This window comes from Micromonospora sp. NPDC050187, from assembly GCF_044459745.1.
Taxonomy (GTDB): Bacteria; Actinomycetota; Actinomycetes; order Mycobacteriales; family Micromonosporaceae; genus Micromonospora.
The window spans coordinates 230,687-335,629 of sequence record NZ_JBITJH010000003.1 but is presented as its reverse complement, the minus strand read 5'-3'; the positions used below and the strand labels follow the sequence as shown (position 1 = coordinate 335,629).

At 71.8% G+C, this 104,943-nt stretch carries 96 protein-coding genes, 1 tRNA gene, 1 other RNA gene and 2 pseudogenes; 36 read left to right on the top strand and 64 right to left on the bottom strand.

The genetic code is table 11. The annotated features are described in order from the left end of the window. Positions 1-214: 214 nt before the first annotated feature. The 3 genes from ACIBJE_RS07325 to ACIBJE_RS07315 form a co-directional block, all read right to left on the bottom strand. A complete protein-coding gene (locus ACIBJE_RS07325) occupies positions 215-604 on the bottom strand; it encodes a hypothetical protein (protein ID WP_396744287.1) in 390 nt (129 codons plus the stop codon). An 811-nt stretch (positions 605-1,415) separates the two neighbouring features. Next, positions 1,416-4,415, bottom strand: coding sequence for a bifunctional [glutamine synthetase] adenylyltransferase/[glutamine synthetase]-adenylyl-L-tyrosine phosphorylase (locus ACIBJE_RS07320; protein WP_396744284.1), 3,000 nt, complete (start codon positions 4,413-4,415; stop codon positions 1,416-1,418). A 6-nt stretch (positions 4,416-4,421) separates the two neighbouring features. Further along, positions 4,422-5,189 (bottom strand): type 1 glutamine amidotransferase, encoded by a 768-nt coding sequence (locus tag ACIBJE_RS07315; protein WP_396744281.1) that lies wholly within the window; start codon positions 5,187-5,189, stop codon positions 4,422-4,424. Between the two features lie 237 nt (positions 5,190-5,426). Here ACIBJE_RS07315 and ACIBJE_RS07310 point away from each other — a divergent pair, with 237 nt between their 5' ends. Together ACIBJE_RS07310 and ACIBJE_RS07305 are read left to right on the top strand one after the other, a co-directional pair. Beyond that, positions 5,427-6,302 (top strand): LD-carboxypeptidase, encoded by an 876-nt coding sequence (locus ACIBJE_RS07310; RefSeq protein ID WP_396744572.1) that lies wholly within the window; start codon positions 5,427-5,429, stop codon positions 6,300-6,302. Between the two features lie 208 nt (positions 6,303-6,510). Next, on the top strand, positions 6,511-6,954 hold the full coding sequence (locus ACIBJE_RS07305) for a hypothetical protein (protein WP_396744278.1): 444 nt from the start codon (positions 6,511-6,513) through the stop codon (positions 6,952-6,954). 91 nt (positions 6,955-7,045) lie between these two features. On the opposite strand, the gene ACIBJE_RS07300 is transcribed toward ACIBJE_RS07305, so the two are convergent. From ACIBJE_RS07300 to glnA, 3 genes are all read right to left on the bottom strand, one after another. After that, positions 7,046-10,417, bottom strand: coding sequence for an NACHT domain-containing protein (locus tag ACIBJE_RS07300; protein WP_396744275.1), 3,372 nt, complete (start codon positions 10,415-10,417; stop codon positions 7,046-7,048). A gap of 213 nt (positions 10,418-10,630) precedes the next feature. Then, positions 10,631-11,056 (bottom strand): DUF350 domain-containing protein, encoded by a 426-nt coding sequence (locus ACIBJE_RS07295; protein ID WP_396744272.1) that lies wholly within the window; start codon positions 11,054-11,056, stop codon positions 10,631-10,633. A 78-nt stretch (positions 11,057-11,134) separates the two neighbouring features. Next, positions 11,135-12,484 carry a type I glutamate--ammonia ligase gene (glnA, locus tag ACIBJE_RS07290; RefSeq protein ID WP_396744569.1) on the bottom strand — a complete coding sequence of 450 codons (1,350 nt, stop codon included), beginning with the start codon at positions 12,482-12,484 and terminating at the stop codon, positions 11,135-11,137. A 763-nt stretch (positions 12,485-13,247) separates the two neighbouring features. Between glnA and ACIBJE_RS07285 the strand changes: the two genes are divergently transcribed. From ACIBJE_RS07285 to ACIBJE_RS07265, 5 genes are all read left to right on the top strand, one after another. Then, positions 13,248-13,586, top strand: a complete 339-nt coding sequence (locus tag ACIBJE_RS07285) for a hypothetical protein (protein ID WP_396744269.1) — start codon at positions 13,248-13,250, stop codon at positions 13,584-13,586. 338 nt (positions 13,587-13,924) lie between these two features. After that, entirely contained in the window at positions 13,925-14,908 is a 984-nt protein-coding gene (locus ACIBJE_RS07280; protein ID WP_396744266.1) for an RNA polymerase sigma factor, read from the top strand. Between the two features lie 115 nt (positions 14,909-15,023). Then, positions 15,024-16,787: an NAD+ synthase gene (locus ACIBJE_RS07275; protein WP_396744263.1), complete on the top strand. Its 1,764-nt coding sequence runs from the start codon at positions 15,024-15,026 to the stop codon at positions 16,785-16,787. A gap of 166 nt (positions 16,788-16,953) precedes the next feature. Next, positions 16,954-17,829 carry a 3-methyl-2-oxobutanoate hydroxymethyltransferase gene (panB, locus tag ACIBJE_RS07270; protein ID WP_396744260.1) on the top strand — a complete coding sequence of 292 codons (876 nt, stop codon included), beginning with the start codon at positions 16,954-16,956 and terminating at the stop codon, positions 17,827-17,829. A 113-nt stretch (positions 17,830-17,942) separates the two neighbouring features. Beyond that, a complete protein-coding gene (locus ACIBJE_RS07265) occupies positions 17,943-18,473 on the top strand; it encodes a hypothetical protein (protein WP_396744257.1) in 531 nt (176 codons plus the stop codon). Here the strand turns inward: ACIBJE_RS07265 and npdG are convergent. Both npdG and ACIBJE_RS07255 read right to left on the bottom strand, forming a co-directional pair. After that, positions 18,460-19,158 carry an NADPH-dependent F420 reductase gene (npdG, locus tag ACIBJE_RS07260; RefSeq protein ID WP_396744254.1) on the bottom strand — a complete coding sequence of 233 codons (699 nt, stop codon included), beginning with the start codon at positions 19,156-19,158 and terminating at the stop codon, positions 18,460-18,462. The two genes, ACIBJE_RS07265 and npdG, sit on opposite strands and share 14 nt — an antisense overlap. Positions 19,159-19,316: 158 nt before the next feature. Further along, entirely contained in the window at positions 19,317-20,741 is a 1,425-nt protein-coding gene (locus ACIBJE_RS07255) for an RNB domain-containing ribonuclease (RefSeq protein WP_396744251.1), read from the bottom strand. Between the two features lie 144 nt (positions 20,742-20,885). Between ACIBJE_RS07255 and ACIBJE_RS07250 the strand changes: the two genes are divergently transcribed. The 5 genes from ACIBJE_RS07250 (at position 20,886) to ACIBJE_RS07230 (ending at position 25,067) form a co-directional block, all read left to right on the top strand. Beyond that, positions 20,886-22,253 carry a hypothetical protein gene (locus ACIBJE_RS07250; protein ID WP_396744248.1) on the top strand — a complete coding sequence of 456 codons (1,368 nt, stop codon included), beginning with the start codon at positions 20,886-20,888 and terminating at the stop codon, positions 22,251-22,253. A 312-nt stretch (positions 22,254-22,565) separates the two neighbouring features. Then, positions 22,566-22,937 (top strand): hypothetical protein, encoded by a 372-nt coding sequence (locus ACIBJE_RS07245; RefSeq protein WP_396744245.1) that lies wholly within the window; start codon positions 22,566-22,568, stop codon positions 22,935-22,937. After that, the gene (locus tag ACIBJE_RS07240; RefSeq protein WP_396744242.1) at positions 22,934-23,416 is read left to right on the top strand and encodes a roadblock/LC7 domain-containing protein; all 483 of its coding nucleotides are present in this window, start codon (positions 22,934-22,936) and stop codon (positions 23,414-23,416) included. The genes ACIBJE_RS07245 and ACIBJE_RS07240 overlap by 4 nt, the downstream gene beginning before the upstream one ends. Before the next feature lie 212 nt (positions 23,417-23,628). Continuing rightward, positions 23,629-24,576, top strand: coding sequence for a TauD/TfdA family dioxygenase (locus tag ACIBJE_RS07235; RefSeq protein ID WP_396744235.1), 948 nt, complete (start codon positions 23,629-23,631; stop codon positions 24,574-24,576). After that, complete coding sequence (locus tag ACIBJE_RS07230; protein WP_396744232.1) at positions 24,573-25,067, top strand: OsmC family protein; 495 nt, start codon at positions 24,573-24,575, stop codon at positions 25,065-25,067. Before ACIBJE_RS07235 ends, ACIBJE_RS07230 begins: the two co-directional genes overlap by 4 nt. A 77-nt stretch (positions 25,068-25,144) precedes the next feature. On the opposite strand, the gene ACIBJE_RS07225 is transcribed toward ACIBJE_RS07230, so the two are convergent. Further along, the gene (locus ACIBJE_RS07225) at positions 25,145-25,621 is read right to left on the bottom strand and encodes a DUF6194 family protein (RefSeq protein ID WP_396744229.1); all 477 of its coding nucleotides are present in this window, start codon (positions 25,619-25,621) and stop codon (positions 25,145-25,147) included. A gap of 153 nt (positions 25,622-25,774) precedes the next feature. Further along, positions 25,775-26,266 carry a winged helix-turn-helix transcriptional regulator gene (locus ACIBJE_RS07220; protein ID WP_396744226.1) on the bottom strand — a complete coding sequence of 164 codons (492 nt, stop codon included), beginning with the start codon at positions 26,264-26,266 and terminating at the stop codon, positions 25,775-25,777. 105 nt (positions 26,267-26,371) lie between these two features. On the opposite strand from ACIBJE_RS07220, the gene ACIBJE_RS07215 reads away from it, so the two are divergent. Then, positions 26,372-26,971 carry a dihydrofolate reductase family protein gene (locus tag ACIBJE_RS07215; RefSeq protein ID WP_396744223.1) on the top strand — a complete coding sequence of 200 codons (600 nt, stop codon included), beginning with the start codon at positions 26,372-26,374 and terminating at the stop codon, positions 26,969-26,971. A 159-nt stretch (positions 26,972-27,130) separates the two neighbouring features. Here ACIBJE_RS07215 and ACIBJE_RS07210 read toward each other — a convergent pair whose 3' ends face one another. Further along, positions 27,131-27,700: a GNAT family N-acetyltransferase gene (locus tag ACIBJE_RS07210; RefSeq protein ID WP_396744221.1), complete on the bottom strand. Its 570-nt coding sequence runs from the start codon at positions 27,698-27,700 to the stop codon at positions 27,131-27,133. A 154-nt stretch (positions 27,701-27,854) separates the two neighbouring features. Then, positions 27,855-28,421: a sugar O-acetyltransferase gene (locus tag ACIBJE_RS07205; protein WP_396744218.1), complete on the bottom strand. Its 567-nt coding sequence runs from the start codon at positions 28,419-28,421 to the stop codon at positions 27,855-27,857. Positions 28,422-28,454: 33 nt separating this feature from the next. On the opposite strand from ACIBJE_RS07205, the gene ACIBJE_RS07200 reads away from it, so the two are divergent. Both ACIBJE_RS07200 and ACIBJE_RS07195 read left to right on the top strand, forming a co-directional pair. Then, on the top strand, positions 28,455-29,909 hold the full coding sequence (locus ACIBJE_RS07200) for an MFS transporter (RefSeq protein ID WP_396744215.1): 1,455 nt from the start codon (positions 28,455-28,457) through the stop codon (positions 29,907-29,909). A 413-nt stretch (positions 29,910-30,322) separates the two neighbouring features. Continuing rightward, entirely contained in the window at positions 30,323-30,529 is a 207-nt protein-coding gene (locus ACIBJE_RS07195) for a hypothetical protein (RefSeq protein WP_396744212.1), read from the top strand. Between the two features lie 446 nt (positions 30,530-30,975). Here ACIBJE_RS07195 and ACIBJE_RS07190 read toward each other — a convergent pair whose 3' ends face one another. The 9 genes from ACIBJE_RS07190 to ACIBJE_RS07150 all read right to left on the bottom strand — a co-directional run bounded on the left by ACIBJE_RS07190 (position 30,976) and on the right by ACIBJE_RS07150 (position 37,481). Then, positions 30,976-32,178 (bottom strand): tyrosine-type recombinase/integrase, encoded by a 1,203-nt coding sequence (locus ACIBJE_RS07190; RefSeq protein ID WP_396744209.1) that lies wholly within the window; start codon positions 32,176-32,178, stop codon positions 30,976-30,978. After that, positions 32,179-32,352 carry a helix-turn-helix domain-containing protein gene (locus ACIBJE_RS07185; RefSeq protein ID WP_396744206.1) on the bottom strand — a complete coding sequence of 58 codons (174 nt, stop codon included), beginning with the start codon at positions 32,350-32,352 and terminating at the stop codon, positions 32,179-32,181. Next, a complete protein-coding gene (locus ACIBJE_RS07180; protein WP_396744566.1) occupies positions 32,345-33,655 on the bottom strand; it encodes a replication initiator in 1,311 nt (436 codons plus the stop codon). The genes ACIBJE_RS07185 and ACIBJE_RS07180 overlap by 8 nt, the downstream gene beginning before the upstream one ends. 152 nt (positions 33,656-33,807) lie before the next feature. Beyond that, positions 33,808-34,749: a hypothetical protein gene (locus ACIBJE_RS07175; RefSeq protein WP_396744563.1), complete on the bottom strand. Its 942-nt coding sequence runs from the start codon at positions 34,747-34,749 to the stop codon at positions 33,808-33,810. Positions 34,750-34,754: 5 nt separating this feature from the next. Next, a complete protein-coding gene (locus ACIBJE_RS07170; RefSeq protein ID WP_396744560.1) occupies positions 34,755-35,843 on the bottom strand; it encodes a cell division protein FtsK in 1,089 nt (362 codons plus the stop codon). 381 nt (positions 35,844-36,224) lie between these two features. Continuing rightward, the gene (locus ACIBJE_RS07165) at positions 36,225-36,461 is read right to left on the bottom strand and encodes a hypothetical protein (RefSeq protein ID WP_121400392.1); all 237 of its coding nucleotides are present in this window, start codon (positions 36,459-36,461) and stop codon (positions 36,225-36,227) included. Beyond that, positions 36,461-36,736 carry a hypothetical protein gene (locus tag ACIBJE_RS07160; protein WP_396744557.1) on the bottom strand — a complete coding sequence of 92 codons (276 nt, stop codon included), beginning with the start codon at positions 36,734-36,736 and terminating at the stop codon, positions 36,461-36,463. Before ACIBJE_RS07160 ends, ACIBJE_RS07165 begins: the two co-directional genes overlap by 1 nt. A 99-nt stretch (positions 36,737-36,835) precedes the next feature. Continuing rightward, complete coding sequence (locus tag ACIBJE_RS07155; RefSeq protein WP_396744202.1) at positions 36,836-36,958, bottom strand: hypothetical protein; 123 nt, start codon at positions 36,956-36,958, stop codon at positions 36,836-36,838. 193 nt (positions 36,959-37,151) lie between these two features. Beyond that, positions 37,152-37,481 (bottom strand): hypothetical protein, encoded by a 330-nt coding sequence (locus ACIBJE_RS07150; RefSeq protein ID WP_396744200.1) that lies wholly within the window; start codon positions 37,479-37,481, stop codon positions 37,152-37,154. A gap of 201 nt (positions 37,482-37,682) precedes the next feature. On the opposite strand from ACIBJE_RS07150, the gene ACIBJE_RS07145 reads away from it, so the two are divergent. Both ACIBJE_RS07145 and ACIBJE_RS07140 read left to right on the top strand, forming a co-directional pair. Then, positions 37,683-38,549 carry a GntR family transcriptional regulator gene (locus ACIBJE_RS07145; RefSeq protein WP_396744198.1) on the top strand — a complete coding sequence of 289 codons (867 nt, stop codon included), beginning with the start codon at positions 37,683-37,685 and terminating at the stop codon, positions 38,547-38,549. After that, positions 38,546-39,241: an HAD family hydrolase gene (locus ACIBJE_RS07140; protein WP_396744196.1), complete on the top strand. Its 696-nt coding sequence runs from the start codon at positions 38,546-38,548 to the stop codon at positions 39,239-39,241. The genes ACIBJE_RS07145 and ACIBJE_RS07140 overlap by 4 nt, the downstream gene beginning before the upstream one ends. Here the strand turns inward: ACIBJE_RS07140 and ACIBJE_RS07135 are convergent. The 9 genes and pseudogenes from ACIBJE_RS07135 to ACIBJE_RS07095 all read right to left on the bottom strand — a co-directional run bounded on the left by ACIBJE_RS07135 (position 39,222) and on the right by ACIBJE_RS07095 (position 49,101). Beyond that, on the bottom strand, positions 39,222-40,265 hold the full coding sequence (locus ACIBJE_RS07135; RefSeq protein ID WP_396744193.1) for a hypothetical protein: 1,044 nt from the start codon (positions 40,263-40,265) through the stop codon (positions 39,222-39,224). The two genes, ACIBJE_RS07140 and ACIBJE_RS07135, sit on opposite strands and share 20 nt — an antisense overlap. A gap of 765 nt (positions 40,266-41,030) precedes the next feature. Next, positions 41,031-41,564 carry a hypothetical protein gene (locus tag ACIBJE_RS07130; RefSeq protein WP_396744190.1) on the bottom strand — a complete coding sequence of 178 codons (534 nt, stop codon included), beginning with the start codon at positions 41,562-41,564 and terminating at the stop codon, positions 41,031-41,033. Between the two features lie 89 nt (positions 41,565-41,653). Beyond that, on the bottom strand, positions 41,654-42,631 hold the full coding sequence (locus ACIBJE_RS07125) for a hypothetical protein (protein ID WP_396744187.1): 978 nt from the start codon (positions 42,629-42,631) through the stop codon (positions 41,654-41,656). A gap of 459 nt (positions 42,632-43,090) precedes the next feature. Beyond that, an RNA gene (rnpB, locus tag ACIBJE_RS07120) (RNase P RNA component class A) lies at positions 43,091-43,509 on the bottom strand. A gap of 126 nt (positions 43,510-43,635) precedes the next feature. Then, positions 43,636-44,760, bottom strand: a pseudogene (locus ACIBJE_RS07115) (lanthionine synthetase LanC family protein); the annotation flags it as partial. Between the two features lie 83 nt (positions 44,761-44,843). Then, complete coding sequence (locus tag ACIBJE_RS07110) at positions 44,844-45,884, bottom strand: T3SS effector HopA1 family protein (protein WP_396744184.1); 1,041 nt, start codon at positions 45,882-45,884, stop codon at positions 44,844-44,846. Next, the gene (locus ACIBJE_RS07105; RefSeq protein ID WP_396744181.1) at positions 45,881-46,966 is read right to left on the bottom strand and encodes a phosphotransferase family protein; all 1,086 of its coding nucleotides are present in this window, start codon (positions 46,964-46,966) and stop codon (positions 45,881-45,883) included. The genes ACIBJE_RS07110 and ACIBJE_RS07105 overlap by 4 nt, the downstream gene beginning before the upstream one ends. Positions 46,967-47,021: 55 nt before the next feature. Beyond that, positions 47,022-47,492 carry a hypothetical protein gene (locus ACIBJE_RS07100; protein ID WP_396744178.1) on the bottom strand — a complete coding sequence of 157 codons (471 nt, stop codon included), beginning with the start codon at positions 47,490-47,492 and terminating at the stop codon, positions 47,022-47,024. A 148-nt stretch (positions 47,493-47,640) separates the two neighbouring features. Beyond that, positions 47,641-49,101: a hypothetical protein gene (locus ACIBJE_RS07095; RefSeq protein ID WP_396744175.1), complete on the bottom strand. Its 1,461-nt coding sequence runs from the start codon at positions 49,099-49,101 to the stop codon at positions 47,641-47,643. Between the two features lie 181 nt (positions 49,102-49,282). Here ACIBJE_RS07095 and ACIBJE_RS07090 point away from each other — a divergent pair, with 181 nt between their 5' ends. Continuing rightward, complete coding sequence (locus ACIBJE_RS07090; protein ID WP_396744172.1) at positions 49,283-50,044, top strand: sulfite exporter TauE/SafE family protein; 762 nt, start codon at positions 49,283-49,285, stop codon at positions 50,042-50,044. A gap of 173 nt (positions 50,045-50,217) precedes the next feature. On the opposite strand, the gene mctP is transcribed toward ACIBJE_RS07090, so the two are convergent. The 8 genes from mctP to ACIBJE_RS07050 all read right to left on the bottom strand — a co-directional run bounded on the left by mctP (position 50,218) and on the right by ACIBJE_RS07050 (position 58,112). Further along, the gene (mctP, locus tag ACIBJE_RS07085; RefSeq protein WP_396744169.1) at positions 50,218-51,873 is read right to left on the bottom strand and encodes a monocarboxylate uptake permease MctP; all 1,656 of its coding nucleotides are present in this window, start codon (positions 51,871-51,873) and stop codon (positions 50,218-50,220) included. Between the two features lie 118 nt (positions 51,874-51,991). After that, on the bottom strand, positions 51,992-52,252 hold the full coding sequence (locus ACIBJE_RS07080; protein WP_396744167.1) for a DUF3311 domain-containing protein: 261 nt from the start codon (positions 52,250-52,252) through the stop codon (positions 51,992-51,994). Between the two features lie 262 nt (positions 52,253-52,514). Beyond that, positions 52,515-53,729 carry a bifunctional RNase H/acid phosphatase gene (locus tag ACIBJE_RS07075; protein WP_396744164.1) on the bottom strand — a complete coding sequence of 405 codons (1,215 nt, stop codon included), beginning with the start codon at positions 53,727-53,729 and terminating at the stop codon, positions 52,515-52,517. Continuing rightward, a complete protein-coding gene (locus ACIBJE_RS07070; RefSeq protein WP_396744161.1) occupies positions 53,726-54,463 on the bottom strand; it encodes a zinc ribbon domain-containing protein in 738 nt (245 codons plus the stop codon). Before ACIBJE_RS07070 ends, ACIBJE_RS07075 begins: the two co-directional genes overlap by 4 nt. After that, positions 54,460-55,440, bottom strand: coding sequence for a Nif3-like dinuclear metal center hexameric protein (locus ACIBJE_RS07065; protein WP_396744158.1), 981 nt, complete (start codon positions 55,438-55,440; stop codon positions 54,460-54,462). Before ACIBJE_RS07065 ends, ACIBJE_RS07070 begins: the two co-directional genes overlap by 4 nt. 177 nt (positions 55,441-55,617) lie before the next feature. Further along, on the bottom strand, positions 55,618-56,172 hold the full coding sequence (locus ACIBJE_RS07060) for a M23 family metallopeptidase (protein WP_396744155.1): 555 nt from the start codon (positions 56,170-56,172) through the stop codon (positions 55,618-55,620). 138 nt (positions 56,173-56,310) lie between these two features. Next, the gene (locus ACIBJE_RS07055) at positions 56,311-56,886 is read right to left on the bottom strand and encodes a flavoprotein (RefSeq protein ID WP_396744152.1); all 576 of its coding nucleotides are present in this window, start codon (positions 56,884-56,886) and stop codon (positions 56,311-56,313) included. Then, positions 56,883-58,112: a helix-turn-helix domain-containing protein gene (locus ACIBJE_RS07050; protein ID WP_396744149.1), complete on the bottom strand. Its 1,230-nt coding sequence runs from the start codon at positions 58,110-58,112 to the stop codon at positions 56,883-56,885. Before ACIBJE_RS07050 ends, ACIBJE_RS07055 begins: the two co-directional genes overlap by 4 nt. 217 nt (positions 58,113-58,329) lie before the next feature. Here ACIBJE_RS07050 and ACIBJE_RS07045 point away from each other — a divergent pair, with 217 nt between their 5' ends. Continuing rightward, positions 58,330-58,998 (top strand): bifunctional DNA primase/polymerase, encoded by a 669-nt coding sequence (locus ACIBJE_RS07045; RefSeq protein ID WP_396744146.1) that lies wholly within the window; start codon positions 58,330-58,332, stop codon positions 58,996-58,998. 315 nt (positions 58,999-59,313) lie between these two features. Here the strand turns inward: ACIBJE_RS07045 and ACIBJE_RS07040 are convergent, their stop codons facing one another. The 5 genes from ACIBJE_RS07040 to ACIBJE_RS07020 form a co-directional block, all read right to left on the bottom strand. Next, positions 59,314-60,033: an FAD:protein FMN transferase gene (locus ACIBJE_RS07040; RefSeq protein ID WP_396744554.1), complete on the bottom strand. Its 720-nt coding sequence runs from the start codon at positions 60,031-60,033 to the stop codon at positions 59,314-59,316. A 145-nt stretch (positions 60,034-60,178) separates the two neighbouring features. After that, complete coding sequence (locus ACIBJE_RS07035) at positions 60,179-60,778, bottom strand: FMN-binding protein (RefSeq protein ID WP_396744143.1); 600 nt, start codon at positions 60,776-60,778, stop codon at positions 60,179-60,181. 12 nt (positions 60,779-60,790) lie between these two features. After that, on the bottom strand, positions 60,791-62,209 hold the full coding sequence (locus ACIBJE_RS07030) for a ferric reductase-like transmembrane domain-containing protein (RefSeq protein WP_396744140.1): 1,419 nt from the start codon (positions 62,207-62,209) through the stop codon (positions 60,791-60,793). Beyond that, positions 62,206-63,585 carry a DUF1501 domain-containing protein gene (locus ACIBJE_RS07025; RefSeq protein WP_396744137.1) on the bottom strand — a complete coding sequence of 460 codons (1,380 nt, stop codon included), beginning with the start codon at positions 63,583-63,585 and terminating at the stop codon, positions 62,206-62,208. Before ACIBJE_RS07025 ends, ACIBJE_RS07030 begins: the two co-directional genes overlap by 4 nt. An 8-nt stretch (positions 63,586-63,593) precedes the next feature. Continuing rightward, a complete protein-coding gene (locus tag ACIBJE_RS07020) occupies positions 63,594-65,717 on the bottom strand; it encodes a DUF1800 family protein (protein WP_396744134.1) in 2,124 nt (707 codons plus the stop codon). Positions 65,718-66,204: 487 nt separating this feature from the next. Here ACIBJE_RS07020 and ACIBJE_RS07015 point away from each other — a divergent pair, with 487 nt between their 5' ends. After that, the gene (locus ACIBJE_RS07015) at positions 66,205-66,462 is read left to right on the top strand and encodes a DUF3040 domain-containing protein (protein WP_396744131.1); all 258 of its coding nucleotides are present in this window, start codon (positions 66,205-66,207) and stop codon (positions 66,460-66,462) included. A 34-nt stretch (positions 66,463-66,496) separates the two neighbouring features. Here the strand turns inward: ACIBJE_RS07015 and ACIBJE_RS07010 are convergent, their stop codons facing one another. Together ACIBJE_RS07010 and ACIBJE_RS07005 are read right to left on the bottom strand one after the other, a co-directional pair. Continuing rightward, entirely contained in the window at positions 66,497-67,537 is a 1,041-nt protein-coding gene (locus ACIBJE_RS07010; RefSeq protein ID WP_396744128.1) for an SWIM zinc finger family protein, read from the bottom strand. Beyond that, positions 67,534-70,743, bottom strand: a complete 3,210-nt coding sequence (locus ACIBJE_RS07005) for an SNF2-related protein (protein ID WP_396744125.1) — start codon at positions 70,741-70,743, stop codon at positions 67,534-67,536. Before ACIBJE_RS07005 ends, ACIBJE_RS07010 begins: the two co-directional genes overlap by 4 nt. 63 nt (positions 70,744-70,806) lie before the next feature. On the opposite strand from ACIBJE_RS07005, the gene ACIBJE_RS07000 reads away from it, so the two are divergent. Then, positions 70,807-71,679, top strand: a complete 873-nt coding sequence (locus ACIBJE_RS07000) for a carbohydrate kinase family protein (RefSeq protein ID WP_396744122.1) — start codon at positions 70,807-70,809, stop codon at positions 71,677-71,679. An 11-nt stretch (positions 71,680-71,690) separates the two neighbouring features. Here ACIBJE_RS07000 and ACIBJE_RS06995 read toward each other — a convergent pair whose 3' ends face one another. Continuing rightward, complete coding sequence (locus tag ACIBJE_RS06995) at positions 71,691-72,176, bottom strand: DinB family protein (protein WP_396744551.1); 486 nt, start codon at positions 72,174-72,176, stop codon at positions 71,691-71,693. A 212-nt stretch (positions 72,177-72,388) separates the two neighbouring features. On the opposite strand from ACIBJE_RS06995, the gene ACIBJE_RS06990 reads away from it, so the two are divergent. Continuing rightward, a complete protein-coding gene (locus ACIBJE_RS06990) occupies positions 72,389-72,592 on the top strand; it encodes a hypothetical protein (protein WP_396744119.1) in 204 nt (67 codons plus the stop codon). Between the two features lie 108 nt (positions 72,593-72,700). Here ACIBJE_RS06990 and ACIBJE_RS06985 read toward each other — a convergent pair whose 3' ends face one another. Beyond that, positions 72,701-73,840 carry a polysaccharide pyruvyl transferase family protein gene (locus tag ACIBJE_RS06985; RefSeq protein ID WP_396744117.1) on the bottom strand — a complete coding sequence of 380 codons (1,140 nt, stop codon included), beginning with the start codon at positions 73,838-73,840 and terminating at the stop codon, positions 72,701-72,703. Positions 73,841-74,086: 246 nt separating this feature from the next. On the opposite strand from ACIBJE_RS06985, the gene ACIBJE_RS06980 reads away from it, so the two are divergent. Next, positions 74,087-75,022 carry a phosphotransferase family protein gene (locus tag ACIBJE_RS06980; protein WP_396744114.1) on the top strand — a complete coding sequence of 312 codons (936 nt, stop codon included), beginning with the start codon at positions 74,087-74,089 and terminating at the stop codon, positions 75,020-75,022. A 76-nt stretch (positions 75,023-75,098) separates the two neighbouring features. On the opposite strand, the gene ACIBJE_RS06975 is transcribed toward ACIBJE_RS06980, so the two are convergent. Both ACIBJE_RS06975 and ACIBJE_RS06970 read right to left on the bottom strand, forming a co-directional pair. Next, the gene (locus ACIBJE_RS06975; RefSeq protein ID WP_396744111.1) at positions 75,099-75,896 is read right to left on the bottom strand and encodes an alpha/beta fold hydrolase; all 798 of its coding nucleotides are present in this window, start codon (positions 75,894-75,896) and stop codon (positions 75,099-75,101) included. A 198-nt stretch (positions 75,897-76,094) separates the two neighbouring features. Then, positions 76,095-76,661: a GNAT family N-acetyltransferase gene (locus ACIBJE_RS06970; RefSeq protein WP_396744108.1), complete on the bottom strand. Its 567-nt coding sequence runs from the start codon at positions 76,659-76,661 to the stop codon at positions 76,095-76,097. Positions 76,662-76,785: 124 nt separating this feature from the next. On the opposite strand from ACIBJE_RS06970, the gene ACIBJE_RS06965 reads away from it, so the two are divergent. Together ACIBJE_RS06965 and ACIBJE_RS06960 are read left to right on the top strand one after the other, a co-directional pair. Further along, positions 76,786-77,106, top strand: coding sequence for a hypothetical protein (locus tag ACIBJE_RS06965; protein ID WP_396744105.1), 321 nt, complete (start codon positions 76,786-76,788; stop codon positions 77,104-77,106). A 393-nt stretch (positions 77,107-77,499) separates the two neighbouring features. Next, a complete protein-coding gene (locus tag ACIBJE_RS06960; protein ID WP_396744102.1) occupies positions 77,500-78,423 on the top strand; it encodes an FG-GAP repeat domain-containing protein in 924 nt (307 codons plus the stop codon). Between the two features lie 333 nt (positions 78,424-78,756). Here ACIBJE_RS06960 and ACIBJE_RS06955 read toward each other — a convergent pair whose 3' ends face one another. Continuing rightward, positions 78,757-79,266: an ester cyclase gene (locus tag ACIBJE_RS06955; protein ID WP_396744099.1), complete on the bottom strand. Its 510-nt coding sequence runs from the start codon at positions 79,264-79,266 to the stop codon at positions 78,757-78,759. Between ACIBJE_RS06955 and ACIBJE_RS06950 the strand changes: the two genes are divergently transcribed. Then, positions 79,266-79,562 carry a hypothetical protein gene (locus ACIBJE_RS06950; RefSeq protein WP_396744096.1) on the top strand — a complete coding sequence of 99 codons (297 nt, stop codon included), beginning with the start codon at positions 79,266-79,268 and terminating at the stop codon, positions 79,560-79,562. The genes ACIBJE_RS06955 and ACIBJE_RS06950 overlap by 1 nt on opposite strands. A gap of 411 nt (positions 79,563-79,973) precedes the next feature. Here ACIBJE_RS06950 and ACIBJE_RS06945 read toward each other — a convergent pair whose 3' ends face one another. From ACIBJE_RS06945 to ACIBJE_RS06910, 8 genes are all read right to left on the bottom strand, one after another. Further along, complete coding sequence (locus tag ACIBJE_RS06945; protein ID WP_396744093.1) at positions 79,974-80,114, bottom strand: hypothetical protein; 141 nt, start codon at positions 80,112-80,114, stop codon at positions 79,974-79,976. 285 nt (positions 80,115-80,399) lie between these two features. Continuing rightward, positions 80,400-80,471, bottom strand: a tRNA-Val gene (locus tag ACIBJE_RS06940). A gap of 79 nt (positions 80,472-80,550) precedes the next feature. Then, the gene (locus ACIBJE_RS06935; RefSeq protein WP_377661317.1) at positions 80,551-81,018 is read right to left on the bottom strand and encodes a peroxiredoxin; all 468 of its coding nucleotides are present in this window, start codon (positions 81,016-81,018) and stop codon (positions 80,551-80,553) included. 64 nt (positions 81,019-81,082) lie between these two features. Then, complete coding sequence (locus ACIBJE_RS06930) at positions 81,083-81,520, bottom strand: DUF3052 domain-containing protein (protein ID WP_396744089.1); 438 nt, start codon at positions 81,518-81,520, stop codon at positions 81,083-81,085. 113 nt (positions 81,521-81,633) lie between these two features. Further along, positions 81,634-84,003 (bottom strand): transketolase C-terminal domain-containing protein, encoded by a 2,370-nt coding sequence (locus ACIBJE_RS06925; RefSeq protein WP_396744548.1) that lies wholly within the window; start codon positions 84,001-84,003, stop codon positions 81,634-81,636. 113 nt (positions 84,004-84,116) lie between these two features. Then, on the bottom strand, positions 84,117-84,599 hold the full coding sequence (locus ACIBJE_RS06920; protein WP_396744087.1) for a MarR family winged helix-turn-helix transcriptional regulator: 483 nt from the start codon (positions 84,597-84,599) through the stop codon (positions 84,117-84,119). Between the two features lie 143 nt (positions 84,600-84,742). Next, positions 84,743-86,476, bottom strand: a complete 1,734-nt coding sequence (locus ACIBJE_RS06915) for a DUF4139 domain-containing protein (RefSeq protein WP_396744084.1) — start codon at positions 86,474-86,476, stop codon at positions 84,743-84,745. A gap of 50 nt (positions 86,477-86,526) precedes the next feature. Further along, positions 86,527-86,931, bottom strand: coding sequence for a secondary thiamine-phosphate synthase enzyme YjbQ (locus tag ACIBJE_RS06910; RefSeq protein WP_396744081.1), 405 nt, complete (start codon positions 86,929-86,931; stop codon positions 86,527-86,529). A gap of 368 nt (positions 86,932-87,299) precedes the next feature. Between ACIBJE_RS06910 and aceE the strand changes: the two genes are divergently transcribed. Continuing rightward, entirely contained in the window at positions 87,300-90,050 is a 2,751-nt protein-coding gene (aceE, locus tag ACIBJE_RS06905; RefSeq protein WP_396744078.1) for a pyruvate dehydrogenase (acetyl-transferring), homodimeric type, read from the top strand. 167 nt (positions 90,051-90,217) lie between these two features. Here aceE and ACIBJE_RS06900 read toward each other — a convergent pair whose 3' ends face one another. Beyond that, positions 90,218-90,667: an SRPBCC domain-containing protein gene (locus ACIBJE_RS06900; protein ID WP_091638590.1), complete on the bottom strand. Its 450-nt coding sequence runs from the start codon at positions 90,665-90,667 to the stop codon at positions 90,218-90,220. Positions 90,668-90,851: 184 nt separating this feature from the next. On the opposite strand from ACIBJE_RS06900, the gene ACIBJE_RS06895 reads away from it, so the two are divergent. The 3 genes from ACIBJE_RS06895 (at position 90,852) to gltX (ending at position 95,108) form a co-directional block, all read left to right on the top strand. After that, positions 90,852-92,195, top strand: a complete 1,344-nt coding sequence (locus ACIBJE_RS06895; protein WP_396744075.1) for a GH1 family beta-glucosidase — start codon at positions 90,852-90,854, stop codon at positions 92,193-92,195. 90 nt (positions 92,196-92,285) lie between these two features. Continuing rightward, on the top strand, positions 92,286-93,557 hold the full coding sequence (locus tag ACIBJE_RS06890; protein WP_396744071.1) for an MFS transporter: 1,272 nt from the start codon (positions 92,286-92,288) through the stop codon (positions 93,555-93,557). A gap of 153 nt (positions 93,558-93,710) precedes the next feature. Beyond that, entirely contained in the window at positions 93,711-95,108 is a 1,398-nt protein-coding gene (gltX, locus tag ACIBJE_RS06885; protein ID WP_396744545.1) for a glutamate--tRNA ligase, read from the top strand. A gap of 340 nt (positions 95,109-95,448) precedes the next feature. On the opposite strand, the gene ACIBJE_RS06880 is transcribed toward gltX, so the two are convergent. Further along, positions 95,449-96,063: a copper resistance protein CopC gene (locus tag ACIBJE_RS06880; RefSeq protein WP_396744068.1), complete on the bottom strand. Its 615-nt coding sequence runs from the start codon at positions 96,061-96,063 to the stop codon at positions 95,449-95,451. Between the two features lie 225 nt (positions 96,064-96,288). Here ACIBJE_RS06880 and ACIBJE_RS06875 point away from each other — a divergent pair, with 225 nt between their 5' ends. Beyond that, positions 96,289-96,930 carry a hypothetical protein gene (locus ACIBJE_RS06875; protein WP_396744065.1) on the top strand — a complete coding sequence of 214 codons (642 nt, stop codon included), beginning with the start codon at positions 96,289-96,291 and terminating at the stop codon, positions 96,928-96,930. Between the two features lie 118 nt (positions 96,931-97,048). Here ACIBJE_RS06875 and ACIBJE_RS06870 read toward each other — a convergent pair whose 3' ends face one another. After that, positions 97,049-97,375, bottom strand: a complete 327-nt coding sequence (locus ACIBJE_RS06870; protein ID WP_396744062.1) for a hypothetical protein — start codon at positions 97,373-97,375, stop codon at positions 97,049-97,051. A gap of 421 nt (positions 97,376-97,796) precedes the next feature. After that, positions 97,797-98,429 carry a phosphatase PAP2 family protein gene (locus ACIBJE_RS06865; RefSeq protein WP_396744059.1) on the bottom strand — a complete coding sequence of 211 codons (633 nt, stop codon included), beginning with the start codon at positions 98,427-98,429 and terminating at the stop codon, positions 97,797-97,799. Here ACIBJE_RS06865 and ACIBJE_RS06860 point away from each other — a divergent pair. The 5 genes and pseudogenes from ACIBJE_RS06860 to fabF all read left to right on the top strand — a co-directional run bounded on the left by ACIBJE_RS06860 (position 98,425) and on the right by fabF (position 103,543). Then, a pseudogene (locus ACIBJE_RS06860) lies at positions 98,425-99,722 on the top strand (PucR family transcriptional regulator). The gene ACIBJE_RS06865 and the pseudogene ACIBJE_RS06860 overlap by 5 nt on opposite strands. Positions 99,723-99,838: 116 nt before the next feature. Continuing rightward, a complete protein-coding gene (locus tag ACIBJE_RS06855) occupies positions 99,839-101,014 on the top strand; it encodes an acyltransferase domain-containing protein (protein ID WP_396744056.1) in 1,176 nt (391 codons plus the stop codon). Continuing rightward, a complete protein-coding gene (locus tag ACIBJE_RS06850) occupies positions 101,011-101,955 on the top strand; it encodes a beta-ketoacyl-ACP synthase III (protein ID WP_377654427.1) in 945 nt (314 codons plus the stop codon). The genes ACIBJE_RS06855 and ACIBJE_RS06850 overlap by 4 nt, the downstream gene beginning before the upstream one ends. A gap of 119 nt (positions 101,956-102,074) precedes the next feature. Further along, on the top strand, positions 102,075-102,314 hold the full coding sequence (locus ACIBJE_RS06845) for an acyl carrier protein (RefSeq protein WP_088982708.1): 240 nt from the start codon (positions 102,075-102,077) through the stop codon (positions 102,312-102,314). A gap of 2 nt (positions 102,315-102,316) precedes the next feature. After that, a complete protein-coding gene (fabF, locus tag ACIBJE_RS06840; protein ID WP_396744052.1) occupies positions 102,317-103,543 on the top strand; it encodes a beta-ketoacyl-ACP synthase II in 1,227 nt (408 codons plus the stop codon). Positions 103,544-103,641: 98 nt separating this feature from the next. Here fabF and ACIBJE_RS06835 read toward each other — a convergent pair whose 3' ends face one another. Both ACIBJE_RS06835 and ACIBJE_RS06830 read right to left on the bottom strand, forming a co-directional pair. Beyond that, entirely contained in the window at positions 103,642-104,421 is a 780-nt protein-coding gene (locus ACIBJE_RS06835; protein WP_396744049.1) for an acetoin reductase, read from the bottom strand. Between the two features lie 190 nt (positions 104,422-104,611). Beyond that, entirely contained in the window at positions 104,612-104,887 is a 276-nt protein-coding gene (locus ACIBJE_RS06830; RefSeq protein ID WP_396744046.1) for a hypothetical protein, read from the bottom strand. Positions 104,888-104,943: the final 56 nt, after the last annotated feature.

Below are 104,943 nucleotides of genomic sequence, written 5' to 3'. Positions count from 1 at the left end.
CGTTATTTGGCCCGAATGCCGCGCGTGGCCCCACACTCCTGCCAATTATTTATTATGGGGGGCGCCTTTAAAAAACCCCCCCGGGGGTGGGGGGGGGGGCGGGGGGGGGGGGGCCCCCCCCCCCCCCCCCCCCCCCGGCCCACCCAAGCACGATGCACTCAAAGTGCGACCAATGAGTGGGATACGCTATGCGTGGTAAGACGACCAGGAAACATCAGTAGTAGAGCGAACCAACCACGGTGCCGCTACCAGGAAAGCCGTTGAAACCGAAATGGAAGCGAGTGGCTCCCCAGTTGCTGACGATGGTCGTCGCACTGAGACCGACATTCTTCGACCCGAAGACGACACCATTCGACTCGTACTTCAACTGTACGGTTCCAGCAATGAAGTCACTGTAACCGTCAGCCATGTCGAACCTGATGTCCGAGGTGCTGGTGTGGGAGCGAACATAATCCTCCCAAACGGTCCCGTTGGTGCTCCGGTAGTAGGGCATCGACACACTGTTCCATTGAGCCGCCGCCGCCGGAGCCGGCGCGACAAGGGCTCCCCCTGCCAACGCAACGACCGTCGCCACACCTGCCCGGAGTACATTCGATCGACGCATACCACTTCCTCCCCGTTCAAGACCCACACCTTGTGGACATCCCCACGCTATTACATTGATTGACATGCGTCCACCCCAACATAGCGCCGGACCAACTTTGTTGCGAAACTCCGACACTCTCCGCAACAATGCCAACCAGCTCCAGCAGCATCGCCCCGCATGCCTTGCAGCTCTGCACCGAAGTCAACCGACGCACGGCCACCACCGAGCGCACAAAAAGAACATTATTACAGCGCAAGCATTTGGCGCCCCAGTTGCATCGACCAAGGGGAATGAGCTACGGTGCCAATTGATCGACACCCACAGCCCTCACACCGGATGTCAGAAAGAATGGTCATTCCTTTGAGATTCAGAGGCGCAACCAGATCGGCTGCGACAGCGATCCTGGCATCACTTCTTACAGTGGCATGCTCAGCACCCGACAACGGAGACGAGAAAGAAAAGACTCCTCCGCGCCCCGCCCACGATTACCAGACCATGGATCGCGAATTTCAGGAAGCGACACGAGGACTGAGACTTCCTGAGGGAGTTCACTGGCCCGGTAAGGCCGAACAACTGGGGCCCGAAGACTCCTATGCGCCGGGCTATGGAATTTCCCAGGCAGAGAAGTTCTGGTACTGCAGTTGGGCAAGGGAGTGGCTCAGCAAGAGGACGGTGTCTCAATCAGACGCCCAGCGGGCTCTCCAAGAACTGAGCACCATCAAGCAGCGGCACCTCTATCGCAACGCCTTCGCTCCAGAGGTACGGCGCGAGACGGATCAAGAACTAGCCGCAGCCAGCAGGGGCGAACCAGGCCCGCTGACCGGCACCGTCAACCGAAATTGTTGACTCGTCCCTCCATGACGTTCTCCATTGCGGTGCGGCAGCGCCGGGCGGTGCGGAGGTACTCGTCGAGGAACTCGCCCGGGTCGTCCGCGCCGAGCAGTTGGACCACGCCGGCCAGTTCCACGCCGTGCCGGGGCAGCTGGTCGCCGTCGCGGCCCCGGACCAGCATCAGCGCGTTGCGGACCTGCGCGGCCGTCGTCCAGCCGGCGGCCATCGCGGCGGCGTCGGCCGGGTCGACCAGTCCGGCGTCGCGGGCGGCGGCCAGCGCCCCGAGGGTACGCGTGCCGCGCAGTTCCGGATGCCGGCCGGCGTACCGGAGTTGGAGCAGCTGCACCGCCCACTCGACGTCGGCGAGTCCGCCCCGGCCGAGCTTGGTGTGGGTGGCCGGGTCCGCGCCCCGGGGCAGCCGTTCGGTCTCCACCCGGGCCTTGATGCGCCGAATCTCGACGACCTGTTCCCGGCTGAGTCCGTCGGTGGGGTAGCGCACCGGCTCGATCATCGCCTCGAACTCCTCGCCGAGGTCGGGGTCGCCGCAGACGAACCGGGCGCGCAGCAGGGCCTGCGCCTCCCAGACCCGTGACCAGCGGGCGTAGTACTGGGCGTACGCGGCGAGGCTGCGGACCAGCGGTCCCTGTCGCCCCTCCGGGCGCAGGTCGGCGTCCACCCCGAGTGCCGGGTCGGGCGCGGGCATGCCGAGCAGCCGGCGTAGTTCCTCGGCGATGCCGCGTGCGGCGGCGCTGGCGTCGCTCTCCGGCACGCCGGGCGGGGCGTCGTAGACGAAGAGGACGTCGGCGTCGGAGAGGTAGTTCGACTCGTACCCGCCGAGGCGGCCCATGCCGATCACCGCGAACCGGAGTCCGGGCACGTCCGGGCGGGTGGCCCGGGCGGTGCGCAGCGCGGCGGTGAGGGTGGCGTCGGTGACCGCGGCCAGGGCCGCGCCGACGGCGCTGACGTCCGGTGGGCTCTGGCGGGCCGCCTTCGGGGCGAGCGAACCGGCCCGGGCGAGCACGTCGGCGCAGGCGAGCCGGACCAGTTCGCGGCGGCGCAGCGCGCGGACCGCGCGGGTGGCCTCCACCGGGTCGGTGTGCCGGGCCGCCGCCGCGGTGAAGCCCTCGCAGAGCACCTCGCGGGGGCGCGGGGTCAACTCGCTCTCCTCGGCCAGCAGCCGCAGCGCCTCGGGTTCCCGGGAGAGCAGGTCGGTGGCGTACCGGGACAGCGACAGCACCCGGGCCAGCCGGCGGGCCACCGGGCCCTCGTCACGCAGCACCCGCAGATACCAGGGGGTGCTGCCGAGTTTGTCGGAGACCTGCCGGTAGTTGAGCAGTCCCCGGTCCGGTTCCGGGGCGTCGGCGAACTCGCTGAGCAGCACCGGCAGCAGGGTGCGCTGGATGGCGGCGGTGCGGCTCACCCCACCGGTGAGGGCCTGGAGGTGGCGTAGTGCCCCGGCCGGGTCGGCGAAGCCGAGGATCTCCAGCCGGTTGCGGGCGGCCTCCGGGGTCAGCCGCAGCCCGTCGGCGGGTACCCGGGCCACCGACTCCAGCAGCGGCCGGTAGAGCAGCTTGGCGTGCAGCCGGCGTACCTCGGTGGCGTGGGTGACCCAGTCGGCGCGGAACGCCTCGACGGCGCTGCGTCCCGGCGTGGCGGTGTAGTCGAGCGCGGCGGCGAGCCAGCGCAGCCCGGCCGGCTCGGCCGGCACGGTGTGGGTGCGGCGCAGGCCCTGGAGCTGGAGACGGTGCTCGACGCCGCGCAGGAAGCGGTACCCGCGCAGCAGCCCCTCGCCGTCGGCGCGGCCCACGTAGCCACCGGCGACCAGCGCGCGCAGCGCCGGGATGGTGCCCGGTTCGCGCAGCGACTCGTCGCCCCGGCCGTGCACCAGTTGCAGCAGCTGCACGGCGAACTCGATGTCCCGCAGCCCGCCCGGACCACGCTTGATCTCGCGTTCCAGTTCCTTCGGCGGGACGTTCTCGATGATCTTGCGACGCATGGCCCGGACGTCGGAGACCGCCTCCGGGCGTTCGGCGGCCCGCCACACCAGCGGGGCGAGCTGGTCGATCCACTCCTGCGCCAGGGCCAGGTCACCGGCGGCCGGGCGGGCCTTCAGCAGCGCCTGGAACTCCCAGGTGCGTGCCCAGCGGCGGTAGTAGGCGAGGTGGCTGCCGAGGGTACGCACCAGCGGCCCCCGGTTGCCCTCCGGGCGCAGCGCGGCGTCCACCGGCCAGGCGACCAGCCCACAGACGTGGATCAGCCGGGTGGCGATCGTCGTGGCCACGGTCAGGTCGGCGTCGTCGTCGGCCACGAAGATCACGTCGACGTCGGAGACGTAGTTCAGCTCGCCCCCGCCGCACTTGCCCATCGCCACCACGGCCAGGCGGGGCACCGGTGTGCCCTCGGCCAGTTCGCCGACCGCGATGTCGTAGGCGGCGGCGAGGGTGGCGTCGGCGAGCGCGGAGAGCGCCGCCATGGTCTGTTCCAGGGCCCGACCGCCGGTCAGGTCGGCCGCCGCGATCCCCAGCAGGGCCAACCGGTACGCCGCGCGCAGCGCCGGGATCGGCTTGCCCTCGCCGAGCGGGCCGAGCCGCCCGTCGGCGGTGGGGGCGAGCCCGTCGCCGGCGGTGGCGAGGACCCGCCAGTGGTCCGGGTTGGCGACGAGGTGGTCGCCGAGCGCCGAGGACGCGCCCAGCACCGCGACCAGCCTGCGGCGCAGCCCCGGGTCGGCGTGCAGCGCGGCCAGCAGGGCCGGCTCCTCGGCGGTCCGCCGTTCGGCCTCGACGATCCGGTGCAGCTGGCGCAGGGCCAGGTCCGGGTCGGCGGCACGGGACAGCGCGGTCAGTAGTTCGGTGGCCGGCGCGTCGGCCGGTTCCTGCGATTCGGGCCGCCAGAGGCCGAGGCCGTCCGGGCCGAGCAGGTCGGCGGCGCGCACGCTCCCGTCGTCGCCGCTGCCGAAGCCGTACCGGGCGAGGCGGTTGGTCCTGGTGGATCTGGTCATGCCGGCTCAGTGCCCGAGCAGGGGCAGGGTGGGCCGGGGCGGTTCCTCGGCCAGCTCGCCGAGGGCCAGCGCGGCGAACCGGGCGGCGAAGGGCTGCCAGACCTCCTCGATGTCCACCATCACCGCGTCGCAGGCGGCCACCACCACCTCCGGGTCGTAGCCCAGCTCGGTCAGCAGCGCCGAGTCGGCGGCCCAGGTGGCGATCATGGCGGTGTCGCACTCGATGTGGAACTGGAGGCCCCAGGCCCGGTCGCCCATCCGGAACGCCTGGTGCGGGTAGCGGGTGGAGGCGGCCAGCAACGTCGCCCCCCGGGGCAGCTCGGTGATCTCGTCGACGTGCCACTGGATCACGTCGGGGATCAGCGGCACGTACCGGAAGAGCGGGTCGGCCTCGGCGGCGTCCCGCTTGCCGACCACGCACGGGCCGACCTCGGGGCCGGACGGGCTGCGCACCACCTCGCCGGCGTGCGCGGTGGCGAGGAGCTGGCCACCGAGGCAGATGCCGAGGGTGGGCACCCGGTGGCGTACCGCCTTGCGCAGCAGCCCCTCCAGGGCCGGGAACCAGGGCGCGCCGGGTGTGCCGTCCGGCTTCGGGTACGGCTGCTGTTCGCCGCCGAGCACCACCAGGGCGGCGTATCCGTCGAGGTCGGCGGGGAGGTCGTCACCGGCGTACGGGCGCAGGACCCGCAGCGTGAGCCCCGCCTCGGTCAGCCACTCCCCCAGGCGTCGGGGGTCGTCGGTCGGGTCGTTCTCGATCACCAGCGCGGTTGCCACGACGTCGAGGCTATCCGGTGGCCCCTGCCGCGCCGGACAGGCTCCGCCGCCGTGCGCCGTGCCTGACCGGGCTCCGCCGCCGTGCGCCGTGCCTGACCGGGCTCCGCCGCCGTGCGGCAAGGCCCCGGGCTAGGCTCTGCCGCCGTGCGGCAAGGCCCCGGGCTAGGCTCTGCCGCTGTGAGCCGTACCCCCGACGACGTGGTCCGCCCGCCCGCCCTGCGCCCGGGCGACACCGTCATGCTGGTGTCGCCGTCCGGACCGATCCGGCCGGAGCGGCTGGCCCGGGGCGTCGAGCTGCTCACCGGTTGGGGGCTGCGCCCGGTGCCGGCCCCGAACGCCTACGCCCGACACGGCTACCTGGCCGGCGCCGACGAGCTGCGTGCCGCCGACCTGAACGCCGCGTTCGCCGACCCCGAGGTGCGCGGGGTCATCTGCACCCGGGGCGGGTACGGCGCACAGCGCATGGTGGACGCGATCGACATGGCCGCCGTGCGCCGGGACCCGAAGGTGGTGGCCGGGTTCTCCGACATCACCGCCCTCCAGTTCGCGCTCTGGCGGGGCGCCCGGTTGGCCGGCGTACACGGGCCGGGGGCGGCCTGGCGGGACGAACGCACCCCGCTACGCTCGGCGGAGTCGCTGCACGCCGCGCTGACCACCACCGAACCGGTCACCGTGGCCGCCGACCCGGCCGAGGAGACCTTTCCGGTACGCGTACCGGGGCGGGCCACCGGGACGCTGCTCGGCGGGAACCTCTGCCTGGTCGTGGCCTCGCTCGGCACCCCGGACATGCCGGACCTGACCGGCGCGGTCCTGCTGGTCGAGGACGTGCAGGAGCCGCCGTACAAGGTGGACCGGATGCTCACCCAGCTCCGCCGGGCCGGGGCGCTGGACGGTCTCGCCGGCGTGGCGGTCGGCCAGTTCACCGACTGTGCCGACGGCTGGGACACCACCGTGGTCGACGTGCTCACCGACCGCCTCGGCGACCTGGGCGTCCCGGTGCTCGGCGGCCTGCCGATCGGCCACGGCCCCGGTCAGCTCACCGTCCCGATCGGCACCCCCGCCACCCTCGACACCGAGACCGGCACCCTCACCGTCGCCCCCGCTGTCCGCTGACCCCTTCCCGGCACGTCACCGGGACCAGTCGGCCCGATCACCGTTACCTCAGCCGGTGACGGGGCGTCGTCTTTCCGACTCGCTGTCGGCTTCGTTCCGGATTCACCCCCGCGATTCCCAGCGGAATGACAGGCTCACCATGGGTGACCTCCAGCAATCCCGGTCACCGTCGTCGAGTCCAGGTCACACCCGAGCAGCAGGAGGAAGCATGGCCAGGAAACACCTGATCGCCGGGCTCGTGGCGGCCGGCGCACTCGGACTGGGGGTGGCCGCGCCGGCGGTCGCCTTCGCCGAGAACGGCGAGACGACCGCACCGAGCCCCAGCGCGAGTGAGAGCACGACCGACCGCACCGAACGGCAGGACGCGTTCGCCGAGGCACTCGCCGAGGAGTTGGGCGTGCCGGCCGACAAGGTGACCGCCGCCCTGGAGAAGGTGCGCGAGGAGCGCAGGGGTGACCGGCCGGAGCGTGGTGGGTGGCGCGGTGGGTGGCGCGGTGGCGACGTCGCGGACCGGCAGGCCGCGATGAAGGAGCGGCTGGCCCAGGCCGTCAAGGACGGCAAGCTCACCCAGGAGCAGGCCGACGCGATCACCGCGGCGGTCGAGGCCGGGGTCTTCCCCGGCGGCCACCGGGGCGTTCGTCCCGGCCGCTGACCGTCGCCCGCTGACCGTCGCCCGCTGATCGTCGCGTTGATCAAGAGGTTCGCGTCAGGACCCGGCGCTCCCGGTGACGCGAACCTCTTGATCAACCCCCAGGCGGCGAGGGTCCGTCGCTCCGGCTCCCGGACCCCGTCGGGTGGGACTCCGGCACCCGCTGCCACGGCCCACGCACGGCATCGTCCGGCACCACCAGCCGTCGCAGTCGTTCGACCAGATCAGGGCGGGTCGTGACGAGCCATGGAGTCATCCGGGCGAACTGAGACGCCCCGTACCGATACCGCCTGAGGTCCAGCTCGGTCAGCCGGACGTGCGCCTCGGCCAGCAGGATCTCGAACTGCGGGTTGATGTCGACCGACATCCGGTCGGGAAGCTCGTCGAGCAGGTCGGCGAAGATCATGTCCGCCTCCCGGTCACGTCCCAGGAAGGCCAGGCAGCACCGGACGAAGGAGCAGCCGCTCACGACGTCCCAGACCTCGACGTCCACGAGGTCGTCGAGCACCCACGTCACGACCCGGGGGCGAACCGCCGAGTCCGTCGTGAGCCGGTCGAGCAGCAGGGTCACCAGTTGATTCCACTCCCGGGTCGGCACGAGGTCCGACTTCGCAGCCCGCACCACGGACCGGTACTGCTCCTCCTCGTCGATCCGATCCCCTCGGGACAGCGACCCGAGCCACATCCGGAGCAGGACGTGGAGCCCCGACTGCCAGCTGTTCCCTCCGCTCATCAGTCCCCCGAGCCGGAACGGGGGACGCTCCGACCACGGTTCCAGCGCGTGCAGGAGGAGATCGTCACCGTCACTCCAGCACTCGAAGTTCGCTCGCTGCCGCACCGCCGAGAAGCTTCCGGGCACGATTGCCGAGCCACCGGGGGGCAGGCCGTACGTCCAGGCGAGGTCCACCGGCGGCGGCTGCCAGTCCGGCTCGGCGAGACGTAGCCGGACATCACGTCGGATGCCATCGAGCAGCCGGTCCAGGGCGAACGCGCTGATCAGGCTGCCGTGCTCGTTCTCGTCGAGTTGCGACCGCCAGAGCAGGGCCTGCCCGCGCCACGGCTGCCCGGGGTCCGCAGCCCCGGGATAGAGGTCCCGGCCCCGGATCTCGCCGGCCGCGCACAGGATCAGCAGGAGCAGGTTCGCGCTGTACGCGGCGTGCCGCGCCGGCACCGGGAGCACCCGGGGCGCGTACTGCTCGAAGCGTCGGGGTGGACGCGGGTCGTGCACGGTCCGGAAGAGCCGGAGCAGCACGTCGGTCGCGTCCGCCCGGCGGTCGGTGTCCCACGACTGGAGCAGTTCGGTGAGGAAGGTGACGATCGGCGCCCGCCCGGTGAGCGTGGCGAAGGAGAGCAGCGCGGCCAGCGGATCGTCGTCGACGTCCGGCCGCAGGCTGCTGGCCGCGGCGACGGCGGTCAGGTCGCGCAGGACCAGGACGGTCGTCCGGGCGATCAGGAACTCGCCGAAGGTGGCGTGCAGGAACTCGTACGTCGCCATCCGGGTGCCGTCCCGGGTCGCCTGGGAGCGGTGCACGAAGAAGAACCGCCCGAGCACGGTCTCGGCGGGACGCAACGGAGCCCGCAGGTCGCCACCGCTGCGCGTCACCGACGTGCCGGCGGCCAGGAAGGGCAACCCGACCAGATCCGCCTCCAGGTCGTCCTCGGTGACCCACTGGACGCCCCGGTTGAACATGCCGAACGCCACCACCGCGAGCCGGCGCAGCTCGTCCTCGGTGGCCCGGTCCCGCTCCCGGTCGGTGAGCCCCGGCCGGTGCTTCTCCACCTCGCGCCGGGCGAAGCTGCGCAGCAACCGCTCGTACAGTTCACCCCGGCGCAGCTCCCCGGCGGAGCGCAGGTCGTGACCGGCGGCGGCGTAGAGCGTGAGCATCAGCAGCAGCAACGGCTGCTCGGCCAGTTCCCGGTGGGCGAGCGTCGCCGCCGGGTCCACCGGTGGTACGCCGAGCGGGGCGAACCGGTCGGCGTTGACCCGGTTCCAGGTCGCCACCCAGCGCCGTACCCGGGTCTCGTCGAACGGTTCCAGCCGCAGCGCGACCGTCTCCGGTGGCGGCTTGGCCCGGTCGGCGACGCTCGTCCGGGTGGTGACCAGCACCGCCACCGGCCGCCCCTGCTCGGCCTCCCGGCGCTGGAAGCGGGCGACCCGCAGCAGGTAGTCGGTCTGGGTCACGCCGGTGGCCTGAAGCAGCTCGTCGAAGCCGTCGAGGAGCACCACCGGCAGCGCGTCCCCGGCGGAGCGGACCAGCGCCGGCCAGTCCAGTCGTTCCCCGGTGTCGTACCGGATCGCCTGTTCGATCTGGTCCTGGAGGTCCGCTTCGACGGTCACCTCGCGCAGCGGCACCCGGACCGCCAGGAAGTCGGCCGGCGGGAGCTGGGCCGCCAGCACCCGGGTCAGCACGGACTTGCCGGAACCGGGCTGGCCGAGCACCAGCAGCGGTGCCCGGGTGGCGGCCGGCGAGGTCAGGTGGCCGGTCAGGACGTCCGCCAGGTCGTCCCGGACGTCCTGACCGGCCCACCATTCCTCGTCACTGGGTCGCGCCCGCTGCGCCAGCACCGCCACCCGGCACCGGGGCGGCACGTACGCCTCGCCGAGCAGGGGCATCCGGAACCCGTCCGGGGCCTCCGCCGACTCGACGATCGGCCGGTCGAGTTTCGCCGCGTGGGCCCGGGCCAGGGCAGCCCGACGGTCGTCCGGCAGCCGGCCGGTGGAGATCCCGGCGAGTACCCGGTGCAGCTCCCCGAGCCCGGCGGCGAGCTGCCGCACCTCGTCCCGGGTGGCCTGGTGCTCGTGCAGCCCCGACCAGTACGCCACCTCGGGGAAGGCCGTCGCCAACGCGGTGAGCAGGTCCCGGTGTCGCGCCACCGCCTCATCCGGCATTCGGCGCACCAGGTCCTGGAACGCCCGCTGTTGGGTCGCGGGCAGCCGCTCCCAGGCGGCCAGACCGGTCACGTGCTCGACCAGGCGGGTGCCGAGTTCCCGGTAGTGCTCGCCCAGCGTACGGCGGAGTTCGGCGTAGGGCAGGTGGGCACCGGGCGTCCGGTCGGCCAGGGTGAACATCTGCGCGACGACCGTCCTGAGCTGCACGGCGCCGCCGCCGGCCAGGGCGAGCTGCTCGGTCTTGTCGATCGCCAGGTCGGCGAAGGCGAACGGCAGCTCGGCCTCGTCCAGCACCTCGAAGAAGGCGGTCACCGCGATGACCGCGTGCGCCGCCTCCAACCGCTGCGTCCGGCCGTACCGGGACAGGCCGGAACGCTGCTCGGCCAGGTGCCGCAGCAGGTCCCGGCCGAGCCGGACGAACTCGGCCTTGGCGTCGAAGAGGCCGAGCAGTGCCGGCACCGGCACCGAGCCGGCGATCAGGGCCCACCCTGCCAGCCGGTCGAACGCCTCGACGAAGCGACTCCGCTCGCCACCGAGCAGGCGTACGGCGTCGGCGTAGCTGAGCACCTCCGGCACGGTCCGCGTCCCTCCCCTGACTCTCCGGCCACCAGCATGCCGGGCGTCCGCCACCCCGACGCCCCGCCACGCCCGCGGGGAGAGCCCAGGACCTTGGACAGCTACCGTCCGAATAGAACGTAACTGTCCAAGATTCGCGGATGCGCGGGGTGACGACGGCGTCGCGGTCGCCGGTTGGGGCGGCTGGGACGGGTTTGGATGCGGGCCGGCGGGTCAGGCGATGCAGGCGCAGACGATCAACGCGGCTCCGAAGTGGGTGGCCGCGCTGACCTTGCCCGCCGGGTGCGGCTCGTCGGCGCAGATGATCTCACCGAGCTTGCCCGGGGTCAGCAGGTCGAGCACGAAGAACGCCAGCGCCATGATGACCAGGCCGACCAGCCCGAAGACCGCCGTCGAGGCGAGCCCCCTGCCGAAGTCGTCGTAGCTGGTGAAGATCGCGGTGAACACGATCGCGGCGATGCCGAGCTGGTTCGCGGCGAGCAGCAACGCGGCGTTGGCGTTGCGCCGGACCCAGATGAGATCCCGAAGCTTGCCGGGGGTGAGCACGTCGACCAGGCCGAAGCCGGCCGCCATCAACACGACACCGACGATTCCGAACACGATGCTCTGCATCGCTCCGGTAAAGAGGTCCTCCAGCACCGACTGCCTCCCACAAGGTGTGCCGGTCAAGGGACGCCGGCAACGTGGTCGAGACGATAGCGGCAGGCCGCAACCGGGTCAGAGGGAGAGGTAGCGTTGCCGCTCGTAGGGGGTGACCTCGCGGCGGTACTGCTCCCACTCGGCCCGCTTGTTGCGGAGGAAGAAGTCGAAGACGTGCTCACCGAGCACCTCGGCGACCAGCTCCGAACCGGACATCACGTCGATCGCCTCGGCCAGGTTCTCCGGCAGCGACTCGTAGCCCATCGCCCGGCGCTCGGCGCTGGACAGTGACCAGACGTCGTCCTCGGCCCCCGCCGGCAGCTCGTAGCCCTCCTCGATGCCCTTGAGCCCGGCACCGAGCATCACCGCGAAGGCGAGGTACGGGTTGGTCGCCGAGTCCAGCGATCGGACCTCGACCCGGGCCGAGTTCGGCTTGCCGTAGGCGGGGACGCGGACCAGCGCGGAGCGGTTGAGGTGCCCCCAGCAGACGTACGCCGGGCTCTCGGTGATCCGGTCCGGCAGCGCCAGCGGGAAGAGCCGCTTGTACGAGTTGACCCACTGGTTGGTCACCGCGGTGTACTCCCGGGCGTGGGTGAGCAGCCCCGCGATGAAGGACTTCGCCACCTTGGAGAGCTTCATCGGGTCTTCCGCGTCGTGGAAGACGTTGCGCTCCCCCTCGAACAGCGACAGGTGGGTGTGCATGCCGCTGCCCGGCTGGTCGGTGAAGGGCTTGGGCATGAAGCTGGCCTGCACGCCGGTGGAGAGCGCCACCTCCTTGACCACGTGCCGGAAGGTCATGATGTTGTCGGCGGTGGTCAGCGCGTCGGCGTACCGCAGGTCGATCTCCTGCTGGCCGGGGGCCACCTCGTGGTGGCTGAACTCGACCGAGATGCCGATCCGTTCCAGCGCGAGCACCGCCTGCCGGCGGAAGTCCCGGGCCACCGCGTGGGTGGTGTGCTCGAAGTAGCCGCCGGTGTCCACCGGGACCGGCACCGAGCCGTCCTGCGGGCCGTTCTCCAGCAGGAAGAACTCGATCTCGGGGTGGGTGTAGAACGTGAATCCCCGGTCCGCGGCCCGGGACAGCGCCCGGCGCAGCACGTGCCGGGGGTCGGCCCAGGACGGGCTGCCGTCGGGCAGGAGGATGTCGCAGAACATCCGGGCGCTCTCGCCGCTGACCCCGCCCTCGAAGGGGAAGACCTGGAAGGTGGTCGGGTCGGGCATGGCCACCATGTCGGACTCGAAGACCCGGGCGAAGCCCTCGATCGCCGAGCCGTCGAAACCGATGCCCTCCTCGAAGGCGGCCTCCAGTTCGGCGGGCGCGACGGAGACGCTCTTGAGCGTGCCGAGCACGTCGGTGAACCACAGCCGGACGAAACGGATGTCCCGCTCTTCCAGCGTACGGAGGACGAACTCCTGCTGACGGTCCACTTCCACCCCTCGCACGTCGCACGCCCGTCGTCGGAACTCCCCGGGACGGCCTGACCGACCAGTGTCCACCGGCCTCGTTACGCCGACGTTACGCGACCACCGGACCCCGCGCCCCGGCTGTCCCACCGTCCGGGGCCTGCGCCATGTCCCCTCGCGTGTCGCGTGACCCACGACCGCCCCGCGCACCCGGAGACCCCGTAGACCCGGCCGACACGACGCCCGCCGGGCCGGGCGACCATTCGGCGACGACGGAGGTTGGCCGAGCGGCTGCTCGATGGCCGGCACCGCCGTTTCCGGATTGTGCCGAACCAGCGGGCGAGCGCTTATCACAGCACAAGCGCGACCAGCCGCGAGCCGACGCACACATTCCCTTCATGCCCACTGGCGCCGCATACCGATCTGTCGCGATCCGCGCGGCGTTCCGCACGTGAGAACAATCGGCAGCAATCGCCGCAGTTGCTCCTGAATACGGACCCGCACGTCCACCCACACCTGGCGAAATCGACATCACCCCACCGAACAGAATTGGTGCCGGCATTTCCCATGTGCCGACCACCTCCAACCGCCTTCGGACATGTCCCGAGAGTCGCGGACTCGGCGAAAAAGCACCGCTTCCAACCCTCCCCCGCCGGCAATTTAGACGACAATTTGCTTCTTGACGCATTGATCGGCACCGCAATAGCCTTACGTTGCGCACCTCGACGGAAGTCGAGAACCAAGGTGTTGGCCAGCATCAATGCCGCTTTTACCAAGGGAGCTGTAAATGTCACGAGCCAAGAAGCGTGCCCTGGTCGCCTCCGCCTTCGCGGTCGCCGCCCTCGGTGGGACGCTGCTCACCGGTGTCGGTGCCGCCAGCGCCGCGACGATCAGCCATCTGCCGCCCCTCCCGCGCCCGTGCAGCGTCCAGGTCACGGCGAGCGTGGACCTGCACGTCGCCCCGGACCTCGACAGCCCGATCGCCGGGCAGCTGGATGCCGACACCACGGTGACCGTGGTGGGTACCACCATCGGCACCGACGGGACGATCTGGCTGCGGCTGGACAACGGCCTCTACCTGCAGGCGAGCCTGGCCGTGGACCTGGACTGCGACCTGACCTTCTGAGGCACTGCCATGCCCGGTGGCGGTCAGGGCTCGTTACCGGAGCCGCCGAGTTCCTGACCGCCACCGACCCGCTTGCCCAACCGGCACGCCGGGTCGTCAGCATCAACCCTCCGGTGGTCTCCCCTGGCTGTGCCGTCCCACGACGACGTGGTTCGGCGGCCAGACGGCAGATCACTGGAGGGTCGTCGCCGGAGCCCGTCTCACGCACCCGAATTTGACACCGATCCACAGCGCCCCTGCCGACCCGCGCCCCGGGAAGCCCTCTGCCACAATCTGCGCGTGCTCGGCGGGGCTGAGCGGAAGGGCCGAACCGCATGCTCAACCCCGACATCGTACGGGTGCGAGAGTCAGCCGTCCGGCGGTGTCTCGCGGCCGGTGCCAGCCGGCACGACGCGGAGGACTGCGCGCAGGAGGCTCTCCTGGCCCTGCTGGGTAAGCCGGAGTTGGCACGCGCCACGACGGCCACCGCCTGGGCGTCGACTGTCGCCTACCGGCGCTACGTGGATCTGCTCCGCCGCCGGGGCCGGGAACAGACCGCCGCAGCCAGGCTTGGTGACGAGGCGGATCGGACCATGCCGGAACTCGCCGAGGCTGTCACCGACCGGGAGCTGGCAAGCTGGCTCGTCGACGAACTGCGACGCCTACCGACCACGACCCAGGAAGTGGTCGCCGCTACGGGTCGTGGCGTCGACACCGACACCGTCGCCCGGCGTCTCGGCCTGACTCGCCGTTCCGTCGAGTCCCACCTGACCAGGGCGCGGCGGTGGCTGCGGTCGGCTTCGGCCGCGGTGCTCGTACCACCGTGGCTCGTGGCACTCCGACGGCTGGTCGGATCCGCCACTCCGGCCACTGCCACCGTCGCCGTGGTCACCGCCGCCGTCGTGCTGGCGCTCCCGCACGTGGAACGCGTGGAGGCCGAGCCGTCCCGGCCGTCGCGGCTCCCCACCCGCGGATCGACCTTCGCCCCGAGCAGCGACCAGACCCGTACCCCGGGCACCCCGCCGGCCGCGTCCGTCCAGCCACAGGCGCCGGGGATCGTACCGACGCCGACATCGACGGCCTCGCCCCGGCCGTCCGAGCTGCCATCGCGCCCTCCGCTGCTCGACGGCGTCCCCCGGCCGACCGACAACGGTCGTCCGCCGCTGTCCCGACTGCCGAAACTACGCGACCCGGACCGCGCACTTCCCGATCCGAGGTCACTGCTGCCCGACCTGAAACCGCTGCCGAAGCCGCCGATCGTGGTGCCATCGGTCGTGCCGATCCCGCCACGGCCGGACGTGTCACGGAGCATCGGCCCGATCATCCCTGTTCGCCCTGGGTGACGGCCACGGCAACCCGCCTCCGACCCGCCCCGGCCGACTCACCCACCTCCCCGGTCGCACCGGACGGTGGGCTGCCCGCCGAGCCGGGCCGGACGGGCTGGGGCAAGATGAGGACATGCCCACCCTGCGCCTCGCTCTCGCCCAGGTCAACCCGACGGTCGGCGATCTGGCCGGCAACGCCGAGCTGGTCCGCCGGTGGACCCGCCGGGCGGCGGACGCCGGTGCCCGGCTCGTCGCCTTCCCGGAGATGGTGCTGACCGGCTACCCGGTCGAGGACCTGGTCTTCCGTCGCTCGTTCGTGGCCGCGTCCCGGGCCGCGCTGCACCGGCTCGCCGCCGACCTGGCCGCCGACGGCCTCGGCGACCTGCCGGTCGTGGTCGGCTACCTGGACGCCGACGGTCCGCCGCAGGTCAGCGCGGACGCCGAACCGGGCCGGGGGGCACGCAACGCCGCCGCGGTGCTGCACGCGGGGACGGTGGTGGCCACCTACTTCAAGCACCACCTGCCCAACTACGGCGTCTTCGACGAGGACCGCTACTTCGTCGGTGGGGACACGCTGACCGTGGTGCGGGTCGACGGCGTGGACGTGGCGCTGACCATCTGCGAGGACCTCTGGCAGGCCGGCGGGCCGTTCGCGGTGGCCCGACAGGCCGGGGTGGGGCTGGTGGTCACCATCAACGGCTCACCGTACGAGCTGAACAAGGACGACATCCGGCTGCCGCTGGTCGGCCGCCGGGCCGCCGAGGCCGGGGCGGCCATCGCGTACGTGAACATGGTCGGCGGCCAGGACGAGCTGGTCTTCGAGGGCGACTCGATGGTGGTGGCCACCGACGGCACGCTGCTCGCCCGCGCCCCGCAGTTCGTCGAGCACCTGATGGTGCACGACCTCGACCTGCCGGCCGCCCCGGAGTCCAGCGCACCGGAGTCCGGGGAACTGGCCGACGGGATGCGGATCAGCCGCACCCGGATCAGTGACGCCGGTGCCGCACCCGCCGGACCGCCGGCCGCCGGTGGGATCATCGAGCCGGTCGCCGACGAGGCCGAGGTGTGGCAGGCCCTGGTGCTGGGGCTGCGCGACTACGTCGACAAGAACCGGTTCCCCTCGGTGGTGCTCGGCCTCTCCGGCGGCATCGACTCGGCGGTGGTGGCGGCCCTCGCGGTCGACGCGCTCGGCCCGCAGCGGGTGGTCGGGGTCTCCCTGCCCAGCCAGCACTCCTCCGAGCACTCCCGGGAGGACGCGGCGGAGCTGGCCAAGCGGACCGGGCTGGACTACCGCGTCGAGCCGATCCAGCCGATGGTGGACACCTTCCTGGCGAACCTGTCGCTGTCCGGAGTGAGCGTGGAGAACCTCCAGGCCCGGGTCCGTGGGGTGATCCTCATGGCCCTGTCGAACCAGGAGGGGCACCTGGTCCTGACCACCGGCAACAAGAGCGAGCTGGCGGTCGGCTACTCCACCCTCTACGGCGACTCCGTCGGCGGTTACAACCCGGTCAAGGACGTCTGGAAGACGCTGATCTGGCGGCTGGCGAAGTGGCGCAACGCCGACGCGGCCAGCCGGGGCGAGACGCCACCGATCCCGGAGAACTCGATCGGCAAGCCGCCGAGCGCCGAACTGAGCCCCGGCCAGCTCGACAGCGACACCCTGCCCGACTACACGGTGCTCGATCCGATCCTGATCGGTTACGTCGACGGCGACCTGGGCCGGGACGGGCTCATCGAGGCGGGCCACGACCCGGCGATGATCGACCGGGTGCTGCGGATGGTGGATACCGCCGAGTACAAGCGCCGGCAGTCCGCGCCGGGCACGAAGATCTCCATGAAGGCGTTCGGCCGGGATCGGCGGCTGCCGATCACGAACCGGTGGCGCGAGCACGGCTGAGCCGCCGGCGTCGGTGCCGGAGCGGGCGGCCCGCTCCGGCGGGTCGCGGGGCCGCTGCACGGGCTGTGAATTCCTCCACTGCGCTCTGCCGGGCCGCCCTCGGACGGTGCGACGATGCGGGTGGCCCGGGGACCGCGAGGGCGGCCTCGAGGCGAGAGGAGCGGACATGTCCGATGCAACGAGTGGTGCCGTGCCCAGCGGCGACCCCGGTCCCCACGAGGTGACGGCGCTCTACGGCGGGCCGGCGACCCGGCGGGTGCGCACCCGGGACCTGCTCGCCGCCAAGGAGCGCGGCGAGCGGTGGCCGATGCTGACCGCGTACGACCAGTACACCGCCGCGATCTTCGACCAGGCGGGCATCCCGGTGCTGCTGGTCGGCGACTCGGCGGCGAACAACGTCTTCGGCCACGAGACCACCCTGCCGGTCACCGTCGACGAGATGCTGTCCCTGGTCCGGGCGGTGGTCCGGGCCACCCGACACGCCCTGGTCGTGGCCGACCTGCCCTTCGGCTCGTACGAGGAGGGGCCGACGCAGGCGCTGCGCACGGCGGTGCGGTTCATGAAGGAGGGCGGCTGCCACGCGGTGAAGCTGGAGGGCGGCCGACGCTGCGCCCCCCAGGTCGAGGCGATCACCGGGGCGGGCATCCCGGTGATGGCGCACGTCGGCTTCACCCCGCAGCGGGAGCACACCATCGGCGGGTACCGGGTGCAGGGACGCGGTGAGGCCGCCGACGAGGTGCTGGCCGACGCGCGGGCGGTGGCCGAGGCGGGCGCCTTCGCGGTGGTGCTGGAGATGGTGCCCGGTGAGGTCGCCAAACGGGTGACCGGTGCGCTGACCATCCCGACCGTCGGCATCGGCGCCGGTCCGGAGACCGACGCGCAGGTGCTGGTCTGGCAGGACATGGCCGGCCTGCGCACCGGGAGGGCCCCCCGGTTCGTCAAGCGCTACGCCGACGTGGCCGGGGTGCTGACCGAGGCGACCCGCCGGTTCGCCGACGAGGTCCGCGCCGGGGAGTTCCCGGCCCCCGAGCACACGTTCTGAGGTGCGGGTCGGGCCGGGTGCCTCCCCGGCCCGACACCCGCAGGTGACGGTCGGCCGACGACGCCGACACCGGGACCGTCGCGGTGGCGGGGGCCGACGGCCACAATCGGCGGGTGGACGACGACTTCGGGATACCGGGCTACCGGGCGCGGTGGCTGACCGGGCGTACGGCCGTCGCCGCCGCGCACGGAGCACGGCTGGCCGGGCTGACCGGCCGTACGCTGACCCGGGTATGGCTGGCCTGGGACCTGACCGACGACTCCTGGTGGGCCGACTGCCCGGTCCTGCTGGACTTCGCCGGTGAGCAGGTCGAGGTCAACCACTGGAAGTTCGACGAGGTGGCGATCTCCTGGAACACCGTCGACCCGGCGCGCGCCGTCCGGTGGCCCGGCCTGGACGACGTCCCGATCGCCTGGCGTCCGGAGCCGATGCCCGAACTGGTCGGCCTGCTCGGCCGCCCGGTGGTCGGCGTCGAGCTGCCGTGTTGGCACGGCGACCCGGGCGACCTCGCCAACGGGACCGTGGCGCTCGGCGTCGACTTCGGCGACACGGTGCTGGCCGTCTTCAACGCGCTCGACGAGAACGGTGTCTCCGTCGGCCCGCTGCCGCCCGGGTACCGGCGTCACCGACTCACAGGTCGGTGACCCGGATGCCGGCGTGCGCCTTGTACCGCTTGTTGATGGCGATCAGGTTGGCGGTGAACGCCTCGATCTGGTGGGCGTTGCGCAGCCGGCCGGCGTAGATGCCCCGCATACCGGGGATCCGGGCGGCCAGCGCGGCGACCATCGCTGCGGCGTCCCGGTCCTCGGTGCAGACGAGCACGTCGAGCTGGATCCGGTCGACCTCCGGGTCGGCCAGCAGGGGCGCGCTGACGTGGTTGAACGCGGCGCACACCCGGGACTCGGGCAGCAGCGCGGCGGCCTGCTGGACGGCGCTGCCCTCCTCGACGGTCAGCGCGTACGGGCCCTGCTTGTCGAAGCCGAGCGGGTTCACGCAGTCGACGACGATCTTGCCGGCGAGCGGTCCGGCCAGGGCGGCGACGGTGGCGGCGTGCCCGTCCCACGGCACCGCCACGATCACCACGTCGCTGCGCCGGGCCACCTCCTCGTTGCCGGCCCCGGTGACGGTGGCGTCGGCGGCCACCCCGGGCAACGACGCGATCTCCTGCGCGGCCTCCTCGGCACGTTCGGCGGACCGGGAGCCGATCAGCACGGCCTGCCCGGCGCGGGCGAACCGGTAGGCGAGCCCCCGCCCCTGGTCGCCGGTGCCGCCGATGATGCCCACGGTCAGCCCGGACACGTCGGGCAGTGCGCTCGCGTCGTATGCCATGGGCTCATCCTCGCAAACGGCCCCTCGCAACCGGCAGAGCCGTCGGTGGTGAGAAAGCCCGCAGCCCGCCCGGGCGGGGACGACCACGACCGGTCCGGCGCTCCTCGGGCCGGCGGCGACCGGCGACGGCCTGTTCCGGGCCGTCGGGTGGGCGGCCGTCAGGCGCGGGCGAAGGCCACCCGGCGGGTGACCGGATCGGCGGTGACCAGGCGGACGGTGACCCGCTCCCCCAGCGGCAGCTCACCGGTGCACCGGGCCCGCACCGGCGGCGAGTCCAGCGCCACCGTCCCGCCGGGCTGCCGGCCCGGACGGGTGGCGGGGGCGTCCACGTCCAGCACCGCCGCTTCGAACGTCTCTCCCAGCCGGTCGGCGAGCAGCACCGCCTCGGCCAACTCGATGGCGCCCCGGCTGGCCGCCCCGGCGGTCCGGTCGGTGGTCGCCATCGTCTCGGGCAGTCTCGGCAGCGCCGCCCGCGCCCACTCCGGCACCGGCCGGTCCTCGTACAGGGCGAGGCAGACCTCGGTGGCGTACCGGTCGGCGAGCCGGCGCAGCGGCGCGGTGACGTGCGCGTACGCGGCGGCCACCCCGCCGTGCCCCGGCTCGGCCGGCACCTCGCCGTCGAAGGCCGTGTACGCGGCCCCGCGCATCAGCTCGGCGGCCTGGTCGACGAAGGCCGCCGCCCGGGGCCGGGCCGGGTCGAGCCGGGCGATCACGTCGCCGACCGGCGTCCCCTCCGGCCAGTCCACGCCGAGCGGCGCGGCGGCGGCCCGCAGTCGGGCCACCGCCTCCGGCTTCGCGGCGGGCATCGTCCGTAGCAGTCCGATCCGGCCGGCGAGCATGAGATCGGCGGCGGCCATCCCGGTCAGCAGCGAGATCTGCGCGTTGTGGTCCTCCATCGGCACCGGTCCGCGCAGCACCAGCCGCCAGCCGTCGCCGTCGGGTTCGACGTCCTGCTCGGGCAGGGGCAGGTTGACCGCCCCGCGCCGCAGGCCGCGTGCGGTCAGCAGGGCGCCCAGTTCGGGCAGGAGGGCGATCGGCTCGGCCAGCCGGCCGGCGTCGGCGTCGGCCTGCACGCCCCGGTAGTCGAGTTTCGCGCGGCTGCGGACCCGGGCCCGTTCCAGGTGTACGCCGACGGTGGCCGCGTCGGCGTCCAGGTCGATGGTCCAGAGCACGGCTGCCCGGTCGACGTCGGGCAGCAGGCTCGCCGCGCCCTCACTGAGCGTCTCCGGGTGCAGCGGCACGTTGCCGTCGGGCAGGTAGACGGTCTGCCCGCGCCGCCAGGTCTCCGCCTCCAGCGCCCCGTCGGGGCGGACGTGGGTGGCGACGTCGGCGATGGCGTAGCGCACCCGGTAGCCGCCGCCCGGTCGCCGGGTCAGGCACATCGCCTGGTCCAGGTCCCGGGAGGTGGCCGGGTCGAGGGTGACCAGCGGGACGTCGGTCCGGTCGGTGAACGTCGGCAGGGGACGCGTCGCCGCCTCGTCCGCCTCCCGCTGCGCCTCGAGTGGGAAGCGGTCGGGCAACCCCAGTTCCCGCCGGAGCGCGCCGAAGTCGATACGGGGTGCCAGTACGCGTCGGATGACCACGGCACCCATCCTGGCAGCGCACCGGCGGTTCCGCTCGGGAGGCGGCGCTGCCCCCGCCGGTTCCCGGGCCCGGTGTGCGTACGCGGTCAGTCGGCCGGACCGGTGGCCCTGCGTGCGCGGGCCGGGGCGGCGCGGGTCGCGGGCTTGACCGTCGACCGGCCGGCGGCCACCTTCCGGCCGGCGGTCTTGCGGGCCGAGGTGGTCCGCTTCGTGGTGGCGGTCGACGTGCTGGTCCGGGCCTCCCGCCGGGCGGCGGCCGAGGCGGCGGCGGTGCGGGTCGGAGCCTCTTTCGCCGTCGACGCGGTGGACGCCGGCCGCCGGGAGGCCGTGCGGACCGGCGCCTGGGTGGCCGTGGTCGCCTTCCGGACCGCCGGACGGGCCGCCGTCGTCGCCTTCCCCGCCGCCGTGCTGGCCTTCCGTGCCGCGGCCGTCGTCTTCGCGGCGGCGGCACGGGCGGCCGTCGTGTTCCGGACGGCGGCCGGAGCCTTCGTCGCCGTGCTCTCCCGGGCGGTGGAGGTGGACCTCGACGCGGTCCGCCCGGCCGCCCCGGTGGCGGCGGCCGCCGTGCCGGCGGTGCGGCGGGCCGCCGCACCTGCGGTCGTCCTCGCCGCGCCGGTCGCCTTCCCCGCCGTGGTCGAGGCGGTCCGCTTCGCGGGGGCCACCTTCCGGCCGGTCTCGGCGGCGCGGCCGGTCACGGCCGAGACGGTCCGCTTCGCCGCCGTCGTGCTCTTCGTCGCCGCGCCGGTGGCGGTCCGCTTCGTCGCCGCAGCGGTCTTCTTCGCCGGGCCGGCCTTCGTCGCCGCACTGGTCATCTTCGCCGGACCGGCCTTCTTCGCCGCGCTCGTCTTCTTCGCCGGGCTGGTGGCGGTCCGCTTCGCCGCCGTGGTCTTCCGGGGCGGGCCCAGACCGGTGACGCTCGTGCGGGTCGCGTTGGCGACGGTACCGGCGGGCGCCTGGCGGGCGACCGGGCCGGTCCGTCGGGCGGTGGTGGCACGGGTGGCCGTCACCCCACCCGCCGTGCCGGAGCGGGCCGCCGTGGTGGACTTCCGGACCGGGGTCGTGCTGCTGGCACCGGTGTTCCGCTCCGCCGCGGCGGTCTTCTTCGCGGTGGTACGGGCGGTGGCCGGGCGGGTGGTGGCCTTGCGTGCGTCGGCCATCTCGTCTCCCTCCTCGGGGACATGCACTCGGGAGGCTCCGTCCGGAGCCCGGAGTTCCTCGACGCGGGGTGTCCCGCGTCGTTCATCGGCCCTCCCCGGCCCAGCGGGCGTCCTCGGCCTCCCACGCCTCGTTCCGTTCCTGCACCCTCTCCAGGGCGCTCTCGGCTTCGGCGGCCGAAGGATACGGACCGAGCACGAACTTGGCCGGGCACTTGTCGGCCCCGGTCTCGACCCGATGGTGCCGCAGGCACCAGTAGTAGCTTCCGTGTCCGCTGTCACTCATGACATCACTGTGCACCCGGGCGCCACCGGCCGCCACCGGATCATGCCTAGCCGCCGATGTCATCCACAGTAGACGTGCTCCCGCCGCACGGAGGCGAAACGGCGAAGAACGCCGGGACGATGCCCCGGACGGGTCACCCCTCGGACCCCTAACAGACGGCGCGCACCGGAGCCATCCACCGGACGGCACGTTCTCGCCGGTCAGTGGTGCGCTCCCGACGGCTGGTCGAAGGGAATGGTTGGACCGTTGTCGAGGTGCGCTGACCTGGGCGATGTGCGAGCCTCGTTGCAACGTTCCACACAAGGCGTTGCGCCGACCCGGGGCATCCGTACCTGGCACCGTACCTGTCGGCAGCAGCGCCATCTCGCTGACTGGGGGAAGTTCGTGGCGAACCTTGACGTCGCCCTGAAGAACGCGATGCAGATCGAGGGCGCCATCGGTGTCGCCCTGGTGGACTACACCAGCGGCATGACGCTCGGCGTCGCGGGGGGCACCGCCGAGCTGGACCTGACGGTCGCCGCCGCCGGCAACACCGACGTGGTCCGCGCCAAGATGCGCACCATCGAGATGCTCAAGCTCGACGACGAGATCGAGGACGTCCTCATCACGCTCGGCACGCAGTACCACGTGATCCGGCCGTTGACCGGCCGCCACGGCAAGGGTCTGTTCCTCTACCTGATGCTGAGCAAGAGCCGCGCCAACCTGGCCCTCGCCCGGCACCAGTTGCGCAGCATCGAGGAGAGCCTGGAGTTGTGAGCGCCCTCGTCCCGGGCGAGACAGCCCTCCCCCGACGGGTCCGGCCGGCCGGCCCCCCGCCACCGCCGGAACGTCATGTCCCGTCGCTGGCCGGTAGCCGGTCCCTGCCGTACGCGGCGATCAACACCGAACTGGCCGAGCTGCGGCTCCAGATCCCGGGCGTGACCGGTTGCGTCCTGGGCGGGGTCGACGGGCTGCTGATCACCCACACCATGCCCGACGGGTCGAGCCCGGACGACCTGGCCGCGCTCGCCGCCAGCACCTTCGGCCTGGGCCGGCAGGTCGGTCTCAGCCTCCGGCAGGGACCGTTCCGGCAGTCGACCGTCCGCAACGCCACCGGCTACCTGAGCGTCTACGCGGTCGACAACCGGGCACTGCTCGCCGTGGTCGGCGAGGACGCGGTCAACGTGGCCCGGCTGCACCTGCACGCCCCCGGCGTGGCCGAGCGCCTCGCCAACCTGCTCGCCGGCCCCGGCTGACCCGGGCCACGACGTCACCACCTGCCCCGGCCCCGGTCTCGCACCTCGTCCGGCGTCACGGCACACGCACCGGTCCGCCCCGTGCCGCCGGTGGGCGGTCCGGCCGCCCTTACGCCCTCGGCAGACCGGACCGGCCAACCGGTCGGCGCGGCCCCATCCTGGAAGCGACGCCCGGCCGGCTCGGCCGGACCGGTGACGGGGAGGCGGACGCGATGACGGTGACCGAGGTGTTCCATCCGGCGGACTGGCGCGGCGACCGGATGGCCCTCGACGACGGCTGGCGGCGGCGACTGACCGACGTCCACCGCGCCGAACTCCTCGCGGCCGTCGACACCGTGGCGGCGGCCGGCGTACCGCCCGGGGAGGTCCACGCCGGTTGCTTCCCGCTGCCGACCCTCGGCCCGGCGCTGGCACGGATCGCCGGAGAGGTGACCGACGGACGCGGCTTCGCCATGGTCACCGGGCTGCCGGTGGCCGGGCTGACCGGGCGCCGGCAGGAGATCCTCGCCCTCGGCGTGGCCAGCCACGTCGGGGCCGTCGTGCCCCAGGGGCCCCGGCGGGTGCCCGTGATCCACGTACGCGACGAGGGCGCGGACCCGGCCCGCCCGACGACCCGCAGCTACCAGCACAACCAGCGGCTGGGCTTCCACGCCGACCCGACCGACGTGGTGGCGCTGCTCTGCCTCCGGCCCGCCCGCACGGGCGGACTCAGCACCATCGTCAGCTCCGTGGCGGTGCACAACGAGATCGTGCGTACCCGGCCGGACCTGGCCGAGGTGCTCTACCAGCCGTGGTGGCACGACCGCCGGACCGGCGACGGCCCGGACAGCTTCCACCAGCGTCCGATCTACGGGCGTGACGAGGCGGGCCGGCTGGTCGGCAACTACGGACCGGACTACATCCACTCGGCCCAGCGGAGCGCGCACGTGCCTCCGTTGCGTCCGGTCCAGCTCGAGGCACTCGAGGTCCTCGACCGGCTCACCAACGATCCCCGGTTCACGCTCACCATGGACCTGCGTCCCGGCGACTTCCAGGTGCTCGCCAACCGGCTGGTACTGCACAGCCGCACCGCGTACGAGGACGATCCGGATCCGGCGCTCCGGCGTCACCTGATCCGGATCTGGCTGGACACGGATCGGGGCGGCAGGATCGCGGTATGACGAGACAGCACTCGTACGACACCGTGGTCACCTGGACCGGCAACCGGGGCACCGGCACCAGCGGATACCGCGACTACGGCCGGGACCACGACGTGACCGCCGAGGGGCCGGCACCGATCGCCGGCAGCGCCGACCCCACCTTCCGGGGCGACCCGGCCCGGTGGAACCCCGAGCAACTGCTGCTCGCCGCGCTCGCCCAGTGCCACATGCTGTCGTACCTGGCGCTCTGCGCCCGTCACGGCGTGGTGGTCACCGGGTACGTCGACCGGGCACACGGCACCATGGCGCTGGAGGGCGACGGCGGTCACTTCACGTCGGCGGTGCTGCGTCCCGTCGTCCGGGTCGCTGAGGCGGAGATGGTGGAGAAGGCGACGGCCCTGCACCACGACGCGCACGCGGGCTGCTTCATCGCCAGTTCGGTCAACTTCCCGGTGACAAACGAGCCGACCGTCACCGCCGACGACACCCCGGAGCCTGACGGGGCCGCCTGATCGGGTTCCCGGCGCCCGGCCAGGTCGGCTTTCCGTGCCCGGCGCGGCGACGGACCGGACGGCGGTCGCCGCGCCGCTCAGCCGGCCGGGCGGCGGTACCGGGCGGCGGCGCGGGCGTGCGCCCCGGTGAGCAGGTCCCGGACCCGCCCGGCGGTCGCCGCACCCGGGTTGAGCACCGAGGCCCACCCCTGCGTCGCGTAGAGCGGGTGGGGCACCACACGGTCGAGGGCGGCGTAGTCGTGGTCGCCGTGGTGCTCGGCCTGTGCGGCCGGCGGGTAGCCGAACAGTTCCTCGAAGACCTGCCGGCCGACGGCCATGTTCACCCGGAACACACCGTCGCGGTCGAGGTCCGAGGCGGTGTCGAAGCCCGGGTAGTCCTTCACCACGATCGTCGCGAACGGCATCCGACGGTCGGCGGGCAGGACCCGTTCGGGGTCGTAGTAGAAGAAGTGATCCCCCCACGCCACCTCGGGAGCACCGATGTCCGGCCCGGCGGTGACCAGCTCGACTCCGGCAAACCCGCCGACGAAGGCGACGACATCCTCTTCGCGCATCGGCACATTATGTCGGGACGGTGTCAGCGGTCGTAGGTGGACATCCCGGCGCGACCGGGAGGGCCAGGTCCGGGCCGACTCGTCCAGGTCGGGCGAGGGGAAGGGCCGCCTGCTCGCGCTGCGGACAGGCACGCGGGCCGCCGCCGGGTGGGGTCACTCCCGGGCCAGCTCGGCCTCGTACGCCGCACGCAACCGCGCGAACACCGACTCCGTGCCGGGCGGCCGGGGCGTACCGAGGTGCTGCTCCCGGAGTTCGTCCATGAACCGTTCCCACAACTCGGGGCCGCCCCGCTCCAGCAGCTCCGCCCGGACCGCCAGCTCCCGGGTGACCGGCAGGTGACGGCGGCCCCACGCGCCGAGGTGCGCCATCACCGGCACGAGCTGGATGGCGGGCTCGGTGAGTGAGTAGACGACCTTCTGCCGGTGGGCGGGATCGGGCGAGCGGGAGACCAGACCGCGCGCGACGAGCCGGTGCAGCCGGTCGGCGAGGATGTTCGACGCGATCCCCTCCTCCGAGCCGGTCAGCAACTCGCGGAAGTGCCGGCGGTTGCCGAACATGATGTCCCGGATGACCACCAGCGACCACCGGTCGCCGAGGACCTCCACGGAGAGGTTGATCGGACAACCCGAACGGTGCTCCGCCACGTCGACACCCCTTCGCCACGCCCAGACTGATTGCAGTCTACAACCGGGTGCGCTAGCGTCGAACCAGTTGCACAACGCAACCGGTCACCGGAACGGAGAGCGCCCATGCCCCAACGGGTCGTCTGCGACATCTCGATCTCTGCCGACGGCTACGCCGCCGGCCCCCACCAGACGGCCGAGAAGCCGTTCGGCGACGGACCGGTCGACCGCCTGCACGCGTGGATGTTCGACACGCCCGACGAGAACCGGGTCGAGGTGGACCGGATCACCGAGGCCGGGGCGTACGTCATGGGCCGCAACATGTTCGGCCCGGTGCGCGGCGAGTGGGACCTCAGCTGGACCGGCTGGTGGGGTGAGGAACCGCCCTACCGCCGGCCGGTGTACGTGCTCACCCACCACGCCCGCACGCCACTGACCATGCAGGGCGGCACCACCTTCATCTTCGTGACCGAGGGCATCCACGCCGCCCTCGACCAGGCCCGCGCGGCGGCGGGCGACCGCGACGTCGCCATCGCCGGAGGTGCGGCCACCGTCAACCAGTACCTGGCCGCCGGGCTGATCGACGAGTTGCGCACCCACATCGCGCCGGTCACCCTCGCTGCCGGCGAGCGCCTCTTCGACGGCGTACCACCCCTGGACCTCGAACTGGTCGAGGCCCGGGGCGCCGCCCTCGTCACGCACGCCACCTACCGGGTACGCCGCTGAGCCCCGGGCGGTGGGTCGACCATCCGCAGCACGTGGACCTGATGCCGGTCACCACCGTGGTGGCACCCTGCCCGGGTCGTACCGTACTGGCCGCTGACATCGCGCAGCCAGTAGCCGCCCGCTGAGGTGCCGCAGATCAGTTGGCGGACGACTGCCGCATCAGGACGACCGTCGCCCATCAGTCGACGGAGGACAGACCGAGGGCCACGCGCCGAGCCACTGCTCAGCGCCGTACTCCTCGAACCGCTCCACCTCGGTGAACCTGAGCTTCGCCGCGAGGCGCATCGAGGGGCCGTTGGCGGTCTGGGTGCAGAGCACCACCGGCTCGCCGGGAAGCGCGGCGGCGATCCAGTCGAGTGCCGCCGCGCACGCCTCGGCGGCGTACCCGCATCCCCAGGCCTTCGGCAGGAACAGGTAGCCGAGCTCGAACTCCCCGGCATCCGGACGGACGTGACCCGGACGCTCCGCGTCGCGCCGGTTGAGCGTGACCATGCCGATCATCGCTCCGTCGAGATCGACCACGAAACGGCCGGGACGACGCCCGGGCACCTCCGGAACCTCGCGCTCGAGCTCGTCACGCGGTCGAGCGCCACCGATGTAGGCACCCACCTCTGGCGAGGCGAACAGCTCGACGAACGCCGCACGGTCCCGGGCCTCGGCCTCACGGAGCACGAGCCGGTCGGTCCTGATCGGGGCAGGTGGCCAGGCAACGGGTCCGAATTCAGTCACGGCGAACAAAATATCGAACGCCCGTCGGGCAGAAACCTCAGGCGACCGGCAGATCGGAGAACTGACTTCTCCGGAAAGAGCACATGGGATGCGAGCTGGTCAGGCGGAGCCTGGACGCCCGGATCTGCCCACCTGCGCGGGTGAGCCGCAGACTTCAGGAAATCGCAGTAGACACCGGCCTCAGACGCTTCCGCTCGACAACGCCTGTTGCCGTCACCACACTCAGCGGCGGCACGTCCTTCGCGACAACGGCGCCCGCGCCGACGACCGAGCCTCGACCGATCGTCACTCCAGGGGTGACCGTGGCTGCAGCGCCGATCCACACGTCATCCTCGATGACGATGGGCGCGTGCGTGATGAAGTCGTAGCGTTCGTCGAGCTCGACGGGGTGTCCGGCCGTGCTCAGAGTCACCCGGGGACCGATCATGGCGCGGTCACCGATGGTGATTCCCCCGTAGTCGAGGAAGAAGCACCCCTGGTTGATGAACACGCGCTCTCCGAACGAGGCTCCAAGCCCGTAGTCGCAATAGAAGGGGGGCAGGATGGACAGAGAGTCAGGGATCGGTGCACCGAAGATCTCGGTGAGTACCGTCCTGCGCGCGTCGAGGTCGTCAAAGGGCAGCACGTTGAGGCGGGAGGTCAGGTTCATGACGAGCTGTACGCGCTCCGCGAAGGCTCGTGACTCGGGCGTCCGTGTTCGTAGGCGTTTCTCGTTGCGCACAGGGCGATGCTGGCACGGCGGTTCAGGGGCGCGGTGACGACCCACCGGCAGGAGCGCGAACACCACCAGGAGCGAGGCGACCAGGCCGACGGGTCGACCGGCTCGACGGCGGGCGCGGAGTCCCAGGCCGAGGTAGACGGCCCTCCGCACCATTCGATCACCATGTCCGCCTCGGAGCCATGCCTGCGGCGGCTGCTTCTCGCCTACACGGTCAGCACCGTCGGCACGCTGCTCGGCAGCGGCGTCATCCTGTGGATCGCCATCACGGAGGTCGGTGTCAGCGGCGGTGAACTGGGGTTGTTGAGCGGCTTGGCGACGCTTGCGGCGGGTGCCACCGCCCTGGTGGTCGCTCCAAGGATCGACACCTGGCACAAACGGCCGGTAATGATCTCATTGGATCTGCTGGCGGGCGCCGCCCTGCTCAGCCTCTGCCTCGCGACCTGGGCCGGAACGGTGACCGTGTTGCACCTGACGGTGGTGGCCGCTACGGAGATGTCGGTGGCGATCCTCTTTACCGCCGCAAGTACCTCGATGCTGAAACACATCGGCCGCGATCGTCTGGATTGGGCGCTCGGGCGGCAGGAGTCGGTGTTCTGGGCAGCCCAGCTGATCGGTCCACCTGCCGGGGGCGTGGTGACCTCGGCCACCGGCCCGTCCCTGACCCTCGCGTGCAACAGCGCGTCGTTCCTGGTGTCTGCCATCCTGCTGGCCGGGATCTCCGAACCAGGTCCCGCTGCCGAACGAGCGTCGACCGGCCTTCGGGTCGGCGCCGGCCTCCGAACCATCTGGCGGGTGCCGCCCCTTCGTGCCCTCTACCTCAATGCCGTGCTCTTCGGGTCCGCCCTCATGGCCACGAACCCGATCCTGGCGCTCTTCATCGTGCGCGACCTGGGCCTGTCCGCGTGGGAGTACGGGTTGATCCTCGGTGCCCCGTGCCTCGGCGGGATGCTCGCGGGCTCGCTGTCGTACCGGTTGATCCGGCGATGGGGAAGGGACCGAGTCCTGCTCAGCACCGGACTGGTCCGCGTCGTCTGGCTGCTTCCCCTCGCCGCCATACCGGCGGGGCCCGCAGCGCTTGCGGCGATCCTGACGTTGCAGTTCGGCCTGCTCGTCACCACAGGACTGTTCAACCCGACCTTCGCGTCCACACGGATGACGGTCACCCCAGCGGACCGGCTCAGCTCGGTCGTCGGCAGCTGGGCGGCCACCACGCGAATGGTCCACCCGATAGCCATCGGGGCGATCGGCCTCCTGGCTGAGATCCTGGGTGTACGCACCGCACTCGCGATCGGCGCCGGACTGGGGGCCCTGAGTGTCCTTCCGCTGCTGAGTCGGCCATTCCGCGATCAGTCAGGTCAAGACGCGAACGGGGACGGCGCCACCACAGGCGACGACGCGGAGACCGTCCCCGCGCACAGTAGGGACACCACGAGCCGCGACAGCCTCACCGTGGACGCTGAGCGGCCGGGCGGTGTCCGCACCAACTGACCACAGCCAGACCTGCTCGCCAGCCGGCGCCTGACGTGCCAGGAATAGCCGGCGCTCGCGCTGTGCCGAGATCCGTGCGGTTCGAGATGGGAGCGGAACCGACGGAGGCACCAGCACGTCTCACGCATGTGTTGACGCGAAGCGGACTTGTGTCGGTACTGGCGTGCACTTCCCTAGCGGCACTGACGGCCGGCTGTCAGGTCGCCACCGGGCCATCCACAGCGCAGCCGAATACTGCCCCTACGGCCACGACGAGTACATCGGGGACGACCAGCGCGCCCGGCGACGCTGCGACCTGGCACCTCAAGCCAGGCCAGGACCTCCACAAAGCATCCACGAAGTTCACCGCCCTCGTCTCGCGACTAGGCTGCAACGGAGGAGTCACGGGTCAGGTCCTGGCTCCGACGATTCACATGTCCGAGAGCCAGATCGTCGTGACGTTCACCGTCGCTGCGAAGCAGCCCGGTGCGGCACCGTGCAACGGCAACGATGAGGTTTCCTTCGAGGTCGATCTCGGTGAGCCGCTACGGGACAGACCCATCGTCGATGGACAGTGCCTGCCTGACAACAAGGGGCCAAAACCGTACTGCGGTCCTGATCCCACCCGCTTCAGGGCCTGATGCCCGGGCCTGTGCCGCCGCGTAGATCCCGCAGCTACGGCGGACGGTCGCCGGTGTCCTGAGCTCGGTGGGTGTGGCCGTCCGTGCACACCGGCCAAGGCTCGTCGACCGGCCAGAGTAGCGGGCCGCCGACCGAGCTATCGACGGTCGCGGGTCTGCGGTACGACGACGATCAGCGACACCGAACACCTGCATCGCACCGCATACGACGATCGCCGGCCCGCACGCGGACCGGCGATCGTCAGGTGGGCCACCGTCAGGCGTTGGCCCTGCGGATGGCCGCCATTCCCCCGAGGGCGGCCACCGCTGCCGCCAAGGCTGGCCATCCCACCAGCAGTGCTGGTGGGCGACGGACGAGTCGACCTGCACGCCGGATTATGACGGTAGGACCCCTGCTGACCTGGGGCGGAGCCTCGCGACAACCGCTGTAGGCCGTCGCCAGGCCGTCAGGGCTTCTCCCCCGACGCGAAGAGGTCGTCGATCGCGTTCCGGGTGCGTTCCTCGCTGGCCGGCATCAGGTGCGTGTAGACCCGAAGCGTGAAGCCGGGGTCGGCGTGGCCGAGGTACGACGCGAGGGCCTTGATGCTCTCCCCCGCGTCGAGCAGCGACGAGGCGTAGAAGTGGCGAAGCGCGTGCATCCCGGTGGCCCGGGTCGGCGTGATGCCGGCCGCCACGACAGCCGGTCGCCAACTCTTGCTGTCGAAGGTGCGCCGGTTGATCGCACCCCGCCGGGTGGTGGTGAACAGCAGCGGCACCGTGACCCGTTCGTCGCTGGCCGGGTTCTCCCACGGCAGGGTGAGCTTCACCGGGGCGAAGTTGTCGACGTGCTGCCGCAGCACCAGGGCCACGGAGTCGGGCAACGGAACCCGACGGTCCCGGTCGTTCTTGGTCAACCCGAAGACCAGCCGGGAGCGGACGAGCTTGACCTGACGCGAGACGTGCACCCAGCCCGCCTCGAAGTCAATGTCGTCGACGCCGAGCCCCAGGATCTCCCCCTGCCGCAGCCCGCACCCCGCGCCCAGGTCGACCATCGGGCGGTACCGCTGGGCGAGGCCACCGCGGATTGCCGAAACCTGTTCGTACCGCCACGGCACCACCCGACGCTGAACCGGTCGCGGCGGCTTAACCGACTTTGCCGAACACGGATTCTTCGCGATCCGTTCGTCGTCGACCGCCGCCCCGAGGATCGTCCGCAGGTGCGCGAAGACAACGGCCCGGGTCGCCGGAGCCAGCTTGCCGACCATCGCAGCGTCCCACTCCCGGATCTGGCCCGGCTTGATCGCCGCCAGTTGCTTCGACCCGAAGAACGGCAACAGGTGCTTCCGTACCCGGAACTCCGTGCTCTCCCGGGTCGACTCGTCGAACGAGCGCGTCCGGAGCCAGGTTTCGGCGTACTCCATGAAGGTCATCCGACCGGCGACCGGGTCGACGTAGGAGCCCCGGAGCTTGTCCGTCTCCGTCGAGACGAGGAACGCCTCAGCGTCCCGCTTGGCACGGTCAGGGAACGACTTGCTGCGCTCCCGCCCGTCCGGCGCGATGTACCGGACCCGGTAGCGGTGGCCCGTACCGAACAGCTCCGACTTGACTCGCTCGGTCCGCCCGGTGGGGTGCCGGATGGTCTTGTACCAGCGATCTTCGATGTGCGCCATCTATGCCGCCGCCTGTGCCTTGAACCAGGCCCTCACGTCGGCCGCGTCGTACCGCAGGTACTTCCCCACTCGGGCAGCCGGCGGACCGTAGTTGACCTTCCGCCAGCGGTAGACGGTCGCCACTGGGACCCGCAGGAACCGAGCCACGTCCTCCACCGACCAGACCTCAGCCATCGGAATCCCCTCCCCTTTCTGGTGTCTGCTTCTTCCGTGCAGCGCGGATGCGGTCACCGATGGCGGTGGCGAGTTCGAGTTGTTCGGGGGTGTCGTAGCCGATGCCGAGGATGTGCCAGTCATTGACGACCAGGACGTCGGTGTCCTCGGGCAGGCCGGCCTCGGTGAGCGCGGTCTGTAGCTGGTGAGCACGACGCTCGGCGCGCAGGTTCTTGAAGGTGGTGCTGTAGATGCGGGACTTGGTGAGGAAGTGGCCTCGGAAGCCGAGCATGTGCGCCCAGTGGCGGAGCTTGAGGTCGGTGTACTGGTCGAGGCCGCCGAGGTCCCACGCGGTTTGGATCATGGTCCGGTGGTGATCGGACACCCGCAGTTGATCGATGTGCCTTTGTGAGCGGATGCGCCGGTCTCCGGTCTCGGTCGCGCCGGTGCCCTTGGTGGCGTACTTGGCGATGTAGCCGGCAAGCCTGGTGTCGTTGACGACCTGGTCGTCATCGTCGCCGTCGTTGAGAACGTCGATGTCGGTGGCGGTGATGTCCTTGACGTCGATCTGCTTTCCCCACCGCAGGGGAAGGGCGGTCCCGTCGGGTCGGGCGGTGTCCAGCTCGACGGTCGAAGCCGCAGAACGGACCGCGTCGGCCAGGACGTCGGCGGTGAGCCACACGGGGGGTGCCGAGTCCGGGCCGGACGGGCCGTCCGCGCGAATGACCGCGTGGAAGTGGACCAGGCCCCGGCCCTGGTACTCGGCGACCTTGGCGTAGGAGATCCGCAGGTGTGCCCCGGATGCGCGGACGGTGAGGCCACCAGCGGCGGCGACGGCCCGGCGTAGAGCGATGGTGAACCGGTGCCAGAGTTGGCCGCTGTGCGCCTGCCACAACACCGCCCCGACGTAGTCGTAGGCGCCCGAATCGATCGGACTGCCCAGCAGTCGATGCCCTTCCGGGTGCCAGCGCCCGCACGAGCAGGGCTGCTTGCCGGGCCGGTTGTGCACCGCGCCGAAGGACGGGGCGGTGAGGGTGACGAACAGCCGCGTGGACCGGGCCACGGTGTCGGGGACGCCCTTACCGCCGTTCATGCCCGCGTGGATGAGGTGCCAGGCGTCGGCGGCGTACCGGTCGGCGCAGGTGGGGCAGACGGCGGCGCGTCGGGTGCCGCAGGAGGCCCACACGCGGCCGTGTCGGGAGGCGATCAGGTCACCGGTGCCGAGGTGCCGGACTTCCCACTTGCCGGTGAGCCGGACGGGCTGGAGGCAGCCCTTGACGCTCTCGACGCCGGCCCGCCATTCCTTGTAGCCCGGCGAGCGCATCCACCGGGTCAGCGCGGCCTCAGCGTCGTACCCGTTGTGCACCGGTCGAGGTGCGTGAGGTGGTGATGGCATGGAATCCCTCCGGAGACGGACCCGCCGTGCCCCGAGATGTGGAGCACGGCGGGCCGGAGCGAACGAGAGAAGACGCGCGGTCAGTACGCGTTGGCAGAGACCGGGGTGAGCCGGTCGACCACCCGCGCCGCGATGGGCAGCGGTAGCCGGGTGGCGCGTTGGATGTCGACGGCGGTGACCGGGTCGACGGAGTCCGCGACGAGCTGCCGGATCTGGGCCTGCATGCCGGCCGGGATGCCCAGCCCATCCAGCTCGACAGCCGGAGCCGGGGTCTGCTGCGGGACGGCCGGGGTGACCGGGACGACCACGCGCTCGACGGGAGCCTGCGGGGCGGCCGGTGGCGGAACCACGGACGCGGAGACGGCGGGAGCTTCCACCGAGGCAGCGGGAGCCGGGGTCTCGACCAGGGCGGACGGGACCGGGTCGGCCGGGATCGGGCCGGCGGTGTCGGGCGCGTCGGCCTCAGGCTTGGTCAGGGTGATCGCTCGACGTGCCTGGGTGCAGCGTGCCTGCACAATCGGCATGACCTCGGCCAGGAAGAACACCAGGACCGGCACCATGATGTGCGCCGCCAGCATGCCCGCGCTGATCCCGCCCTCACGGGGCCACAGCGCCGGTACGACGTTCATGACGAGGGTGGAGCCGAGGAGGAACCGTTTCAGCCAGTCGACGGCCTTGGAGTCGATGTCGATGCTCCGGGCGATCATCGCGGCTTCCCAGCGGAGAACGGTGATGAGGATGCCGACGAGGCACGGTTCGACGCCCCAGCAGCCCCACCAGACCGGATCGGCCGGGGTGAGGTGCCCGGCGAGGAAGTCCTGCACGCCGGTGGTGGTGAACACCGACCCGACCGCGAGGAAGATCCACAGCGACCGGGTCACGGACACCCGCAGCCGTTCGATGTCGACGATGTCGAGGGCGGCATCCTGCTCCAGGTCGTGAAGCTGCCGGGCCACGTCAAGGCGCTTGCTCAGCTTGCGGACCGGTCGAGGCACCCGAGCCGGTTTGCTCTCCCGCTGCATGGTGGTCACCGCTTCCCCGCCGTGGCCAGCTCCGAGACCGGCCAGCCGGCGACCCGCACGAGGTCGGCAATGTCGGTGTCGTCGCAGTAGGCGGCCCGGACCCGCACCGGGGTACGGGACCGCTGCTTGACCACGAACCCGATGCCGGCCGTGCTCGGGTCGTTCGGGATCTCGTCCGCGAGGGCACCCCGGCGACGCATGTCCTCACCGAGGACCATGTCGACGTGTCCGGCCGATGTGGCGCGCAGGCACACCCGCAGGGAGAACAGGTCACGCTGCGGGATCACGTCCTTGGTGGGTTCCTGGAGCGCGCCGATCACGGTGCCGCCCAGCGCCCGAGCCTGCGACAGAATCAGCGGCAACGCCGCCTGGACGCCCTTGGTCAGGGACCGGTCCCCGTAGCCGGTCACCGCGCCCAGCTCGTCGACGACCAGGACGTCAAGCGGCGTCTCCCGCGACATGGTGAAGGTGCGCCGGCCCTGCTCGGCAAGAACCTTCTTGCGATCCTGCATCGTGGCCCAGAAACCCTGGACGACGTCCACGATGTCGCCGTCCGCTTCGGCGTACCGGTAGGACACTGGCGCAAGGGCGTTGAGTTCGGTGCCCTTGGGGTTGACCATGTGCACGCGCACCAGGCCGTCACGGATCAGCGGAGCGCACGCCCGCAACGCCATCCACGTCACCGAGTTCTTCCCCGAGCCGGTGGCCCCGCCGACCAACCAGTGTTGCCCGATCAGCGGCGCGTACCAGTCGGTGCCGTGCTCGGTCTCGCCCAGGTACACCCGCGCCAGGTCCACCGCCTCGGAGTCGGCCAGGAGTTCCGGCGGGATGATCGCTTCGGTAAACGGCTCGCTGCGCTGGACGACGAGCGCGATGACCTGGGGGCGGACCCGCTCGACGCCGACCCGCTCAGCCCGCAACGCCACGGCCAGGGCGTCGGCGGCTTCCTCCCACATCGTCGGGGTCTGCCCGAGCAGCAGCCGCACGTAGACGGTCTCGGTGGACGGGGAGTGCGAGCGGACCCGGATGATCCGGGGCACGTTGACCATCCCGGTCGTCCGGTGGACCGTGACCAGGTTGCACGCCTCCGTCACCCGGCTCCACCACGGGCCAAGGTAGGCCCGCGACAGCCACCGACGCCGCACCGCCCGCAACCTCGGGGCCGCCCACCGGGACCACGAATCCGGGTGACCCCGGTACCAGCCCACACCCGCCGCCACCGCACCCGCGACCACACCACCGGTCGCCGCCGGCCCGAACTCGATCATCGAGGCAGCCGCAGCGGCCGGAGTCGCCACGAACCCCGGGTGCCGAGCCGCCCAACCCGCCACACGCCATTCCCAACCCTGAACGCGCTTACCCATCTCCCGCACCTTCTCTCACCAGTCCGTATGCAATTTCGTCAAGTTTTTTCGGAAACATGGAGAGGCCCGGATCGGATCACCAACCCGGGCCTTCCCGCAGAACAGTTACGGTCAGCGGACCGTGTCGAGCATCTTCCGCGCGAGCGTCGTTGCCCGCTTCGCCTTCTCCGTCTCCTCCATCCACGGCGTCGCGTCTTCGAGGAGGATCAGCAGCACCGCCACCGCCCGCCGCAGTTCGTCGTAGTGCTTCATGTAGCGGTACCGCTCCGGCATTCCCTTCATCGACCGCCGCAGCAGCCGCATAGCCTGATCGACGCCGTCGTAGGTGTCACTGATCCGGTACGACATCAACTCACCTTCCACGGCTTGGCAATCAGATCCGCCTCGTACGTCTTCACCCGCAGGTGAAACGCCCGCAGCGTTTCCACGGCCTGCCGGTGCGCGTCCTCCAGGTCCTCGATCCGGGCCGAGAACTGATACAACGTCCCCGGCGGCGGCTCACACGCCTTGATCAGGCTGTTCACCCCATCCAGCAGCAGCGCCAGCCCCTGCACGTTGCCGACCAGCGCCTCATACCGCGCCCTGCCGGTCCACGACTTCACGACCTCCGGCACCAAATCCATCCCCTGCCCCTTTCCGGCTCGGGAACCCACACGATCGGTGGACACCACCCACCCCCGGAAACGTGTCCCGAGGGGCGGATAGAAACCACCGGTCGGCGATCACTCCCGACCGGTCAACCGCCACACCCGACGCCACCGACGCGTCTCCCGGCGAATCAAACCGACGTTGATGGAAACCGACAGCATCAGCAACCCGACAAGGATCAACTCGAAGTCCGACATGACAACCTCCTTTCGATTTTCGAATAGCGTTATTCAACCTTTTTCAGGCAAGGCTATATCCACTGTGGAATTCTCAATGAACGCGACGCCCGGAGATGAGAACAGCAAGGACCGCATCACCGAACGAAAGTGCCCCGACCCGACTCGAACGGGTCACCCACCAGACAGGGGCGGGGCGGCGAGGCTTCCCGCCTCAGCGCATGACCGGCTTGAGGCCCTGCGCCTTCCACGTCAAGCCGGACCGCCCGTCCCGCTCCCAGTGCGACACCGTGGCCCCCACCAGCTCCACCAGGTCGCCTTCCTCCACCTGCCCCGGGTCCGCCGAAAGCGTGATCCGCAGCTCCTCGCCCTTGCCCCGGTAGCCGTCCTCGGTCGCAAGAGGCTTCGCGAACACCGCCACCGTGTACAGCGGGTCACTCGTGCCGTAAGCCGTGATCACCTTGCCGTCCTGATCCGCCTTGATAGACGGCTCCTCCACCACGCGCAGCTTGAAGCCAGCCAGGTTCACCGGGATGATCCGCATCTCTGGGTCTCCTTTGATCTTGCTCGGTCTCGTCGCGCACACCGCGCATCCAACGGAGTTGTCCCGCCTGACTCGAAGTTCGCCAGCTTGTTGCACCTGGCTAGTCAAGCAAGGTCTCGAAGATAGCCCTACCTGGCTAGCCAAGTCAAGACCTCGGCGAGGAAGTTTCCCTACTTGGCTAGTCAGGGCTAGTGTGAACCCGTGAGCGAGAACCTTGACTTCCTCGGTGAGCTGGACCCTGACGACCCGAAGCAGGCGTCGCAACAGATCGCGAACAAGCTGCGGGCCGCCATCCTCACGCGCCGGCTCTCCCCCGGCGACAAGCTGCCGTCACAGCCCGACCTAGCAGCGCGCTACGGCGTCGCACGGGAAACCGTCAAGCGAGCCCTGGACCTGCTCCGGGCAGAGCGACTGATCGTTACCCGGCAGGGAAGCGGCGCGTTCGTCCGCGCTCAAACACAGCGGGCCGTCGAGCTTCGCCCCCACATCGAAGCCGCATTTGAACGACCTCACGTCAGCATCGACTTCGCCGGGTTCTCTGGGGAGACGCTGAGGGACGCGCTCGCTGAGGCGCTCGACAAGGTCCGGGTCGGGCGCCTCACGCCAGAGACGATCACCGTGCGCGTCCTGATCTCCGACATGACCGTGCCGATGGCATTGCCCGCACGAGCCGAGACCCAGGCCGACGATCCATCCGTACGCGAGCGGGCGGAGCGGATCACCCGCCGGGCAGCAGACGGCATCATCGACCATGTCACCGAGCTGGGCGACCTCGGCCTGATCCGGTCGACCACCGTCGAGGTACGGATGCACCGCGCGTCCCCGCTGTTCAAGCTCTACATCCTCAACGGCGAAGAGGTCTTCTACGGCTTTTACCCGGTCGTAGAGCGCACCGTCTCGATCAAGGGTGAGCCGATGGCGATCTACGACCTGATGGGCAAGGATGTGCCGCTGTTCCACTACGCGGTGACCGATGACGACGCCTCCCACGGCACGCAGTTCGTGGAAGCGTCCCGCCAGTGGTTCGACTCGGTGTGGTCGACCATCGCTTACCGGTACGACGCATGAACGCCGACCTTGGCCGGCTGCTCGACGAAGTCGGTGCCGTGCTGCTCGACTTCGATGGGCCGGTGTGCGGCGTCTTTGCGGGCTATCCAGCGCCAAGGGTCGCCGCGGAACTGGTCGAGGTGTTGTACCGGCGTGGCATCGAGGTCCCGCCGGATCTCGCCAGCGAACCGGACCCGCTTGAGGTACTACGCCGCACCGGAACCACTGGTGACCAGAAGGCCACACAGGCAGTAGAGGATGCGCTGTGCGCGGCTGAGCGCCAGGCCGTCGAGACCGCCGAACCGACGCCGTACGGCCGGGAAGTCATCGTGGCGGCCCGGCAGGCCGGCTTCCCCGTGGCGGTGGTCAGCAACAACTCTGCCGGTGCCGTGAGCGCCTACCTGGCAGCGCACCGCCTTGCCGTCCATGTCTCGCCGATTGTTGGCCGGGCCTACGCCGCCCCGGAGCGGATGAAGCCCAACCCGGAACCGATCCGGCAAGCTGCGCACGCGGTAGGCGAGCCGCCGGCCCGGTGCGTACTGATTGGCGACTCCCTCTCGGACATCGACGGGGCGCGGGCAGCCGGGGCGCGAGTGATTGGGTACGCCAACCGCCCGGTCAAGATCCAAAGGTTCCAGGAAGCCGGAGCAGACGTAGTGGTCACCACCATGCGAGAAATCGCCGATGTGTTAGTCAATCAATTGCGCGCTTGAGGCCAGGAGGAGGCTTTCCCAGTATTGACTTAGTTTCGACCTCGAAATCGATTGGGCTATCCCATCTATTCTTCGGCAGAGTCTCAAGAGAAGTTACCGCCCATTCTGTCGAGACCTCCTTGATGACAGTTGGCGACGCGCTAATGATTGCCACCTGCGCATGCTCGGCCGCCACCTGAAGCCGCTCGAGTGCAGCTACCTGCACCTCAGAATGATAGAAGTCGAAAAAGTCGTCCAGGAGAAGGAAGGTTGGCTCAACACGCGCGTGGTGCCGAGCGTGAAGGCAAGCCAACTCTAAGAGGATTAAGAAGCGGATCAGGCTGCTAATTCCACCGCGACCAGGGTACCTTTCGGTTCGCCCTTTGACGTCTAGAGTCCAATGCACCTCACCGTTCACACACTGAACCTCTTTAACCAAGCCGTCTTGAGAGGGAAAGAGTTCTAGGGTGGATATCATTGCCGATTTGCTGAGATCAAACATCTGGGCCAACGCGCGGATGCTCCCGACATTATCTCGGTGAGGCTCGCGGAGATATATGGTTTTATAAGGGCGCGCGACGTAGGGCACAGGCTGGCCGTCCAGAACGTGCGTCACTACGCCCGACCTGCCCTTTGTTGCCACATCGTGCGTCATGGGATCGAACCAGCGCACCCCCATGTCGACCTCTCGATCACGCGAAAGGTCTGCCACGTGATCTGGGTAGGCAACACTCGCAATAAGGCGCGCCAAGACGGACTTACCGCTTTCGTTGGGGCCGGTGAATATGTTCCGCATTCCTAGCTCGAACGTTCGGCCTTCCAGCGAGGCAACAGGGGAAGAGTTCACCGATAATGACTCGACAAGCCCAACGTGATGCAGCGCACCGCCGTTTACTTCTGCCGCCTTCCGCGCCTCATGCAGCCTCTTCCACGCCCTAAGCTGAATAGCTGAAAAAATCCGCCCGTCGTCGGAGTCAATGGACTTTCCGTGGCTGGCGCAGCACCAAATTCCATTCTCAGGTTCACTGCGCTCAACTTCCGACAATCCTCCCGTTCCGCGCGGACCGCCCGGCGATGCTGCATATATGTGTGCGGCGACCCCGGTATGAACTGTTTGCCTTAGACCCGCCCCCGGCCCGACAGTTAAGCGCCCGCAGTTCAGGACGGAGCACTGATACCCTGCTCTTTCCGCAATCAGCCTGCGGGTGGCTGCCGTGAACTCAGCTCGAGTGCCCACTTTCTCCCTCTCGACCCACCCTGACATCTCGGACCGACTTGAAGATCGGAACGTAGAACACCACATGCCCCCACCTCGGCATGGGGTCTATGGCGGACCGCGACGACCTCCGCAACGCCGCTTGAGAATCATGCCAGGCATCAGGCGAGAAGCGAGTGACGAGTATCGATTATGCCCTGAGACCGGACACTGTGGCCGGAGCGTAGCGTGTTCAGACTTTCTTTACTTGGTCAAGGGCGGGCCTGCGGCCCGCCGCCGGGGCGCGCGTGCGGCCTGGCGGCCGGTCGCGCCCCGGCACGCCTGGCGGACTAGAAGAAGCTGCTCGACTCAGCCAGGCCGGTCAGCGGGGTTCGTCGAGGGCAAGGCGGCCGGCAAGCGCGGGCGAGGCGATACTCCGGGTCAAAGCGCCTCCGGCGGGGGCCTCGGGCTCCGGGATGGCTAGGGGCCGTCGGGCTCTTGCGGTCCGTAGGTGGTTGAGGGCTGCCATCCCGGTGCGGCGCGAGGCACTTGGTCAGAGACTTGGCCGCACGCGAGGAGCGGAGCACGAGATCGACACCTTGGGTGGTAACGCAACTACCGGTCTTGATCCTCGTGACCCTTTCGCTGTGGTTTGCGCAGGTAGAGTCCGCCTTCGAATACACGAAGGTAGGCGGAGTACATCCGTCGTACAGCCATTACGAAAAGCAGAAACAAGTAAGCCCCGAGTCCCAGGGCTATCGCGGTTGGAAGTTCTGCCAACTTGTCGTCCGGATGATTCCGGGAGCCGGAAGCTACAACTAGGAAAGCGGCTTCGGTCGCGGCCGTCAATGATCCCATCATCAGATGGGCGGCGGTCTCACGAAAGTGCTTTCTCGTTGTAGTGCTAATGGGCTCGTCCCGATCTTCGAGTCGCTCCCGAAGTGTCGCCAACTGTGTAAAGGCGGCAAACAGTATTCCCGCCATGAGGGCGCTCGCGCCAGAGAGGGATGCGGGATCGGTCAGCCGCCAGTCGCGCCAGAGGGAGATGATTGCGACCACCACGGGGGCGGTGTATAGGAAAGCCCGGGCGGCGACGTCCGGCGGGTCTCCCTCATCTTCGGGCGATCCCTCTGGGCCCACTTGTCGCATTGACCGAATGTGGTCAAGAAATAGTGGGCCCAGGTTGAACCGATCTAGCAGACCTGTGCGCATACAGCACCTCCCAGCACCTCCACACTTTAGCTGGGGGGTACGACACCCTCGGATGCGGCGATGGTTGGGAAGATCTCGGCGATAGAGGCCGAGACTTGGGCGAACCATTTGTCGTCATCTAGCCGATAGTCGGCAATATCGTAGATCCACTCGCCCACGTCTCTCGACGGGCGCAAGGTGCGCTTCCTGTCGTTGGGCCCGTCGATGCGGAGAAGGCTGTCGTCGAAATCGAGTGGGATGGTTACACCAACGGCTGTTGTCGTAAGCTCCTTTGCAAGCGCTCGTCGGGCATCCTGGTTCGTGAGCCGCTTCCATTGGACATTGGCCCACTGAAGCGCCTTCTCTCGCATCTTCTCCTGAAGCTTCGACGCACCACTGATTTTCACGACCATTTTCACTCGGTCGGTTAATACATCGCCGTCTCGGGCGGTTCCGTGAGAGGTAACTTCTAGCTCACGGACTACGCCATTGCGAATGAAGTGAGCTACGGCAGCTTTATCCGCAACGCCTGCCTCCACAAAAAGGCGATGCGTGGTGCTATGGATATACTTAAGGCTTGCGAGGATTCTCCTGTAAGGACAGGCACGACCTCGGGCTTCGACGGCTAGGATTCCGGCCGTGCCCTTTCTGGGAAACCAGAGGATGGCGCGGTAGGGGTTCGAGAGTGCCCGGCCCTCCACGTCCTGGTCGTCATCTTCCCCTTCCGGGTCAATAAGCGTCCCGCCTTCGCCGAATGGGCCGTGGAAGAAGTCAAGGCGAAGCTCAAGCTCTTTTCGGTCGATCGCAGTGAATCGAACCACCGATCCAGTGGGTGGCGCAGACGAGCCGTTTTCGAGAATCTTTGGAGGGTCTTCGAGCTTTAGCGTTTCGTCTATATTGTCGCTGATGTCCTGGTGCAAGATGTCGACAAAATGCTTATTGGCGATGTTGCCGAAATCCAAGTTCTTTCGGCCCATACCATCCCTGGCTCGCACCAAGAAGAGTCGGTAGCCGTAATGACCCATCTTCCAGTCCTCTCCTATAGTGGAAGCGGGAACGCCCAAAGTAGACTATCTGCGCCTAACTGTAAACGATCGGCCTGTCGCTGTACAAAATCCGACTGTCGGCCCCGGGGGAGTGGCCGGCGGCTGCGACAGCAACGGTGACAGCAACCAGGCCAACCAGAGGGCTCAAGCCGGACGGCGACGGATCAAGGCCCGAGGTCGCGAACATGTACAGACGCCGACGGAGGAAGCGCGCAGAGCTTACAAGCGAGGGGTTACAGGTTCGAAACCTGCGCCGCCCGAGAACGGTTGCTCGCAGTCACCAATCAGCCCTCGAAGCGCCCAAGATCAGGCCGTCTCCAGGCCGTCAGGCCGTCGCCAGGCCGTCAGATGCTGACCAATATCGACCAACAACGACCATCGACAGCCAAACATAAGACCAGCTCAGAGCCTTGGTCGAGGCTCTGAGCTGGTGGGCGACGGACGAGTCGACCTGTACGCCGGATTCTGTGCGCGACGCGTACCCCGTCACCGGGTTCCGCATCGGCGGCGGCCATCCATCTCGGCCTACCGTCGCCGGCAGGCTCTTGCGGCCTACCCGCAGACTCGGGCGGGCCGCCCTCAAGCGTCTGCGCAGGCCACCGTCCTCGCGGTCGGCGGCCCTCTTGGCCTTGCTCCGGGTGGGGTTTACCGAGCCATCCCGGTCACCCGGGATGCTGGTGGGCTCTTACCCCACCGTTTCACCCTTACCGCGCCGCGTGGGCGCGGCGGTCTGTTTTCTGTGGCACTGTCCCGCGGGTCGCCCCGGGTTGCCGTTAACAACCACCCTGCCCTGTGGAGTCCGGACGTTCCTCGGCGGTAGGCACTCGGCCCACCGACGCGACCGCCCGGTCGACTCGTCCGTCGCGCTCCCATCCTAACGATCCCCCGGGCGCGGATATTGCCGGCCCGCTCGGTGCGGGAAGCGGTCGGGCCGGCCGGACGGTGAACGACTCCGGCCGCCAGGCCAACACCGACGGCACGGTGGGGTCGTGCAGGCGCAGGTAGAACAGGCCGGTGCCGGCCTGGCCCACCATGAGGGCCGGGGTGGTTCCCGTACGGATCCCGCAGGGCCAGCGGCCCTGGTCGGCGTACGCGCTCGCGCCCTCCTCGGCGACGCGGACCGCGAGCGCGCGGTCCGCGTCCCCGGTGCCGTTGTCGTCGTCCCCGGCACACAGCAGCACCTCGGCGTTGCCGGCGAGTCCGTGGCACAGGCTGTAGTTGCCTCTCCCGGCTGCCAGGCTGGCTGCCACCGTGGCACGCGTGGTGGCCGTTCCGTGCGCGATGTCCCGACGATACGTCCGCCTGCCGTCGATCTGGTCGGCGCGTAGGCGGGAGAGGGTGATGCCGGGTGCTCCGTGGCACCAGGCCGTGGCGTAGGAGAACGGGTGGCGTCGGCCCCGGCGTCCGCCGCCCCGCAGGTCCGGCCAGTTGCGCTGGCCGGCGTCGAACAGGTGGGACTCGTACGCGAAAGCCTGTTCGGCCCCGTGGCGGTAGCGGGGGTCGCCGCTCGCCCGGAACATCTCGAACAGGGCGGAGCCGATGCCGGCGGCCCCGTGTGACAGGCCGGTCAGCGGGGCGGTGGAGGTGCGGCGCAGCGGCGGCCAGGACCACCACCGGTCCCGGCGGTCGGCCTGCACCAGAAGATCGTCGGCCAGTTCGGCCGCCCGGTCGACGGGCCCGGCGTCGGCCAGCAGTTCGCCCAGGGTCAACAGCGCCACGATGGTGCCCGCCTGTCCGGACAGCAGGTCGAATCCGTCGTCGCGGTCCCCGTCGTCCGGCGCTCCCGGCCTGGCCAGGGCCGCGGCCTGCTCGAGCAACGAGGCGTGGTCGAGGCGCACGCCGAGCCGGGCGGCTGCGACCGCCACTCCCAGCCGTCCGGTGTGGAGCCCGGCGCCACAGTCTGCGGGCGGATCCCCCGTGAGGAGCCGGCGGACCGCCTGCTCCATCGCGCCGAGCGCGGTCCGGCGCACGGCTTCGTCACCGGTCACCGCGCCGAGTTCACCGAGGAACAGTCCGACCCCACCCGTGCCGCCGTAGAGGTCCGGTCCGAGGGCGGCGAGCGATGCCGACGCGCGGTCCGGGTCGCCGTCGTGCAACCGGGCACCCACCCAGTTGCAGCGGTTCCCGGACCAGATGGCCGTGTCGACGATGTGTCGCCCGATCCGGTGGGCGACATCGAGATGCCCGGTGCTCACGGGCTTCCCGCCCCGACCGTCGAGCCGGCCTCCCACGACGGGTAGTCGTCGGTCGAGCCGGGGTCGAGGTACGGGCGGTCGACGTGGATCCCGGCGGCGCGGAAGCAGTCGGCGACCACGGCCACGCGGTCCGCGACCGTCCACGCGCCGTGCTCGTACGCCCGGAGGACACCTTCGGCGAGCAGTCCGCACCGGTGCAGTCCGAAGCTGCCGCCGTCCTGCGGATCCTCGGCCAGCGCCAGGCCGGGGGCCAGGCGTCGGGTGAACGAGGGTGTGTACGGGTCCAGGGTGTCGCGCAGCTCCCCGTGCAGCTCCGTCAGCATGCCGGCGACCGCTCGGTACCGTCGCCTGGGGAGGTAGAGGACGCCTGCGTCGCAGCGGTGGTAGAGCGCCGGGTCGCTCGCCACCTTCAGGCGGAACGGGACGCCCGCCCGGTTGAGTCGGGCCGTCGCGGCGGCCAGCAGGCGTGGCCCGCCGTCGGGGCGGAGGTTCCAGTACAGCCGTAGGACCGGCTCCTCGGTGGCCGGGGCGAGACCGAGGTCGCCGAGGGCGACGTAGAACCCCGTCGACCAGGAGGCCAGTTCCCGGGGCATACGGATCGCGACGGGCCCGCCGGGGGTCGGGCGACCGCCGGAGGGCGGGCAGACCTCGCCGGGCGCGAGCCAGAGGCGCAGACCGTCGCGTTCCACCACGACGCGGTCGTGCTCCACCGCGTACACCTGCCATCCGGGTTCCCGGGCGCCGGTGCCGGAGTTGGCGGCGGCGAGGGCGGTCCGGAACGACGCCGTCGCCGCGCAGGGGCGTGCGCCGTACATGTGCTCGTCGACCGGTGCCGGCCCGCCGCTGGTGTAGAAGTCCTGGTAGAGCCGCGTCTGCAGGGCCCGTACCAGGTGTGCCCGTACCACGCCGGCGGCCAGCAGCCGCGCCGCGGCGGTCGGCAGGACCACCTGGCGGTGTCCCAGCCAGGAGTACGACGTGGGCGAGTGCACGCGCACCGCGGCCAGCACGGACGCGAGTTGGTGGTGGTACGCGCTCACGCCGTGCTCCGGGCCGGTCGGGGTAGGGCGGACAGCGGCAGGCCGAGCAGGTGGACCGCTGCCTCGGCGGGACATTCGAGCATGTTGAGGACCACCTGGAGGTGCAGCACGAGGTCGCCGGTCAGGGCGACGCGGTTGTCGGCGGTTTCGAGGACCGTCTGCAGGAGCCGGGCGGCAGCGAAGCGCACCGTCCCGGGCAGCATCCGCCCGGCGACGTCGGGATCCGGGTCGAGGGTGCGGACGTAGCTGTTCCAGCAGGCCCGCACGGCGGCCTGGACCTGCTCCAGGAGACGACGCTCCGGGGTCGGGTTCCGGGCCGGGGCGACGGTGCCGGTGACGGGGAGCGCAGCGAGCCAGAGACCCAGGTAGTTCCCCAGCGCCGATCCGATGTCCCACCGGGGGTCCCCCCGGCCGGCGAGTTCCCAGTCGACGAGGCGCAGCCGGGGACGTCGGGCGTCCACCATCAGGTTCGTCCAGCGCACGTCGCCGTGCACGAGGGCGCTGGGCGTCCAGTCGCGGCCGACCTCGTCGAGTAGCTGCGCGAAGCCGGAGGTCTGCTGGACGATCCGGACCAGACGCAGGGTCGAGCCGGCCGCCGCGCAGAAGAAAGCCAGGTCCGGACGGTGCAGGCGCAGAGCCGGCGGGCGCGCAGCGGGTGTCGCGAGTTCGTCGGCCTTCGAGGTGGGGGTGGCGTGCAGCGCGGCGAGTACCGCGCCGATCTCGGCGGCGACCCGGACCGACGGCCGGCGACGACGAGGGCTGCCCAGGTCCACGGCGTCACGCAGGTGCTCGAGCACCAGGACCCGTGCCCCGGTGTCGTAGCCGTGGCACCGGGGCACGCGGACGCGCATCCGCCGGTCGCCGGAGAGGATCCGGTACACCTCGGCCTCGTGCGCGCAGCCGGTCGTCCTCGGGTCGCGGTCCTGCTTGAGCAGGTAGCCCGTGCCCGAGCGGCACTCCACGGCGAAGGTCCGGTTGCGGCTGGAGAGGTCCCGTACGACCAGGTCGCCGTCCACGAGCGTCCGTGGTGCCACGAGACCACGGGCGATCAGGTACCCGGGCACCTCCTCGGCCGTCAGCATCGTTCCCCGACAGCTCCCGTCCGGCGTCCGCTTCGGCAGGTGGGACACACCGGCGCTACCGCAGCGTGCCCCCGCCGCCGCCACCACACGTCATCCAGGTGTGGCACGGGCCGGCCGGGGTGATGGTCGCCGGCAGGGAGCCGCGGACGACCTGCGGCCCGGTCATCGAGGCGTACGGTGCCAGCTCGGCCGCCGCCAGGTGGTCCCCGACGATCGCGCCCTGGAGGAACTCGGTCGCGACGTTCTTCGGCACCACCCGGGTCTGCTGGAGCGAGAGGTCCCTCGGTACCCACACCAACGTCGTCTGCTCGTCCGGCAACCGGCAGGTGTGCAGGATCTCGTCCTCCGGTATGACGACGTAGTGGTCCAGTGCCGGGGTGAGGTACAGCCGCCATTCCCGGGCTGAGGTGGATCTTCCGAGATGCCCCCGGAGGACCACCGTCTGCGGCGGCCCTGCGGCCGGGTCAGGCACCAATGCCTCGACGATCGGATCCTGCTCCAGCTCTGTCTGCCGCGTCCTCGCCATGACCGCACCCTCCCAGACGCCTCACACTCGACCATGCTATATCGCCTAAATCGGGACATACCTTCGCCATGTGTTCTATCACCCACCCACGCACCTTCGACCGGATCCGGGGATTTCCGCCCGACGCTCGCAGCGGCTCCCGGGCGGGTCAGCGGGGAACGCCACGGTCGACGGCCCGGAGCAGGGGCGCCCCGTCGACCTCGCGCCAGGGACGGTAGTGCGCGTCGAGGATCCGCCCGACCTGACCGGAGGGGTCGACCCGCGCCGGTTCGTGGTTGAGCACCACCACCCGGGGCCGGTCCGCGCCGTCGAGCATGGCCCGGAGCCGGGGCAGCGCGTCGGGGATCTTCTCGATCGGCTTGCCCCACAGATACGGGTAGTCGGTGCGCCGGTCGGCGAGGAAGTAGATGTCCGCCTGGGAGACCAGGACGAAGATCCGGTCGTCGGGGCGGGTGCCGGCGCGGACGGCCGCCGCGATCCGGGCGTCGCGCCGGGCCGCCTCGGCGTACGGGACGGCACGGTGGCGTTGCGCGGGTGTGGCCGGGACGAGCGCCACAAGCCAGACCACCTGCGGCAGCAGGACCGCGCCGAAGGCGGCGGTACGCAGGGCGGGTCGGTGGGTGCCGACGGCGGTGACCGCGACGGCGGCGAGCACGGTCAGCGGGGGCAGGAGCTGGGCCCAGTAGTGCGGCCAGTACGAGCCGCCCAGGTTGACCCCGACGAGGCCACCGGCGAGCCAGGCGGCCAGGGTCGCGGTGACGGGCCGGTGCCGGCGTACCGACCAGGCCCCGGCGATGGCGGCGACCGTGAGGGCGACGAGTTCCGGGGCGACCGTGCCGAGGCTGCCCAGCAGGGCCGAGACGCGGTCGTCGGCGCCGGTGGTGGTGCCGCCGAGCGCCGCGAGCTGGTAGCCGACGAGGGCGTGCCAGTACCGGGACCAGCCGAGGGTGGTGGCGTGCAGGGCGCAGAGCCCGAGCGGGACGGCGACCCCGGCCAGCAGCAGGGCGTAGCCGCGCAGGTGGCGGCCGGGGGTGACGGCGAGAACGGCCAGCGCGGCGGTGAGGCCGTCGAGCCCGGAGGGTTTCATGGTGACCGCTCCCCCGGCGGCGATGCCGGCGACGACCAGCCAGGCCGGGGTGTGGTACCGCCGCCAGAGCAGGGCTGCGGTGACCGCGAGGGCGGCCGGGACGCTGGCGAGCAGTTCGCCGATGAGGGTGAAGCCCTCGATCCTGGGCGCCACGCCCACGACCGCGTAGAGCGCCGCCGCGACGGTGCCGACCCGCCGGCCGGCGAGTAGCCAGCCGGTCAGGCCGACCAGCACGGTGATCGTCGCGCCGGCGGCCATCGCGCCGACCCGGACCGCACCGCCGTCGGGGTCGAGGCCGAGCAGCAGCCGGTACGTCAGCAGCAGCCCCTGGGGCCGGTCGAGCCACGCCTCGCGGTACAGCGGCACGCCGCGCGCCCATTCCCGGGCGACGTGGGCGTACCCGCCCTCGTCCATGGAGAGGCCGGTGCGGACGAAGGGCAGCCGGAGCAGGGCGGCGAGGACGGCGCAGGCCAGGATGGCACCGGCGGCACGGCGGGTCTCCCGTGGTCGGGGCTGGGCCATGTGCGGCTCTTCCCGTTTCCCGGGCGCGCAAGCGTGCCGGCCGGAGCGGGGCCACGCTGCCCGGGACGGGCAAAGGCACCGGGGCGGGGCGGCGCAGCCGGACGGCACAGCCGGGGCGGGTGGCGGGTGCGGTGTGGGTGGGTGTGCGTCCGGGCGCCGGCCTGGGTAGCCTCGGGTCGCCATGGATCTCCCCGACGCCGCCCTGCTGCTCGTCGCTGGTCTCGCCGCGGGCACGGTGAACGCGGTGGCCGGCGGGGGTTCCCTGATCACCTTTCCCGCGTTGATCGCGGTGGGGCTGCCGCCGGTGGCGGCGAACGTGAGCAACTCGGTGGCCGTGTGCCCCGGCTACCTGGCGAGCGTGGCGGGGAGTTGGCGGGACCTGCCGCCCCGGCGGACGGTGCTGGCGCTGCTGCCGACCGCCCTGGTCGGTACGACGATCGGGGCGCTGCTGCTGCTGAACACGCCGGCCCGGGCGTTCGAGCTGGTCGTACCGTTCCTGGTGCTGGGGGCGACGGCGGTGCTGGCGTTTCAGGATCCGCTGCGCCGGCTGGTCGGTCATCCACGCGACCTGGGTGCGCGCCGTCGGGTGGTCACGCTCCAGGCGATGGTCCTGCTCGGCACCGTGTACGGGGGTTACTTCGGGGCCGCGCTCGGCGTGATGCTGATCGCCGGGCTGGCCCTGGTGCTGGACGAGACCCTGGCCCGGGTGTCGGCGTTGAAGAACCTGCTCTCGGCGGTGGTCGGGCTGACCACGGTGGGGATCTTCGCCGCCTTCGGGCCGTTGAACTGGGCCGCCGTGGCGGTGGTCGCCCCGGCGACGCTGGTGGGCGGGTACGTGGGCGCACGGCTGGTTCGCCGGTTGCCGCCGGTGGTGCTGAAGTCCCTGATCGTGGTCTTCGGCACGGTGATCGGCGGCTACCTGTTGCACCGCGCGCTGCGCTGAGCCGACCCGCACCGGACGGGGTGACCACGTACGCCCCGCCGTGCAGCCGGTCGACCGCGTCGGCCTACCCGTCCTCGGTGTCCGGCCGGTGCTGGGTGTCGCGGTGCGCCCGGGGTGGTTGCAGGGGTCCCCTGTTACCGCCTTTTGATGAGGAGGGGGCCCCTGCACGCACCTCAGGCGACGGGTTCCGGTGCGGTGTCAGCGTCCCGGCTGGGGCCGGGGTCGACGCGGGGGTCGCCCTCGTCGGCGAAGTAGTCGTCGGGCGTGGTGCCGTCGGCGCCCTCGGGCACCCGGGCGGCCCGCAGGAGCAGGGTCACCAACGCCGCGACCAGCAGGTTGACCAGCACCGCCACGATGCCGACGTAGATCGTCTTCTGGGTGTCGACACCGAAGTCGGCCAGGGGGAAGGCGGAGCCGCCGAAGTGCTTCCGTCCAGTGGCCGCGTTGGGGATCTGGTAGAGCATCCACATGCCGAGCCCCATGCCGGCGGCCCAGCCGGCGATCAGCGCGCCCCGGTGGAACCAGCGGGTGTAGAGGCCCAACGCTACGGCCGGCAGCGTCTGGAGGATGATCACGCCGCCGATGAGTTGCAGGTCGATGGAGAACTGCGGGTCGAGGAAGACGATGCAGGCGACCGCGCCGACCTTCACCACCAGTGAGGTGATCTTGGAGACGTTGGCCTCCTGGGCGGGGGTGGCGTCCCGCTTCAGGTACTCCTTGTAGATGTTGCGGGTGAACAGGTTCGCCGCCGCGATCGACATGATCGCCGCCGGCACCAGGGCGCCGATGCCGATGGCCGCGTACGCCACCCCGGCGAACCAGTCCGGGAACATCTGGTCGAACAGGACCGGCACGACGGTGTTGCTGTCGACCGTGCCCTCCTTCGCACCGGGCAGCGGCTTCACCTGTGCCGCGATGGCCATGTAGCCGAGCAGGGCGATCAACCCGAGCAGCAGGCTGTACGCGGGCAGCGCGGACATGTTCCGCTTGATCACGTCACGGTTCCGGCTGGCCAGCACGCCGGTGATGCTGTGCGGGTAGAGGAACAGCGCCAGGGCCGAGCCGAACGCCAGGGTGACGTACTGGAGTTGGTTGTTGGCATTGAGCAGGATGCCGTCGTTCGGGTTCTCCGAGGCGGCGAACTTGGCATCCGCGGCGTCGAAGATCGCTCCCCACCCGCCCAGCTTGTACGGCAGGTAGAGCACCGCCACCAGGATGACGACATAGATGAGGCTGTCCTTGACGAAGGCGATCAGCGCGGGGGCGCGCAGCCCGGACTGGTAGGTGTAGGCGGCGAGGATGGCGAACGCCACGATGATCGGCAGGTGCCGGGCGAGGGCGCTCTCACCGGTCACGCCCATCGTCTTGAGCACCGCCTCGATGCCGACCAGCTGCAACGCGATGTACGGCATGGTGGCGACGATGCCGGTGATGGCGACGAGCAGGGCGAGCACCGGGGAGTCGAAGCGCCGGCGGACGAAGTCGGCCGGCGTGACGAAGCCGTGCCGGTGGGACACCGACCAGAGCCGGACCAGCACCAGGAAAACCATCGGATAGATCACGATGGTGTACGGCACGGCGAAGAATCCGGCTGCGCCGGCTCCGAAGATCAGCGCCGGCACCGCCACGAAGGTGTACGCCGTGTAGAGGTCGCCGCCGACCAGGAACCAGGTGATCCAGCCGCCGAAGCTGCGCCCGCCCAGCCCCCACTCGTCCAGGTGGGCCATGTCCTTCGGGGCCCGCCACCGGGCGGCGACGAAGCCCATCGCGCTGACCAGCAGGAACAGCAGCGTGAAGACGATGATCTCGGTAAGGTGGTCGCGCCACATCACTGCATCACCTTCGTTCGCGACTGCGGGGCTCGCAGGCCCGGCTCACTCCTCGCGCTCACCGCACCCACCTTCGTTCGCGACTGCGGGGCTCGCAGGCCCGGCTCACTCCTCGCGCTCACCGGCCACCCCGCTTCCGGGTCATCTGGTAGACCAGCGTGGTGGTGGCGACGCCGAGCAGGATGTACGCGAGTTGGAGCCAGTAGAAGCGCGGGAACCCGAGGATCCGGGGCGAGTCGCCGTTGAACAGTACGGGGATCAGCGGTACCACGATCGGGACGAAGAGCAGCCAGTTCCACGGGCTGTGGTCCTTCGCCCGGGAACGTGCCGTCGTCGGCGGTCGCGCCGGGGTCGGCGGCTCCGGTTCGGTCGCGGCCATGGGTCCACCTCCGGGTGCTCGGAGTGCACAGAGACGGCCCGGAGGTTATCGATATTGTGACCGCCGTCACTCACTACAGCGGGTCACTGCGCTCAGCGGTGTGCCGGCTGCGCCGAGCGGCACATCACCGCACACCCCGCAGATCGGACTTACCCCCGGGTCGACGCGCACTCGCTCACCGTGTCGGGTGGTTGCAGGGGTCCCCTGCTCGGCAAAAAGCGGTAACAGGGGACCCCTGCTACCACCTCACCCGGGCGGCAGCTCAGCCGAGGTGGGCGGTGTCGTTGACGGAGCGGACGGCGACCCCGCCGTCGGCCCAGACGTCGAGCACCGACACCCCGGCCGGGTCGAGGTGGAGCCGGTGCAGGAAGGCGTCCCCGGCGGCGAGCGCGTCCCGCAGCAGGATCTTGATCGGGGAGACGTGCGAGACCACCACCACGGTCTCCCCCGGGTACGCGGCGAGCAGCCGGTCCCGCGCTCGGAGCACCCGGATGGTGACGTCGGTGAACGACTCCCCGTCCGGCGGGGCCACCGCGGTGGAGGCGAGCCAGGCGTCCATCTCGCCCGGCCACTCCTGGCGTACCTCGGTGAAGGTGCGTCCCTCCCAGGCGCCGAAGTCGCACTCGACCAGGTCGTCGGAGGTGCGCAGCGGGACACCGCCGAGCGCGACGGCGATCGGCCGGGCGGTGGCCGTACAGCGGGACAGGGGTGAGCTGACCACGGCCGCAACGGTCGGCGCGAGCGCGGCCACCCGGGCGGCGGTGGCCCGGGCCTGGTCCCGCCCGCGCTCCGACAGCGGCACGTCGCCCCGGCCGGAGTAGCGACGCTGCGCGGTCCACTCGGTCTGGCCGTGCCGGACCAGGACCAGCCGGGTCGCCTCGCTGGTGCCGCGCGGCTCCCAGGAGGCGGGCGCGGTCGCCGGGTCGGTGCCGGCGGTGGCCTTCGTGGCGGCGCGGGCGGCGGCCTCCCGCGCGGCGGCCCGGGCGGGCGAATCCGGGGCGGCCACCTCGCGCGGCGGCTCGACGATCCGGGGGGCCGTGACGGTCGGACCGGACGGCGTCCGGCCGGCGGCGGCGTCCATCGCGGCGTTGGCCAGGGCGTCGGCGTGCCGGTTGCGTTCCCTCGGGATCCAGGTGAAGGTCACCGCCGCGAAGCGGCGGACCAGCACGGCGGCCTCGGCGGCCAGCGGACGCAGCCCCGGGTTCTTGATCTGCCAACGGCCGGACATCTGCTCGACGACCAGCTTGGAGTCCATCCGTGCCTCGACCCGGGTCGCGCCGAGTTCGGCCGCGGCGGTCAGTCCGGCGATGAGGCCCCGGTACTCGGCGACGTTGTTGGTGGCGGTGCCGATCGCCTCGGAGCGTTCGGCCAGCACCTCACCGGTGTCCGCGTCGCGGACCACCGCGCCGTAGCCCGCCGGGCCCGGGTTGCCCCGGGAGCCCCCGTCGGCCTCGACGACCACCGCGGCCAGGCTCACAGTCCGGATTCGTTCGTGCGGACCATGATCCGGCGGCAGTCCTCACAGCGGACCACCTCGTCCGGCGCGGTCTTGGCGATCCGGGCCCGGTCGGCTCCGGAGAGGTCGAGCCGGCAGCCGCCGCAGCGTCCACCGCGCAGCAGGGCCGCGCCGAGCCCGGTCGACTCGCGGATCTTGTCGTAGAGGGTGACCAGGTCGGCCGGGAGGTCGGTGGCGAGCGGCTGCCGGGCGGAGCGCTTGAACTCCTCCTCCTTGGCGATCTCGGCCAGGCTCTCGTCGCGCCGCCGCTCGGTCTCCGCGCGCTTCTCACGCGCCTCCGCCAGGCGCTGCTCGATGCCGTCGAGGACGGCCTGCGCGGTCTCCCGCTGCTCCATCAGCTCCAGCTCGGCGTCCTCCAGGTCGCTCTGCCGCCGGTTGAGGGAGGTCAGCTCGTGCTGGAGCGCCTCCAACTCGCGGGCCGGGCCGGTGCCGGCGGCGAGCCGGTCCTCGTTCCGGCCCTTACGGGTGCGGACCTGGTCGACGTCCTTCTCCAGCCGGGCGATGTCCCGGTCGAGGTCGTCCACCGCCACCTGGGCACGGACCCGCTGGTCCTCCAGGGTGGACAGTTCCCGGGCGAGGGCCTCCAGCTCGGCGCGCTCGGGCAGGATGCGTCGGCGGTGGGCGAGCTGGGCGAGGGCGGTGTCGATCGCCTGGAGGTCGAGCAGGCGGCGTTGGACTGCCGGTTCAGCCTTCACGGTCGGGGCTCCTTGTCGTCCACGGCGGGGTGGGGGTCGTCGGGTGCGGTACGGCCCCGGGTGGTCGCGGTGGCGCCGGGGACGGGGGTGTGGTTCTCCTGCGGGGTGGCCGGCGCCGCCGGCCCGGTGGCCGGGAGCGGGCTCGCGGCGTGCACGCTCCACGGGTCGGTGTCCAGATCGGAGACGTACGTCTCGACGCCCAGCGTCGCCCGCAGGAGTGCGGCCAGGTCGTCCAGCCAGGGGCGCTCGGTGGCCCAGTGCGCGGCGTCCAGCAGCGCGGGACCGCCCTCGGCGAGGTGCTCGCCGGCCGGGTGGTGGCGCAGGTCGGCGGTGAGGAACGCGTCCACCCCGGCGGCGGTGGCGTCGGCGAGGAACCCGTCGCCGGCACCGCCGCTGACCGACACGGTGCGGATCACGCGGGACGGGTCCCCGGCGGCGCGCACCCCCCAGGCGGTCGGTGGCAGCACGGTGGCGGCGTGTCGGGTCAGTTCGGCGAGCGTCATCGGGTGGGTCAGCTCGCCGATCCGGCCGATGCCGCGTCCCTCGCCGTGCGCCGGGCTACCCGGCACGGGCGGGTGCAGCGGGCGGAGCCCGGTCAGGCCGAGCCGGGCCGCGAGCGCGTCGGAGACCCCCGGGTTCGCCACGTCGGCGTTGGTGTGGGCCACGTGCAGCGCCACGTCGGCACGGATGAGCTGGTGCACGATACGACCCTTGTACGTCGTCGGCGCGACCGAGGAGACCCCCCGCAGCAGCAGCGGGTGGTGCGCGACGATCATGTTCGCCCCGACGGCGAGCGCCTCGGCGACGGTCTCCGGGACCACGTCGACCACGCAGGCGACCCGGCGTACGACGGTGGTGGGCTCGCCGAGCACCAGCCCCACCCGGTCCCACTGTTCGGCCCAGGCCGGCGGGTAGCGCCGCTCCAGCACGGCCACCACGTCGGCGACCGTCGGTGGTGGGGATCCGGTTGTGCTCACGGCGGGCCAGCTTACCGGCGTCGGGCCGGTGGGGGCGCAACCCGGCTCGGGACACGTCGCGTCCGGGCCGCGACGGAGCGCACCGGCACCGGATGAGCAGGGGTCCCCTGCTCCGCAGAATGCGGTAACAGGGGACCCCTGCAATCACCCGGGCCGGCCGGCCCGAAGTAGGACGGATCAGGCGTAGTGGTTCACGCTCACCGGCCGGGTGCCGGTCCACGGAACCCAGCCCTGGAGGGCGGCCGAGATGCCCACCCGGGTGCTGCAGTTGATCACCTGGAAGTGCAGGTGCGGCCCGGTGGAGGCGCCGGTGCTGCCGGACCAGCCGATGATCCGGCCCTGCGGGACCCAGTCGCCGGGCCAGTAGAAGGACCGGTTCAGGTGCGCGTAGTGGGTGCACTGGCCGTTCGAGTGCCGGATGATGACCTCGATGCCGTTCTGCCAGTACGGCGACCAGTCCGAGTAGACGATGGTGCCGCCCTGCGAGGCGGTGACCTCGTAGTTCAGCGGGAGCCCGAAGTCCCACGCGTACTCGTTGTACGGACCGACGTGGGAGTACGTGCCCTCCGGCCCCTGGGTGACCAGGTACGACTCACCCGCCGGGTACGGCAGCTCGTAGTAGTAGTTCGCGGCCGAGGCCGGCGTGGCGCCGGTGAGCGTGAGCGCGGCGGCGGTCACCACCGCGCCCACCACGGCAACCACCCTGCGCAGCACCTTCGATACGTTGTTCACGCTCTCCCCACTCCTGTGCGGCTGACAGAGATTCAGACCCGTCGTTGACGATGCTTCCGGAATCTAAACAAGCAACACGAATTTGATCAATGTCAGACGAGCCAGGGAGAGGCTACGCAGAGCAACCGGCTTCGCCGTCTACCTGGTGGGGCAGGCGGGAACGGACAGCGCGTCCAGGGCCATTTCCCAGGGGAAGGTGTGCAGATGCCGCTCACCGGTGCCCGGCGCGTGCAGGGGGTACACGTCGTCGCCGAAGAGCACCGTGACGCCCCACTCCCGTAGCCGGTCGAGGGCGGCCCGGAAGGCGGGGTGGGTCGCCATCGCGTTGTTGGTGAAGGGCGCCGCCACGATCGGCACGCCGAGACCCTGCGCCTCCACCAGCAGGCCGAGCGCGAGCGTGTCGGTGATCCCGGCGGCCCACTTGTTGACCGTGTTGACGGTGGCCGGACAGACCACCATCGCGTCCGCCGGTGGCAGGACGTCCGGGTCCCCCGGGTGCTTGTAGCTGGTGCGGACCGGGTGACCGGTCAGCCGGGCCAGCGCCGCCACGTCGACGAACTTCGCCCCGTCCGGTGTGGCGACCAGGCAGACGTCCCAGCCGTCCCGCTGGGCCAGCTCGACCAGGCGGCCGACCCGGCCGGCCAGTGGCGAGCCACAGACGATCACGTACAACACCTGCCGGCGGTCGCGCGGCGGGGGGACGACCGCGTTCATATTCCGACTCCCATGTGCTCAGCCAACTCCGCGATCGGCGAAGACGGCGCACCCCGTGTGCGACGCAGGATGTCGGACATCACCACGTGGGCGATCGGGCGGCAGCGGATCTCGGACGGCGCGAGCCGGTCCCCCTTCAGCAGCATCTCCCCGGCACTGGCCACGTCGCCAATCTGGGCGAACCCCCGGGCGATGTCGAGCATGTGGTGGGCCCGCCGCTCCGGCAGCAGCCCGTTGAAGGCGGGCAGCTCGATGGAGTGGTGGGTCTCCACGGCCCGCCCGCCGTCGCCCAGTTCGACGGCGGCGGCGGCCCGGTGCAGCTTCAGGTTGGTCGGCCCGAAGCAGGTCCAGTAGTGGTTGTGGTCCCCGCCGAGCCGGTTGGCGGCCTCCTGCGCCCCGTCGAGCAGATCGTCCACGGTGGCGGAGTCGCCGTCCCGGGCGGCGGCCATCGCGCCCTGGAGCAGCAACATCCCGTAGACCGAGAGATGCTCCGGGGTGACGTCCTGGCCTCCGCCGGGGGCGAGCCGGTTGGCGATCCGCAGGTTCAGCTCCAGCGCCGAGCGGGCCCGGCCCATGGCGAGCAGCGCGTTGCCCACCCGGGTGGTGGCGATCCCGGCGAGGAGCGGGTCGTCGGCGCGCTGGGAGACCGCCATCGCCCGGTCGGCGGCGAGCCAGGCCAGCTCGCACTCGCCGAGCTTGCGCAGCACCGACGAGGTGACCTGGTAGACCTGCCCGAGCAGGTGGGCGGCCTCCCGCCCCTGGTCGTCGCCGCCGTACGCGGCGTCGGCGGCCTGGGCGTCGCGCAGCAGCTTCGGCAGCGCCCGGGTCAGCATGCCGTACCGGCCGTACTGGTAGGTGAGCCAGGCGTGGTTGACCGCCTTGCGCATGTCGCCGAGCATCGGCGGGTACGGCACCGCGTCGAAGTACGCGCTCAGCGCGTCGTACCGCTCCAGGGCGGCCCGGATCTGGTCCACCTCGACCTGGTCGATGCAGTTCGACGCGTCGCTACGCCGTTCCGGGTCCTTGCCGACCAGCAGTTGCACGTCGATCTCGAGGATGTCGGCGATCTCGTAAAGGACGGAGAACTTGTCGAGCCGCCGGACCCCACGCTCGATCTTGTCGACCCAGCTCTTGGACTTGCCCAACCGGTCGGCGAACACCTGTTGCGACATCCTGCGTCGCCCACGCCAGTAGGCCACCCGCCGTCCGATCGGTAACTCGTCCATTCCCGCTCCCTCCACACCCGGCATCCTCCGGGAGTCCCACCACAGTTGTCAGGTCTGGTTTGTCCTGATCGCACAGTCTGTGCGGCACTCGTCCGACCGAACCTCATAGCTTTCGTGCAACTTGCATTTCGCCTGTCGCAACGAGCACCGGTGACGGCAGTGACGGGGCTCGACGCCCGACGTGACCGGACCGTGACACCCGAGAGGAGCACACACCATGTGGGGGACCGTCGGACCGCATGTCGTCCATCTGTCGCCGCTGGAACGGGTGCGGCTGCGCCGGATCGCGGTCCGGTACGCGATGCACGGCTGGGAGGTCACCCCCGGCGCGTGTCTCGCCCGCAGCCGCTTCGTCTGTGGCCGGGCCGGCTGCCCGACCGTGGGCTGCCACCCCGCCCTGGAGAACTGGGAACTCGCCGCCAGCACCGACCCGGCCCGGGTGGCGACCTGGTGGCGCAGCCGCCCGCACGGGGTGCTGCTCCCCACCGGGCGGGCCTTCGACGTGCTGGAGGTGCCCTCCTACCTGGGTCGGCACGTGCTCGACGCGATCTCCGACCACCCCGCCGACCGGGCCCGTGGTCCGGTCGCGGTCACTCCCTCCGGCCGCTGGATGTTCCTGGTACGCCCCGGCGACCCGCTCCGCCCCGAACTGGACCACTGCTTCCACGTCGTCCGGCACGGGGTCGGCTCATGGATCCCCGCGCCGCCGACCCGGCTGCTTGAGGGACCGGTGCGCTGGGCCCTCGCCCCGGAGCAGGCCCGCTGGCGGCTGCCCGACTCGTACCTGGTGCAGAAGGTGATGGTGGACGCGATGCGGGCCACCGGCATCGCCCTGGCCGCCGACCTGCTCCCCGGTCAGCTCCCTCTCCCCCGTCGCGGCTTCTGACCCCCGCCACGTCCCGCCGGGGCGGCGCATCGTTGTCTCCGGTGAGGGCGCGGTCGCGCCCCGATCGGGGGAACGATGTCCATCGACGATCCGGCCCGCCGAGCCGAGGGGGCCGAGCCACCACCGCACCGCCGCCGGGCGTACCGCCGGGTCGGCACGAGACCGGCCGGCTCCCGCCCGGGGCGCCCGCGCCCGCTCGGCACCCGCCCCTCCGGCAGCCGCCGCCCACCCCGCTGAATCCGCTACAGGACAGCAACGTCGGTCAGGCGATGAGTCAGACCAGGCCCGGGGGACCCCACCCCTCCAACCTCGCTGTCAGGCGACGGGCAGGTGCGATGAGCGCAGGCACCGACCGGTGTCGGTGACCACCGCGTGATCGTGCCCGGCCAGCCGACCGAGCCAGCCCGCTCCGGCGGAGCCCATCGCGACAGCCGCCGTGGCGTACGCGTCGGCCACGCCGAGGTCCCGGCCGACCACGGTCACCGAGCGCAGGCCCCGGGCCGGCTCGCCGCGTCGCGGGTCGAGCACGTGGTGTCCCCGCTCGTAGACCCCGGAGGTGGCGACCGCCAGATCGGTGCCGGTGAGCACCAGGAAGGTGGCGGTGCGGTCCCACGGGTGCTGGAGACCGATCCGCCAGGGGCGGCCGGCCGGCGAGAGGCCGCGTACCCGGACGTCCCCACCGGCGTTCAGGCAGTGGTTGGCCGCCCCGGCGGCGAGCAGCCGGTCCGAGGCGACCTGCGCCGCCCAGCCCTTGACGTAGCCGGACGGGTCGAAGCTCCCGGCGGCGTACGCGTCGAACCAGCCGTCCGTCGCCCCCCAGAGATCCGCGCAGCGTTCCAGCACCAGCCGCAGGTCGGAGGAAGCGTCGGAGAGCAGCACCTCGCCCCGGTCGAAGCGGCTCACCTCGCTGTCGGCCCGGTACGTGCTGAACCGGGCGTCGACCTCGCGCAGCCAGCCGAACACGTCGTCGGCCAGGTCGTCGAGGGTGACCCGGGGCAGGTCGTCGGCGAGGTCCAGGCTGATCGGCGTACCCATGACCTGCTCGACCCGGCGCAGGCCGGGACGAGGCGACGCGGCCGGGCCGAAACGAGGCGACGCGGCGGCCGGGCCGGGACGGACGGGCGCGGCGGGCGGGCCCGGACGGGTGGACGGCGGGGCGGCGGTACGCGACGCGGCCATGTCAGCGCCGCGCGGCGTCGATGGCGGCCTGCAACGACTGCTGGTAGGCGTCGCTGGTCGCGGTGGCCCCGGAGACGGTGTCCAGGTCGGCGTCCTGCCGCCGCACCACCTCCCCGTCGGTGCCGCTGTACCGGCTGTCCACCGAGGAGCTGCGCCGGTCGGACTCGGCGGTCTCCTCCGGCAGTTCCACGGCGACCACGTCGACGATCCGGTCACCGGCGACGGTGATCCGCACCTGCACGTTGCCGTACTCGTTGCCGACCACCGGCCCGGTGACCGTGCGTCGTCCCGACGGCGGGGCGGTGGTCCGGCGCGGGGTGGGGGCGGCGACGGTGGTCCGGTCACCCGCGCTCCGGGGCGTCCGGGTGGTCGCGGGGGTGGACGGTTCGTCCGGCTTCCCGGTGGTCCGGGGCGCGCCGGTCCGGTCGGGGCTGGCCGGAGCGGAGCCGGCGGGCGTCGGGCCGGCGGGTGTGGGGACCACCGGCGGACGCTCGGGCGCGGCGGTCTCGACGACCCGGGTGGTCTCCGGCGCGCCCTTGAGCACGACCAGCAGGGTCGTGCCGGCGGCCAGGCCGGTGACGGCGAGGAACGCGCGACGCATGGGGGAACCTTCCTACAGCTCGAACGTGGCGAGGTGGATCTGCCGGCGGGGCACGCCGGCCCGGCGCAGCGCCCGCACCGTCGAGGTGACCAGGCCGGGCGGTCCGCAGAGCCAGACGTCCCGGTCGGCGAGGTCCGGCACGAGCTGGCGCAGCCCCTGCGGGCTCATCATCCGCCGGGGACCGGGGTCGTCGCGGGAGCCGATGACGTACCAGACGTCGGTGCCGTGGGCCTCGGCGAGCCAGTCCAGCTCGCGGTGCAGCAGCACGTCGGCCGGGGTCCGGGCCCGGTAGATCAGCGCCGCGTCCGGCGGCAGTTCCTCCAGCAACGCCCGGATCGGGGTGATGCCGCTGCCACCGGCGATCAGCAGGGCGCGGTCCCGGGTACGGTGCGCGGCGGTGAAGACGCCGGAGGGGCCCTCCGCCCAGACCCGGGTGCCCGGCGTCAGGTCGCGGAGGCCGGCGGTGTGTCGGCCGACCACCTTGACGGTCAGTCGCACCCACCGGCCGTTGCCCGCCGCCGACGGGGAGAACGGGTGCGCCTGCCACCAGCGGCCGGCGGTGAGGAAGCGCCACCGGAGGAACTGTCCACCGCGCAGGTCGAGCAGGTTCAGCCGGCGTCCGGTCAGGTAGATGGAGATGGTGTCCGGGTTCTCCGCGACCACGTCGGCGACCCGCAGGTCGTGCCGGAGGTTGAAGCGCAGCGGCACCACCACCCGGCCCCAGAGCAGCGCGGCGGCCACCAGCAGGTACGCCACGATCCAGCCGGTGCGCACCGGTCCGGGGCGGAAGAGCTGCTGGCCGTGGGCGAACTGGTGGCCGAACCCGAGCAGCAGCACCAGGTAGCTGCTCAGGTGCAGGTGGTGCCAGAGTTCGTAGGGCAGGGCGGTGCGGATGGCCCGGATCCCGGTGAAGCCGAGCAGGGTCAGGATGCCGGCGGCGGCGAACGCGCCGGGCATGTCCTCGTAGTCGCGCAGCAGCACCCCGGCCTCGACCAGCACCGACTGTTTCTGCAACCGGGCGTAACCGGTCAGGATCAGCGACACGTGCGCCAGCACCGCGACCAGCAGCGTCACCCCGATGTCCCGGTGCCAACGGGCGATCTGCTCGCCGCCGAGCCGGCGTTCCAGCACCGGCAGGCGGCTCATCAGCAGCACCTGCACCAGCAGCAGGTAGCCGGCGACCAGTCCGGTGATCCGGCCGGCGGCGGTCAGCGTGGCGGTGGTGGTGCGCAGCGAGTCGTCCGGGGTCTGCCACCACCAGGGCAGCACCGCCAGCAGCAGCCCGGCCCAGAGCACCGCGAGCACCGCGCGGCGGCCGGCGGGCCCGCGCCGGGGCGGCACCCGTGGCGGTACGGACGCAGCCGACCGGCCGCCGGACCGGGACGGGGTCCCGCTGCGGCGGCCGGCGGCGTGGGTACGGGGGTACGTCACGCGTACAGCTTGATCGGGGTGTACTTCATCCGCGGAAAGATCTTGTCCACCTCCGCGTTGGTCAGCCCGAAGCGGCCCTGTGCGACGGAGCCGTAGACGTTGAACATGTTGTTGTACTCCGGCACGTCACCGCTGTCGAGGTCGTCCAGGCCCTGCCAGGTGCCGAGCAGCGAGCCGGCCAGCTTGCGTCCGGACAGGACGGTGACCACCCCACCGTGCCCGTGGTCGGTGCCGCCACTGTTCGAGGCGACCCGCCGGCCGAACTCGCTGGAGACCATCACCGTCACGTCGGCGGCCTGGTCGCCGAGGTCGGTGAAGAACGCGGCCATCGCCCCGGCCAGCTCGTTGAGCCGGCGCCAGAGCTGACCGCCCTCCCGGGTGCCCTGGTTCTCGTGGGTGTCGTAGCCGCCCATGCCGATGGTGGCCACCCGGACGTTCGCGCCGCCCTTGATGAGCTGGGCGAGCTGCTTGAACGAGTTGCCGACGCCCTGGTACTCGACCCCCTCGGCCGCCTGGTACGGCTTCGCGGCGAGCTTCTGGGCGGTGGCGAGCGCGCCGAGGCCGTCCTGGACGGACTCCTCGACCGGGTGGTTGATCCCGGTGAAGAGCCCCCGGATGGCCTTCTCGGTGGCGGCCCGGTACTTCTCGTCGCCGTTGAGCCGCAGCGAGCCGACGCTGCCCAGGGAGAGCGCGCCGTTGTTGCCGACCAGCGACCGGGGCAGGGTGCTGCCGATGCCGACGCTGCGGAACGCGGTGCCCTTGCCGAGGTGGTCGACGAGGCTGTCCAGCCAGCCCCGGCCGCCGGTCTCACCGGGCAGGCCGCCGAGGTTGCACGCGTCGGCGGCCTGGAAGTGGCTGCGGGAGAGCCGCTCGTCGGAGACCGCCGGGACGAAGCCGAGCTGGCCGGCCTTCAGCCACTTCTCCAGCGGCTTGAACGCGCTGGTCAGCTTGAAGCCACGGGCCAGGGCGAGGGAGTCGGAGCCGAGCAGCAGGTCGGGGCGGGCCTTGCGGAGCGCCGCGTCGTCGGCGGGGGCGACCAGGCTCAGTCCGTCGAGTCCACCGTAGAGGAAGACGTGGATCAGGGTGCCGGTCTTGGTGGCGGCGAACGACGCCGAGGTGGTGACGAACTGCGCGGTGGCCAGGGCGGTGGCGGTGGCGGCGGCCCCGGCGACGAAGGTCCGCCGGGTCACCCCGCGACCGTCCTGCTGGGCCTCCTCCTCCGCCTCCAGCCGCAGGTAGCGGTCCCGCTCGGCGGCGTTCTCGGCGGCCACCACGTCGGCCTCCGCCCGCAGCAGCGCCTCGGCCGGGTCGTCCGCCAGCCGGCGCAGGTCCGGGCATTCGGGGTGCAGGGGGTACGAGTACACAGTCTTCTCCATCGGGTGCCTCACCGGAGGTGGTGCTGGGGGGACGCGAGGATCGCCCGCGCGACGGCGGTGACGGCCCCGTTGAAGGTGGCGTCGACCCGGGTGTCGGCCGACACTCCGGCGACGGCGAGGATCAGCGTCTTCTCCCGGCTGGTCAGCTTCTGGTGCACGAGCCGCCGGGCGAGCGCGTCCACGTACGCCCCGGCGGTGGTGGGCGGCTTCGCGACCAGCCGTTCCGGCTTGACGTAGGAGAACTCCCGGCGGTAGCCGTTGACCACGTCACCGGCCTCGTTCCAGCCGTTGACCATGGTGCCGGCGGAGGTCCAGGCGACGTACACGTCGGGGTAGCCGTCCGGGGTGGGCTGACCCATCGGGTAGTGGCCCAGCTCCCGCAGCTTGTCGTGGATCCGGCGCAGGCCCCGGGCGTACGGGGTGCGCTTGCTGTCGTCGGCCTTGTAGTCGGCGGACGCCTCGGGCGAGACGCCGAGCACCCGGTACGTGGCGATCAGGTACTCCATCGGGCGGCGGACCTTCTGCCCCACCGAGGCCCAGAACTCCGACGAGCTGAACAGCGTCATCAGCACCGGCTTGATCAGGCCCTTGTTCGCCGTGTAGGTCTTGGCGAGCCGGTCCACCAGGGTCTTCGCCGGGGTGTCCGAGACGAACCGGGTGGCGAGGCTCTGCGCGACGTACCGGGCGGTGGAGGGGTGCAACGCGATGTAGCGGATGTACGCGTCGATCGCCGCGTCGGCCTTCTCCGGGTCCTTCGAGTTGTTGGCGTGGGTGAAGCCGAGGATCTTCACCTTGCCGACGAAGTGCCGGTCCTCGCGGAAGACGTACTCCCCGTCGGAGACCCCGCGTCCGGTCTGGAGCAGGGCCGCCTGCCGGACGTCCTTCTCGGTGTAGCCGCCGTCGACGCCGACCGAGTACAGCTCCAGGTTCTCCCGGGCGAGGTTCTCGTTGACCGCGTCGGCGCGGGAGTCGTTCTGGTTGAGGTAGAGCAGCAGCGCCGGGTGCCGGTTCGCGGCGACCAGCATCTCCGGGTAGCTGGCCAGGGCGTACTTGCGGACCACGTCGACGTCGAAGGAGTGCCGGTACACCTCACCGCCGTCGAAGTCGGCGGCGACGTGCAGGAAGTCGTTCCAGAAGTCGACCATCACCTCGAAGAGCTGCCGATCCGACCAGATCTGCCGGGCGATGGTGGCGTCGACCATCTCCTTCTCCGGCTGCGCACCGCGCTCGTTGAGCTGGTCGCGCTGGTCGCGCAGCTGCTTCGGGGTCATCCGCAGGGTGGGCAGCTCGCTGAGCTTCAGCTCGGCCTTCGTCGGGGCGATCTTCTCCGGGTCGAGCTGCCAGCGCAACCAGGCGTCGATGCCCATCCGTTCGATGTCGGCGAGCACCTTGGGCGTCGCGCCGAAGGTGGCCCGGGTGGCGAGGTGCCGGGCCGGGTCCTTGGCCAGCACCGTCTTGACGGTGACCGTGGTGGCCGCCGCCGCGGCGGCCGGACCGGAGAAGGTACGGCCACCGGCCGGGGTGTTCTTCTTCAGCGCCGCACCGGCCCGGGAGCCCATGTAGCTCTCGTTCTGCTCGGTGTAGGTACGCACGGTGCTCGGCTGCTGCCCGCTCGGGCGGTTCACGTTGCCGTCGGTGACCCGGGTGACGGTCGCGTCGCCGGCCGGATCGTCGCCGAAGAGACCGCGCACCTGCGGGGTCATCGCGAGCGCGGCGCCCCCGGCGACCACCGCGGCGGTGCCGCCGAGCGCGGCGAGGGCCCGGCGTCGGCTCCGGTGGCGGCCGTCGTCGGAGTCGTCGTCCAGGTCGGGCAGTCCCGGGTCACCGCCGTGTCCCTGGGGACCGGGGCCGGCCGGGCCGATCCACTGCGGCCCCCGGCGCGCGGTCGACCCGCCCGAGCCGGGCCGGGACGCCGGTTCCGGCTGCGCCTGGCCCGGCCACGGGGCGTACGACGCCCGGGGGTCGTCCGGCTGCCCGGCGTACGGGTGACGGTACGGATAGGTCGACCCGGAACCGGACGAGGCGTACGGCGGGGAAGGGTACGGGTCGTGGTACGGGTCGGTGGGGTGGTGTCGTCCGTCCCAGCGGCCCTCGTCCCGCGGCCGGTGTGGTGGCACGTTCTGGTCGGCCATGTACCAATCCTGTTTTCTGCTGAATTGCCGCCCGGAACCGGCGCCAGGTGCGGCGCGACGGCGAGGGCAGTCGATGCCTGAGGGGAGGTGCTACGGCACGGTAACCAAGCGGTAGGGGGCCATCAAGGTGCACGAACACCACCCGGAGGGCCACTTAAGACGCCTTTGCAGGAGTCGCCGGCCCGGTCGGATATCCGCCGGTCCGGGGGCAGCCGTCCCGAGCAGGCCCTACCCGGCGGCGGACGTCCCGAACGCGACGTTTCCCCACGTCGCCGCAGGATCCGGTGAGGTCGCCGGCACAGTGAAACTTAAGGTTCCGCTAAGTGGTCGCTGAGGCGGCCCACCTGCGGACGCGCGAGCCGGGCCCGGCGGGGACGGCGCACCCGACGCCGTCGGCGCGGGCAAAGAAGCAGCAGCAGGGGCGTGAGCCGCCACCGCAGCGGGTATGCCGCCGGACCGCTGAACCGCATGAGGGGAAGGCACCGCCATGCTCAGCAAAGAGGACCAGCGCAGGTTCGAGCAGATCACCCGATATCTCCGGGAGAGCGACCCGGCGTTCTTTTCGCGGCTCGACCAACGGGCGCGGGCACACCGGGGCCGCTACCTGGTGCTGTTGACGATCGTGCTGTGGGCCTCGCTGCCGGCGATGACCGTGCTCGCCGGTCGGGTGGCCGGCGCGATCTGCGCCGTGGTGCTCCTGGCCAACTCCGCCCTGTTGTGGCGTCACCGACGGCGGTGGTGGTGACGTTGCGCCGGCCCCGCCGTGGCGCGGGCCGCCGTCACTCCCGACCGCCCTCGGCGGAACCCGCACCGGACGGACCGGCAGAGCCGGGGTCGACCGCGCTGCCGGTCGGAGCGGCGTCGCCCACACCACCGGTCGGGCCAGCGTCGGCCGCGCCGAAGCGGCGGTACGCCCGGCGCAACCGCTCGGTCAGGCCCGGCCCGCCGAGGGCGCGATCCGGTGGCCCGAGCTGACGCAGCAACAACTCCGTATCCGTGGCCAGGGTCGGCGGACGGTCGGGCAGGGGTACCGGCGGCAGCCAGAACCGGTCCACCTGGTCGGCCAGAGGCGGGTCCGGCAGGTCGCCGAGCACCCGTCCCGTACCGGCCGCACGAGGTGCGACCGACCCGGTGGTGGGCGTGGCCGCCGGCCGCCCACCGGTCGGTCCCGTCGACGCGTCGACCACCGAGGTGGCGGTCGGGTCACGGGGTGACGTGGCCGCGCCGCGCAGGGCCCGGAGCCGGTGGAGCAGCTCGTCACGGCCCCGGCCGCGCCAGTGCAGCAGCCGGAACGGGTCGGCGTCGAACGCCTCGGCCAGCAGGTAGAAGGTGGCCGCCAGATGCTTGCAGGGCACCGCGAGGTCGGGGCAGGAACAGTGCTGGACCAGCTCGCCGACACCGGCCGGGAACAGGGGCGCGCCGACGGAGGTGAACAGCTCCTCCAGCTCGGCGGGAAGGTCACCGGCGAGCAGCCGGGCGCTGAAGAACGCCTGCGCGGCCAGGGCCTCCTCCAGGCGTGTCCAGACCGGCTCCGGGAACCGGGCCAGCTCGATGCGGACCTGGTACGGCCGGGGCCGGGAGCCCTGCACCACGGCGGTGACCGCGCCGGGCGAGACGTCCAGGGTCAGCACCTGGCCGGCGCGGGCGTAGGCGCGTCCCCGGGTCAGCCGGGTGCCCAGCGCGAAGGACTCCAGCACCTCCAGGAACCGCCGGGACCACCAGGACTGTCCGATCGCGCCCCGGCTGCTGCGGGCCCGCAGTCCCCCGGAGACCCGGCGGGGTGGACCGTAGTCGGCGAACCGCCGCTCGGCGGGGCTCACTCGACCACCGCCCCGGGGGCGAGGGTGAGCAGGTCACGCAGGTCGGCGGTGGACAGTTCGGTCAACCACTGTTCGCCGCTGCCCACGACCCGCGCGGCCAGCCCGCGCTTCTCGGCGATCATCGCGGCGACCTTCTCCTCCACCGTGCCGGCGCAGACGAACTTGCGGACCTGCACGCGGCGGCGCTGCCCGATCCGGAACGCCCGGTCGGTCGCCTGGTCCTCCACCGCCGGGTTCCACCACCGGTCCACGTGCACCACGTGGTTCGCGGCGGTCAGGGTGAGCCCGGTGCCGCCGGCCTTGAGGGAGAGCACGAACAGCGCGGGGCCGTCCGGGGACTGGAAGCCGGTGACCATCTCGTCCCGGTCGGCCTTGCCCACCCCGCCGTGCAGGAAGAGCACCTCCCGGCCGAACCGGGCCGACAGGTGCCCGCGCAGCATGCCGCCGAACTCGGCGTACTGGCTGAACAGCAGCGCCTTCTCCCCCGCCGCGAGGACCTCGTCGAGGATCTCCTCCAGCCGGGCCAGCTTGCCGGAGCGGCCGGGCAACGCCGAACCGTCGCGCAGCAGGTGGGCCGGATGGTTGCAGACCTGCTTCAGCTTGGTCATGGTGGCCAGCACCAGACCGCGCCGCTCGATGCCGTCACTGGACTCGATCTTCGCCAGCATGTCGTCGACCACCGCCTGGTAGAGCGCGGCCTGCTCGGCGGTGAGGTTGCAGAGCACCTCCATCTCCAGTTTCTCCGGCAGGTCCGAGATGATCGACGAGTCGGTCTTCAGCCGCCGCAGCACGAACGGTCCGGTGACCCGGCGCAGCCGACCGGCCGTCTCCTCGTCGCCGTGGCGCTCGATCGGCTCGGCGTAGGACCTGCGGAAGCTGGCGGCCGGGCCGAGCAGACCGGGGTTGGCGAACTGCATGATCGACCACAGGTCGGCGAGGCGGTTCTCCACCGGTGTTCCGGTGACCGCGATCCGGTGCCGGGCGGGCAGCGCCCGGACCGCCTCGGCCTGGCGGGTGGCCGCGTTCTTGATCGCCTGTGCCTCGTCCACCACCACCCGGTGCCAGTCGACGCCGGCCAGCGCGACCGCGTCCCGGGCGGCCACCGCGTACGTGGTGATCATCAGGTCCGTGTCGTGCACCGCCTCGGCGAACCGCTCGCCCCGCGCCCGGTCCGCGCCGTGGTGCACGTGCACCCGCAACTTCGGGGTGAACCGGGTGGCCTCCCGCTGCCAGTTACCGACCAGCGACATCGGGCAGACCAGCAGGGTCGGCCCGGCCTCCGGGGGATCGGCGGCGAGCAGGGCGAGCAGCTGCACCGTCTTGCCGAGCCCCATGTCGTCGGCGAGGACCGCGCCCAGCCCGAGGGACTGGAGGAAGGCCAGCCAGGCCAACCCCCGCCGCTGGTACGGCCGCAGCTCGCCGACGAAGCCCGGCGGCGGGTCCAGCGGGGCGAGCCGCCGCTCCGCCTGCCCGGAGAGCAGGTCACCGAGCGCACCGTCGGCGCTGATCTCCAGCACCGGCAGGGACGCCTCGTCGCCGTCGGCGAGGCCGAGCCGGAGCAGGTCGGCCACGGTCAGCTCACCGGAGGCCCGGAGCAGCCGCAGGCCGGCGGCGAGCCGCTTCGGGTCCAGCTCGACCCACTGCCCGCGCAGCCGGACCAGCGGGCTCTTCCGTTCCGCCAGCGCGGCCAGCTCCTCGGCGGTCAGCGGCTGGTCACCCAGGGCCAGCTCCCAGCGGTAGTCCACCAGGGCGTCCAGGCCGACCGCGCCGGAGGTCGCCACGGTGCCCGGGGCGGTCCGGCTGCGGGCCTGCAACCGCGCGCCGAGCCGGGCAGCCGGGCGGTGCCACCAGCCGGGCAGCAGCACCCCGAAGCCGGCGGCGTGCAGCACCGGGGCCCCCTCCCGCAGGAAGCGGTGCGCCCCCTCGGCGTCGAGTTCCAGAGCCGACGGGGTCGCGGTACGCAACGCGGCGTCCAGCTCCGGCCAGAGCCGGCTGGCCCGGCCCAGCTCGGCCAGGAGCGTCTCCTGCGGGGCGTCGAGCCGGTCGGCGAACACCGTGGCGCTTGCCGGGTCATGCCAGATCATCTCGGCACCGACCAGCAGGCCCGGCTCGTCGGCGGCCTGCAACCCGAACTCGACCCGCCAGGTGCCCGGATCGACGAGGTCGTCCGGCCCGGTCGGGGCGTCCGGGTCGTCGCGGGCGTCCGGGCCGATGGAGGCGTCCGGATCGTCGAGAGGGTCCGGGGCGGTGGGCGGCTCGGTCAGCCGGAAGCTGGCCCGGACCGGACTGCCGACGGCGTCCCGCTGCCAGGCGTCCAGCCCGGCCCGGAGCGCCTCGCGGTCGGCCGGATCGACGGCGAACCCGCGCCGGGGACCGGTCAGCGCGGTCAACCAGGCGGCAACCGGGTCACGTCGCCCGGTACCGGGCAACCGGAGGCCGTCCAGGGCGGCCCGGGCGGCGGCGTCGGTGAGCGCGTCGAGCGCGTCGGCGACCACGTCGGCCGGACTCGGTTCACCGTCGGCGACGGCGGCCCGATCCGACGTGCCACCGGCGGCCCGGCCCGACGCACCGTCGGCGGCCCGGCCCGCCCGGCTCGTCCCGTTCCCGGCGACCGGTCCGGCGGCGCGGGCCGACGGCGGCAGGGCCAGGGTGAGTGCCCGCGCCCAGGCGGCGTCCGCGCCGGTGAGCAGGGGATGCCAGCCGGCGACCGCCCGGTCCGTGACGTCCCGGCGGGACCGGTCGTCGTCGACCACCGGCAGGACGCGGCCCCGGGCCACCAGGTCGGTGGCGAAGGCGGCCAGCTCGGCGAGGTGCCGCAGGCCGGCGCCGGGCACCCCGGCGTACCCGTCGATCCGACGGAGGACGGTCAGGGCGGCGGCCGGGGCGTACCCGAGGGTGGGCACCCGCCAGCGGGCCAGGGCGACCGCGCCGCGGACCGGGTCCACCGCGGCGGTGCGGACGAGTTCCGGCGAGTCGAGCGGCGCCCCACCCCGGGTGGGCAGGGAGAGGGCCGCCGAGCCGCGGGTGGCGGACGCGGCGGCCGGACCGAGCGCGGCAGCCAGGGTGGCGTGGTCGGCGGCGAAGGGATGCGGACGTTCCCGGGGCGGACGGCCGGCGCGCCGGAGCGGACGCGCCGGGGCCGTGCTGTCCTCGGCCCAGAGGGCGAGCCCGACGCCGACCAGCCACACCCCGTGGATGACCAGCACACGTCTCCCCTCGTCGTCGCCCCGGGACAGGATAGTGAGGCGGCACGGGATACCGTCGGCGCCGTGTCCGAACTCTTGGTGATCGGGGGTCTCGGGGTGGACGTGCGGGTACGCGTGCCCGCACTTCCGCTGCCCATGGCCGATTCCATCCCTGTGGAACCCGTCGACCTGCGGATCGGCAACACCGGTGCGGGGGTGGCGCTCGCCGCGCACGCGCTCGGGCTGCGGGTGACGATGGTCGACGTGGTCGGCGACGACCCGCCCGGCGACGTGATCCGGGCGGCGCTGGCCCGCACGGACGTGGCGGCGGTGCTACGGACGGACAGCCGGGGCACCCGACGGTCGGTGAACCTGGTCGACCCGGCCGGACGGCGCATGTCGCTGTACGACTCGCGGCCGTGGCAGGGACCGTCCCCGTTCGCCCCCGACGAGCTGGCCACGCTGGTCGCGCGGGCCACCCACGTACACCTGTCGATCATGGACTGGACGCACGACCTGCTGCCGACCCTGCGTGCCGCCCTCCCCGAGGGGGTCGGCGTCTCGACGGACCTGCACGACTGGGACGGCCGGAACCCCTACCACCGGCCCTTCGCCGAGGTCGCGGACCTGGTCTTCGTCAGCGGGGTGCGGTTGGGCCCGGCCGCCGCCGAGACGGCCGCCGCGCTGACGCCCCGCAGCGTGGTGGTCACCCACGGCGCGGACGGCGCGGTGCTGTACCGGCCGGGCCATCCGCCGGCCCGGGTGCCGGCGGCGACGCCGCCCGCGCGGGTGGTGGACAGCAACGGCGCGGGGGACGCCTTCGCGGCCGGGTTCGTCGCCGGTCGGCTGCGCGGCGACGCCCCGGAGGCGGCGGCCCGGTACGCGGCGGAGGTGGCGGCGGCGGCCTGCACCCACGACGGCATGGAGTACCCGCCGGGACTGCTCCCCCGGCCCTGACCCGTCCCCGGTCACACCGTTCCGGTCGCCCCGTCGGTCAGTTCCCGCAGGATGTCCGCGTGGCCGGCGTGCCGGGCGGTCTCCTCGATCATGTGCACGTAGATCCAGCGCAGGTTCACCTCGCCGAGCTGTGGCTGCGGCACCACGTGGTCGAGCGGGAACCGGGCGGCGACCTCGCGGGACCGGGCGCAGGCCGCCTCGTACGCGGCGGCCAGCCGTTCGACGGTGTCCTCCGGGTCGACGGTCCAGCTCAGCCGGCCCGCCTCGGCGGAGAACACGTGTTCCTCGCCCGGTTCGGGAGCGAGCAGCCGGGGGAACCAGTTCGCCTCCACCATCGTGAGGTGCTTGACCACCCCGGCGACCGTGGTGTCGGAGGGCACCAGCCGGCGGGTCGCGTCGGTGGTGGTCAGGCCCCGCAGCTTCGTGAGCACGACCCCCCGGTGCAGGTCGAGGAAGGCCTCCAGCACGGCCCGCTCGTCGCCGGTACGGGCGATCACCGGGGCGAGCGTGGGATCGATGGACGGGTGGATCGTGGTCTCGGCCATGCGTCGACCGTAGCGAGGGACGCCGACACCCCGCGGTCCCTTTTCCGCCCGAAACGCCGCCTCTGGATCCCGAGGTCCGCGCGGCGTGTCCCCCACCGGTGCCGGCGGGTTCTGGTCGCGGCATAGCCGTGCGGGCCGGGCGGGGTACGTGCAGGATGGGGGCCATGGCATCCACGGCAGAGATTCCCCTGGTGGGCGGCGCCTTCGACGGCGAGACGGTCACCGTCGAGCTGGACCCGAACGGCCGTCCGCCGTTGACCCACCACCACCTCGGCACCACCGGGCTGGCCGGCGCGGAGATCTACGAACTCGAGTCTGCCGAGGGCGAACCGGCCTGGCGCTACTGCTGGCGCGGCCCCGCCACCTGACCACAGCTGTGGTGGTAGCAGGGGTCCCCTATTACCGTTTTCTGCCGAGGAAGGGTCCCCTGCACACACCCCAGCGAGAGCAGAAGGCAGCGCGGGCCGGAGCGGTGGTCAGGCGCTGACCCGGGCGAGGGCACGGGAACGCAGACCGTCCAGCACCGCCCGGGTCACGTGGGACGTACTCCGGGCCTGTTCGCACATCTCCGCCACCCGGCGGGAGACGGACTCGGCACGCCTGTCGCGTTCGTCCCAGAGCCGGTCGACCTCGGCCAACAGTGGGCCCTCCACCTCCCGGGCCACCCCCTTGAGCGCCGGCACGCCGAGCCGCTGGGCGAGGTCGAAGACCTTCCCGGCGTACGGCAGCGGCAGGAACGGGATGTTCGCCCTCGCGGCGAAGATCAGGAAGTGCAGGCGCATCCCGACAGCCAGGTCGAAGTGGCGCATCAGCCCCAGCACCTGCGGTGGTGAGTAGTCGCCGTGCAGGATCCGTCCCCGGTCGGCGGCGGTCATGTGGGACATCACGCCGTGCGAGTGGCGGATGTCGTCGCGCTCCATCGGCACGAAGACCACGTCGGCGTCGATCCGGTGCACCAGGAAGTCGCCGACCTGGGCGAGCAGGCGGTGGTACGCGTCCACGTCCAGCCGCTCGGCGGCCCGGCCCGGTTCCCGCACGCTCATCCCGACCAGCCGCTTGCCGTTCGGTACGCCCTCCTCGCGCAGCAGTTGGGCGGGAAAGTCCTCCGGTTCCAGCAGGAACGCCGGGTCGGCGGTGACCGTGATCGGGGTGAGCAGGCCGGCCTCCTCCAGGACCACGCGGGACTCCTCGTCCCGCACCGTCACCTCGGTGGCGCTGGTCAGCGTCTCGCGGACCATGCCGCAGTCCACGGCCTCGGTCAGCGGCCCGACCCCCACCGCGTACGTCAGCAGCGGCAGGCCGCGTTCCTGGGCGACCCGCACCACCCGCAGGTAGCGGCGGGCCTCCCGGTCGTAGAGGATCCCGCCGCCGCCGAGGATGAGCAGGTCGAGCCGGTCGAGGACGGCTGCCGAGTCGACCCGGCTCACTCCCTCCCACGGCACAGCCTCCACCCCCGGATGGTGGGCATGGGTGTGCGTGGGGTTTCGGGAGAAGACGACGATCCGGGCACGCGGCTGCTGGTCGCGCAGGTCGGCCAGGAGGGCGGTCAGGATCGCCTCGTCCCCGAGGTTGCGCCCCCCGTACGAGCCCAGCACGCCGATGGTCAGCTCTCCCACTGCCGCCCTCCCCTCGCCGGTTCCCGCGCCTACCCGTCCCCGCCCCGGCCATGCCTGCTCGCGGGTAACGGTGCGGCGGGGCCGGGCGACTCCTTCCGCTAAAACCGGACGCGACCGCCCCGTGGAGGGGCGGCTCCTTCCCCGGGAACCGGACGCGACCGCCCCACCGGGTCGCGCAGTCGACGCACGCGCGGGTCGCGACCAATCCGCTTGCCCGGCCGGGGTGGGCCCGGCCACCGTGGACGGATGAACACCACCACGAACCGCCGGATCGGCTGGGCCGACCTGCCGACCGGGGTGCGGACGGAGGTCGAGCGGATCATCGGGGGCGAGGTCGTGGCGGCGGTGTCCCAGCCGGGCGGCTTCTCCCCCGGCACCGCCGACCGGGTGCGCACCGCCGACGGACGGCGCGCCTTCGTCAAGGCGGTCAGCTCCGCCCAGAACGACCGCAGCCCTCACCTGCACCGGCAGGAGGCCCGCAACGCCGCCGCCCTGCCCGCGCACGCACCGGTGCCCCGACTGCTCGGCTGTCACGACGACGGCGACTGGGTGGCGCTGGTCTACGCCGACGTCGAGGGCCGCCACCCGGTCACCCCGTGGCACGCCGACGAGCTGGCCGCCGTCCTGGACACCCTGGCGGCGCTGGCCGCCGTGCTCACCCCCGCGCCGGCCGGTCACGCGCCCACCGCCGCCGAGAGCCTGGGGTACGACTTCGCCGGCTGGCACCGGATCGTCGCCGATCCGCCGGACGACCTCGACCCCTGGGCACGGCGGCACCTGGCCGCGCTGCGTGCCGCCGCCGACCGTGGCCTTGCCGCGCTGGCCGGCGACACGCTCTGCCACGTCGACGTACGGGCGGACAACCTGCTCGTCGACGCGGCCGGCCGGGTGACGGTGGTCGACTGGCCGTGGGCCTGCCGGGGGCCGGCCTGGCTGGACAGCGTGATCCTGCTGGTCAACGTCGCGCTGTACGGCGGGCACGACCCCGAGGCGCTGCTGCGCTCCCGGCCGCTGACCGCCGACGTCGACCCGGACTCGGTGACCGGGGTGCTCGCCGGGTGGGCCGGCTTCTTCCTGGACGCGGCCCGGCTGCCCGCACCGCCCGGCATCCCCACCGTACGGGCGTTCCAGCGGGCCCAGGGCGACGCGCTCCTGCCCTGGCTGGCCCACCGCCTGCGCTGACCTCCGCCCGTCGACGCGCGGAGACGGGCCAGCGGCGGGACGTCGGGCGGCCAGCGGCGGCGTCGGGCGGGGCGGATCAGCCGGGTGGGCGTACCGGGTGGGTGAGGAAGGGCAGCACGGCCGCCGGCAGGGCGGGTGAGCCGACGATGTCGTGGTGGGTGTGGCCGGGCAGGACGGCCAGCCGGGACATGGGCCGGTCGGCGCCGTCCGGACCGGCGTCGTGGTGGCCGCCGCCGAGCAGGCCGAAGAACTCCACCATGTGGGCGGTACGCACCGCGTCGGCGTCGGCGAAGACCAGCAGGGTCGGCACGGTCAGGGCGGCCACCTCGGCGGACCAGTCGTAGTCACGCCGCAGCAGGGCGCCCAGCTTGGTCCAGAGCACCGGCCAGTCCTGCGGTCTCGGGGCGACCCGCGTGTGGTGCGCGTACGCCGCCGAGGCCCGGCTCTCGGCGGCGGTCCCCTCCCCCATGCCCGCCATGCCGGCGAGCACCTCGGGGTACCACCCGTCGCGGCGGCACGGGGCGGAGACGCAGACCAGCCGGCGGACCAGGCCGGGATGTTGGATCGCGGTGCGCAGCGCGACCGCGCCGCCGAGGGAGTACCCCAGGACGTCCGCTTCGCCCAGTCCGATCTGGTCGAGCAGGGCGGCCACGTCGTCGGCCAGCGTCTCGTGGCGCAGCGGACGGTCCACGTCCGGCGTCCGACCGTGCCCCTGGAGATCGACGGTGACCACCCGGCGGTGGGCGGTGAACGCCGGCAGGGCCGACGCGAACATCTCCCCGGTGCCGATCCCCCCGTGCAGCAGCACCAGCGGAGGGCCCGACCCGTGGCTCTCGTGCCACAGGCGCACCCCGTTGACGTCGGCGTAGCTCACGGTCCCCTCCGGCCCACGGATCGTCGGACCCTCGGTAGTTCCCCCCGCCCGGCCGGACAGTCCGGCCGGGCGCGGTAAACCGGTGGCCCGGATCCCACCGGTCCTGGCGCATGTCGACGCCGGTGAGCCTGCCCGAGCGGTTACGCCGTGAGGAGTACCTGCTCCGCGTGGTCCGCCTGGTCGACACGCCGTGCGCGGTCAACCGCCGCGCCGGTGCGCGGTCCGGGTCCACTCGGCGCGGAGCATCGCGTAGACGTACTCGTCCCGCCATTCCTCCTTGCCGAACGCGCACTCCCGGAAGTGCGCCTCCCGGCGCATGCCCAGTCGCTCCGCCAGTCGGGCCGACGTGGTGTTCCGGGCGGAACAGCGGGCGACGATCCGGTGCAGGCCGAACTCCTCGAAGCCGTACCGGAGCAGGGCGGTGGCGGCCTCCGTCGCGTAGCCGTGGCCCTGGTGGCGCGGGTCGAGGACGTACCCCAGCTCGCCCCGCCGGTGCTCACGGCTGCGCCACACCAGCTCCACGTGACCCACCACCCGACCGGTGTCCCGGCGGACGACCGCCAGGGCCAGGCAGTCGCCTTCGGCGCGGAGCCCGTCCTCGCGGACCATCTGCTCCAGTGATCGGCGGGACTGCTCGCGGTCCCGGGCGGACCAGGACATGAACCGGGCCACCTCCGGCTGGCGCTGGTAGGCCCAGACGTCGTCGAGGTCGTCCAGGGTGAAGGTACGCAGGACCAGACGCGCGGTGGAGAACGGGCCGACCATCCGCCGAGCGTATGCGCCGGTGCCGGGCCCGGTCATGCCCTGGGAAACCCTTCCCATACACCGTCGCGGATCTGTAATGCGACACTTCCCGGGTTCGACGAACCGTAAGCCGGGAAGGAAATCCATGAGGCGGAAACTTGTCAGCCTGTTCGCCGCTCTGGCGATCACCGTTGGTGGTGGGACGCTGGCCACGGCGACCCCCGCACACGCCACTGGCACGTTCGGTCTGCTCTGCAACCTCAGCTCGAACGGATGGCTGTTCGCCTCGTACGACAGCTACGGCGGGGTCGGCTACCTGCGTACGCTGCACGCCGGTCGCGGGTTCCGCTACCACCTGTCGAGCATCCGGGACGTCCACGGCCGCATCTGGATCTTCGGCCACGGCGCCGAGGCGGACACCACGGACGGGTGGATCCTCGAGAGCCACGTGCACTGCCCTGGCTGAGCTGCCGTAGCGGCTAAAGTCCCAGTTTGGCGAGGGGCGGGGCTGCCTCAACACATGACGGCCGCCGGAGCACCGGCAGCGGGCCGCCGGACCACCGGCGGCCCGTTCCGTGTCCAGCCGAGGAACAGGCGCGGCTGACGGGCGCCGGGCCGGCCAACGGATGTTTCCGCAACCGACACGCATCGTCCGTCGACGCTTCGCACCCTCACTGAGACATCGGTCACTTTGAATGCAAAAATATACCTACAGACCAGGACGCATCACCACAGAAACTCCCGCCCGCAGGGGGAAATCGGCGCTCGACCACCCAGCAGGGATTGATAACGTCCCCACTCACGGTGACCTTCCGCGCACTCTGCGCGAAAGGCGCCGTGTCACGGGAGGAGTGTGTCAATGCGGAGATGGATCGCTGCCCTTGCGGTCGCGGCGGCAGGGGCGGTAACCCTGGCGGGAAGCCCGGCACAGGCCACGATCACCGACACGGAGTCGGCAACCCTGGCGGAGGGTGCGGCACCGACTACGATCGCCGACAAGCGCAACGACTTCGACAGCGACGGTATCGGCGACGTGATCGGCGTCAACTACGACACGCTCTACATCTGGAAGGGCGACGGCAGCGGCGACATCCAGAGCGGCGTCACGTTGGGCACGGGATGGCTGCCGTACCGGGACAGCCTGGCCACCCCGGGTGACCTCAACAGCGACGGCGACGGGGACCTGGTCGGCATCAACTACGACAACGGGTGCCTGTACCGGTGGTACGGCAACGGTAGCGGCGGAATCGGCAGCGGCGTGCAGCTCGGCTGCGGCTGGAGCCCCTTCTCCTTCAGCCTCGCCGGCGCCGGCGACCTCAACAACGACGGGGACGGGGACCTCGTCGGCATCAGTGACAGCAACGGGTGCCTGTACCGCTGGAGCGGCAACGGCAACGGCGGCTTCGCCGCTGCCGTGCAACTCGGCTGCAGCGGATGGGACGGCTACCGCGGGAACCTGACCGGCGCGGGCGACCTGAATGGCGACGGGGACGCCGACCTCGTCGGAGTGAACTCGAGCAACGGCTGCCTGTACCGGTTCAACGGCAACGGTAGCGGCGGAATCAGCAGCGGCGTGCAGCTCGGCTGCGGGTGGACCGCCTACGAAGGCAGCCTGTCCGGCCTGGGCGACTTCAACGGAGACGGCCGGGGCGACCTCGTGGCCATCCAGTACTACGCAGGCGGAAACGGAAACCTCTACCGGTGGCACGGTAACGGCACCGGTGGTTACAACTCGCCGGCGGCGATCGGCAGCAGCTTCGGGAACATCGCCCTGGCGCAGTAGTCGTCGAGGGGACACGCGGATGCGCAGGTAGCTCCACCAGGAGTCACCTCCCTCGGGCACGAGGCGCCAGCCAGCCAGAGCGACTGGCATCCCACGTTCGGCGGCGACGTTCGCGACGTCCGCCGGTAGGAACCAGAGCGGGCCGCCGGCCGTCCGGCGGCCCGCTCGTCTCTTCCTGGCGGACGGCCTCTTCGTGCTGCCGCTCGCCCCCAGCCTGTCGGCCCAGGCGGTAGCGCGACCACGGCCCCGGTGGCGTCCTGATCTCGTCGTCACGCCGTGCCTGATCCTGTCAGGCGCGGCGGTGCTGGTGGCGGTGTCGTCTGCACGCCGGGGTCAGGGCATCAGGCCAAGCTGCGCCAGGACGCCCGCCTGGTCGGGGTGGAAGCTGAGCTCCACGAACCGGCCGGCCTTCATCCGAGCAAAGTACGCTCCCCGCCCGACAACCGCCTTGCCGGTCGGCGGCACCTGCCTCGCACCCACCGTCAGGGGACCGGTGTTCGTGCCGGTGAACTCCACCTCGGCGGCGACCGTGTCGTCAGCCTCGTCCACGAGGCGGCTGGTACGGCGAATCCGCATGTCCGGAAAGGCGGTCAGCCACGCCCGGGCGTAGTCACGCACGCCGTCCCTGGTGGTGATCGGCGCGCTGATCGTGGTGTCGCGGAGCACGAAGGCATCGGCGAGCAGGTCGACGAAGGCATCGACCTGGTGAGTGTCCCACGTCGAGAAGCGGGCGTCGTCCGACCTCATGAGGAGGGTCTGTGCCCGGGCTGCCCGACTTGCCATGTCAGAGGCGTTGGGCATAATCGGTCCGCCCGCAAGGCACCCGATCGAGAGGAAGCGCATTGAAGCGCAATGTTGTACGCGTGCTGGCGGTCATGGCCGTCGTCGCCGCCGGGTCGGCCGTGGTGTCCACGCCGGCCGTCGCCAGCGACAGCCCTGGTGACATCTGCGTGACCAACCAGGCCACCTGGCTGCGCGACCAGCCCTGGGGCAACGTCCTCCGCACCCTGAGCCCCGGGCGAGGCTTCCGCGTCCACTCGATCTACGGCGGCAGTGACATCGGCACCTGGTACTACGGCCACGGGGCCGAGGCGCCGGGGCAGGACGGCTGGATCCCGGCCGCCAACTGCAACTGGTAGATAGGAACCTCTCACCTTCTGGCCGCTGGTCAGCTGCCGCAGAAGAGGCACCCTCTCTCGAGGGTGCCTCTTCTGCGTTATGTCGATGATGGGCGATACCGGGATCGAATCAATGAACTGTTCGGTGTGAACCGTCGGCGAGGCGGTCGGATCGGGTGTCGTCCGAGGTCATCCGGCCTGCTGAGGGTCGTCCGGGTCGGGTGTGGTCGGCTCGGTTGCGGTACTCCGCTGCTGTACTTCCTCGGCGGTGCGCAGGACGTTACGGGCGGCGGTCGCCACCGAACACCCTGCGGTCCGGCAGATCGGACAGCGGCTATCGGGTCCGGGTCGATGGTCGCGGAGGATCGCTCGGACGGTGAGGATCAATCGGTTGCGGATCTGTGCCAGGGACAGGAACGGCGCGGTCACCGCTCAGCCCACCCCGAGAGTGACGGCGAGGTGGGTGAGCGTCGTCGGGGCGGCGGGGTCACGGGCGATCTCGGCGAGTACATCCCGGCCGGCTGGTCGGTGGCGGATCTCGGCCGGTGCGATCCGGTCGGCCTCGATCAGCACCCGGCCGGCGTTGACCGGGTCATCGACATGCAGGTACGAGCGGGCGACGTCGATCAGGTACGCGGCATTGACGTGATGCGTCAGGCGTTCGGCAAGCTCCGGCGGGCGGTTGTCGTGACGCCGGTTGCTGTCACCGTTGCTGTCGACGGCCGGAACCTGATCTTCAGAGGCGCTTCCGCGCTGGTGGTGGTTGGTGGGTGCGACAGGTTCTGGGGACCGAGACGACGATCGAGACGAGGCAGGGCACCGGCCGTCCGGTGCCCTGCTGGTGTGCTGGTCAGGATGTGGGCGCGGCAGGTTTCGAACCTGCGACCCCTCGCTTGTAAGGCGAGTGCTCTCCCACTGAGCTACGCGCCCGGACGCCCGGTACGGCAGGCCGGTGGCTGGCAGCTTACCTGCCGACCACCGGCCGGTCGAACCGTGTGCCGGGTGGATCTCAGGCGGCGGCGGTCTCCGCCAGCGCCTTGCGCCAACCCTGCTGGTCGCGGGCCTCGCCGGGCATGTTCATCTCGGCGAAGCGCACCACACCGGCCTTGTCGATCACGAAGGTGCCCCGGTTGGCGATGCCGGCGACCTCGTTGAAGACGCCGTACGCCTGGGCGACCGCCCCGTGCGGCCAGAAGTCGGCCAGCAGCGGGAACTGGTACCCCTCCTTCTCGGCCCAGATCTTGTGCGCGTAGACCGAGTCGACGCTCACAGTGAGGACCTGCACGTCGTCGTTGACGTACTCGTTGAGGTTGTCCCGCACCTCGCAGAGTTCGCCCTGACAGATGCCGGTGAAGGCGAGCGGGTAGAAGACCAGCAGCACGGTGCGCTTGCCACGGAAGTCCGAGAGGCGGACCTCCTGGTTGTTCTGGTCCTTCAGCACGAAGTCCGGCGCCTCGGCGCCAACCTCGATCGGCATACAAGCTCCTTGGTTAGTCACGGGTGGGACCAGCCTGCCACACCCGGTGGCGGGGGTGGCGACGCTACTTCTTGCTCTTGGACCCACGCCGCGGGACGAGACGGGCACCGCTCCAGTCCCGGCCGGCGTTGATGGTCGACGTCTGCTGGAGACCGGCGGTCTGCGCGGACTCGGCGACCTCACTCGGCTCGACGTGCCCCTGTCGCCCGGCCTTGGGCGTCAGCAGCCACACGACGCCGTTGTCGGCCAGCGGGCCGAGGGCGTCGACGAGAAGCTCGAAGAGGTCACCGTCGCCGTCCCGGTACCAGACCAGCACCGCGTCGACCACCTCGTCGGTGTCCTCGTCGACCAGCTCTCCACAGCGGTCGGTAAGGGCGTCCCGGAGATCGTGGTCGACGTCCTCGTCGTACCCCATCTCCATGACGACCATCCCCGGCTCGATCCCGAACCGGTCCGCCAGGCTGCGTACCCCGTCGGCGGCCTGACCAGCGGTCGCGCTCACTGTCGCGTGCCTCCTCATCTCGTCGCTGCTCCCGGCATCTCCTCCGACACCGTTAGGCAAAGTCCACACACTCGAGCCCTCCGGCGCAAGTGGCGCACCGGGTGGAACGGAATTTACCGCGCCAGCAGCGTACGGGCACCCTGGGTAATGGCTTCCTCCGACACCAGAACCTGCCGCGCGGCCGGGCCTAACGGCACAAATGAGTCGACTGCGGCAACTCTCCGGGCAGCCCCGACATACCCGGCATCGACCAGCGCCGCGATCACCCCCTCGCCGACCCCTCCCGAGCGCCTCGTCTCGTCCACCACCAGCACCCGACCGGTCGCCGAGGCCTCCCGGATGATGTCCGGCACCGGCAACGGCGAGAGCCAGCGCAGGTCCACCACCCGGGTGCCGACCCCCTCGGCGGCGAGATGCGCCGCCGCGCGCAGCGACATCCGCACCCCGTTACCGAACGTGATGATGGTGATGTCCTCGGCCGATCCGACGCCGTACACCCGGGCCCGACCGATCGGCACGTGCGCGCCCACCCAGCCGCCCGGTCCCTGGTACGGGTCGAGCCACTCGCCGTCGCCGTCGACGTAGAGGTCCCGGGTGTGGTAGAGCGCGATCGGCTCCAGGAAGACACAGACGCTGCCGTCCACCGCCGCGCTCGCCAGGCAGGAGCGCAGCATCGGCGCGGCGTCGCCGGCCCGCGCCGGGACCGCGACCACCAGGCCGGGCACGTCCCGGAGTACGGCCACCGAGTTGTCGTTGTGGAAGTGCCCGCCGAACCCCTCCTGGTACGCCAGCCCCGCCACCCGCACCACCATCGGGTTGCGGAACGCCCCCCGGGAGAAGAACTGCATCGTCGCGGCCTCGCCGCGCAGCTGGTCCTCGGCGTTGTGCAGGTACGCGAGGTACTGGATCTCGGGCACCGGCAGCATCCCGGCCATTCCCGCGCCGAGGCCGAGCCCGAGCACCGAGGTCTCGTCGAGGAGCGTGTCGAAGACCCGGGAGACGCCGAAGCGCTCGCGCAGCCCCTTGGTCACGCCGTACACCCCGCCCTTGGCGGCGACGTCCTCGCCGAAGACGGCCATCTCGGGATGGTCGAGCATGCCGTCGGCGAGCGCGGCGTTGACGCTCTGCGCGAGGGTGAACGGCCCGGCCAGCTCGGGGAGCTTCCCGTCGAACGCGGCGGCCCGGGCGGTCGCCCCGGGGCCGCTGGCGCGGGCGGCGGCGTCGGCGACCACGCGGGCCACCCGGAGCGGTCGGCGGGGTGCGAGCGGGGCGACGACCTCGGCCGCCGAGGTGAGCTTCGGCTCGCCGATGACCTCCTCGGCCGTCTTGCGGACCTCCCAGCCGATCTCGTCGTAGCGGGCGAGCAGTTCGGCGGGGTCGGCGAGACCGGCGTCGACGAGCAGCCGCGCGGTGGCCAGCAGCGGATCCCGGTCCAGGTCGGCGGCGATCTCGTCGGTGCCCCGGTACGCGGTCTCGACGTCCGCTCCGGCGTGCCCCATCAGCCGGACGGTGCTCAGGTGCAGCACGGCCGGACGCCGGTGCCGACGAACCCAGGCCGCGGCCTCGGCCGCCCCCTCGTACGCCTCGAACAGATCGCACCCGTCCGCGCCGAAGTAGCGGATTCCCGGCCGGGATCGCAGCGTCGCCTCCACCCAGCCCTCCGGGGAGCGGACGCTGATGCCGAGTCCGTTGTCCTCGCAGACGAACAGCACGGGCACCCGCAGTCCGGCGTGGTCGCACCAGCCGGCGGTGTTCAGCGCGGCGGTGGCGCTGGCGTGGTTGATCGAGGCGTCCCCGAACGAGCAGACCACCAGCGCGTCCGACGGCCACGACGGCCGGTTCAGGCCCGCGCCGCCGGTCCGGCCCCCGAGCCGCCGGCCGATGCCGTCGAGCCGGCGCAGCCGTTCCAGCGCCAGCCCCATGCCGACCGCGCGGGGCAGGTGGGAGGCGATGGTCGAGGTGGTCGGGACGATCGCCAGGTCGGCCCGACCGAACACCTTGTGCCGGCCGCCGGCGATGGGCTCCTCGGCGGAGGCGACCATGCCGCGCAGCACGTCCCGCATCGCACCGGCGTGCGGGCCGGGCGTCGCGCCGTCGGCGTCGTCCCCGCCCGGGGCGTCCGCATCGGGATCCCCGGACGGAACCTGGGCGGCGCGGACGCAGTAGAACGCACCGGAGCGGTAGTGCAGCAGCGCCGGGTCGGTGGGGCGCAGCGCGGCGGCCACCGCCGCGTTGCCCTCGTGCCCGGCGGAGCCGATCGTGTAGTAGCCCTCCCCGAAGCTGCGCAGCCAGCGCGCCGCCAGGTCGAGCTGCCGGCTGGTGACCTGCGCGTCGAAGAGTTCCAGCGCTCGCGTCCCGGTCAGCGTGGCGCCGTCCCGGACGGGTTGGTCCGGGTCCCGTCGCTGCGCCGCACCGGCCAGCGCGGCCAGGCTCTCCCGGAACCGGTCGTCGAGATCTTGCGGGGTGGTCACGTCGCACAGCATTACCGACAACGGCCAACCCTGCCCACTCAGACACGGACCGGCGGGGATCGCCGCCCGGCCGGCGGCCCCGTCGACCCCGTGGTTCCTGCCCTGGTCCGCGCGTTCCGGCCGGGTCAGTCGTGGCCGCAGTCCGGTGGAGAGCAGTTGCCGGAGACTTTCCAGACGAGGTGGCGCAGCGCGGCCAGTTCGTCGTTGCCGAGGGCGTCGAGCAGTCGGGAGTCCGACAGCACCTGGTGCACGCGGGCGCGCACCTTCCGGCCCGCCTCGGTCACCACCAGGGTCTTGAGCCGCCGGTCGGCGGGATCGACCCGGCGCTCGACCAGTCCGGCCCGCTCCAGCTTGTCGACCAGGGCGGTCACGTTGGAACGGTCGCAGCGGAGCTGCTCGGCGAGGTCCCGGGCGGGCACGGGGTGGTCGGGGTCGAGTTCGTGCAACGCACGGGCGACCGCCGGGGTGAGGCCCAGTTCCGCGATGTCGACGTCCTGGTAGTGACGGATCGCGGAGGCGAGGTGCATGATCCGGCGCACCGTTTCCCCGGCGAGCCCCGCGCTGTCGGCCACCCCAGGAGTGGCGGAGGTCACGGTGCCCTGAGTCATGTCTTACATCCTACGGGTTGATCATCCATCGGCATCGTTCTCGCCGATGGCATGCTCACCGGAGCGCCGGCGGGCCCTTCCGCAGCCCCTCCGCCCCTGGTCGGGGCGGGGGCCGGAGCCCCCGCCACCGGTCCGGGTGCGGGTCAGTCGCGCCAGCCGGCGAGGTCGACCCCCTTGGCCAGCTCCACCCGGAAGCCCAGCGCAACCTCGCCGGTCCCGCCGGGTGCGAGCCGCAGCCGCCAGGTCAGCTCACCCAGCTCCGTACGCTCGTCCGGAGTCGGGTCGAGCCGCGTCTCCCGGACCACCACGCCCTCGTCCCGGGAGACCGGCAGTTGGTCCCGTACGGTCACCGTCGCCACGCGCGGGGTGTGGTTGGCGACGGTGATGACGTACTCCACGTCCCGCCGCCGCGTCGAGCCCAGCGTGGCACGGGTGTCACTGCGCCGGGTCAGTTTCCGCTCCACCCGCACCCGGTCGTCCAGTCCGAGCGCCAACTCGGTCTCCTCCCCCGGTGCCCAGGCCCGCAACCGGGTGCTGCCGACGAAGTCGGCGCCGTGGAAGATGGCCGCCGGGCCGGGCAGGAGGGTGTGCGTGGAGGTGTTGCGCACGGTGGCACGCAGGTGGGCCACCGGCTCGCGGACCGGCGCGGTCACGTGGTCCAGGGTCGCCGGCAGGTCCAGCACCGCGACCGTCGCCCGGTGCGCCGTGCCGTCGGCCGGTACCGCGACCGGCCGGGCCGGCCGGTACGTCGCGGCGGCGATCCCCTGCTCCACCTCGGCGACGCTCTGTCGTACCGGAGCGGACCGGGACGCACCGGCACGGGCGGATTCCGCCGCACCGAACGTCCCGACCGGAGGGGCCGACCTCGGGACCGCACCGCCGGACGGCGCCGACATGGGCATCGGCGGGGGCAGCGGCCGGACGCGGTCCAGGTACCAGGGCGACAGCTCGGGCACGGTCGCCGTCACCGACGGGCGGGCGGTGGAGAGTTCGAGCCGGCACTCCGGCCAGTCCTCGCCGGTCTCCTGACTGACCAGGCCGAACCAGGTCAACGTGACGACCTCGTCGACCAGCCGCAGGTCGTACGAGGGCTGCCAGCGGGCGCCGTCCACCACGTACGTCAGCTCCAGTTCCAGGTCGACGACGGAGGCGGCGGGAGCGGGGACGGCGGTGGCGGCGGACCCGGCGGTGGCGGCGGACCCGGCGGTGGCGGCGGACCCGGCGGTGGCGGCGGACCCGTCGGTGGCGGCGGACCCGTCGGTGGTGGCGGACCCGTCGGTGGTGGCCTCGTCGGTGACCAGGACGGTCACCTCGGCGAACAGGCGGTCCGGCGCCCGCTTGGCGCGCACGTCCTTGAGCTGCCGGTCGACGGCCGCGAGCGACTCCGACACGTCGGTCCGCCGCCGGGCCAGCTCCCGCTGCCGTTCGTACCCGGCGGCGAGTTGCCCGGCGACCGAGTCGGCGAAGGCGGCGACGTCCCCCGGGGCCGCGTCGCCGCTGGCCAACGCCCGGGCGTACGTCCCGCCGGCGCGCTGGGACAGCAGGGTGAGGAATTCCGCCCGCTGGGCCTCGACGGCGTCCGCGCCGTCCAGCGCGGCCAGTTCGTCGGTGAGCGCCCGGCGGCGCTGCTCCAGGTCGCTGGCCTGCTCGTCGGTGCTGCGCGCCTGGTGTCGGGTCACCAGGTCGACACCGAGCACGGTGGCCGGTCCCCGGCCGCCGACGCGCAGCGAGTCCCGGCGCAGGTTGAGCGGGAGCGGCCCGATCCGCAGTCGGTGTTCGCCGGTGCCCAGGGGGACGCTGCCGCGCCGGGTGACCCGGGCCCGGTCGGCGTAGACGGTCACCGCGACGATGGGTGCGTCGACGTTCTCTGCCTTCATCGCCGCGAGGGTAGTCCTGTCCCGCACCACCGCCCGGTCGGGTGAGGGGATCAGGCGGGGAGGAAGGAGAAGCGGACCTTCCGGGTGGGGTTGTCGCCGTTGGTGTCGACCAGGCAGATCGACTGCCAGGTGCCGAGGGCCAGCCGGCCGGCGAGCACCGGCACGGTCGCGTACGGCGGGACGAACGCCGGGAGCACGTGGTCCCGGCCGTGGCCGGGCGCCCCGTGCCGGTGCCGCCACCGGTCGTCGGTGGGCAACAGCTCGTCGAGCGCGGTCAGCAGGTCGTCGTCGGATCCCGAGCCGGTCTCGATGATCGCCAGTCCGGCGGTCGCGTGCGGCACGAAGACGTGCAGCAGGCCGTCGCCCTGACCGGAGACGAACCGCTCGGCCTCGGCGGTGATGTCCCGGACGGTGGGCCGGGAACCGGTCTGGACGGTGATCACCTCACTGCGCATACGCCGCATTCTGCCGCAGCCGGCGCGGTGGGGCAGGTCCGTGGCGTCAGTAGCCGCCGCCGCTGTCGCCGCCGCCCGAGAAGCCACCGCTGTCGGAGCCGGACCAGCCACCCGCCGGCCGGCGGTTGCCGCGCTGACCACGGCCCGGTGTTGCCGCGCGGTGAACGGGTAGCGAACCGGCGCGTCCACCCGGGGCGTGAAAGCGCACTTGGCGGACCTGCTGGGGCGCCGGTCGCAACCCGGTCGAAAGTTACTGGTCGGTACCTGTGTTGAGCGTCGCGTCTGGGGGAGGCAGACGTGACGAGGGGTGCCACCAGAGGGCAGGATGGCGCTAGAGACCTATCCCACACACAACCGAGGGAACGCCTGTGGCCACGGAACGCAAGCGCCCGGTGATCACCGCCGGTCTGCCGAGCCAGCTTCCGGACATCGACCCTGAAGAAACCAGCGAATGGGTCGAGTCGCTCGACGGGGTCATCGACGAGCGCGGAACCAAGCGCGCGCGCTACGTCATGCTGCGCCTGCTGGAGCGGGCCCGGGAGCGTCAGGTGGGGGTGCCGTCGCTGACCACCACCGACTACATCAACACCATTCCGCCGGAGCGCGAGCCGTGGTTCCCGGGTGACGAGCACATCGAGCGGCGGATCCGGGCGTACATCCGGTGGAACGCGGCGATGCTGGTGCACCGGGCGCAGCGTCCCGAGATCGGCGTGGGCGGTCACATCTCCACCTTCGCCAGCTCCGCCTCCCTCTACGAGGTCGGCTTCAACCACTTCTTCCGGGGCAAGGACCACCCGGGTGGCGGCGACCACATCTTCTACCAGGGGCACGCCTCCCCCGGTATGTACGCGCGCGCGTACCTGGAGGGCCGGCTGAGCGACGACCAGCTCGACGGCTTCCGGCAGGAGCTGTCCCACCCGGGTGGTGGCCTGCCGTCGTACCCGCACCCGCGGCTGATGCCGGACTTCTGGGAGTTCCCGACGGTCTCCATGGGCCTCGGCCCGCTGAACGCGATCTACCAGGCTCGGTTCAACCGCTACCTGCACCACCGGGGCATCAAGGACACCAGCCAGCAGCACGTCTGGGCGTTCCTCGGCGACGGCGAGATGGACGAGGTCGAGTCGCTCGGCGCGATCGGCGTGGCCGCCCGCGAGGAGCTGGACAACCTCACCTTCGTGATCAACTGCAACCTCCAGCGGCTGGACGGCCCGGTCCGGGGCAACGGCAAGGTGATGCAGGAGCTGGAGGCGTTCTTCCGGGGCGCCGGCTGGAACGTGATCAAGGTCGTCTGGGGCCGGGAGTGGGACCCGCTGCTCGCGGCGGACACCGACGGCGCGCTGGTCAACCTGATGAACACCACCCCCGACGGCGACTACCAGACCTACAAGGCGGAGTCCGGGGCGTACGTACGGGAGCACTTCTTCGGCCGCGACCAGCGGACCCGCAAGATGGTCGAGCAGCTCAGCGACGACGAGATCTGGAACCTCAAGCGCGGCGGGCACGACTACCGCAAGCTCTACGCGGCGTACAAGGCGGCGATGGAGCACACCGGGCAGCCGACGGTGATCCTGGCCAAGACCATCAAGGGCTGGACGCTGGGCTCGCACTTCGAGGGCCGGAACGCCACCCACCAGATGAAGAAGCTGACGCTGGAGGACCTGAAGACCTTCCGCGACCGGCTCTACCTGGACATCCCGGACAAGGCGCTGGAGGAGAACCCCTACCTCCCGCCGTACTACCACCCGGGCGAGTCCTCCGAGGAGATGGCGTACCTCCGCGAGCGGCGGCAGCAGCTCGGCGGCTACCTGCCGTCCCGGCGGACCGAGCAGAAGCCCCTGGTCATCCCCGGCAGCGAGCGGTTCTCCGACGTCAAGCGCGGGTCCGGCAAGCAGAAGGTGGCCACCACGATGGCCTTCGTCCGGCTGCTCAAGGACATCATGAAGGACAAGGAGTTCGGCAAGCGCTGGGTGCCGATCATCCCGGACGAGGCGCGCACCTTCGGGATGGACTCGCTCTTCCCGACGCAGAAGATCTACTCGCCGCACGGCCAGAAGTACACCTCGGTCGACCGGGAGCTGTTCCTGTCGTACAAGGAGTCCACCACCGGGCAGATCCTGCACGAGGGGATCAACGAGGCCGGTTCGGTGGCCTCGTTCACCGCGGCCGGTTCCGCGTACGCCACGCACGGCGAGCCGATGATCCCGCTGTACATCTTCTACTCGATGTTCGGCTTCCAGCGCACCGGCGACGGGTTCTGGGCGGCGGCCGACCAGATGGCCCGGGGCTTCGTGCTCGGCGCCACCGCCGGCCGGACCACGCTCAACGGTGAGGGCCTCCAGCACGAGGACGGCCACTCGCACCTGATCGCCGCCACCAACCCGGCGGTGGTCGCATACGACCCGGCGTTCGCGTTCGAGATCGCGCACATCGTCGAGAACGGCCTGCACCGGATGTACGGCGAGGCGCAGGAGAACGTCTTCTACTACCTGACCATCTACAACGAGCCGATCCTCCAGCCGGCCGAACCGGCCGAGGTGGACGTCGAGGGGCTGCTCAAGGGGATTTACCGCTACTCCCCCGCCCCGTCGGTGAACTCCCACGGGGACGCCCCCCGGGCCAACATCCTGGCCTCGGGCACCGGCATGCAGTGGGCGCTGAAGGCCCAGCAGCTGCTCGCCCAGGACTGGGGTGTGGCCGCCGACGTCTGGTCGGTGACCTCCTGGACCGAGCTGCGCCGCGACGCGGTGGAGTGCGAGGAGCACAACCTGCTCAACCCGGGCGGGGAGCAGCGGGTGCCGTACATCCAGCAGAAGCTGGCCGACGCCGACGGGCCGAAGGTCGCGGTCAGCGACTGGATGCGCGCGGTACCGGACCTGATCTCCCGCTGGGTACCGGGTGACTACACCTCGCTGGGCACCGACGGGTTCGGCATGTCGGACACCCGGCACGCGCTGCGCCGGCACTTCCACGTCGACGCCGAGTCGGTGGCCGTCGCGACGCTGCGGCAGCTCGCGCTGCGCGGTGTGGTGCCGGCGGAGGTGCCGGCCGAGGCGGCCCGCAAGTACGCGATCGGAGACGTCAACGCCGCTCCGGTCGGCGAGACCGGCGGCGACTCCTGATCTGACGACACGACGAGGGCTCGGCGCGGGACGACCGCGCCGGGCCCTCGTCGTGTCCGGACCGTGGCCGGTCCTCGTCTTATCCGAAACCGTGGCGGTGGCCCGGGAGTTCCTGGCGGGGACTCCCGGGCCACCGCCGTCGCGGGCGTCGCCGGACCCGGCCCGGCTCAGCCGACGGCGGCCAGGTCGGTCAGCCGGGCGAGCGAGTCCTCCAGGTCGGCGCCGACCCGACGCAGGCCGAGCCGGAGCAGGGCCGCCTTGACCGGACCCGCCGGCCAGCGCACGACGATGAGGCGGACGACCGTGCCGCCCTCCTCCTCCTCGTCGGCGGTGAGCTGGACGTAGATCTCGGTACGCGCCTCCGCCCGGGCACCGGCGCCCTTGGCCCGTTCCCGCCAACCGATGAGGTTGGGTTCCTGAAAGGCGATCACCTCCGCCTCATGCGCCGCGCCGCGCCCGGCCTGGACCAGTTGCCGGCGACCATAGCCCTCTCCCGAGAGCACCTCGGCCGCTCGTACGCCGGCCAACCAGGCCGGCAACTGCTCGGCCCGCTGCACCACGTCCCAGACCGCTTCCACCGGCGCCGCCACGTGCGCACTGCGTTCCACGAGGATCATCTCTGTCTTTCCCCCACTGAGGACATCCCACGATATTCCGCACTCTATGCGTCAAAACGGACAGATGCGGACGGGTTCGGAAAAGACACGCCGCAATCCCTTGACGAACGCCCGGTGACCCATGGCGCAATCCCGGCTCGGGATCTAGAGTCCCGAATACGTTTCACCTTTCGTGGAGGGGTGCATGACGACGCCGACGCCCGCGTTTCCCGCCGGATTCCGCTGGGGAGTGTCCGCCTCGGCCTACCAGGTCGAGGGCGCCGCCGACACCGACGGTCGCGGCCCGTCGATCTGGGACACCTTCGCCCACCAACCAGGACGGATCGCCGACGGCAGCACCGGGGACGTCGCCTGCGACCACTACCACCGGTACGCCGAGGACGTCGCGCTGATGGCCGGGCTCGGCATCTCCGCGTACCGGTTCTCGGTCGCCTGGCCCCGGGTCCAGCCGACGGGATCCGGCCCGGCCTCGCCGCGCGGCCTGGACTTCTACGACCGTCTGACCGACGCGCTGCTGGCCCGGGACATCGAGCCGGTCGCCACCCTCTACCACTGGGACCTGCCGCAGCCCCTCGAGGACACGGGCGGCTGGCTGCACCGGGACACCGCCCACCGGTTCGCCGAGTACGCCGACCTGGTCGCCGCCCGCCTCGGTGACCGGGTGCGGCTCTGGATCACGCTCAACGAACCGTTCGTGCACATGAGCTTCGGCTACGGTCTGGGCGCCCACGCCCCCGGCCGGCAGCTCCTCTTCGACGCCGTCCCGGTCGCCCACCACCAACTTCTCGGGCACGGACTCGCCGTCGCCGCCCTGCGCGCCCGGACGACCAGCCCGGTCGCCCTGACCAACAACTACTCACCGGTGCGGGTCCTCGGCGACACCGACGCCGACCGGGCCGCCGGGGCGGCGTACGACGCGCTGCACAACCGGCTGTTCACCGACCCGGTGCTCGGTCTCGGCTACCCGTCCGACCTCGAACCCGGGCCGGGGGTCGTCCGCGACGGGGACCTGGCGACCATCGCCGCGCCGATCGACGTACTCGGCGTCAACTACTACAACCCCACCGGCGTCCGCGCCCCGGAGCACGGCTCGCCACTGCCGTTCGAACAGGCCGAGCTGGACGGGTACCCGCGCACCGCCTTCGACTGGCCGGTGGTCCCGGAAGGGTTGCGCGAGCTGCTGGTCGGCCTGCGCGACCGGTACGGCGACGCGCTGCCCCCGATCGAGATCACCGAGAGCGGCTGCGCCTACGACGACGAACCCGACGCCGACGGGCGGGTGCACGACCCGGACCGGATCGCCTACCTGGACGGCCACCTGCGCGCGGTGCGGACGGCCATCGCCGAGGGAGTGGACGTGCGCGGCTACTTCGTCTGGTCCCTGCTGGACAACTGGGAGTGGGCGGAGGGCTTCACCAAGCGGTTCGGCCTGGTGCACGTCGACGTCGACACGCGGGCGCGCACGCCCAAGTCGTCGTACGCCTGGTACCGCGACCTGATCGCCCGCAGCCGGAAGGGCGCGGCGTGAGCCCCCGGGCCCGGCGCTGGGAGACGCGCTCCCCGGCTCGGCGGCGCGGCAGGAATGCCCGGGCTCGGCGGTGGTGAGCGGCGGACCACGGTGAGCACCGTCGACCCGACCCCCGGCTCGCTGCCGGCCGCGCTCGCCGAACCCACCCGGCCGGTACGGCGCGGCTGGATCGCCCTGCTCGTCGCCGCCAACCTCGGCGTCTGGATGGCCTTCTTCACCCCGATCCAGGTGCTGCTGCCGCAGCAGGTCGAACGGATCGCCCCGGACGGCAAGGAGACCATGCTCGCCGTGGTCACCGGGGTCGGGGCGCTCGCCGCGGTGCTCGCCAACCCGCTGGCCGGCGCGCTGTCGGACCGTACCGTCGCCCGGTTCGGTCGCCGGCACCTCGGCCGCCGGCACCTCTGGACAGCTGGCGGCGCGCTGCTCGGGGCCCTCGCCCTGGTCCTGCTGGCCCGGCAGCAGACCATCCTCGGCGTGACGGTGGGCTGGGTCGCCGCCCAGGTCTGCTTCAACGCGATGCTGGCCAGCCTGACCGCCGCCGTACCGGACCGGGTGCCGGTCGCCCAGCGGGGCGCGGTCTCCGGCTGGGTCGGGATCCCGCAGGCGCTCGGACTGGTGCTCGGGGTGCTGCTGGTGACCGCGCTGGTCACCGGCAACGCCGCCGGCTACCTGGCGATCGCGGCGGTCGTGCTGCTGCTCGCCCTCCCCTTCGCCCTGTTCACTCCGGACGACCCACTGCCCCACGCGCACCGCCCCGCGCTGCGACCACGGGCGCTGCTGGCCGCCGTCGACCCGCGTCGGCACCCCGACTTCGGCTGGGCCTGGATCACCCGGTTCCTGGTCCAGCTCGGCAACGCGCTGGGCACCCTCTACCTGCTGTACTTCCTCACCGACGAGGTGCGCCACCCCGACCCGGACGGCGCGCTGCTGGCGCTGATCCTGCTCTACACCGCCGGGTTGACCCTCACCACCGTGGTCGCCGGTTGGCTGTCGGACCGCTCCGGGCGACGGAAGGTCTTCGTGATCGCCGCCGGGGTGGTGATGGGCGTCGCGGCGCTGCTGCTCGCCGCCGCGCCGGTCTGGTCGGTCGCCGTCGTCGCCGCGCCGCTGCTCGGCGCGGGCTACGGCGTCTACCTGTCGGTGGACGCCGCACTGATCACGCAGGTGCTGCCGGCCGCCGCCGACCGGGCGCGGGACCTCGGCGTGATCAACATCGCCAACTCGGCCCCGCAGGTGCTCGGTCCGGCGATCTCCGCGCCGATCGTGGTGCACCTCGGCGGCTATCCGGCGCTGTATGCGGCTACCGCCCTGGTGACCCTGCTCGGCAGCGCCCTGGTCCTGAAGATCCGCACCGTCCGCTGACCGGCCCCACCCGAACCCCCCACCGCCGTATCTCCCCGCCCGGTTGCGGTCTGGGTGGTAGCAGGGGTCCCCTGCACGACAAAAAGCGGTAGCAAGGGGCCCCTCCTACCACCAACACGCAGCAGCCGTACGCTGGAAGGCGTGACGGTACGTGTGCGTTTTGCCCCTTCCCCGACAGGTATGTTCCACGTCGGCGGTGCCCGGTCGGCCCTGCAGAACTGGATCTACGCGAAGCAGCAGGGCGGGGTGTTCGTGCTCCGCGTCGAGGACACCGACGCGGCCCGCAACAAGCCGGAGTGGACCGAGGGCATCCTGTCGGCGCTGGAGTGGATCGGCATCGCCCGCGGCTCCTACGAGGGGCCGTACTTCCAGTCGCAGAACGCCGGTGAGCACCGGGCCGCCGCCGGGCGGCTGTACGAGTCGGGCCGGGCGTACTACTGCGACTGCACCCGGGAGGCGGTGCAGGCCCGCAGCGGTTCGCAGTACGCCGGTTACGACGGCTTCTGCCGGGACCGGGGGCTCGAATCCGGCGAGGGGCGCGCGCTGCGCTTCCGCACGCCCGACGAGGGGACGACGAGGGTGGTCGACCTGATCCGGGGTGAGCCGACCTTCGAGAACAAGCTGATCGAGGACTTCGTCATCGCCCGGGGCGACGGCTCGCCGGTGTTCCTGCTGGCCAACGTGGTCGACGACATGACCATGGGGATCACCCACGTCATCCGCGCCGAGGAGCACCTGCCGAACACCCCCAAGCAGCAGCTCCTCTGGGACGCGCTCGGCGCCGCACCGCCGGTCTGGGCGCACGTACCGGTGGTGGTGAACGAGAAGCGGCAGAAGCTCTCCAAGCGCCGCGACAAGGTCGCTCTGGAGGCGTACCGGGACGAGGGCTACCTCGCCGACGCGATGCGCAACTATCTGATGCTGCTCGGCTGGGCACCCTCGGGCGACCGGGAGATCGTCCCGTGGTCGGTGATCGAGGAGGAGTTCCGGCTGGAGGAGGTGAACCCCTCCCCCGCCTTCTTCGACGAGAAGAAGCTGCGCGCGTTCAACGGCGAGTACATCCGGGCGCTGCCGGTCGACGAGTTCGTCGTCGCCTGCCAGCCATGGCTGACCGGCACGGCGACGATTCCGCCGCCGCCGTGGCAGCCGGCGGAGTTCGACGCGGATGCCTTCGCGGCGGTCGCCCCGCTGGCCCAGACCCGGATCGCGGTGCTCAGCGAGATCGTGCCGAACGTGGACTTCCTCTTCCTCGCCTCCCCGCTGGTCGACGAGGCGGCCTGGGCGAAGGCGATGAAGGAGGGCGCGGGCGAGCTGTTGGACGCCGCGGTCGCCGCCTTCGAGGCGCTGGAGACCTGGGACGCGGAGACCCTCAAGTCGACCCTGGAGGCGGTCGGCGCGGAGCGCGGGCTCAAACTCGGCAAGACCCAGGCTCCGGTCCGGGTCGCGGTCACCGGGCGCAGCGTCGGGCTGCCGCTGTTCGAGTCGATGGAGGTGCTCGGCCGCGAGCGCACCCTGACCCGGTTGCGCGCCGCCCGGGTCCGGCTGCCCTGACCGTACGGGTCGCGGAAGCCGCGCGGACGACGGCACCACACCGGACGGCGCGGCGCCCAGGCGACGGGAATCTTGGCCAGTTGCCGTCCGGTGACGACGGTAACTGTCCAAGGTCTGGCGGCGTGGCCGGTGGGAGCCGGACCAGACTCGACGGGCCGTGACGGAGGTCAGGCGCGGGAGGTGCTGGCTACGGGGGCGCACGGCGCAGCGACGCGACGAGACCCGGTGGCTGGACGCGTACCGGCAGGCGCACCGACTGCACGTCGAGCGCGCCCCGGTCGGCCGCGCGCTGACGACCCCGACCTTGCGCGGTGGTCCCGCGACCGGGCCTCGTTCCGGCTCAGCCGCCCGACCGGGGACGGCGGCGGAGCAGCAGCCCGGCGACGAGCGCGGCGAGCACGGCGACCGCGCCGACCGCCCAGGGCCAGACAGGTGTGCCGTCGTCGTCGCGGTCGGCGGCCGGCTGGGCGGCCGGTGCGGCGGAGGCACCGGCGGTCGTCGGTGCGGGGTCGGCCGGGGCCGGCGTGGGTGACGCGGTGGTCGCTGCGGGCGACGGCGACGGGTCGGCCGGGGTGCCGGTGGTCAGGGTGAACCGGATCTCGCCGCTCACCGGATGGCCGTCCGCCGACCGGACCCGGTACTCGACGATGTAGAGCCCGGCCGCGCCCGGCACGAAGGCCACGCCCACCCGGGAGCCGTTCACCGTCGGGGCACCCCGGGACGCCGGCACGTTGTCCGGTCCGGTTACTGTGATCTTCGTCGTGTTCGGATCGAGTCGGGCGAGGAAACGCAGCTCGATCCGGGTCGGAGCCTGCGCCAACCGTGCCCCGTCAGCGGGACTGCTGCCGGTCAGCGAGTTGTGCGCGGCGGCCGGTGCCGCCGACCACAGCGACACACCGAGTGCCACGCCGATCGTGACCAGCCAACCCGCCAGCCGTAGGACCCTGCCCCCCATGCATCCCTCCGTAAAGGTACGATCCGCCCACCGATCAGACGCCCTGTCATTAGTCGGGCTGAGATCGCAGATAGTTCAAAATACTGTTCTGAAAGCTGCAACCGAACGACGGCCGGCGGAGTCTGTGATAAGTACGTCCGGCTCTGCCCGGTGTGCTCGTGCCATCTCCAGTCAGCGCGTGACCCGCAGCAAGGCCATCCATCGAAACGGGGCGAGGAGGCGGCAGTGGTCCGGAGGATGAGGCGGCTACTCGTCGCGGCGGTCGGGGCGGCCCTGGTGGCGGTGATGTCGGTCGGGACGGCCCACGCCACGCCCAAGCCCGCGCCGCCGGGAGTGGACATCACCGGGGAGGGACTGGCCGAACCGCTGCGGCTACGGACCGAGACCGCCGCGGCCCACGTGACCGCGGTCATCGACCAGGTCAACTGGTTCGGCACCGACGGCGCACGCTCGGCGCCCAAGGCGGCCGATCTTGGTCCGAAGTACACGGTCGTGGTGCTGGCCGGCGACCAGCCGAAGCAGACCTTCGACCTCTACCCGCTCGCCAAGGGCGGACCGCGGGCCTACCGCCCGGCCAAGCAGCCGAACGCGGCCAAGAGCAACGCGGCCTGGTTCCTCGGCCGGCTCAACATGTCCGAGACCCTGCGGACCGCCGGCGTGCCCCTGCCCCGGCAGGTCGAGACGGTCAGCGGCGGGGTCGGCGGTGGCGAGCGGATGCTCCCGGAGGAGTCCCTCGACCCGGGCCGGGACATCGACCAGGCGCTCAGCGAGTTGCAGCGCCTGCTGCTGTTGAACGCGGGCGTGGTGATCGTCATCACGGTCGGGTTGGCCGGTATCGCGCTGCTGATCCGGCGGCGCACCCGCTGAGACGCCGCACCGGACCCATCGGAGGCCGGGTGTTCCCACGAGGGAGCGCCCGGCCTCGTGTCGTGGCCGGTCGGGCCGCCCGGTCAGCGGTGTCGGCGGTTCCGGACCCTCGTGGCGGTCAGCACCAGCGGCGCGGCGGGCGTTCCCGACGGGTGGCGCGCTGGCTCGGCCGGACCGGCCCGTGTTGGTGTGCGCCGGCCCAGCCCGGCAGGTCGCTGCGGCAGGACGCCGCACGCACCGGCTCCGGGTCGACGCACTCGGCGCCCCGCTGGCGGGGCACCGGAGGATCCTCCTCGGCGGGCCGGACGACCGGCTCGGCCAACTGCGGCGTGCCCACCGGTGACCGGCGGTGGGTGTGGTGCTTGCCGGGCGCCTGCTGGTCCTGGTGACCCGGCCGGCAGGCGTCGCCCTGGGCGCAGCCGTGCTCGGCCTCCCCGTGCGGCATCTCCGGTCTCCTCACACTCGCCCTGGGCCCTGTTCGACCCGGCACCGGGTCACGCCCGGCGGCGGGTCGCGCGATCACGTCCGTGGAACTTCCACGTGCCGCACCGTGCCCTGTCACCGTACTGGCCGCGCGCGTCCGGCGGTACGTCGCATGCGTAATGTCCATCGACGCGTGATCGGGTGGGGACCGCCACGACGCCGGGTACGGCCGGCTCCGGGCCCGATCCGGCAGGTGCGACGGTCGGCGCGCGCGGTCGGGGCCGCTGGACCTGGTGGCGACGGCCGCGTGGCTGCTCGACGGCCAGCCCGCGCGGGCAGGGGCGCTGATCCGGGACCTGGTGGGCGACTCCACCGCGTACGGTCAGCCCGCGCAGGCGGGGACCCGCGGCCCGCGGCAGACGGGACCGGCTGGGGCCGATCGGTCAGCCCGCGCAGGCGGGGGCCCGCTCCCGGACGGCGTAGGCGACGAGCGGCACGACGGCCAGCGCCAGCAGCCACCCGCCGAGCACGTCCGTGGGCCAGTGTGCCAGCAGCGCCACCCGGGTCAGGCCGACGAACCCCGCGAACGCCGTGGCCGCCGTCACCACCACGAACCGCCCGGTGCGGGCCAGCCCGGGCCAGGCGAGCAGCACGACGACCAGCGCGGCGGCGGTGGCGTTGCTGGTGTGCCCGCTCGGGAAGCCGTTGCTGGTGACGGTGACGAAACCGTCCAGCGGGCGGGGGTTGTGCAGCAGCCAGTGGGCCAGTCCCCAGAGCACCGGCACGGTCACGGTGACCGTGGCGCAGAACACCGCCGTCCGGCGGTCCCGCCGGACGGCCAGCAGGATCGTGGCGAGCAGACCAGCGACCAGGAACGGCACGGTGGCCGCCACGTCGGTGAGGATCCGCAGTGTCGAGACCAGTCCGGGGCGCTGGTCGCCGTACCCCCGGAAGGTCTCGCTGAGCGCGTGGTCGGCGCGGTCCAGCGGCGCCCAGTCGGTGAGCACCGGGACGGCCAGCACGAGCAGAGCGGTGAGGGCGAGCAGCGGCAGGAACAGCGGCGGACGCGCGATCATCGCCAATGATGGCACGCCCCGGGGTTCGGGCGCGGCGGCCGACGGGGCGCGTGTCAGGCTAGGACGGTGGGGATCGAGCCGGGGGGTACGCAACTGGCGGCCACGCTGCGCCGGATCGAACGCGCGGCGGGGGCCCTGGCCACGGCGAGCGTAGCCCGGATGGACGAGACCCTGCCCTGGTTCCGGGCGCTCCCGGCCGACCAGCGGTCCTGGGTGACGTTGGTCGCCCAGGCCGGCGTCCGGTCGCTGGTGCAGTGGCTGCGCGACGGGGGCGGTCGGGCGGACAGCACCCAGGAGGTCTCCGACGAGGTCTTCGCCATCGCCCCGCAGGCCCTCGCCCGGTCGATCAGCCTCCAGCAGACCGTCGCACTGATCAAGGTGACCATCGACGTGGTGGAGGAGCAGGTCCCGCACCTGGCCGCCGACGGCGAGGAGCAGCAGTTGCGGGAGGTCGTGCTGCGGTTCTCCCGGGAGATCGCCTTCGCCTCGGCGCGGGCGTACGCGCGGGCCGCCGAGGTGCGCGGCAACTGGGACGCCCGGCTCCAGGCCCTGCTGGTGGACGCGCTGCTGCGCGGCGACTCCTCGGACGTGCTGGCCAGCCGGGCCGCCGCGCTGGGCTGGGCGGACGCGCCCCCGGTGGCGGTGGCGGTGGGCCGCTCCCCCGGCGGGGAGGTGGCCGCCGTGCTGCACACCGTCTACCGGCTGGCCCGGCGGATCCGGGTCGGGGTGATCGGCGGGGTGCACGGCGACCGGCTGGTGGTGGTGCTCGGCGGCGCGGCCGACCCGCTGGCGGCCACCGACAAGCTGCTGCCGGCGTTCGGCGACGGTCCGGTGGTGGTCGGTCCCGCCGTACCGAGCCTGGACGAGGCGACCGAGTCGGCACGGTCGGCGCTGGCCGGGTACCGGGCGGCTCCGGCCTGGCCGGCCGCGCCGCGCCCGGTGGAGGCCGCCGCCCTGTTGCCGGAGCGGGCGCTGGCCGGGGACGCCGAGGCCCGTCGGCGGTTGCGGCAGGACTACTACGCCACCCTGGTCCGTGCCGGGGGCGAACTGCTGGAGACCCTGGACGCGTTCTTCGCCTCGGGCGGGGTGCTGGAGAGCACGGCTCGCGCCCTCTTCGTGCATCCGAACACGGTGCGGTACCGGTTGCGCCGGATCGCCGAGGTGACCGGTCTGTCCCCGTTGGTCCCTCGGGGGGCCTTCGCTCTCCAGGTAGCGTTGACCGTCGGCCGGTTGGATCCGGTCACGCCGGTGCTTCCCGTAGCGCCGGGTGGCGGGCGCGGCGAGGAGCGCTGATCGGGCTCCCGAAGGGCCCCGACCCGGGGTTTTTGTAGGATCCCTCCAAATGTTCTAGTGCGGTTTGGTGCCTGCCGACAACACACGGCCGCCAAGATTCAGACAGAGTCATAGGCGTGCTCGCCGTACTCTCTCCAGGCCAGGGTTCGCAGAAACCCGGCTTCCTGACCCCGTGGCTCGACCTGAGCGGCACCGAGACACGGCTGCGGTGGTGGTCGGCGCTGTCCGGTGTCGATCTGGTCCACCTCGGCACCGCCGCCGACGCGGACGAGATCAAGGACACCGCCCGCACCCAGCCGCTGCTGGTCGCGGCGTCGCTGCTCGCCGCCGAGCACCTGCCGATGCGCGACGTCGGGCTGACCGCCGGCCACAGCGTGGGCGAGTTGGCCGCGGCGGCGCTGGCCGGGGTGCTCCCGGCCGAGGCCGCGATCGCCCTGGCGGGCGTGCGCGGCCGGGAGATGGCGGCGGCCTGCGCGCTGGAGCCGACCGGCATGGCGGCGGTGCTCGGCGGGGAGGCCGACGAGGTGCTCGCCGCCGTCGAGAAGCACGGCCTGCACCCGGCCAACCGCAACGCCACCGGGCAGGTGGTGGCCGCCGGGGCGACCGAGGGGATCGACAGCCTCGCCGCCGAGCCGCCGGCCAAGGCCCGGATCATGCGACTCAAGGTGGCCGGGGCGTTCCACACCCCGTACATGGCTCCGGCCGAGGCCGCGCTCGCCGCCGTCGCCGCCGGGATCACCGTCCGGAACCCGGTCCGGCTCCTGCTGTCCAACCTCGACGGCACGGCCGTGCCGCACGGCCGGGAGATGGTGCAGCGCCTCGTCCGCCAGGTCACCGCCCCGGTCCGCTGGGACCTCTGCATGGCGACCCTGGTCGACCTCGGGGTGACCGGGGTGATCGAGCTGCCCCCGGCCGGTACCCTGAACAACCTCATCAAGCGGGAGTACAAGGGCTCCGACGCGCTGCCCGAGATCGTCACCCTGAACACCCCGGACGACCTGCCGGCCGCCCGTGACCTGATCGCGCGGCACGGCACCACACCCCACCACGAGCCGACCACCCCGTTCCGCGTGGTGGTCGCGCCCGTGGCCGGCATTTTCGCGCCGGCCGAGGGCCTCGCCGAGGGCGGGACCGTCGAGACCGGTCAGGCCATCGGGCACATCTCGACCCGGCAGGGGCCGGTCGAGGTGGCCGCGCACGCCGGTGGGCTGCTCACCGAGTGGCTCGCCCACCACGACGACCCGGTCGCCCCGGGCCAGCCGCTCGTCCGTATCGGAGGACTCCAACCGTGAGCGGAAGCCGGATCCTTTCCCTCGGTCACTACCAGCCCTCGCGGGTGGTGACCAACGACGAGATAGCCCAGCTCGTGGACACCAACGACGAATGGATCCGCGACCGGGTGGGCATCGTCAGCCGGCGGATCGCCGACGGCGAGACGGTGGCCGACATGGCCTCCGCCGCCGCGGACAAGGCGCTGGCGAACTCCGGGCTCACCGCCGCCGACATCGACCTCGTGGTGGTGGCCACCTGCACGTCGATCGACCGCAGCCCGAACGTCGCCTGCCGGGTCGCCGCCCGGCTGGGCATCAACGCGCCGGGCGCGTTCGACCTGAACACCGCCTGCTCGGGCTTCGCGTACGCGCTGGGCACCGTCGACCACGCGATCCGGGCCGGCGCCTCGCGCAACGCGCTGGTCATCGGGGCGGAGAAGCTCTCCGACTTCGTCGACTGGACGGACCGCTCGACCTGCATCATCTTCGCCGACGGGGCGGGCGCGGCGGTGGTCACCGCCACCGCCGAGGGCGAGCCGTCCGGAGTGGGCCCGGTGGTCTGGGGATCGGTCCCCGAGAAGGGCGACGCGGTCCGGATCGAGGGCTGGCGGCCGTACGTCGCGCAGGAGGGACAGGCGGTCTTCCGCTGGGCCACCACCGAACTGGCCCCGCTGGCCCTGCAGGCCTGCGAGCGGGCCGGCGTACGCCCGGAGGAACTGGCCGCGTTCGTGCCGCACCAGGCCAACGCCCGGATCATCGACGGCATCGCCCGACGGCTGGGCATCCCGGACGCCGTCATCGCCAAGGACATCGTCGAGTCCGGCAACACCTCGGCGGCGAGCGTGCCGCTGGCCCTGTCCAAGCTGGTGGAGCGGCGGGAGGTGCCCTCGGGCGCTCCGGTGCTGCTGTTCGGTTTCGGCGGTGGCCTGACCTACGCCGGTCAGGTCGTCCGCTGCCCCTGATGTCGGCGCGGGTCCGCCCGCGCTGCCCCTGAAGTCCGGCGCGGTCCGACCGCGCCGTTCCCGCCCGGCTCGTACCGCCGCCGGGTGTGTACAACCCTTATGAGAGGAAGCACAACGCAATGACCCGTGAAGAGATCACCGCCGGCCTCGCCGAGATCCTCGACGAGGTGGCGGGGGTGGACCAGAACGAGGTGGCCGAGGGGAAGTCGTTCACCGACGACCTCGACGTCGACTCGCTCTCCATGGTCGAGGTCGTGGTGGCGGCGGAGGAGAAGTTCGGCGTCAAGATCCCTGACAACGAGGTGCAGAACCTGAAGACCGTCGGGGACGCCGTCAGCTACATCGAGGCGCAGTCCTGATCATGAGTCGTACCGACGTCGTCGTCACCGGGCTCGGCGCGACGACCCCGCTGGGCGGGGACGTCACGTCGACCTGGGACGCCATGCTTGCCGGCCGCTCCGGGGTGAGTGCGCTCACCCAGGAGTGGGCCGGTCAGTTGCCGGTCCGGATCGCCGCCCAGCTGGCGGTCGACCCGTCCGGGCTGCTGGACAGGGTGAAGCTGCGCCGGCTCGACCGGTCCGAGGCGATCGCCCTGATCGCCGCGCACCAGGCCTGGGCGGACGCCGGCCTGGCCGACTCCGGGCTCGACCCGGAGCGGCTGGGGGTCAGCGTCGGCTCCGGCATCGGTGGCGCGGTGACGCTGCTCAACCAGGACGACATCCTGGAGGCGTCCGGCCCGCGCCGGGTCTCACCGCACACCGTGCCGATGCTGATGCCGAACGGTCCCGCCGCGTGGGTGGGTCTGGAGTTGGGCGCGCAGGCGGGCGTACACGCGGTCGCCAGCGCCTGCGCCACCGGCGCGGAGGCCATCGCCCTCGGTCTGGACATCATCCGCTCGGGCCGGGCCGACGTGGTGGTGGCCGGCGGCACCGAGGCGGTCATCCACCCGCTGCCGATGGCCGGCTTCGCCTCGATGCGGGCCATGTCCACCCGCAACGACGATCCGGAACGCGCCTCCCGGCCGTGGGACAAGGGCCGTGACGGCTTCGTCCTCGGCGAGGGCGCCGGGGTGGTCGTGCTGGAACGCGCCGACCACGCCGCCGCGCGCGGTGCCCGGGTCTACGCCCGGCTCGCCGGGGCCGGCATCACCTCCGACGGGTACGACATCGTCCAGCCGCACCCGGAGGGCGCGGGTGCGATCCGGGCCATCGGCAAGGCGATCGCCGACGCCAACGTGGCCCGGCAGGACATCGTGCACGTCAACGCGCACGCCACCTCCACGCCGGTCGGGGACATGGCCGAGGTGGTGGCGCTGCACAAGGCGATCGGTGACCACCCCGTGCTGACCGCGACCAAGTCGATGACGGGACACCTGCTCGGAGCGGCCGGCGCGCTGGAGTCGATCGCCACCATCCTCGCGATCCGCGACGGCGTGGTGCCGCCGACCATCAACCTGGACGACCCGGACGACGGTCTCGACCTCGAGGTGGCCGCCAACAAGGCGCGTCACATGGACATCCCGGCCGCGTTGAACAACTCGTTCGGCTTCGGCGGTCACAACGTGGCCCTCGTCTTCACGCGGGTCTGAGGTCACGGAGTCCACGGCGACACCCGCTCGCCCGGTAGGTTCCGGCCCCGCTGTCGTCGACGGCAGCGGGGCCTTCCCGTGCGGTGCGGCCCGACCGGTCAGCGCATGACGAGGCCGCCGTCGATCATCACGGACTGGCCGGTCATGTAGTCAGAGTCGGGGCTGGCCAGGTAGGAGACGAAGGCGGCGACGTCCTCCGGGGTCTCGACCCGGCCGAGCGGGATCCTGCCCGCGTACTTCTTGAGCGCCTCGCCCTGCTTCAGGCCGAGGTAGCCGCTGAGTTTCTGGTCGATGGCCTCCCACATGTCCGTGCCGACGATCCCCGGACAGTAGGAGTTGACCGTGATTCCGAACTGCGCCAACTCCTTCGCCGCCGCCTGGGTGATTCCGATCACCGCGAACTTCGTCGCCGAGTACGCGCCGAGGTAGTCGAACGCGTCGTGCCCCGCGATCGAGGCGGCATTGATGATCTTTCCGCCGCCGCCCTGCTTCTGCATCTGCGCCACGGCGGCCTGCATGCAGTAGACGACGCCGAAGACGTTGAGCCGGAACAGGGGTTCCAGGTCCTGGGAGGTCACCTCGGTCAGCGGTTTGATCTGTGCCATGCCGGCGTTGGAGACCATGACGTCGACGCGACCGAGGTCGTCGACGACCTTCGCCACCATGTCGAAGACGGTGTCCCGGTCGCTGACGTCCGCGGGCACCGCGACGGCCCGTCGGCCTCGTGCCCGGATCTCCTCGGCCACCGCCTCGGCGCTCTCGGCCCGGACGTCGTTCACGGCCACGTCGGCACCGTCGTCCGCCAGCCGCAGGGCGATCGCCCGGCCGATCCCCCGACCCGCTCCTGTGACGATCGCTATTTTGCCCTGAATGCCCATAATTGCCCCCTTGACGCCTTGGAGCGTAACGTCGGCAGGTAACCGGTGGGCGATTTTTACCGAACGGGGCTCCTGTACGCCGCAGGGCGGCCGTGACGGGTTCCCTTGGCCCCGGGCTGACACGTGGCTGGCGACCCTCCAGCAACCCCCGTCGCCCCACCAGGAGGGCTCCCACTTGAATCTTGGACAGTTACCGCCGAGATGCGACGTCAACTGTCCAAGATCTGCGGGCGATGACGCACAGGGCTGCCCCGCCCCACCAGGCGTAGGTGTAGGTGTAGGTGCCGGAGACGTCTCGGATGATGCCGGCGCCGAACACGGCGACGGCCGCACCGAGCTGATGGGAGGCGAAGACCCAACCGAACACGATGGTGCCGCGCTCGCCGAAGATCGTGCGACACAGCGCCGCGGTGGGCGGAACGGTGGCCACCCAGTCGAGGCCGTAGACGACCACGAACAAGACCATGCTCGGGTTCACCTGGTCCGACAAGAGCCGAGCGGCACACGCCAATGCCTGCGGAC

Coding starts and splice junctions, on each gene's coding strand:
- ACIBJE_RS07325 (WP_396744287.1), bottom strand. CDS start 604: ATGCGTCGATCGAATGTACTCCGGGCAGGTGTGGCGACGGTCGTTGCG.
- ACIBJE_RS07320 (WP_396744284.1), bottom strand. CDS start 4,415: ATGACCAGATCCACCAGGACCAACCGCCTCGCCCGGTACGGCTTCGGC.
- ACIBJE_RS07310 (WP_396744572.1), top strand. CDS start 5,427: ATGCTGGTGTCGCCGTCCGGACCGATCCGGCCGGAGCGGCTGGCCCGG.
- ACIBJE_RS07305 (WP_396744278.1), top strand. CDS start 6,511: ATGGCCAGGAAACACCTGATCGCCGGGCTCGTGGCGGCCGGCGCACTC.
- ACIBJE_RS07285 (WP_396744269.1), top strand. CDS start 13,248: ATGTCACGAGCCAAGAAGCGTGCCCTGGTCGCCTCCGCCTTCGCGGTC.
- ACIBJE_RS07275 (WP_396744263.1), top strand. CDS start 15,024: ATGCCCACCCTGCGCCTCGCTCTCGCCCAGGTCAACCCGACGGTCGGC.
- panB (WP_396744260.1), top strand. CDS start 16,954: ATGTCCGATGCAACGAGTGGTGCCGTGCCCAGCGGCGACCCCGGTCCC.
- npdG (WP_396744254.1), bottom strand. CDS start 19,158: ATGGCATACGACGCGAGCGCACTGCCCGACGTGTCCGGGCTGACCGTG.
- ACIBJE_RS07235 (WP_396744235.1), top strand. CDS start 23,629: ATGACGGTGACCGAGGTGTTCCATCCGGCGGACTGGCGCGGCGACCGG.
- ACIBJE_RS07230 (WP_396744232.1), top strand. CDS start 24,573: ATGACGAGACAGCACTCGTACGACACCGTGGTCACCTGGACCGGCAAC.
- ACIBJE_RS07225 (WP_396744229.1), bottom strand. CDS start 25,621: ATGCGCGAAGAGGATGTCGTCGCCTTCGTCGGCGGGTTTGCCGGAGTC.
- ACIBJE_RS07215 (WP_396744223.1), top strand. CDS start 26,372: ATGCCCCAACGGGTCGTCTGCGACATCTCGATCTCTGCCGACGGCTAC.
- ACIBJE_RS07195 (WP_396744212.1), top strand. CDS start 30,323: ATGTCCGAGAGCCAGATCGTCGTGACGTTCACCGTCGCTGCGAAGCAG.
- ACIBJE_RS07190 (WP_396744209.1), bottom strand. CDS start 32,178: ATGGCGCACATCGAAGATCGCTGGTACAAGACCATCCGGCACCCCACC.
- ACIBJE_RS07185 (WP_396744206.1), bottom strand. CDS start 32,352: ATGGCTGAGGTCTGGTCGGTGGAGGACGTGGCTCGGTTCCTGCGGGTC.
- ACIBJE_RS07180 (WP_396744566.1), bottom strand. CDS start 33,655: ATGCGCTCGCCGGGCTACAAGGAATGGCGGGCCGGCGTCGAGAGCGTC.
- ACIBJE_RS07175 (WP_396744563.1), bottom strand. CDS start 34,749: ATGCAGCGGGAGAGCAAACCGGCTCGGGTGCCTCGACCGGTCCGCAAG.
- ACIBJE_RS07165 (WP_121400392.1), bottom strand. CDS start 36,461: ATGTCGTACCGGATCAGTGACACCTACGACGGCGTCGATCAGGCTATG.
- ACIBJE_RS07160 (WP_396744557.1), bottom strand. CDS start 36,736: ATGGATTTGGTGCCGGAGGTCGTGAAGTCGTGGACCGGCAGGGCGCGG.
- ACIBJE_RS07155 (WP_396744202.1), bottom strand. CDS start 36,958: ATGTCGGACTTCGAGTTGATCCTTGTCGGGTTGCTGATGCTGTCGGTT.
- ACIBJE_RS07150 (WP_396744200.1), bottom strand. CDS start 37,481: ATGCGGATCATCCCGGTGAACCTGGCTGGCTTCAAGCTGCGCGTGGTG.
- ACIBJE_RS07140 (WP_396744196.1), top strand. CDS start 38,546: ATGAACGCCGACCTTGGCCGGCTGCTCGACGAAGTCGGTGCCGTGCTG.
- ACIBJE_RS07130 (WP_396744190.1), bottom strand. CDS start 41,564: ATGCGACAAGTGGGCCCAGAGGGATCGCCCGAAGATGAGGGAGACCCG.
- ACIBJE_RS07125 (WP_396744187.1), bottom strand. CDS start 42,631: ATGGGTCATTACGGCTACCGACTCTTCTTGGTGCGAGCCAGGGATGGT.
- ACIBJE_RS07105 (WP_396744181.1), bottom strand. CDS start 46,966: ATGCTGACGGCCGAGGAGGTGCCCGGGTACCTGATCGCCCGTGGTCTC.
- ACIBJE_RS07100 (WP_396744178.1), bottom strand. CDS start 47,492: ATGGCGAGGACGCGGCAGACAGAGCTGGAGCAGGATCCGATCGTCGAG.
- ACIBJE_RS07095 (WP_396744175.1), bottom strand. CDS start 49,101: ATGGCCCAGCCCCGACCACGGGAGACCCGCCGTGCCGCCGGTGCCATC.
- ACIBJE_RS07090 (WP_396744172.1), top strand. CDS start 49,283: ATGGATCTCCCCGACGCCGCCCTGCTGCTCGTCGCTGGTCTCGCCGCG.
- mctP (WP_396744169.1), bottom strand. CDS start 51,873: ATGTGGCGCGACCACCTTACCGAGATCATCGTCTTCACGCTGCTGTTC.
- ACIBJE_RS07080 (WP_396744167.1), bottom strand. CDS start 52,252: ATGGCCGCGACCGAACCGGAGCCGCCGACCCCGGCGCGACCGCCGACG.
- ACIBJE_RS07055 (WP_396744152.1), bottom strand. CDS start 56,886: ATGAACGCGGTCGTCCCCCCGCCGCGCGACCGCCGGCAGGTGTTGTAC.
- ACIBJE_RS07050 (WP_396744149.1), bottom strand. CDS start 58,112: ATGGACGAGTTACCGATCGGACGGCGGGTGGCCTACTGGCGTGGGCGA.
- ACIBJE_RS07045 (WP_396744146.1), top strand. CDS start 58,330: ATGTGGGGGACCGTCGGACCGCATGTCGTCCATCTGTCGCCGCTGGAA.
- ACIBJE_RS07040 (WP_396744554.1), bottom strand. CDS start 60,033: ATGGGTACGCCGATCAGCCTGGACCTCGCCGACGACCTGCCCCGGGTC.
- ACIBJE_RS07035 (WP_396744143.1), bottom strand. CDS start 60,778: ATGCGTCGCGCGTTCCTCGCCGTCACCGGCCTGGCCGCCGGCACGACC.
- ACIBJE_RS07025 (WP_396744137.1), bottom strand. CDS start 63,585: ATGGAGAAGACTGTGTACTCGTACCCCCTGCACCCCGAATGCCCGGAC.
- ACIBJE_RS07020 (WP_396744134.1), bottom strand. CDS start 65,717: ATGGCCGACCAGAACGTGCCACCACACCGGCCGCGGGACGAGGGCCGC.
- ACIBJE_RS07015 (WP_396744131.1), top strand. CDS start 66,205: ATGCTCAGCAAAGAGGACCAGCGCAGGTTCGAGCAGATCACCCGATAT.
- ACIBJE_RS06990 (WP_396744119.1), top strand. CDS start 72,389: ATGGCATCCACGGCAGAGATTCCCCTGGTGGGCGGCGCCTTCGACGGC.
- ACIBJE_RS06980 (WP_396744114.1), top strand. CDS start 74,087: ATGAACACCACCACGAACCGCCGGATCGGCTGGGCCGACCTGCCGACC.
- ACIBJE_RS06970 (WP_396744108.1), bottom strand. CDS start 76,661: ATGGTCGGCCCGTTCTCCACCGCGCGTCTGGTCCTGCGTACCTTCACC.
- ACIBJE_RS06965 (WP_396744105.1), top strand. CDS start 76,786: ATGAGGCGGAAACTTGTCAGCCTGTTCGCCGCTCTGGCGATCACCGTT.
- ACIBJE_RS06960 (WP_396744102.1), top strand. CDS start 77,500: ATGCGGAGATGGATCGCTGCCCTTGCGGTCGCGGCGGCAGGGGCGGTA.
- ACIBJE_RS06955 (WP_396744099.1), bottom strand. CDS start 79,266: ATGCGCTTCCTCTCGATCGGGTGCCTTGCGGGCGGACCGATTATGCCC.
- ACIBJE_RS06935 (WP_377661317.1), bottom strand. CDS start 81,018: ATGCCGATCGAGGTTGGCGCCGAGGCGCCGGACTTCGTGCTGAAGGAC.
- ACIBJE_RS06925 (WP_396744548.1), bottom strand. CDS start 84,003: ATGCTGTGCGACGTGACCACCCCGCAAGATCTCGACGACCGGTTCCGG.
- ACIBJE_RS06920 (WP_396744087.1), bottom strand. CDS start 84,599: ATGACTCAGGGCACCGTGACCTCCGCCACTCCTGGGGTGGCCGACAGC.
- ACIBJE_RS06915 (WP_396744084.1), bottom strand. CDS start 86,476: ATGAAGGCAGAGAACGTCGACGCACCCATCGTCGCGGTGACCGTCTAC.
- ACIBJE_RS06910 (WP_396744081.1), bottom strand. CDS start 86,931: ATGCGCAGTGAGGTGATCACCGTCCAGACCGGTTCCCGGCCCACCGTC.
- ACIBJE_RS06900 (WP_091638590.1), bottom strand. CDS start 90,667: ATGATCCTCGTGGAACGCAGTGCGCACGTGGCGGCGCCGGTGGAAGCG.
- ACIBJE_RS06895 (WP_396744075.1), top strand. CDS start 90,852: ATGACGACGCCGACGCCCGCGTTTCCCGCCGGATTCCGCTGGGGAGTG.
- ACIBJE_RS06880 (WP_396744068.1), bottom strand. CDS start 96,063: ATGGGGGGCAGGGTCCTACGGCTGGCGGGTTGGCTGGTCACGATCGGC.
- ACIBJE_RS06870 (WP_396744062.1), bottom strand. CDS start 97,375: ATGCCGCACGGGGAGGCCGAGCACGGCTGCGCCCAGGGCGACGCCTGC.
- ACIBJE_RS06865 (WP_396744059.1), bottom strand. CDS start 98,429: ATGATCGCGCGTCCGCCGCTGTTCCTGCCGCTGCTCGCCCTCACCGCT.
- ACIBJE_RS06845 (WP_088982708.1), top strand. CDS start 102,075: ATGACCCGTGAAGAGATCACCGCCGGCCTCGCCGAGATCCTCGACGAG.
- fabF (WP_396744052.1), top strand. CDS start 102,317: ATGAGTCGTACCGACGTCGTCGTCACCGGGCTCGGCGCGACGACCCCG.
- ACIBJE_RS06835 (WP_396744049.1), bottom strand. CDS start 104,421: ATGGGCATTCAGGGCAAAATAGCGATCGTCACAGGAGCGGGTCGGGGG.
- ACIBJE_RS06830 (WP_396744046.1), bottom strand. CDS start 104,887: ATGGTCTTGTTCGTGGTCGTCTACGGCCTCGACTGGGTGGCCACCGTT.